This window comes from Streptomyces sp. NPDC048142 (assembly GCF_043202835.1).
GTDB lineage: Bacteria > Actinomycetota > Actinomycetes > Streptomycetales > Streptomycetaceae > Streptomyces.
Map to the genome: position 1 here is coordinate 1 of NZ_JBIDBC010000020.1, position 113,908 is coordinate 113,908.

Here is a 113,908-nt window from a genome sequence, read left to right on the forward strand (position 1 = left end):
GTGCGCGCCGCGGGGGCGGGGTGTTTTGGCGTCTTGGGGTCTGGGGGGGGCCCGCCCCCCCCACAACCCAACCCGCGTAAAATTGGCCCGCGCGCCCCGGGGGGGGGGGGGGGCGGGGGGCCCCCCCCCCCGCCCCCCCGGCCCCCTTTTTATCCGCCTCCGTCACCGCCTCCGTCGGGCTATCCGGGCACTTCGGTGAACTGTCCCGGGCGGCGGCCGGGGCCCGCCGGGCCGCGGTACGCCTGGGCGATGTCGAGCCACCGGTCGCTCTCGGGGCCGGTGGCGGTCAGGGCCAGGTCCACACGGTGGCGCCGCCGGGTGGCGAGCAGGCACAGGTCGACCGCGGGGCCCTCGACGAGCTCGCGCGCCCCTGCGGGCCCCATCTCCCACACTTCCCCCGAGGGTGCCGTCAGCCGGAAGCGGAACCCGGTCGGCGGCGCGGTCAGCTCTCGCGACTGATAGCCGAAATCCCAGGTGGCGACGGTGAATTCGGCGATGTGGAGGATCCGGTCGGTGAACGTCCGCCGCACGCCCAGGGTGTCCGCCACGTCCTGGCCGTGCGCGAACGTCTCCATCATCCCCGCCGCGGTGAGTACCGCGGCGGGGATGGGACGCACCAGCCACGGCACGATCTGCCCCGGCGCGATGGCGGACAGCGCCTGCTCGGTGGCGCCGCGCTGGGTCCGCCAGCGCTCCAGCAGCCGGGCGGGGCCGTCCGCCAGGTAGGGGGAGAGCCCCTGCTGGACCGCCGCGTCGAAGGACGGGCCGAGCCCGGCGACCTTGGCCTCGAAGGCCGGGGCGTCGGCGGCGGCCTTCTCCGCCAGCTCGAAGACCATGGTCAGATGTGCGATCTGATGGGCTATCGTCCATCCCTCGGCGGGGGTCGGCGTGTCCCACTCGGCATCGCCCAACTCCGCGACCAGGGCATCGATCTCGTCTCCTTCCTCGACCAGATCTGCCAGGACGTCCCTCTGCTTCGCCATGGGGAATTCCCTCCACTCGTTGCGGATATGCTCCGGCACCCAGTGTGTGGCAGTCCGTCGTCCGGTCCTTCTCTCCCGGTGCTCACCCGGACAGCTATGGACCTGGTTCGGAAGCCGGTCGAGAACCGCATCGTCGAGGAAGTCGAAGCCAGTTGTGCGGCATAGCATCGCAGTTCATGGATGACAGAACGCACAAAGCGCGCTGTGGAACTACAGTAAATCCGCCAAGGTGACCGAGAAGGGCGTGGCGAATCCGGCCCCGCTCACATCGGATCCGGTCTCTTCGAGCTCGCACTACGGGCCCGCGGGTGAACTGTGTGCGGTATCGCAAGGCGCCCGTCTCCGAAATCGCCCAGCGGCTCACTCCGGAGAACCGGACGCGCCTGCGCAGAGTCCGCCTCCGCGATACCGGGCTCCCGCCGGTGCGAACCGTGACGGCGGCAGCGTCCGTGGGGATCAGCTGCTCGCGGTCCACGGGGCGGAGTTGATCAGCAGGTGCCCCGGCCCGTGCGGCGCACACCTCCCCGGCATCGACGGCATCGACGGCATCCGCGCTGTCGCGGTCCTGGGCCCGAAGTTCCGCCCGGCCTGCCGGCGGCCGGGCCCGCGCCGGGCGGGTGACGCGGTGTGAGCGGTACCGAGGCGTCGTGGCGCCTGCCGCTCGTCACCGCGCCCGGGGAGCCGGGCTTCGCGGGGCCGGCGGCCGCGCGGGGCGGCTCGCGGACCGGCCGCCGTGCCGCCGGCGGTGCGGCATCCCGGCGCGGTGCGGCACGGCCTGCTCCAAGTCGGCCGCACCGTAAGGGTGTTGTCCGTCCCCCTGGACCGTGCCGATGCGGTCGCGGGCCGCCGCCGGGTGCTCGTGACGGGGCGCGCGGAGGCTGCCGGCCGGGGATTTTGGTGGATCACCGAAGGGTGTCGCGGCCCGGACCGGGGAACCCTGCGGTGCCCGTGGCCGCCGTCCGCCATAGCAGTTCCCGCCGTACGGACGGATAAGTCGGGAAGGATTGTTCTGCGGGCGAATTGGTTGTGTCGATAGTCCATGAAGGAGTGGCCCGCAACATCTCCGATGTTGCTGTTCCAAGGCACGGTGACGGTCGGTCACATATTCCCATGGCGTATGCATTCGAAACATAAAAAGTATGCTTGTTCAGATGCGAGGCATACTGCTATGTTCCTTTCCGCTGTGAGCGTTCTAGGTCGCCCTTCGTTCGGTGGTCCCATGACCTCGAATTCAATCGACCTGATCGCCTTCTCACTGCCCTGGGAGGGTAAATGGAGAGCGGTAAACGCGTGGTGCCTACCATTATCGATGCCGTCGAGCGGTCCATAGAGATCATGCGAGAGAACCTCTCGGAACCGCTGAGCATTGATGATATAGCCGGGTTCGCCATGTACAGCAAGTTTCATTTCTCCCGTGAATTCCAGAGGGTGACAGGCGTCTCACCAGGGCGTTTCCTGTCAGCGATGCGCATCCGAGAGGCGAAGAGGCTGCTGCTGACGACCGATCTCACGGTCACCACTATCAGCCATATGGTCGGGTACAGCAGTGTGGGAACCTTCAGCTCACGATTTTCCGGCAGCGTCGGCATAGCGCCTTCTGCCTATCGGCGGTTCAATGGGTTCGTCGGTTCGGTAAAATCTTCCGGAAAGCTGGATTCCGGAGGGGTGGTGTACGGGTCGGTCACGGCGCCCGAAGGTGCGGATCTGGGGCTGATATTTCTTGGGCTTTTCCCCACCCGGGTGCCCGAGGGAAAGCCGGTGAGCTGCACCGTCCTCCATTTCCCTGGTCATTTTGAAATCACCGGGGTTCCGGCTGGGACGTGGTTTTTGTTGGGGCATTCAGTTCCAGGACATGCCTGCGAAGCCCTGACGGAGGACCAGGCGGTTCACGTGGGCTCCCTCGGTCCTCTGGAAATGCGCCGGGATACGCCGGTCGGCCCGACCGATTTCCGGCTGCGGGGTATGCGAACGCTCGATCCCCCGATACTGGTGGCGCTGCAGCGCGTGCGGTCGGAGGCGTTCGAGGCGGACATCGTCCGGGCCGTCGGATGATCCGGCGCTGCGGCGGGGCGCCGGCCCCGCCGCAGCGTCCGCCGTACCCGTACGTGCGCCGCCGGCTTGCCCCGCGTCCCGGGCGAACGCGCCGGATCCGCCGCCGTCCGGTGGCCCGGCACCTCTTCTCCGGGCGCGGGTCGCGGCAGGGCGGCGCCCCGGTGAACGCCGCCTCCACGGGCCTGGGGCCGCTCTCCGTGGTGTGCGGCCCCAGGCCCGTGGCCTTCGGTGCGCCGCCCCGTGGCCTGCGTGGCCGCGCGGCCGGTCCGGGCGGCTCCTGTGCGCGGGGGCCCGTCTGCCGGGGGGCGCTCGTGCCGGATGGGCGGCCGGGCGGCTGGGCGGCCTTCCGGTGCCGGTGCCGCGGCCCGGCACCCGCCGAGGGCTGCCTCTCGCCGCGGCCGGCGGGCTCCGGCCGGGCGGCGGGGGCGGCCGGGGCGTCTTCGGCGGGCCTCGGGGCTCCGGCGGGAGACCGGGCGGGCCCCGCCGGGGGGGTCGTGGCGCCGGCCGGTGCCGGGCATGTGCTTTCCGCCGGCGTCCGGCAGACAGGGGCGGTTCCGGTGCTTCGCGCATTCACGTTTCCGGTCCGGTGGATCGCCGGGTCCCTCGCGTGGTCTCCGTACGCCGGACATACACATCAGCATTTCCGCTCCGCCTTCCGGGATCTCCGGGTCGCGGGACACGGGTGAGCGCTCCTTGCGAATCGGCCGGGCCTGGCCTGATGGCGCTCGGCCGCCCGCAGGAATGCGGCCCGGGGTTCTCTCCGCCGCGAACGGCTGAGAACGGCTGAGAACGCACGCCCGGTGGCCGGCGGGCTTTCCGAATACAGCCGTTCCCGCAGTCGTTCCGCGTACGCGCACACCTGGCACGCGCGGTCCGCCGTCATGCGTCAGGAGTTCGGCCGGGCCGCTGGAAAATGGTGCGGCGGCTCCGGTGCTGCCGGGCGGTTCGGAAATACGGGGAGGTCGTGCCGCTCCCTTGGGCCCGAAGACGAAATCCTGCCCTCCGAGTCCCTCGGAGGGCAGATGGCGAGAATCCCCGGACCTCTTGGGCGGACACGGCTCGCGCCGCCCTGCCGGAGGCCGTTTTTTTCCGTGGTGCGGCTTCCGCACCCGGGTTCCGGTCCTCGGCGGCACGCGGGGCAGCCGAGGTCGCCGGCAGCGGCAACGAGCCGGAGAACCCGCAGGTCACGCGGTAGGTGACGGGCCCCCGGCGGCATGTTCCGCGTCCCGGACGGTCCAGGCCGTCCGGGAACCGGGCAGCCGGTGTCCGTGGCCGTCGTGCCGGTGACCGGGAGGAGCCGAACGGCTTCCTGTATTCGCCGTGCGGACGGAAAAGGTTTTCTGCGGGATCCCGGTGGTCCGGTGGAATTCACGGGAGCGGTGGAACGGGCTGCGCATTCGCATCGAACCGTGCCGCCCGTGCCCGGTGTCTTCGATCCGGGAGCTTGCTCCGCCTGACGCGTACCGGGCCGTCCGGCGGCCTCTATCACCCCCGGCTCTGCACACAGTGCACTGTGCACTGTGCACTGTGCACTTCGTTCCGGCGCCGATACCGGTCGGTCACATCCGCGTATCGGGTGTTCGGCGCGAAGCGAAATCGATCGGCACTGGGCGGACCTCATTAACGGCGGAGAAAGGTCCGGACAGTCACGCCGCCGATGTTTGCCGTGCACAGCCCATGGGCATATGCAGATCTTTTTCGGCGGGCCGACGACAGCAATGACGGAGATGCCTGGCCCATCTCCGCGGCGGAGGATCTGTGCGGAGAGGTTCTCGACATGAGTCGCAGCCGATTCCATGCCGCCCTGTGCGTCGAAATGGAGAAGGAATGCCATCCATTCAACCGCTGCCAGATCAGGACAGAGTCAGCACGTTGGAGGCCTTCGCCGACACCATAGTCCCCGGTGCGAAACGGCATGAGGGGGACCGGGCGGTGGCCGGCGTCGTGCCGGGTCCCGGCGCGGTGGAGGCAGGCGCTCTGGAGCTGCTCCGGACCCCCGCCACCGGGCTGTCGGATGCCCTGGACGACTTCGCCGATGCCCTCAACGCCCATGCCCGGCTGTACGCCGCCGCGCAACCGGACGACTCGGTGCCGCCCTTCGTGGCCCTGTCCTACACCGAGCGGACGCACCTGGTGACCGTCCTGACCGCTCCCGGGCACCCCGAACGCGATATCTGGGTCAGTCTTGCCCTGTTCAGCAACATGGCCTTCGACACCGGCGCCCATCTGCACACCGCCGAGGCGATCGCCGCCGGGCACCCGGGCCTGGCCGCCCTGGGCTTCGCACCCCCCTCCGAGGACGGGCAGTGGCGCTTCTCGGAATTCTCCTACGGCCGCCCTCTTGCCCGTCTCCACCCCGACACCACACCCTCCGGGAGCCTGGCGTGAACGCGACCGAGCAGACCGATGTGCTGATCGTGGGAAGCGGATTCGGCGGATCCATCACCGCGTACCACCTCGCCGCGGGCGGTGCGAAGGTCACCATGCTGGAGAGGGGCCCCTGGCTGGAGTCGGACGACTTCGAGCACGACTTCCTCCTGGGTTCCTCCTATACACGGATCTTTGATTTCACCGTCGGGGACGGCATGAGCCTGCTCGGCGGCAACTGTGTCGGCGGAGGCAGTGTCGTCTACTTCGCCGCGATGCCCCGCGCACCCCGCTTCGTCTTCGACCGCACCGGAAGCATCGGGCGCCGCATGTGGCCGGCCGCCATCAGCCGCGATGCCCTCGACCCCTGGTACGACGTGGTCAGCGAGGCGCTGCCCGTGACCACCCAGAGCTGGGAGGACGTCAGCTACGCCGGCGGTCTCTTCGCCGCGGCCTGCGACCACGCCGGCCGGACCGCCAATCCCGTACCCACCGCGGTGGACAACTCCAAGTGCACGAACTGCAACTGGATGATGGCCGGCTGCCGGTTCGACGCGAAACGCTCGCTCCTGCTGAACTACCTCCCCGCCGCGCGTGCCCACGGGGCCGAGATCAGGCCGCTGCACGAGGTGCAGAAGCTCACCCGCACCGGGAACGGCGGCTACCGCGTCCACTACAACACCATCGATGACACGGACTACCGCCTGAGCAACGGCAGCGGTGTCATCGACGCCAAGATCGTCATCCTGGCCGCGGGAGCAGGCGCCACCCCGGTCATCCTGCAGCGCTCCGCCGCCGACCTCGGCGGGATGCCGCACGCCGTCGGACGCTACTTCTCCGGCAACGGCGAGCGGCTCAACAACGCGGTGATCAACGAGGAACGCGCCCGCGACCTGCTGGGGCTGGACCGCGGCGACGACATCGCCTACCTCGCCAACCAGATCGGCAAGGGACCGGTCGTGGCGAGCTGGGACAACCTCGACGGCAGCCTTCCCGAACACTCCCGGTTCTCCCTCGAACAGCTCTACTTCCCGCCGGGCTTCGGCACCATCCTCGCCCAGGTCCCCGGCGCCGCGAAGCCCAGCTGGTTCGGCGCGGAGAAGACCGAGATGGTCCGGCGCTGGCGCTCCTGGCTGACCATCTTCACGATGGTCGAGGACGACAACGAAGGCGTCTTCGGACCGCCCCCGCCGACCGGGAACGCCGTGCGGATCTCGCAGCAGATGCTCGGCCGGGGCCCGATCTCCTACCGGCCCAGCGCCAACACCCTGCGCGGCTGGGAGGAATCCGACGCGGTCGTCAAGGACATCCTGGAACGTGACGGGCTGTCCCGCGTGACGCCCTGGACCAATGATGTGGTGGGCGCCTACACCGTCCACCCTCTCGCGTCCTGCCGCATCGGCGACGACCCGCACACCTCCGCCCTGGACGACCGGCACGAACTGCGCGGCCACCCCGGCATCTTCGTGACGGACGGCTCTGCGGTTCCGGGCGCTCTCACCGTCAATCCCGCGCTCACCATCTCCGCGCTCGCCGAACGGGCCGTTCCCGGGATCGTCCGAGCGGCCCGCGAGCGCGGCATCGACGTCACCTACGGCGCCCCCACCCCCGACGGCAGCACCGCCGGCCGGGCCGGCGTGCGACGGCAGCTCCCCCTGCTCACCCGTAAGTAACGCACAGTCCCGGCCGCGGACAGTCCCGGCGGAGGGCAGCGTGTGTTCCCGCCCGGGGCGAAAGCCCCGTGGCCGGGCCGATGACTCCTGGGGCGGGCTGCGCTCCCCCGCGCCCGCCCCAGGACCGTGTCCGGGCCCGCGGCCGGGGCGGTGGCCCTCCCCTGCCTCCGCCGTCCCGGCCGCACGGCCGGCGTCCCTGTTCCGGGCCGCCCCCCTTTTTTTTCCCGGCGCGTGTCAGCGCCACGGAGCCGGCCGCCCCGGCGACACTGTTGTCCCGTGCCGCTGCCGGCGGCGCGGGACAACAGTGTTGCGGGGGATGCGGGCCCGGTGCGGCGGGTCAGGTCCGTGTGCGGGGCTCCAGGAGCAGCTGCTGGAGTTCGGCGGTGCACATCATGTAGCCGTCGGGGGCCGGCAGGTTCTCGAGGTAGTGGCCGAGGTCGGATGCCAGGGAGAAGACCCGTACCGGGGTGCCTGCGGCGCGGGCGGCCTCCACGACCCTGCGCACCCCGTCCAGGACAGCCGGGTGGCGGGTGCGGTAGGAGTCGGCGACCAGGTGGTTGCCCCGGTCCGCGGCGAGATAGAACTGCACCAGGTCCTTGATGCCGACGAACAGTTCGCTGGCGCCCGCGGCGCACATCGCGGAGGTGGCGTGTACGGCGGAGGGCGTCTCGATGAACGCTGACAGGGGAACGCCGTCCGGCAGGTCCAGGTGTGCCCGGAGCCGGGAGAACTCCGTCTCGTCGCTGACGAACGGTACGGAGAGTCCCACCCGGCCGGCTTCGTCGCCGAGGTGTCTGCGCAGGGTGGACAGCACGGCGTGCAGGGCGTCGCGGTAGGCGGCGGAGCCGAGCAGCCAGCGTGCGCCGTGCAGGCCCATCTCGGGGTTCGGCTCGACCGCGACCGGGGTGGTCTCGGTGACGCCGGCCGCGTGGTCGGAGCGCAGGTCGAGCATCCGCAGGACCAGTCGCTGGCCGGGCAGGAGCGCCTCGACGAAGCCGCAGAGCCTGCCTCCGACGGCCTGTCCGTAGGCGGTGACGCCGGCGGGGCCGCCGGCCAGGGCGTCGAGCGGGCTCAGGCCCAGTGCGAGGCAGAGGAACTCCTCGCGGATGAAGAAGGACTCGACGCGTGCGGCGTTCGGCCCGGAGGCGTTGATGGTGGTGATGTCCTGCAGGTCCGCGATGACCGCGCACGCCGAGCCGATTCCGTCCAGGACGGTTCCCCCGGCCGCGGACCTGGCGGCCGGCTCCGGTCCCAGGACGATCGAGGCGCTCTCCAGGTGCAGCGTCACCTCGCCGACCAGATCGGCGAGGTCCGCCTCCTCGACGCGGAGCACGGGTATCCCTCTGCCGCGGCACAGGGACTGCAGGTGACCGGTCGCCCCGCCGGAGCCGCAGACCACGGCGCGCGCGGCGACGATGGCGTCGTACAGTCCGGCTTCGAGGGAAGGGGTGATGAGGATGGTTCCCTCGCGTGGGCTTCTCGTCCGGTTGCAGATGCCGTGCAGCACGCTCTCGGTGCCGCCGGCCAGAAGGACCCCCGCGATCCGCCGCCCGTTCCCGTTCAACTAGCCCTCCAGGTTCTCGACGTTCCCGATCCCCAGTTGCCGACGCAGCTGCCGTGGCGTCACGGAGACGTCGTTGAGCCGTTCCACAGCGACCCGGTTGACGACTGCTCTCATCAGGCGGTCGGGCCGGGCGACATCCCTGGGAAGTGCCGGAAGACCGGCCGGGGAAGGAAGGCTCGCGTTCAACCGGGAGTCGAGTGCTTCTCTCTGCTCGCGCTGACGCGTCGCGAGCCTTCGCACTTCCAGTACCACAGACTCCTCCAGGGCCGCCCGGACCGCTTCCTCCGGATTGCTGGCATAGCTCCGGTAGTGGGGATGGCGGGCCGCGATGTCGCTCAGGCCGTCCTGCCGCAGTTCCAGCTGCTCGACCACGTGGGCCGCGACGGATACCGAGTGGTTCTTGATCGCGGCGAGGTTGAACGTGAACGCGCCGGCCCGGCCGTGCCGGACGATCTCGTCCCCCTCCCGCAGCGCGCCGACCGTGGAGACCGGGCCCGCCGGCCGCCCGTCGGCGCCCAGCAGTGTTCCGCATGCGTCGACCTCCAGGCCGCGCCCGGTGCGCTCGTGGGGGGCCGCGATGCCCTTGCGCAGGAGGTTGCGCCAGAGCGGCTGGACGACCTTGGCGTAGTCGGACTCCCTGCCGAAGTTGGAGACCACCAGGTCGGCTTCGAGACTGTGCCTCCCGTGCTGTGCGGCGATAGAGACCAGCAGCCGCCCGGAGGGTGCGGGCGTGATCGCCCGCACCCTTCCCAGGACCAGTTCCACCGGCCCGTCCGGTGGCCGCATCCCGTGTTCGATGACCCCCATCGTGTGCTCCACCGCGCCGACGCGTAAGGCCGCGATGGTGGTGGAGAACTCGTCGAGCAGGCTGCGCAGTTCGTTGGTGGGTATGCGTTCGACGGCCTCGGGGAGGTAGGGCTCCCAGGCCTTGGCGACGCACTCGGAGACGATCGCCGGGGCGATGCCTGGGTGGTCCTCCCGGACCGTCGAGCACGCTGTCCGCCATGCGGCCACGGCCCTGGCCAGGAATTCCTCACGGTTGCGGTAGGGCTCCAGCAGGGGGTCGGGGCGGGGCAGCCGCAGCACGCCGTGCTCATGGGCGGCGGGGTAGGTGCGAAAGACCGTTCCGGTCCTGGAGATGAGGCGGATCCGCCCGGTGTGACCGTTGCGCAGCAGCATGCCCGCCGAGTCGTAGGCGCTCAGCGCGGATCCGACGACGGCGACGGTGGCGTCGGACGGAAGCCGGGCGAGGGTGCGGACTCCGGCCGCGGAGTACGGGTTGCGTACGAAGCGGGGGTGCCCGGCGACCTCTGCGGCGAAGGGCGGGTCCTTGAGTTCGAGGCCGGTGGCGAGGACTGCGTGGTCCGTGCCGAGCACCTGCGTGTCCGGGAGCGGCCCGGGACGCAGGCGTTCGAGGCCGTTCGCGCGCAGGTGGCCCACCGTCACCTCCAGGCCCCGGTCACAGGCGTCCATGTCGAGCGCCTCACCGTCCGCCTCGACGAGGTCCACGCCGGGGCAGGACTCCCTTGTGGCCTCGGCCAGCCGGTCCTGGAGGTAGTCCTGGAAGATGCGGCGGGGCGCCGGGCCCTGCTCGGTGAACTCCCGTGCGGCCCAGTGCCGCGGCCAGTCCCGGCGGTCGGCCTCCTGGTTGGCCCAGCGGATGAAGTCGAGGACGTCCTCCCGGAACACGGACATGCGGCCGGCCTGGATGTTGAAGACGTGGTCCCAGGGGTTGCCGTCACGGTGGTAGGCGACTCCCGCGCAGCGGTAGTCGGGGCGCCGCTCCAGCAGCACGATCTGCAGTGGTCTTCGCGCGAAGTGGAGCAGCCGGATCGCCGTTGCGGTGCCGGCGAGACCGGCCCCCACGACGAGCACTCTGGGGCGCGCGCCCGTTCGACTCATGAAGCCTCCCCGCTCGGCCGGGGCACCCCGCGGTGCCGCCGGCGCCGGTGCTGCGTACTGACGGAAGTCGCCCGATGGAACAGGGAGACCGCGGGGCGGTTGTCGTCTTCCGTCCTTCACAGTGCGCTCCCCCTTCTTGGCGGTGTGCCGCTTCGGGAGTGCTCCGGCTCCCGCCGGACTGCGCTCTGTGCTGCGCGGTGTCCGGGCCCCGGGATCCCTCAGCAAGCCGGGAGATGCCGACCGCCGGGCGATCCTCAATCGTATCTGTGGGGTCCCTTCCCCCTGATGCGGACCGGGCCTGGTGACGGATCCGGTCGTGCCGTTCACCGGTCTTCGCGCGGTGCCCCGCCGGTCACCACACCGGCGGGGGCAGGGGGCCTCCCGGCGGCGGGGCCCGTACGGGGCGCCGCCGCCGGGATCCCGCGCCGGAACGAACAGGCGTGACCGGTGGCCGCCTGCCCTGATGACGAAGGAAAGGAAACGCTGATGGCCGACGTGCGGCCCTTCTACGAACTGCGCCATCTCGTCGGATTCGAGGAGACCAATCTGGTCGGCAACGTCTACTACGTCAACTACGTGCGCTGGCAGGGCCGGTGCCGGGAGATGTTCCTGCTGGACATGGCCCCCGAAGTGCTTGACGACATCCGCGACGACCTGAAGCTGTTCACCGTCTCGGTGAGCTGCGAGTTCTTCGCCGAGATCACCGCGTTCGACCAGCTCTCCATCCGGATGCGCCTGGAGGAGCTGACCCAGACGCAGATCGTCTTCACCTTCGACTACGTGCGCCTGCACCAGGACACCGAGAAGCTGGTGGCGCGTGGCCGGCAGCGGGTGGCGTGCATGCGCGGCCCCAACGGCGACACCCGGCCCACGAGGGTGCCCGAGGCCCTGCGGCTGGCCCTGGAGCCGTACGCCGAGCAGGTACCTGCCTCAGCCTCCGTCCGCGCGGGCTGAGACGCCGGGGATGTCCGGGTGGCGGCCCGTGCCGCAGCCCTGCCCGGATGGTGCGGCTCTCCGCCACGCTGCGTTCCGGCGGAGAGAACAAGGGGGCGCTGTTCGGGGGGCAGTCGTACGCGGCGGCCGGCTCGCGTTCCCCGCGGCCCGGGTGGGACCGGCTGCTGCGGCGGCACGGTGGCGAGGCGGCTGAGCGGCGCGGCGGTGTCCGGGCCGCGGGCCGCCGGCCGCGGATGCCGGGCTCGTCGCCGCCGGCCGTGATGTGGGGCATGGCAGGTCCTCGTCTGTCGTCGGGACGGCGGACCCCGTCCATGCTCCCGGGTCCGCCGCCCGTGACCAACTCCTGTCTTGCTCACTTCGGCCGGCCCGCCGGGGCGCCGGTCGGCCGCCCTGCGCCCCGGGTCCCGCCGGGACCCTCACCGCGTACGACATCGCGGTGTGCGGCACGCTCGCTCCGATGCCCGGGGGCGTGAACAGCCGTGCGGGCCGTGATCCGTTCGCGGGTCCGGCCCGCCGTTTCCCGTACGCCCGGACGGTGTTCAGGGGTGTCCTGGCCGGCGGTTTCCTCACCGGGCGGCCGTATCCGCCCTTCCGCCGGCGCCTGCGTGACGCGGCCGGGAGCGGCAACCCCCTTTGCACGGGTGGGGCGTTCGTGCTGCGGCCGGGCGGCGACGTGGTGGTCATCGCGGTGCTCTTCTTCCTGGTGGCCTGCTTCGCCGGCGGCCTGGCCGGGCCGGGCCGGGCGGGGCGGGGCGGGGGCCGTGAGCGCGGTGACTTTGCTCGCCGCGGGCGGGTTCACCGTCCTGTACCGGGGCGTCAGGCCGCTCGCGCGCCCGGGGGATCATCCCGTGGTATCCGGTCGTGCCCTGGGCGGTCCGGCGGCGCCGCACGCCCCTGCCGCGGCCGCGGCGGGGGTGTGCGCATTTCCGAAGATGCCGTGATCCGCGCCGCCGGCCGACGATGAGGCTCCCGCCACCCTTTTCCCGGTGGCCGGCCGAGGAGGCGCCGCGTGGCAACGGCAATGGGCTCTGTGCGCAGACTTCTGATGGCTCCGTCCCTGCGTGACGTGAGCTTCGCCGGACGCGGGTTTCCCGTGACCGAGACCGCTGCCACCAGGCAGCTGGAGGCCATCCCGCAGGCCGTGGTGGCCGGCTTCGAGTGGGGTATCGAGTCCAGGGACCTGTGGGAGACCGAGCGCCGGCTGTCGCTGGTCGACCCGCAGGTGCAGGGCTTCGCCTACGAGGGCGCGACCATGGCGTCGGTCATCCGGGACGCGCTGCCCGGCCGCGGCGGGCGCACCCGGGCGCTCCTCGAGGGCGCGGGGCGGCGGCACATCTTCCTCAACTACATCGGTATCGGGTTCGCTATGGCGAAGCTGCCCCGGCCGTTGTGGAGGAAGGTCATGCCTGATGGTCTCGACGGTGAGGAGTTCTACCCGCCGATGAGCTGGCTCGCGGTCGACGGGTACGGCTTCGACCGTGCCTACTTCGACCCCGCCCGCTGGGTCGACGGCCAGCGCCCGGACACCCCCTACGCGTGGGACGGGCACCCGGACTACTTCTGCCGGGCGGTGGACCAGGGCATCGGCCGGGCCCTGTGGTTCATCCACGGTGCGCACGTCGGGCAGGTCAGTGCCGCCGTGCGCAGGTTCGCCTCCGGGCGTGCGCCGGATCTGTGGGCGGGCGTCGGACTCGCCGCCGCCTTCGCGGGCTGCTCCACGGCCGTCGAACTGGCCGCGCTGCGTGCCGAGGCCGGTGAGCTGCACGCTCATGTGGCGCAGGGCGCCGTGTTCGCGGCGAAGGCCCGCCACTTCTCCGCCACCGTGCCCGAGCACACCCGGACCGCGCTGCACGCGCTGGCCGGGATCACCGTCGAGGCGGCGGCCGCGCTCGCCGACGCCGCGGCGCCGGGGCCGGATGCGGCGGGTGGTGTCCCGGCCTATGAATTGTGGCGCCGTACGGTGCGGGAAAAACTTCCCACGCATACCCGTCAAGCATTCCTGGAGTAGCCGTACGGGTACCCCTTTCGAATATCTTCGTCTAACGAACGGGAAATTCAGGCAAAGGATCGAGGGGCGGTATTCCAGGTGTCCATGATGCGTGCGCTGAGGCGCCGAGTCCTCACGCCGAATGTCCGGGAAACGCAACTGGAAACACGCGGGTTCCACATCAAGAACGCGGAGGCCAAGCAGCAGCTGGAAGCGGTCGGGACGAGCTTCCTCCAGGGTTACGCCTATGCGGTCGAGGCACGCTCCGCGGACCAGGCGGCCGGCTGGCTGGAGACGGTTCCCCGGGACTTCCGCGGTTTCGCGTACGAGGGTGCCGGCATGGGCGCGGTCATGCTGGACTCGCTGACGGGCGGCGGCAAGCGGCTGGCCGGGATCCTTCAGGGCCCGGGGCGGCGCCACCACTACATGGTCCATGTGGGTGTCGGCTGGGCGATGGCCAGGCTGCCGCGGTTCCTGTGGCCCGATGTGACCGCGTCCGATCCGGTGCTGCGCTGGCTGATCCTGGACGGGTACGGCTTCCATCAGGCGTACTTCAGGACCGACGCCTACGTCCGTGACCCCGGCCCGGAGCGCCCCTTCAGCTGGAAGGGAGGGCCGGACGCCTACAGTGCCCGGGTCATCGACCAGGGCATCGGCCGGGCCCTGTGGTTCGTCGGCGGCACCGACCCGGACGTCGTCGCCGAGCTCATCGACGCCTATCCCGCCCACCGTCACGGCGACATGTACGCCGGTGCCGGGCTCGCCTGCACCTATGCGGGCAGCGCCGACGAGGACGAGCTGCGGCGCTTGGCCAAGCACGCGGGTGAGTACCGGCCGAACCTGGCGCAGGGTTCCGCGTTCGCCTGCGAGGCACGCGAGCGGGCGGGTACGACGACCGGTCACACGCATGTCGCCGCTCGTGTCCTGTGCGGCGGCCGGACTCCCGGGGAAGCGGCCCGGGTGTGCACCGACGCGGCGCCCGGCGGCTGCGACGGCGGCGAGGTTCCCGCATTCGAGATCTGGCGGCAGCGCATCGCCGCAGAGATCACTTCCGTTCCGCACGCGTAGAAAGGTGCCGGTATGACACACCCGATTTCCTGGCTGCGGAAGCAGGCGCCCGGAGTCCTCGCGCTCATTCTCATGGTCGGGACCTTTTATGCGGTGAAGCCGGGCGAGTCGAGCGCTGCCGATAAGGCGGAGCTGGCGGAGAAGTTCGCCTTCAGGCCGATGGCGATAGCCATGCCGGCCGGATACACGAAACAGAGTGTCCGTAAGGTCAACAAGGCCTACAAGCACATCGAGGCGTGGATCTCCTCGGTCGGTGCGGGCGTCGCCATGAACGACATCGACGGCGACGGCCTGCCCAACGACCTGTGCATCACCGACCCGCAGATCGACCAGGCCGTGGTCACCCCCGCACCGCTGCCCGGCCGCACGAGCCCGTCGTACGCGCCGTTCGCCCTGGGCATGTCGCCGCTGCCCGGGAGCGGGACCATGGCCCCGATGGGCTGTGTTCCCGGTGACTTCAACGAGGACGGGGCGATGGACCTGCTCGTCTACTACTGGGGCCGTACTCCGGTGATCTTCCAGGCGAAGAGGGAGCCGGGCAAGGACACCACGGTCATGGGCGCGGAGCACTTCGAGCCGGTGGAGCTCGTCCCCGGCGACGGCGGCGAGGACTACACCGGCCCGCTGTGGAACTCCAACACCGCTGCCGTCGCGGACTTCGACGGGGACGGGCACAACGACATCTACATCGGGAACTACTTTCCCGACAGCCCCGTCCTGGACGACACCGTGGACGGCGGCGTGACGATGAACGACTCGCTGTCCCACGCCCAGAACGGCGGCGGCGGCCACTTCTTCCGCTGGACCCCCTCCGGCTACGAGCAGGTCGACAACGTCCTGCCCAAGGGCATCGACCGGGGCTGGACGCTGGCGGTCTCGGCCACCGACCTGGACGGGGACATGCGTCCGGAGATGTACCTGGCGCACGACTTCGGGACCGCGGCCCTCCTCCACAACCGGTCGACCCCCGGAAAGTTCAGGTTCAGCGAGGTCAAGGCCCGGCACACCGCGACCACTCCGAAGTCCAAGGAGATCGGCCGCAGCTCCTTCAAGGGGATGGGCGTCGACTTCGGCGACCTGGACAACGACGGCCTCTACGACGCCTTCGTCTCCAACATCACCACGTCCTTCGGTATCCAGGAGTCGAACTTCGCGTTCATCTCGACGGCCCGTGACCAGGCCGGCCTGCGCACCGCGTTCCGCGACGGCGTCGCCCCCTACAAGGACGAGAGCGCACCGCTGAACCTGGCCTGGTCCGGATGGGGCTGGGACGTGAAGATGGGTGACTTCGACAACGACGGAATCCAGGAGATCGCCCAGGCCGTCGGCTTCGTGAAGGGCAAGCGCAACCGCTGGGCCCAGCTCCAGGAGCTCGCCACCGCCAACGACGCGCTGGTCAAGCACCCCCGCTTCTGGCCCCGTGTGGAGGAGGGCGACGACGTCGCCGGCGACCAGCACCTGCGCTTCTTCGTCCAGGACAGGGACGGCGAGAGCTACAGCGACCTGTCCGAGCAGCTCGGCCTGGCCGTGCCCGTGCCCAGCCGGGGCATCGCCACCGGCGACGCCGACGGCGACGGCCGCCTCGACATGGTCGTGGCACGCCAGTGGGAGGACCCCGTCTTCTACAGCAACACGAGCCAGGACACCGGCGGTTACCTCCGTCTCAGCCTCACCGACCGGGCCGGTTCGCCCGTGGTCGGCGCGCAGGTCACCGTGACCCTGTCCGACGGCAGCATCCGCCTGGGGCGGGTCGACGGCGGCAGCGGCCACTCCGGCAAGCGCAGCCAGGACGTGCACATCGGCCTCGGCCAGGAGGCCGAGGGCCCGGTGCGGACCCGTCTGACCTGGCGTGACCGCGGCGGGCAGGTGCACAACAAGGATCTCCGGCTGGACCCCGGCCGGCACTCGCTGGAACTCGGCGCCGACGTGAAGGAGAAGTGACCGTGCCCGAAACCAAGGCGAACACGGCTGCCGCCCCCCGGCACGACGTGAAGGTCATCACCGCGCTGCGCCGGTTCGCGATCTCGATCTCGGTCCTCAACATCGCCGGGTACACCTTCCTCGGCTTCGAGCAGCCCTGGCTGTGGCCGTTCATCGCGGTCCTCACCGCCTACGTGGTGGAGACCGGCCTGGAGCTGGTCAGCGCCAGGGGTGAGAAGCGCCCGCCGCGCTTCGCGGGCGGGGGACCCAAGGGGATGGTGGAGTTCCTCTTCCCCGCGCACATCACCGGTCTCGCGGTGAACATGCTCACCTACGTCAATGACCGCGTCTGGGTCCTGGTGTTCGGCGTCATCGTGGCCGTCGGCACCAAGTGGGTGCTGCGGGCCCCGCTCAAGGGGCGGATGCGGCACTACATGAACCCGTCGAACTTCGGGATCACGGTGATCCTGCTGCTCTTCCCGTGGGCGAGCATCGCCCCGCCCTACCACTTCACCGAGTACCTGTACGGTCCCGCCGACTGGGTCCTCCCGGCGATCATCCTGGTCCTGGGGACGCTGCTGAACGCGAAGCTGACGGGCCGTATGTGGCTGATCGGCGCCTGGCTGGCCGGGTTCGCCCTCCAGGCGGTCATCCGCGGCCTGGTGATGGGGACCTCCATCCCCGCGGCGCTGGGCATGATGACCGGGGTGGCCTTCATCCTCTTCACGAACTACATGGTCACCGACCCCGGCACCTCGCCCTCCAAGCGTTCCTCCCAGATCGCCTTCGGCGCCGGCGTCGCCGCGATGTACGGGGTGCTGACCGGGCTGGGCATCGCGTACGGCATCTTCTTCGCCACCGCCCTGGTCTGCCTGATCCGCGGCGGCTACCTGTGGGGCCTGCACTTCCTGGCCAAGCAGCGTGCGGCGGCAGACCGGCAGGCACAACAGACCCCGGCACAACAAGCCGTGGAGCAGCAGGCCCCGGCGCAGCAGGCCGTGGCGGGTGCCGGGGCACAGCGGGCCGTGGCGGGTGCCGGGGCACAGCGGGCCGTGGCGGGTGCCGGGGAGCAGCAGGCCCCGGCGCAGCAGGCCGTGGCGGGTGCCGGGGCACAGCGGGCCGTGGCGGGTGCCGGGGCACAGCGGGCCGTGGCGGGTGCCGGGGAGCAGCAGGCCCCGGCGCAGCGGGCCGTGGCGGGTGCCGGGGAGCAGGGCGGCGCTGTACGGGGGCCGGGGGCCTTTACGGGCCCGGGTCCCGCTCCCGTGACCGCGGCCGCGGTCACGGCGGTCGGCACCGGTGACCCGTGCCGGGACGGCACCTGCTTCCACGGCAGGTGCGCGTCCCTCAGGGCGGCGGCGCGGGAGAAGAAGGCGGCGGTGGCGGGATGAGCCGGATCGCGATCGTCGGGATGTCGTGCAGTTACCCCGACGCCACCACTCCGCGCGAACTGTGGGAGAACGCGGTCGCCGGGCGGCGTGCCTTTCGCCGGCTGCCCGACGTGCGGATGCGTCTGGAGGACTACTACGACCCGGACCCCACGGTCCCCGACACGTTCTACAGCCGTAACGCCGCCGTCCTTGAGGGGTGGGAGTTCGACCGTATCGCCCACCGCATCGCGGGCAGCACCTACCGTTCCACCGACCTCACGCACTGGCTCGCCCTGGACACCGCCACCCGGGCGCTGGCCGATGCGGGTTTCCCGGCCGGGGAAGGGCTGCCCACAGAGCGCACCGGTGTGATCGTCGGCAACACCCTCACCGGTGAGTTCGCCCGCGCCAACATGATGCGGCTGCGCTGGCCCTACGTACGCCGGGTGCTCGCCGACGCCCTCAAGGGGCAGGACTGGGGCGATGAGCGCCTGGGCGAATTCCTCGAAGGGGTGGAGGACTCCTACAAGAAGCCGTTCCCCGCCGTCGACGAGGACACTCTGGCGGGAGGCCTGTCCAACACCATCGCCGGCCGGATCTGCAACCACTTCGACCTCAACGGCGGCGGATACACCGTCGACGGCGCGTGCTCGTCCTCGCTCCTGTCGGTCACCACCGCGGCCACCTCGCTGCTGCACGGCGACCTCGACGTCGCTGTCGCCGGGGGCGTCGACCTGTCCATCGACCCGTTCGAGATCATCGGGTTCGCCAAGACCGGGGCGCTCGCCAAGAACGAGATGCGGCTCTACGACCGCGGCTCCAACGGGTTCTGGCCCGGCGAGGGCTGCGGCATGGTCGTCCTGATGCGCGAACAGGACGCCCTGGCCGCCGGACACCGTATCTACGCGTCGGTCGCCGGCTGGGGCGTGTCCTCCGACGGGCAGGGCGGCATCACCCGCCCCGAGGTCGGCGGCTATCAGCTCGCCCTGGCCCGCGCCTACGAACGGGCCGGCTTCGGCATCGACACTGTCCCGCTCTTCGAGGGCCACGGCACCGGCACCGCCGTCGGCGACGCGACCGAGCTCAGAGCGATCATGGGCGCCCGCGCCCAGGCCGGCCCCAGCGCCCCCAGCGCCGTCATCAGCTCCGTCAAGGGCATGATCGGACACACCAAGGCCGCCGCCGGGATCGCCGGACTGATCAAGGCCACGATGGCCCTGGACGCCGCGATGCTGCCACCGGCCATCGGCTGCGTCGACCCGCACGAGCTGCTCACCGACGAGTCGGCCAACCTGCGGGTCCTGCGCAGGGCGGAGGCCTGGCCCGAAGGCGCACCGCTGCGCGCCGGGATCACCGCCATGGGATTCGGCGGGATCAACACCCATGTCGTACTCGACAGGCCGGCCCCCGCGAAACGCCGGCCCGCCGGCCGCCGCGCCACCACCCTGGCCAACTCGCTCCAGGACGCCGAACTGCTGCTCCTGGACGCCGAATCACCCCAGGCCCTCAAGGAACGCCTCACCCGGGTCGCCGATTTCGCCGGCACACTCTCCTACGCCCAGCTCGCCGACCTGGCCGCCACCCTCCAGCGCGAACTGCGCGAACTGCCCCACCGGGCGGCCGCCGTGGTCACCTCCCCGCAGGACGCCGAACTGCGGCTGCGCCGGCTGGCCGGCACACCGGACACCGGCGAGGGCATCACCCTCTCCCCCGACGGCCGTGCCGTCCTGGGCCGGGCGGCCGACAGCCCCCGCATCGGGTTCCTCTTCCCCGGCCAGGGCTCGGGCACCACCACCGGCGGCGGCGCGCTCGCCCGCCGCTTCACCGAGGCCGCCGACGTGTACGGGCAGGCCGAACTGCCGGCCGCCGGCGACACGGTCGCCACCGACGTGGCCCAGCCCCGCATCGTCACCGCCTCCACCGCCGCACTGCGCGTCCTGGACGCACTGGGCATCGAGGCCCACATCGCCGTCGGCCACAGCCTCGGCGAACTCAGCGCCCTGCACTGGGCGGGCGCCCTGGACTCCGCCACCCTGCTGGAGGCCGCCCGGGCCCGCGGAGCGGCCATGGCCGAGCACAGCGCCTCGGGCACCATGCTCTCGCTGGCCACCGGCCCCGAGCAGGCCGGGGACCTCATCAAGGAGCTGCCCGTCGTCATCTCCGGCTACAACGGCCCCCACCAGAGCGTCGTCGCCGGAACGGCGGACGCCATCGCCGCTGTCACCCGGCGGGCCGCACAGGCGGGTGTCACCTGCACCAGCCTCGCCGTCTCGCACGCCTTCCACTCCCCCCTGGTCGCTGGGGCCGCCGACGCCTTCGGCCACTGGCTCACCACCGCGGACACCGGCGAGGTGAACCGCCGGGTCGTATCCACCGTCACCGGCGGCGAACTGGAGAGCAACACCGACCTGCCCGAGCTGCTGCGCCGGCAGATCACCGCCCCGGTCCTGTTCACCCAGGCGCTCCGCTCGGCCGCCCCCCACGCCGACCTGTTCGTCGAGGTCGGCCCCGGCCGGGTCCTCACCGCCATGGCCGCAGCCACCGCCGGCGTCCCGGCACTCGCCCTCAACACCGACGACGAGTCCCTGCGCGGACTGCTCCAGGTCGCCGGCACCGCCTACGTACTGGGCGCCCCCCTCATCCACGAACGGCTCTTCAACGACCGGCTGACCCGGCCGCTGGAGATCGGCGCCGAGTTCAGCTTCCTGGCCAACCCCTGCGAGCAGGCACCCGACATCACCCCGCCCGCCCCCCGCAACACCCCCAGCACCCCCAGCACCTCCGGCGCCCCCGGCACCTCCGGCACCTCCGGCGCCGAGGACGCCGGCAGCAGCACCGCACCGGGCGGCGGCCCGGCGCAGCAGTCCGCGCTCGGCGTGCTGCGCACCCTGGTCTCGGAGCGGGCGGAACTGCCCCCCGAACTCGTCGACGAGAACAGCAGCCTCCTGGACGACCTGCACATGAGCTCCATCACCGTCGGCCAGATCGTCAACCAGGCAGCCCTCCAGCTCGGCCTCACCGCCGCCCACATACCGACCAACTTCGCCACCGCGACGATGACCGAACTGGCCGAGGCACTCACCACCCTCGCCGACACGGCACAGGGCACCACCGGTGCCGCCGCACCCGTCGTCGCCGGCGCCGCCCCATGGGCCCGCCCCTTCGCCGTCGACCTCGACGACATCCCGCTGCCCGCCCCCGTACCGGGCGCGGGCAACGGCTCCTGGGAACTGTTCACCACCCCCGGCCACCCCTTCGCCCAGGACGTGCGAAACGCCCTTCAGAACGCCGCGGTCGGCTCCGGAGTCCTGGTCTGCCTGCCGCCCGCCTGCACCCGCGAACAGATCGAGCACGCACTGAACGGCGCCAGGGCCGCCCTCACCGGCGACCGGGAACGCCGCTTCGTCCTGGTGCAGCACGGCCGGGGCGCGGCCGGACTGGCCAAGACCCTCCACCTGGAGGCACCGCACCTGCGGACCACCATCGTCCACACCCCCGCGGCCGACGGCGCCGCACAGCAGGTGGCCGCGGAAGTCGCCGCCACCACCCGCTTCAGCGAGGTCCACCTCACCGGGAACAACACCCGCCGCGTCCCGGTGCTCCGCGCCCTGCCGGTCCGCGCCGCACGCACCGACCAGATCCTGCAGGACTCCGACGTCCTGCTCGTCACCGGCGGCGGCAAAGGCATCACCGCCGAGTGCGCCCTGGCCATCGCCCGGCAGACCGGCGTCAAACTGGCCGTCATCGGCCGCTCCGACCCCGCCCTGGACGAAGACCTCGCCACGAACCTGCGGCGCATGCAGGACAGCGGAGCGACAGTACGCTACGCCGCCGCCGACGTCACCGACCCCGTACGCACCGCCGCGGCCATCACCCGGCTCACCGCCGAACTCGGCCCCGTCACCGCCGTCCTGCACGGAGCGGGCCGCAACGAGCCCGCCTCCCTCACCGGCCTCGGCATCGACGACTTCCACACCACGTTCGCCCCCAAGGTCGACGGGCTGCGCACCGTCCTGGACACCGTCGGCGAGAAGAACCTGAAACTCCTCGTCTCCTTCGGCAGCATCATCGGCCGGTCAGGACTGCGCGGCGAAGCCCACTACGCCACCGCCAACGAATGGCTCGCCGACCTCACCGAGAACGTCGCCCGCGACAACCCCAACTGCCGCGCCCGGTGCATGGAATGGTCGGTGTGGTCCGGAATCGGCATGGGCGAGAAACTCTCCGTCGTGGAGTCCCTCTCCCGCGAGGGCATCACCCCGGTCTCACCCGACCAGGGCGTCGAGATCCTGCTGCGGCTCATCTCGGACCCGGACGCCCCCGTCGTCACAGTGATCAGCGGACGCACCGAAGGAATCACCACCGTACGCCGTGACCTCCCGCCACTGCCGCTCCTGCGGTTCACCGGATCCCCCCTGGTGCGCTACCACGGCGTCGAACTCGTCACCGAGGCCGAACTGAACAGCGGCACCGATCTCTACCTTCCCGACCACCTCCTGGACGGCAACATGCTGATGCCCGCCGTGATCGGCATCGAAGCCATGGTCCAGGTGGCATCCGCGGTCACCGGACGCAACGACATCCCCGTCATCGAAGGAGCACAGTTCCTGCGGCCCATCGTGGTACCGCCCGCGGGAACCACCCGCATCCGCATCGCGGCCACCGTCACCGACACCGACACCGTCGACGTCGCCATCCACACACAGGACACCGGCTTCGCCGCCGAACACTTCCGGGCCCGGCTCCTCTACCACCCCACCACCATCCCCCAGGGACCCCCCGACCAGACCCGCCCCGACGTCCCCCAGGCTCCGCTGGACCCGGCCGCCGACCTGTACGGCAACATCCTCTTCCAGGGCGGCCGCTTCCACCGGCTGCGCCGCTTCCACCGGGCATCCGCCCGGCACGTCGACGCCGACGTGACAGTCACCGGACCGGCCGGCTGGTTCGCCGGGTTCCTGCCCGAAACCCTGCTGCTCGCCGACCCGGGAATGCGCGACGCCCTGATGCACGGCAACCAGGTCTGCGTCCCCGACGCGACCCTGCTGCCGTCCGGCATCGAACGGCTCCACCCCATGGCCGCCGGCGACAGCCTGCCGCCGGAAGTACGCTACTGCGCCACCGAACGCCACCACGACGGCGACACCTACGTCTACGACATCGCGGTACGCACCCCCGACGGCACAGTCGTCGAACGGTGGGAAGGACTCACCCTCCACGCCGTCCGCAAAACCGGCGGAACCGGACCATGGACCGCCCCGCTCCTGGGCCCCTACCTGGAACGGGCCCTGGAAGAAATCCTCGGCACCCGCCTCGGCATCGCCGTCGAACCCGGCCTCCCCGGCACCGGGGAAACCAGGAACGAACGGCGCGCGGCCACCGCACGCGCCGTCCAGCGGGCACTGGGCGAGAACACCGAAATCCGCTACCGGCCCGACGGACGCCCCGAACTCACCGACAGCCGCCGCATCTCCGCCGCCCACATCCCCGGAGTGACCCTCGCAGCAACCACCACCGCCGCCGCACAGACCGTGGCCTGCGACATCGAAACAGTCCACACCCGCGACACCACCCAATGGGCCGGACTCCTCGGCGAACACACCGAACTCGCCGCCCTCATCGCCAAAGAAACCGGCGAGAACATCGACACCGCGGCAACACGCGTATGGGGCGCCACCGAATGCCTCAGAAAAACCGGGCTCATGACCGCAACACCCCTCACCCTGACACCCCCCCGCCAAGACAACTGGGTCATCCTCACCGTCGGCACCCTGCACATCGCCACCTTCGTCACAACACTGCGCGACACCCCGAAACCAGCAGTACTCACCTTCCTCACCGAAAACACCCCCACCCCCCGGACCGGGACCCCACAACGACCAGCCCCCACCACCCGGACCGGGACCCCACAATGACCAGCCCCCACCCGGACCGGGACCCGGCCACCACCGGCCCGCACCGGCGCCGGGACCCCGCCGTGACCGGCCCCCACCGGCACCGGGACCCCGCCGTGACCGGCCCCCACCGGCACCGGGACCCCGCCGTGACCGGCCCGCACCGGCCCGGTCCCGCCACGCTCCCGGCCACCACCGAAAGCGAACACACCCCCACCGGCACCGGGACCCGGCCATGACCGGCCCCCGCCGGCACCGGGACCCGGCCGTGACCGGCCCGCACCGGCCCGGTCCCGCTCCGCTCCCGGCCACCACCGGAAGCAGAAAAAACAGCCCCGCCGGCACCGGGGCCCGGCCATGACCGGCCGCCACCGAAAGCGAACACACCCCCGCCCACACCCCCACCGGCACCGGGACCCGGCCACGACCGCCCCGCACCGGTGCCGGGGCCCGGCGTGACCGGCCCGCACCGGCCCGGCCCCGACCCCGTACCGACCCCCGACGCGCCGGCACCGGCGCCCCGCACGGCCGGACCCCGGCCGCCGACAGGGAGGCAGACATGAGCACCACCACCGACCCGCCCATGGAACCCGTCGACCTGGAGGACCGGAAACAACTGCGGGGCGCCTACGGCACCTTCCCCACCGGAGTCACCGTCATCACCGTCGGCGGGAACTCCCCACGCGGCATGACCGCCAACTCCTTCACCTCCGTCTCCCTCTCCCCGCCCCTGATCCTCATCTGCGTCGGCAAGGACGCACTGATGCACACCAGCCTCGACCGCTCCCCGACCTTCTCCGTATCGGTACTCCACGCCGGCCAGGAAGCCGTCGCACGCCACTTCGCCGACCACTCACGCCCCGTGGGAACCGGCCAGTTCGACACCGTCGCCTGGCAGCCCGGACCGAAATCCGGCGCACCCCTGATCACCGGCGCGATCACCCACCTCGAATGCGAGAAGAAAAACCTCTACGAAGGCGGCGACCACACCATCTTCCTCGGCGAAGTACTCCACGCCGCACGCCGCCCCCTCCACGAAGCCCTGCTGTTCTCCGGCGGCCGCTTCCACCGCCTCACCCCCCAACACGAAGGCCACCCCGCATGAACACCCACCCGCCCAGCCCCCCGGCCCGCGCCCTGCCCGGACTGCTCAGAAAATTCGCAGTGGACCGCCTCGGCATGATGAGCGACGCAGCCGCCCTCGGCGACGCCGTACGGATCTCCATCGGCCCCAGGAAGCTCTACATCTTCAACCACCCCGACCACGCCAAACACATCCTCGCCGACAACAGCACGAACTACCACAAAGGCATCGGCCTCATACAGTCCCGCCGGGTCCTGGGCGACGGCCTCCTCACCAGCGACGGCGAAACATGGCGCACCCAGCGCCGCACCCTGCAGCCCGCCTTCAAACCCGGACGCATCAACCGCCAGACCCACGCCGTCGCCCAGGAAGCAACCCGGCTCGTCACCCGCCTGCGCGCCCACGCCGGCCACGGCCCCGTCGACATCCTCCAGGAAATCACCGCACTCACCCTCGGCGTACTCGGCCGCACCCTCCTCGACTCCGACCTCACCCCCCACCACACCCTCGCCCCCGCCTTCGAAAAGGTCCAGGACCAGGCCATGCTCGAAATGGTCTCCCAGGGCACACTCCCCCCCTGGCTCCCCCTCCCCCCACAAAACCGCTTCCGCAAAGCCCGCCGCGAACTCCACCGAATAGCAGACCAACTCATCACCGACCGCACCACACGCATCACCCACGGCGAACCCGCCGACGACGCACTCTCCCTCATCATCGAAGCAGCCCGCCTGTCCACCACCCACCCCCGCCACACCCGCAGACAACTCCGCGAACAACTCATCACCCTCCTCCTCGCCGGACACGAAACAACAGCCAGCACCCTCGGCTGGACACTCCACCTCCTGGAACGCCACCCCGAAACCCACGCCGCCATCCGCGAAGAAACCAGAAACGTCCTCGGCGACCGCACCCCCAACGCCGACGACCTCCACCGGCTGCCCCAGACAACCATGGCCGTCCAGGAAGCCATGCGCCTCTACCCACCCGTATGGCTCCTCCCCCGAAAAACCCAACAACCCGACCAAATCGGCCCATACACCATACCCGCCAAAGCAGACATCCTCATCAGCCCCTACACCATCCACCGCCACCCCCACCACTGGAAAAACCCCCACCACTACAACCCCCAACGCTTCACCCCACAAAAAACAACCACCCGCCACCGATACGCCTACATCCCCTTCGGCGCCGGACCACACTTCTGCATCGGCAACAACCTCGCCATGATCGAAACCATCATCACCACCGCACTCATCACCCGCGACCTCAACCTCCACACCACCCCCCACCACCAACCCACCCCCACCCCCAACCCCCAACTCTCCCTACACATCCACACACTCCCCATGACCATCACCACACCCAAACAATGAACAAACCAAAACACCCACCACACCACAAACAAAAACCCCCGACACGCAAACCAAAACCCCTCCACATCCGACCCCACCCACCACGAGTCCAACCACACCAAACGAACCGCACAAAGCATGCACAACGTGCGCAGCAGACAGAACCTGCGGCCCGTACGGATCAGACGGACCGTACGGGCCGTGCGGCGGAGCGGGGGCCCGCCCCCGTAAGGAGACGGCCCACGAGCGACAGCGGCCACGTCACCCCGGCGCCAGGCACAGAAGCACCCCCCACGGAACCGCCGGCCAGCCCCGCGGCGTTTCCGCCCGCCGCATACAACGCCTCCACCGCCCGCAAGACAGCCACCGCACTGATCCGTCTACTGACAGAACACCTGGGACTGCCCCCGCCCCCACCACGCCGAGGAACCGCACCCGGACCAAACAGCCCCCGGGAAAGGAATCCCGTATGAAACAGGAACAGGAAAGAGAGGAATGGCGATGAGGCCGCTTGTACGAGCCGTACTGCGGGGCTCCCTGCGGCAGGTGCGGTACGTGAAAGTGACGGCTCCACGCCACGCCCGGGGCCTGGTGAAACAGGTGTACCACCACACGGAACGGGACTTCGGAGTACTCGCACCCCCCGTAGCCCTCCACTCACCGGCCCCCGCGTCACTGGCAGCAACCTGGCTGATGCTGCGCGAAACCCTCCTCGCCGACGGACTCGCGAGCCGCACAGTGAAGGAAACGATCGCCACCGAAGTCTCCCGCGCCAATCAATGCCTCTACTGCGTCGGAGTCCACCAGGCCCTCCTGGAAACCCTGCCACCGGACAGAACACTCTCCCCCATCATTGAGTGGGCCAGAACAGCCGGACGGCACAACCCCGAAAACCCCACCCCGAGCACCACCCCACCCCCCTTCCCAGAAACACAAGCACCAGAACTCTGCGGCGTCGTCGTGACATTCCACTACATCAACCGCATGGCGACCCTCTTCCTCGCCGACTCCCCCATGCCCGCCCGCACACCAACGGCCCTCCACAGACCAATCATGCACACCACTGCCCACGCCATGCGTCCCACCACACCAGGCCCCCTCACACCAGGCGAATCACTCGACCTATTACCCCCGGCACCCCTGCCCCACGGACTCGAATGGGCCCTCAGCAACCCCCCTGTAGCCCAAGCCCTCGCACGCGCCCACGCCGCCGTGAACCAAGGAGCACACTGGATACCCCGAACAGCACGCAAACAACTACACACCCACCTCAACCAATGGAACGGATCCCACCCAGGGCCAAGCCGCGCATGGCTCAACAAAGCCCTGACAAAACTCCCACCCGAAGAAATACCAACCACCCAGCTCGCACTCCTCACCGCCCTCGCACCCCACCAAACCCTCCCCGACGACATAACAGCCTTCAAAAACCAACACCCCACCGACCGCGAACTCATCGAACTCACCTCCTACGCCGCCCTCACCACCGCCATACACATCGGCAGCCACATCCATCCACCCCACAGGGCCGACACAAAGCCAACCCCATGAGCCACCCCGAATTCCGCAGAGCCCGATCTTGATCGGTTCAAGCGGAATGCGATACGTAATCGCGCCGGCGGTACGGGAACGGCTTCGAGGGCCATAAAACCGCACCCGCACGTGCCATAAGCCACAAGGAACCACCGCGCCAGTAGCCGCTGCCGGTCGGTCGCGGCACATCCGGCGGCGGCGTGAGTGGTGTCGAGCCGTGGGGGGGCGGGAAGCGTTTCGTGAGGTGCTCCAGCTGTATGCAGGGTGCCCGTAAAGGACGAAGGATGGAGGGGGCTTGGACGCGGAGGGGGGTGCCTTCCAGTGGGCGGAATCCTCAGCAGGGTGATCCGTCCACGGCTACGCCGGACCGCACCTCATCTTCGACCTCGTAACAGCCTTCGCCCGTTCGCCAGGGCCGGCCGCTTCACTTGCAGCCGCCGTGCCCTGCACATGCACGGGCTGAACATGCACGGGCCGACTCTGACGACACCGGCTCAGGCCGGGGCGGGCAGAGGGATTGACGCGAGTTTGACCGGGTCGACGACGATGTGGATGCCGGTGATCCGGCCTTCGAGGACCGTGAAGGCGATGACGGAGAGGGGGGTTCCGTCAGAGCGCCAGGACATGTGGCCGGGGGTGCCGTTGAGTAGCACAGGCCGGTAACTGGCAGCCTCGCCGGAGAACATGCGGGCGCCGGCGGCGACTTTGGTGGCGCCGAGGGTCACGACAACCCCGTCGGAGGTGTCGACAGTCAGCTTCACATTCGGGTCGAGGACACGCAGGAGCGCCTCGAAGTCGCCGTCGGCAGCTGCGGCTTGGAATGCCTGGACGACCAGTTGGTGCTCCCGGCCGGGGCCCGCCGGCCGGCCCCTGGCCTGGACCTTGCGGCGGGCGCGGCTGGCGACCATCTTGGAGGCGTTGGCGGATTTGCCCAGAATCTGGCCGATTTCCCGGAACGGGACCGCGAACATGTCGTGCAGGACGAACGCCAGGCGTTCGCTCGGGGTGAGCGAGTCGAGCACGACGATCAGAGCGAGGCCGACCGATTCAGCCAGCAGCACCTGCTCATCGGGCTCGGGTCGGTCGGCGGGTGTCGCCACGAGGTCCGCAGGCTCCTGCCCGCAGGCGGTTTCGGGGTGCGCCCGGCGGGCCCTCAGGAGGTCGAAGCTGATGCGGCCGACCACGGTGGTCAACCAACCGGCCAGGTTGTCGATGGTAGCCGCGTCCTGGCGGGCGAGGCGCATCCAGGCTTCCTGGACCGCGTCCTCGGCATCGGCGTACGAGCCCAGCACGCGGTACGCGACGGCGCGCAGCCGATCGCGCTGGGCTTCGAACGCCTCGGCACCAGAGCCGGGCAGGCCGGCGGTCACGGCTTGCGCTGCTGACGGATCGAGATCCGGTTGCCGTCCGGGTCCACCGCCTCGACGCGGACCCCGAACGGATAGTCCACGGGTTCGGTCTCTTCGAAGGTGACCCCGCGTCGGCGCATGATCTCGAAGTCCTTTCGCAGGTCCTCGGATTCGAGGATCAGCGGACCGGGCCCGCCCGCGCCGCCCGGCTGTCCCGCGGCCGCCGCGTTCGACCACAGGATGATCTGCACCGGGCTGCCGGGAGCGCCGACGGTGAGGAAGCGTCCGTCGGGCCCAGGGACGTCGATCCGCTTCTCCAGGCCGAGTCCCTCGGTGGAGAACTCCAGCGCGCGGCCCTGAACAGTGACGTAGATCGTCACGTACATGATGTCGGTCAGCATCTTCTTCTCGATCCACTCGTGGGTGCGGCGACCGTCCGATTTCGGTCGTCGCACCTATGACGAGTGCCGACGCGAGAAGGTAACAGGGCCGCTCCGGCGAGCTATCGGTTCATGCTGCTCGGCCGACGAAGGAGCGGCTGAACTGCTGTCCTGCCTGCACCACACGTCGGACATTGGTCAGCCGTGTCTGTTCGTACCGTGCAAGGGCCGCCGGCTGGTGCTCAGCACGGCATCCGCGGCGGTGCCGGCATCGTGTGGAGTCACCCGAACCGATGGCAGACAGGCCGTGCTCCGTCAGGCCGTGCTTCCCCGGCAGGAAACAACAACCAGGAACGGCCACAGCGCCTGGGAAAACGTCACCACACGCTCGGCGACACCGGGCACCCCCGCATTCTGCAACTCCGCCAGGAACCACAGCGCACTCGCACACATCAACGCACTCGCGGCGAGCGACACATCAAGCCTCAGCCACCACGGCGCCGGACTCCCACCCCGCACCGCGGCCAGGGGAGGCCACACCGCCAGGAGCACCAGGCCCAGGGCGGCCACAGCCCCGTGCTCCAGCGCCCCGCCACTGCTCGGCGCGGGCACCAACGTCAGAGCCAGTGCACACAGCCCCCCGCCCGCCAGAGCCACCCGCCCAGGCAGCGCCGCCGACCGGAGCGCGTACGCCGTCACCACGTAGCACGTCCCCAACACCAACAACATCCCCGTCATCAGCCAGTAACTGGCAGCTCCATAGGCGGCCAGCACGCTCAGGGTCTGCCTCGCAGGGTCATATTCCGGCCCCTGGCGCAGCTGCGCAATCATCCAGGAACCGACCAGAAACACAGGAGCACAGCCAGAAGAAACCAAAGCCCACCAAGGAGCAGATCGCATCAACACAGCATAAACGCGCACATCTTTCCTGCTACTGATCACCGCCATCCTTCAGCAGGCCGTGCCGCCAAACCGCGGCCGCGGCCTTGAGCAGCACTCAGACGCTCAGGCGCTCAGGCCGCCATCACGCCGCGCCGGCTGCCGGGCATGCTGCGGACCCTCCCCGCAGCACTTCAGCTGCACGGAGGACCGAGCCCCCGGAGGCACCGTGGGCCCGGAGTTCTCAGGAGCCCCGGCGGAGTCTCCGTGGCGGTGGGTCGGCCACCCGTGGGCCGGGAGCCGTCGGCGGTAGCGTACGGACGCCCGTGCGCGAGGAGGCAGAAGGTGAACGGAACCGCCCTGATCGATGTGAGCCATCGGCTCGGAGCGGAAACCGTACGGGCCCAAGGACCGGCCTTCCGGCAGCGGCAGCGGCAGCGGCAGCGGCAGCGGCAGCGGCAGCGAATCGTACGGGCGAGCGAGTCGATCACTCGATCGTGACTTCCGCCTCTCCGGCGACCGATGCGTCGCGATGCTGAGGGAATGGCGCGTGACCTGCGCCGTCGGCAGTTCCGGGGTGGGGAGTCGCATGAAGCCGGACAGGAAGCACGAGGCAGGACATCGCGGGGATCCCGACGAGCGGGTGATCCTGCTCATGGCGGGGGCGGCCGACCTGGCGGTGAGCGCGGTGAGTTCGGCCCTGGGGGCGGTGCGAGGGCTGCTGCGCCGCTCGGACGCCGCCGAACTGGCCGCCGAGGCCGAGCAGGACCTGATGGCGCGCGGGCGCCTGGTGCTGGACCGGTACACGGCCGCACCCCCGGCCCATCTGGAGCTCCTCGCCCGGCACGCCGTTGCCCGGCGGGCCGGGCGATGACGTCTGGCCGGTGGGACGCGGCCGTGTTCAAGGCCCGGGTAGACGAGGTGCTGAACGCGTTCGTCGCCCGGGAGGCCGATCTGTTCGCGGCGATCGACCCGGCCCTGGCCCCGGTGGCCACGCAGGTGGAGGCGGTCGTGGCGGACGGCAAACGGTTGCGGGCGGCGTTCTGCTACTGGGGCTGGCGGGCAGCGGGGCAGCCGGACAGCGCCGCGCTGGTGCGGGCGGCCGCCTCCCTGGAGCTGATCCACGCCGCCGCGGTCGTGCACGACGACCTCATCGACGACAGTGCGCTGCGGCACGGCCGCCCCACCGCGCACATCGCGCTGCGCGGTGCCGTACGCCGTCGCCCGCGTTCGGTCGCCGCCGCCAGATCGCTCGCGATGCTGGTGGGGGATCTGCTGATGGGGATGGCCGGACAGCTGTTCGCCACCAGCGGTCTGCCCGCCGCCTATCTGGGCCGGGCCCGCCCGTTGTGGTCGCTTCTGGGCCGGGAGCTGATCGCGGGCGAGTGCCTGGAGATCCTGCGGACAGGAGCGGAACCGGACACCGGGGCCTCGCTGAAGGTGATCCAGTACAAGACCGCCAAGTACACGGTCGAACAGCCCCTGTTGATCGGGGGCGCCCTGGCCGGGGCCGACGAACGACTGCACGAGGGCTACTCAGCCTACGGGCTGCCGCTGGGCGAGGCATTCCAGCTGAGGGACGACCTCCTCGGACTGTTCGGAGACCCCGGACGCACCGGCAAGGCCAACGCCGACGACGTACGCGGCCACCGGCCCACGGCCCTGCTGGCGGAGACCTGGCGTGTCGCAGGTGACGAGGACCGGGACCGGCTCCGGGGTCTCCTGGGCCGCCGCGACCTCGACGAGGACGGGCTGCACGCGGTACGGGAGGTGATGCGGCGGCTGAAGACGCCCGGCGTAGTCGAGGACATGATCACAGCGCGGGTGGAGGAAGCCCTCGGTGCCCTCCACGAGTTGAACGTACCCCCGCGTGCGGCCGACGCCCTGACCGCGCTGGCGAACTCGGCGACCGTCCGGCTGTCCTGAACCCCCGCCCGCCCCGCCCCGCCCCGCCCCGAGACAAGGAACTCCGGCATGAGCTGCACCGAGGCTTCGATGAACGCCCTGCGGCAGGGCGGCGACGAACTGGCCGACGCCACCGTCGCCACGCTCTTCGAACGCGGGGAGGTGGGCAAGTTCAACACCCTGATGCGCTACGTCTCCACCGCGGGCGCTCCCCTCCCGGACGGGCTGCCCGATGTCGCCCTGGAGTATCTTCAGGCCACAAGTGCCCCGCCGGCCTGGGTCGATTGGGGGGAGATGGAGAGGGCCCGGCTGTTCTTCATCGACAACAATGTGCATATTTCCACTGCTCTGTCGTTCGCCTCCATGCCGGCCTGCTACCTGGTCCCGCACGTGGCGAGGCTCCTGTCGGCCACCCACGGGCTGAAGTACCCGTCCAAACGGATGGCGGAGACCGGCCAGTTCACCGTCTATCTGATGCGTCCCGACGCCTTCGAGGCCGGGGGCCGCTTCATTCCCGCCGCCCAGAAGGTCCGCCTTCTGCACGCGTCCATCCGCCATCACCTGCTGCGCGAGAACCGCTGGGACAGCGAAGCGCTCGGAACGCCGATCTGTCAGGAGGACATGATCGGCGGCCAGATGTTCTTCTCGATGCTCGTGCTCGACAGTCTGCACCGCCTCGGCATTCATATGTCGGAGGAAGGCGCGGAGGCCTACTACTACGCCTGGCGCGTGGTCGGCGCGATGCTGGGCGTCAGTCAGGAAGCCGTTCCCCGTTCCCTGGACGAGGCCCGGCGGTTCCTCGACCTGTACATGATCCGGCACATGGGGCCATCCGAGGAGGGCGCGCAGCTGACCCGGCAGCTCATCGACCTCTACGAGGAGGTCGTGCCCGGGACCTTGTTCGACCCGATCGTCTCCGCCCTCATCCGCCATCTGACCGGCGACACCTGCGCCGACTGGCTCCAGGTGCCCCGTACCTCGTGGGACACCGTCGTCAAGGCCGTCCCGCACCTTCTCGGCGTCCTGGAGACCATCGAGGACCGGTCCCCGCTGGGCGCCTGGGCCCTGGACCGTCTCGGTCATCTCACCACCGTCCTCGAACTGTCCTCCCTCACCCGTGGCCGTGTGATGCACTACGCCATCCCCGAACAGCTCAAGGAGGAGTACGGCGTCTCCCCTGCGGCGTCCCGCTCCCACCGCTGGAATCCGCCCGCCGCCACCGTCCCCGGCTGACGTGCTGACGTGCTGACGTAGGGTCACGGCTCGGCGAGCGGACTCCGCATGCCCACGGTGACTTTTCGCCTCCGCCGCCCGGGGGCTCCACGCCACCGCACGGGCCGGCGTTCCGCCTGCGGCGGTCAGCCAGGTCACCGGGCTGGGCACGGAGACCGGGGTCACGGTCGGCCGCCCCCACGAGCGGCGCCGACCCGGTCCGCGAGGGGCGCACCATTACCGCCCAGGGCGTCCTGCACAGCCTGGACGGCACCTGGAAGGCGCAGTTCACGGCCGCGGCTTCCCGCCCCCCTCGGTACGATCGGTTCCGGCGACCGGATCGACGTACGCCGACCGGGTCCCCCGGCTGCGGCCCGGGACGGTTCACGTCGGTTCCCGCACGTACCTCTGCCCCTCTCCCGTCGTCCAGGGAGAGGGGCAGAGGTACGTGCCGGTGGCGGAGCCGGTCAGGAGGCGTTGCCGTCGAGCGGCGGGTGGGCGTTGCGGAGCAGCTCCTGGAACTGTCCGGAGAACCAGTGCCCGGCCAACGGAGCGCTGGGCAGGGCGCCCGTGAAGTTGTAGCCGTTGCGGGCGTTGCCGGTGTACGTCGGATCGCACATCCGGTCGAAGCCCTTGCCCTCGTCATTGTCGACGGGTCGGCTGCTGCCGTCGGACTCGCCCGGCGGCTTGGCCCAGACGTAGGCGTCGATCCCGTACTCAGGCGCGGCCGTGGGCCGCTCGCCGATGCCCGCGCCACTCTGGTTGCACCAGTTGCCCGCATGGATGCGGCGGTCGGTGCGACCGCCGTCGACATAGGCGTCGACGCTGGTCAGAGGTCCGGGACCGGCAGGCCTGGCAGAGCCGCCCCAGCCGTTGCGGGCGGTGTCGACGAGCATGCCGATATCGGAGGCGAAGCCCTGACGGACCAGTTCCGTGCGCAGGGCCTGGGCGAAGGAGAGTTCGTCCACGTAGTAGTTCCAGTCCACCCAGCGCGACTGGCGGACCGTCGTCCAGTTCACGGAGTCGGTCACCGTGAAGTGGGGCTCGCGGAGCGCCGAGTAGTTGGCCGTGTTCACGATGAAGCCGTGCACGTCGGAGACGGTGGCGCCCTCCATCGTCGCGGCCTTCTTGAACTGCTGCGCCGCAGGGACGAAGTTGGAGTCCCAGCCGAGCCAGCCGTGGTGGGCGGCGTCGACGTAGTTGTAGACGTTGGGCAGGGCGCCGAGCGTGTTCAGCGCGTACCCGATGCCCTTCTCGTAGTTGCCGTTGGCCTTCATCGTGGCGCACTCGGGCGTCGAGCCGGCGGTGCCCCCGGCGTTGGTGACGAGGTTGGGCAGTGAGTCCGGCTCGATGAGCGTGACGATACGCAGACTCGCGTAGGCCGGGTCGCCGAGTATGTCGGCGATGGGGTCGACGTAGTCGCTCTTGTAGCGGCCGAGCTCGGTGGGGCCGAGCTCGCCGTTGGAGGCGAGCGCGGCGCAGTCCCGGCCGGGCAGGTTGTAGATGACGACCTGGAAAAGGTCGGCCCCCTGGCTCACAGCCGTGTCGAGGTGCGCGCGCAGCCCTCGCGCGCCGGGTGTGCCGTCGATCGCGGCGATGCGGTCCATCCAGACGAACGACGGCTCGTTCGCGATGGCGCCGCCGCCGGGTTCCGCGGCGGCCTTGGCGGACCAGTCGGGGTTCACGTACGGGGTGGCGCCTGTGTAGGGGTTGTCGACGCGGGCCGCGGCCGACGCCTGTCCGGGAACGGCGACCGCGAGCGTCGCGCCCATGATCAGGGCGGACAGTGCGGCGGCCGTTCTGATGCGTGACGCGTGCGGGGTGGTACCTCTGATTCTCATTGCGGCTCCGTGCTCCTCTCGTACGTCCGTCGCGGGTATCGACGGACGGGTTCAGGGGTCCGTGACGCTCGGGAGGTAAGGGATGCGAGTGGGGGGAAGCGTGGGGGGGAAGCGTGAGGGAAAACGCCGTGTGGGAGCGCTCCCAAACTGACGCGATATCGGACGCCTGTCAAGCGGTTCTACGCAATCACCTTGCGCGGAACGGGAGTTGGATGAATTGGAGCGCTGCCATCATCGGGCGAAAGCCCTGTGGGCGCGCGTCAACGGTCGCGTTCACGTCGATGATTGGCTGACTACTGCCTTGCAGGGAGCCCGAGCGCACCGCGGGGCGAAGATGCCGTGGCTCCGGCCCAGGCCAGGCCAGGCTGCGTCCGCTCCCTGCCCTCATCCGTAACCGGTGACGCACCATCCCCCCCCAGCCGGGTTGCCCTGCCGACTCGGCCCTGCTCAACTCCGCCGGGCGACCTCCCCACGTCTCTGGCGCCGGCTCCGCCGGCTCCGGCGCCGCGCCCCTGACGCGCCGACGCACGCCCGTCACGGAAGGCTCCGCCCGGACGGGGCCGGGCGGTTCACCTTCTCCGCGTCATCGCCCCGCTGGTGGCCGCGGCGGGCGTCCCGGTCGAAGATGCCCAGCAGCTCGCACGGCCCGCCCTCGGCGCCGATCGCGTGCGGGAGCATCGTGGGGAACTCCGCCGCCTGGTTCGTCTCGATCCGCAGGCGCCGGTTGCCCAGGAGCAGGATCGCGGTGCCGGAGAGGACGACGAGCCACTCGCGACCCGGGTGCGCGCGCAGACGCGAAGGGTTGTCGGGCGGCGGCTCGGTCAGGTGCTGGCGGATGACCGTCATGCCGGGTTCCGCCTTGATGGGCCACCGCATCTGGCCGTGGGCTCCGTCGATCATCGGGTTGGAGACGATGTCGTCGGACGCGGTCTCGACCAGCTGATCGAGGGAGGTGTCCAAGGCACGGGCGAGGGTGACGAGCTGGTCCAGGGCCAGGCGGCGACGGCCGTTCTCGATGCGGCTGAGCGTGGACTGGCTGATCTTCGCGCGGGTGGCCAGCTCCTCCAGGGACCAACCCTGGGCCACACGCAGGGCGCGGATGCGTTTACGTACCAGGCTGTCCAGCTCACCATCTTCTTGCGTCATAGGCATGACCATATGCAATTGGAGCAAGCCGCGCTGAGTGTCGTCCGTGCTCGGCGCGGAAGAAGAGGGCTCGGACGTAAGAGGAATCCATGCTGCTGACCGGGCCGCTGACCGCTCTGACCGTCTTCGGCCCAGTAGGTACGGCGGCGGGTCCCACCCCGTCGTCCGTCGAGGTCGTCACCGGTGCGCTCCCGCGCGAGCGCCAGGGGGTCGCGTCCGGGCTGAACGAGGTGACCCGGGAATTCGGCACGGCGCTCGGCGTCGCCAAAGCCGTCGAGGCGGCGAACGGCGTCGGCCCCTATGCGCAGGAGCTGATCCGCGCCGCGCGTCTGTCGTTCGTCGACGGCCGACAGAAGCCATGTGGGCGGGGGCGCTGTCACGGCCACCCTGTTCCTCCACGTTCTGGTCAGTGGCCAGGCCCGGCGCGCCTGCTCAGCCGTGGTCAGGGCCGGCTCCTCCGGAGTGGCGGTCCGAGGCCGGGCCTGTCCCCTACCCCTTGCTCGGCTCGGCTCGGCTCGGCAGTCACGGGGTCGCCAGCAGAAGTACGCCGACGATGCCGACTGCGGTGCGCCGTCGACGCTGTGCTGTGAGCCGACTCAGGGGCGTCGCGAGGGAACGGGGCGGAGTGCGGGCCAGCGGGCGAGCATGCGCCGGCACATCTCCGCGCAGAGTGTACTGAGCCCGCTCAGTCCGTGGTGGCCGGCTGTCATGCGGCCGACGACACCGAGCCGGTGGACGAGTCGCTGCCGGGCGGTCGCGGTGCCCCAGGTCCAGTCGCGGGCCGGGATCCGGGCCAGGTGATCGGCGCTTCCGCGGTGGGCCCGCTCGACCAGGGCGTCGCCGCGCAGCAGCCAGCCGGCGCAGAAGTCGGTGAGTTCGTCGTGCAGTCCGTCGCCGGTCTCGGTGCGCCATGCCGTGCGGTAGGCGGTCTCCGCCCGTTCCAGCAGGGGGGCGGCCGCCGCGGTGACGCACCAGCAGGTCGGGAAGCCGAAGCGCAGGTAGGCGAGTTCTACCAGCCCGCTGCCCAGTGACACCTGTTCGAAGTCGATGAACCTGGTCCCACCGGTGGTGTGCAGGTCGTTGCCGGGGCACGGGTCTCCGTGGAGGAGGGCGTGCCCGGGTGCCTGGCCGAGCCGGTGCACGAGGTCGTCGATCTCGCCGGGCGCTGCGGAAGGGATGGAAACGTCAAGGGCCGCGGCCAGCGCGAGGAAGGACGCGGAGTCGGCGGCGTCCGGGCCCTGCCGGCGGGGCAGCACTCTGGCGTGCTCCGGACGGGCGACGGCATGCAGCCGGGCCAGTGCCGCCGCACAGTCGACGATCCAGTCGCCGGAGGGGCATCGGTGGTCCAGGTGCTCCAGGACCAGCACCCGGTCCCCGGGGACGGTGCCCAGCAGTGCGGGCACCACGGGCGGGTCGGCTCCGGCTGCGAGCCGCAACGCGGCCACTTCGCGGGCGTACCGCTCTTCGGCGTCGAAACCGCCGACGATCTGCTTCACCACCACCGGAGCACCCGCCGTCTCCACCCGCCACACATGTGAGCGTGGGCTGCTGCTCAGCCGCCGGGAGCGCCTCGGAGCCCCCAGCCCGGCCCGTAACTCGTCCCCCCACGACAGTCGTGTCCTCATGCACGCGTCCTGTCACGCGGGCCATGTCCTGAGCCTGTGGGATGTATGGCCTCTCAGACATGGCGTGCTCCGCGCCGGGAGCCGATGCTGGAGTGGGCGGCGGGGTCCCCGGCCGTACGAAACATTCCAGATGTTCCACGTTCCAGATGTTCCAGGAAGGGTGCGGAGACTCATGCCGACCGATCCGTCGACCGATCCGTCGCTCACGACCCGCGTGCACGTGCCGGACACCTCGCTCGCCCGGGAGGCGACCGAGCTGGTGCGGGACACCACGAGTGACCTGATCTACCACCACTCGTGCCGGGTCTTCTGGTTCGGAGCCCTTCAGGGGCAGCGCCGTGATCTGAGCTTCGATCCCGAACTGCTTTATGTGGGGGCTCTGTTCCATGATCTCGGTCTCGCCGAGTCCTTCCGCTCCAGCGGCCGGCGCTTCGAGGTGGACAGCGCGGACGAGGCCCGCCGCTTCCTTCGGTCCCACGGAGTTCCGGAGGACAGCGTGCGGCGGGTCTGGACAGCCATCGCCCTGCACACGACTCCGGGCATCCCGTCCTTCATGGAGCCCGAGGTGGCCCTGGTGACCGCCGGGGTCGAGTACGACGTGCTGGGCATCGGCTACGAGGACCTCTCCCCGGCCGACCGGGCCGAGATCGTCGCGCTCCATCCCCGGCCGGACTTCAAACGGAGGATCCTCGGGGCGTTCACCGACGGCATCCGCCCGAAGCCGGAGACAACGTTCGGCAACGTCAAGGCCGATGTCCTGGAGCACTACGTCACCGGCTTCGAGCGCGGCGACTTCGTCCGCACCGTGCTCGACTCCCCCTGGCCCGAATGACCGGCGTCGCCCGCTCCCACCTCGTGGCCGTCGTGGCGTTCGACGGCTTCAGCTACTCGACGTCACCGGCCCGGCGGAGGCGTTCACCACGGACAACGGCCACGGGGCCCCCATGGCGTCCGGCCGTGGCCGGAGCCGGGGCCGGGCTTCCCGCGGAGCTACGCGCCCCGGTGGGACAGGGACCGGTGCACGTCGATGTCGCCGCGCCCGATGCCGCCGCCGAGCGGCAGCAGCAGATCGTGGCGGTCGGCGGATGGAGGTGGGTAAGGAACTCACCGATGGTGGCTTCCTGGTGATGGGCGCCCCGAGAGCAACGAGTAGTGCAGCATCCCCGAGGGCCCCTTCGAGCCCGACGACGAGGGGCGCACGGACGGTCTCAGCCGACGGGCGCGCCGCACCGCACGGTTGTTCGCCCCGGTGCGGGGTCCGGTACGGCCGCCGCGCGAGCCCGTCGTCGGCCCCGCGTTGCGGCGGGGGCATGGCCGGCACGTACGGTACGGCAGGTGAACGAACCGCTCGAAGCCGTGACCGGCCCCTCTGCGGACGAACACGTCCGGGCCGCGACAACTCGCGTGTTCCTGGCGCTCGCCCCGCCCGACGACGCGAAGCAGGAACTGGCGCGGGCGCTGCGCCCGGCCTACGACGCGTACCCCCGCATGCGGTGGAACCGTATCGAGGACTGGCACATCACCCTGGCGTTCCTCGGTGAGCTGCCCGTCACCGCCGTCCCGCCGCTGATGCCTCCGCTCGCCGGGCTCGCGGCGCGACAAAAGCCCCTGCGGCTGGAGCTGCACGGCGGCGGGCACTTCGACGAGCGCGTGCTGTGGACCGGGGTCACGGGGGACCTCGAAGGGCTGCACCACCTCGCCGCCGACGTACGCACCCTCATCAAGGAGTGCGGTGTCTCCTTCCCGGACCGGCCGCTCCGGCCCCATCTGACCCTGGCCCGGTCCCGGCGGGGCGATCACGCGGCCACGGTGGAGGCCGCCGCCGGGCTCGCCGCGTTCGCCGGCCAAAGCTGGGAGGCCGGGCGCCTCCACCTGGTCGGCAGCAACATCGGCCGTGGTCCGGGGCCGATCCACTACCGCGACATCGATGCCTGGGACTTCCGCCGCGGGGCCGCCGGAAGCTGAGTCCCGGGAAGCAGCGTGGCGCCCCCGGTCACGCGGTCTGGCGCCGAGCGGGCCGGGCGTGCGTCAGCAGGAACTCGGTCACCCGTGCGATGGCCTGGGCGGCAGACACGCCGTAAACAGCCTCCGACTCGTCCTCCTACCGGTCCACGCTCCGACTCGTACTCCCTCCGGTCCGCGCTCCGACTCCTCCTCCTGCCGGTCCGCGCCCGTGGCGGTGCACCACCGGGCGTCGGCGTCCGGAACGTGGTGAATGGCGGCGGCGTCGCCCGCGCAGTGGAGCGGGATGGACTCGCCGGCGGACTTCTGACGGACCGGTGTACGCCGTCCGCCGAGCACATCGCCGGCGCCCCGGCTCAGTAGGCGTCGGCCGCCTTCCCCAGGGCAGTGGTGAGTCGGCCCAGGACTTCCTGCAGCCCGAGGACCTCGTCCAGGGACAGGCCCGTCGCGGCCAGTACTCCGCGGGGGACGGTCAGCGCACGGTCGCGCAGTCGCGCGCCCTCGTCGGTCAGGTCGATCAGGACGGAGCGTTCGTCCTCGCGGTTGCGTTCGCGCCGGACCAGTCCGGCCGTCTCCAGTCGCTTCAGCAGCGGCGAGAGGGTCCCGGAGTCCAGATGGAGACGCTCTCCGATGGCCTTGACCGGCTGCGGGCCGTGCTCCCACAGGACCAGCATGACCAGGTACTGCGAGTAGGTGAGCCCGAGGTCCTTCAGCGCCTGCCGGTAGAAGCCGCCGAACGCTCGCGACGCGGCGTGCAACGAGAAGCAGACCTGATGGTCCAGACGCAGCAGTTCCGCGTCGGGGACGGCGGCGAGGTCGGGCGAGGCGCCCGGAGCAGTGGTCATGAAACCAGCGTACCGCCGGCCACACCATTCAGTTGTGCACAATCAAGTTGTGTGCAATCTTTATCTCAGTAGCCCCGACCATCCCGGCCGGGGCTCCAGAGGAGGGTCACCCCATGGACGCGTTGTACACCGCCGCCGCCACCGCCAACGGGCGCGAGGGCCGCGCCGTGAGCTCGGACGGTCAGATCGACCTGCCCCTCGCCCTGCCCCCGGCCCTCGGCGGCAACGGCAAGGGCACCAACCCCGAGCAGCTCTTCGCCGCCGGCTACGCGGCCTGCTTCGCCAGTGCGATGGCCGCGGTCGGCCGCGAGATGAAGGTCGACACCAAGGACGTCTCCGTGACCGCCGAGGTCTCCATAGGCAAGGACGGCGCCGGCTTCGGGCTCTCGGTGGTCATGCGTGTGGAGCTGCCGGACTCCCTCGCGGGCGAGGCCGGGCAGAAGCTGGTCGATGCCACCCACGCCTACTGCCCGTACTCCAAGGCCACGCAGGGCAACATCGACGTCGAGCTGGTCATCGAGTAGTCGCCCCCTTTCCGCTCAGCGCCCGGTCGGCCCCACCGTTGCCGCAGCGGGGGGGCCGGCCGGGAACGCTTTCGGCCGGCCCCGCCCATGAGTGCGTCACCCCTTCGGATGTCACCTCTTCCAGCAGATGTTGATGTCACCCCTTCAAGCGGGCCAGTACCGCGCCCACCGCACGGTGCACGGCCTCGCGCGCCTCGTCGGTCGGGTCGAGCGTCTCGAAGCCGTGACGTCCGTCCGGTACGTCGATGACCTCGACGTTCGCTCCACAGCGGGCGGCCTCGGCCAGGAACTCCTCGACGGTCGCGGCGATCTCGGCGCTTTCGCGTCCCGCCCGGACCAGCACGACGGGCAGCTGACCGGCGTGGGAGACCGCCCGGACCGGCTGGAAGCGGGAGCCGGCCGGCCCCCGGCCCGGCAGCGGCGAGAGGATCGGGTAGTTCGCCGCCACGCAGCGCAGCCAGGCCGGGGGCTTCGTCAGCCAGTCCGCCGCGATCGGGCCGCCGCCCGAGAAGAACCACACCGCGACCCGGTCCCCGTCCACCCGGGGATCGGCGCGCACCCGCTCCACCGCGTCGGCCACGTCCGCCGCGGCCGGCTCGTAGTCGGTCACGGCGTGCAGACGGTGGTCGAGCGTCACACCCACGACTCCCTGCCCGGCGACATGGCGCGCGTATCCCGTCAGGGTCGGCCAGTCCCGGGGCGTCGGCCGTGCCTCGGCGGGCACCGGGCCGCCGTGCACGAACACCACGGCCGGGTGCGGGCCCGGACCGTCCGGCAGGTACAGGTCGGTGTTCCCGGTCCGTTCGCGGGGGCGTTCGGGTACGTCGAGGAGGAACGGCCGCAGATGGGCGGGCGGGTGCGCGGCGTCGGCGGAGGTCAGCCGATGGCCCGCGCCGGACGCGGCCACGATCAGGGTCTTGGCCAGCGCGGCCGGGCAGGACAGCATCGGCCAGTGCCCCGTGGGCAGTTCGAAGAAGGCCACCCGGGCGTCGGCCAGGGCCCTGAGCGCGGGATCGCCGAGATCCACCACGGTCTGGAGCATCTCGATGCCCGGCCCGTTGCCGGTGCACAGCACCCCGGTCACGGGCACCGCGGCCACGGCGCCGGTGAGCCGCAGCGGCTGGAGCAGCGTGCCCAGCGGCTGCGGGGCCGCGAGGGCGGTGAGCCCGTCGAGCGCCGCCTCGGAGAGACCTGCGGTGCTCCCCCAGCGGGTCCAGGCGTCCCGGTCCGGGGGCGGCAGCTCACCGCCGGCGCCCCGCCCCTCGCCTCCGGTGGCCCGCTCCCCGCTGGCGGCGGCGCGCTCCGCCACCTCCTCGCGCAGGCGCTGGTCGGGTACGGCGGCCAGGGCGGGGACGCCGTCCTGCGGCATCCCCGCGTCCAGGTAGACGATCCGGGCGATCGACCGGGCCCGCCGGTCGGCCGCGCCGAGCGCCGGGTGGATGCCGTAGTCGTGGCCGACGAGCACGATCTGCCGGCCGGACTCCGCCGCCACCGAGTCGATGACCGCGAGCACGTCCGCGATATGCGTCTCCAGGTCGACGGTGCCTCCGGATCCGCCGGAACCGCCGGAACCACTGGGGCGTCCGCCGAGTCCGGTGAGCGCCGCGATACGCACCTCGGCGCCGTCCGCGCTCAGCAGCGCGGCGGTGTCCCGCCACACGTGCGGGCCGGTGAACGCCCCGGCCACCAGGATGAATACGGTCATGATCTCTCCTCGTCACGTTGTCTCCCGCGCACCGGCCCGATCCCCCGGCAGCGCTCGCCGGTACCGTAGGAACTCCCCCTGAGGGAGATTCAAGTGTTCTCGTCGTACGACGGCTTGTGCACCATCGGTGAACTGGCCGAGCACGTGGGCGTCAGCGTCAAGACCGTCCGCTTCTATTCGGACCGCGGACTGCTGCCGGAGGCGTCCCGGAGCCCCGGCGGACACCGGAGGTACGCCCCGGACGCCGTGGAGCGGCTGGGCATGATCCGCTCCCTGCGCGGCCTCGACCTGCCGGTGCCCGAAGTGCGCCGCGTCCTCGACGAGCAGGACGAGCGGGACGGGGCCGCAGCGGAAGGCGCGGGTGGCGCGTTGGAGGATGCCGTGGCCGGCCGGCTGCGCGTCCTGGGGTCCGAACTCACGGCGCTGCGCTGGCGGGAGGCCGCGCTCAGGCTGGTGCAGGAGTGCCCGCCGGCCGAACGGCCCGGCCGCCTGCGGCTGGTCGGGGCGATCTCCACCCCGCCGAGCACCGCCGCACTGGCCCGGTTCTGGCGTGCGTGGCTGCCGCCCCGCATGCCCGCCCGGTCCGTCAGCGCGTTCCTGGAGGCGGCGGTGCCGCACCCGCCCGACGCCCCCCGGCCGGCCCAGGTCCTCGCCTTCGCCCGGCTGCACGCCTTCGTGACCCGCCCGTGCGGCGGTGGGACCGGCGGCTCCTGCCAGCCCCGGGCGCACGGCGCAGCGGGGGCGCGGGCGTCGGCCGTGCTGTACGCGGGACTTGCCGAGGCGTACGACCTGGCGGGAGGGGAAATACGCCGTGGCGCGGAGCCGGCTCCCGGTGAGGCGCTGGACGGGTTCGTGGACGCGTACGCGAGCACGTACGGCGCCCACGACACGCCCGCCTTCCGGCGCCTGCTGGCCGGCCGGCTCGCGGCCGATCCGCGCATCGACCGGTACTGGGACCTGACAGCCGAGGTGATCAGTGCTCCCGGGGGCCGTCCCGAGCCGACCCCGGGGTCCGCGCACGACTGGCTTCTGGCGGCGCTGGACGCCCAGTTGGAGCGGGCGGCCGGCCACGACCCTGCGCCCGGGTCCGCCGGAGAGCGGGCGGATTCCGCTGCCCCCTCACCCGTACCGTACGGGGCACGGTCCGGCTCACTCAGGTGAGCGGGGCTGCTCGCGCTCCGCAGCCGCCCTGTGCGGGAACCCCCGCAGGTCAAGGATCGCCGGGAGCGCACCGAAGCCGGGGCGGATCGGCACGGACCACGTGGTGGGGAGCGCGGGCGCACCGGCCCGATTCGCGGCGGGCCATCGCCCTGGTGGTGGTCGCCCACCGGCGGAGGGACGGCCACGCTGCCGGAGACGGGCAGGTCAGCCTGTCGGCCGTCGCCGCGTCGGGGGCCGGGGGCGGAGGAGGGCCGAACACAGGGCACGAGAAAACGGCACATTCCCCGGAGGGCCCCTGGACCGTAATTGCGGTCCAGGGATTGTCCCGCGTATATTGGATTCTTCTGCGCTCATGCAGAAAGGCCTCACTCGGAGGCCTTATGAGGACGAATATATCTGGCGGGGAGCCGTTTTGTCAAACCGGGAAAGCGACGAATTGCGGGAAGAGCAGGAATTCATCGACCGGCTCCATGCCCGGGTCGACGCCCTGCGCCATGTGGCGGCCGACGGCGTCGAGCGGGCGCTGACGCCGGTCGGGACGGGCCAGCAGGCGCGGCTGGAGCGCGACATCCTGGTCGCGGAGCGCTCGGGTCTCCTGGCGGCGCTCGACGCGGTGGACGGGTCCCTGTGTTTCGGCCGTATCGACCGCTCGGGCGGGCTCACGCACCATATCGGCCGTATCGGGATCCGTGCGGACGACGCCGAGCACACTCCTGTTCTGATCGACTGGCGTGCACCGGTGGCGCGTCCTTTCTATCTCGCCACGGGGCACACCCCGATGGGCCTGCGCCGGCGCCGGCACATCACCACCGAAGGCCGCACGGTCACGGAACTCCATGACGAGATCCTCGATCTCGGGGACGACGACCGCACCGGTTTCGAGGATCCGAACGGCGACGCTGTGCTGCTCGCGGCGCTGAACTCCGCGCGCACCGGACGCATGGGCGACATCGTGCGGACCATCCAGGCCGAGCAGGACGGCATCATCCGGGCCCCGCACCGCGGCGTCCTCGTCGTCGAGGGCGGCCCCGGCACCGGCAAGACGGCCGTCGCGCTGCACCGGGCCGCCTTCCTGCTGTACGAGCACCGCGAGCTGCTCGCCAAGCGCGCCGTGCTCATCGTGGGCCCCAACCCGGCGTTCCTGTGCTACATCGCGGAGGTGCTGCCCGCACTCGGCGAGACCGGGGTGCTGCTCGCGACGCAGGCCGAGCTGTTCCCCGGTGTGCACGCCACCGGGACGGACTCCCCGCGCGCCGCCACCGTCAAGGGCGGCGAGCCGATGGCCGAGGCCCTCGCCCTGGCCGTACGCGACCGGCAGCGGCTGCCGGAGCCCGGGGCGGCGATGGTGATCCCGCACGAGGACGGCGGGGATCTGATCCTGGACTGGGAAATCGCCTACGAGGCCCGGCAGGCGGCCAGGGACACCCGCCTGCCGCACAATCTCGCCCGCCCCCACTTCGTCTTCCGGGTCATCGACGCGCTCACCGCGCAGCTCGTCGAGCGCATCGGTGCTGACCCCTACGGCGGGCCCAACTTCCTTGGTCCCGACGACGTGGCCCAGCTCGGCCGGAACGTGGCGCTGAGCAAGGAGGTGCACGCGGCGGTGGACGAGCTGTGGCCGCCGCTGACCCCCGAGGACTTCCTCGCCGACTATCTGGCCGACCCGGTGTACGTACCGGAGGAGGACGCCGACGCGATCCGCCGCCCGGCCGCCGCCGGGGCGTGGACCCCCGCCGACGTACCGCTGCTCGACGAGGCGGCCGAGCTGCTCGGCGCGGACGACAGTGCGCAGCGGGCGGCTGCCGAGGCCGCCCGTCAGGACCGGGTCGGCTATGCGCAGGGCGTGCTGGAGCTGTCGCGGGGTTCGGAGAGCTACGAGTTCGAGGACGAGGAGTCCGAGGTGCTCGCCGCGCACGACATCATCGACGCCGAGCGGATGGCCGAGCGGCACGAGGAGGCCGACCACCGCACCGCCGCCGAGCGGGCCGCCGCCGACCGCACCTGGGCGTTCGGGCACATCATCGTCGACGAGGCGCAGGAGCTCTCGCCGATGGCGTGGCGGCTGCTGATGCGGCGGGCGCCGACCCGCTCGCTGACCCTGGTCGGCGACCCGGCCCAGACCTCCGAGGAGGCGGGCGTCGGGTCCTGGGGGAAGATTCTCCAGCCGTACGTCGGCGACCGCTTCGAGCACGTCACGCTGAAGGTCAACTACCGTACGCCCGCCGAGATCATGGAGCTGGCCGCCGGGGTCCTGCGGGAACAGGACCCTTCGTTCACCGCACCCGTCTCGGTGCGGTCGGCCGGCGAGAAGCCGTGGAGGCGGGACGCCGGGGAGGATCTGGCGGGCACGGTGGCCGAGGCGGTCGTGGAGCTGACGCCCCGGGAAGGGCGCCTCGCGGTGATCGCGCCGCGTGCGCTGCACGAGGAGATCGCCGCGCCGCTGGACGGGGTCACGGCAGGTGAGGCTCCCGATCTCACGCACCCGGTGGTGCTGCTGGATCCGCGCCAGGCCAAGGGGCTCGAGTTCGACCATGTGCTGGTCGTGGAGCCCGCCCGGTTCGGCAGGAGCGATCTGTATGTGGCGCTCACCCGGGCCACCCAGCGGCTGGGCATCGTCCACCGGGAGGAACTGCCCCCGGCGCTGCGCTGACAGGACCGGTGGCCTGCCCCTCCTCCCGGTCGGCGTCGGCGGGGCCGCGGGCCGCGGGCCCTGAACACGGTTGTCGAACCCATAGGGTGACGCCATGTCTTCGCCATTGAGTTCGACAAAGACCGCGGCCGCTCTCCGCACGTCGGCACGGATCTCCGCCGAGGTACTGCTGGTCCTCGTCGCGGCAGCGGTCGCGCTGTGGGTGCTGGGCCGGATGTGGTCGGTCGTATGGCCGCTGATGGTCGGCCTGTTCCTCACCACCCTGACGTGGCCGCTCGCCCGCTTCCTGCGCCGGCGCGGATGGCGGCCCGCGCTCGCCGCGTCGGTGGTGACGGTGTTCGCCCTGCTCGTGGGGGCGGGCATCGTGGCCCTCATCGCGGTGCCGGTGGCGAACCAGTCCGGGGAACTGGCCGACCAGGTGATCAAAGGCATCGACAGGCTCCGCGCGTGGGCGGCCGGTCCGCCGCTGAACATCGGCGACGACCAGATCACCGGTGCTCTCGACACCGCGACCGCCCGGCTCCAGGACAGTATCGGCAGTGTGGTCACCACCGCCGTCACCGGGGTGAGCACCGTGGTCAACGGGCTGGTCACAGCCGTTCTGGCGGTCTTCCTGATGTTCTTCTTCCTCAAGGACGGCCCGCGGTTCCTGCCGTGGCTCACCCGTCAGCTTCCCGGCAGGCTCGCCACCGACATCCCCGAGGTGGCCTCCCGCAGTTGGGAAACCCTGGGCGCGTTCGTACGGTCCCAGGCGTTCGTCGGGCTGCTGGACGCGGTCTTCATCGGGCTCGGCCTGTGGATCCTGGGGGTGCCGTTGGTTCTGCCGCTGGCGGTGCTGACCTTCGTCTGCGCGTTCGTGCCGATCGTGGGGGCGCTGTTCGCCGGATTCGTGGCGGTGGTCATCGCGTTGGTCTCGAACGGGCCGCTGGACGCCCTGATCGTGCTGGCGATCATCATCGTGGTGCAGCAGTTGGAGGGCAATGTGTTCCAGCCCATGATCCAGAGCCGGGGGCTTGGCCTGCACGCGGCGGTGATCCTGCTCGCGGTGACGCTGGGCGGCAGCCTGGCCGGTGTGGTGGGCAGCCTGCTCGCCGTTCCGGTGGCCGCGCTGCTCGCGGTGGCCTGGAACTACCTTCGCGAGCAGCTCGTGGAGGAGCCGCGGGATGCAGGGCCCGAGTCCAAGTCCGAGCCCAAGCCCGCGCCCGCGCCCGCGCCCGCGCGCAAGGATCTGCCCGGAAGTCCGCCCGTCCCGTCGTCGTAGCCTCCCGCCCCGCCTCGTCGGGGGACCTCCTTCGGGAAGGGTCCGTCGGGGCCCGCCGCCGAAAGCGGCCCCGCGCCCTCGGTGCCGCGCGGCCCGGTGGGCGGTCAGGCCTTGACGGTGCGGCATGAGAAAGCGTCCGCCCCGAACACCTCACGGTGCTCGGGGCGGACGCTTGCGAGGAGAAAGGGATCGCCGGGCGGGCGGTGGCTCAGATGGTCGCCGTGTCGATCACGAAGCGGTAGCGGACATCGCTCGCGAGAACCCGCTCGTACGCCTCGTTGATCCGGCTCGCGCCGATCACCTCGATCTCTGCGCCGAGCCCGTGTTCGGCACAGAAGTCCAGCATCTCCTGGGTCTCCGCGATCCCGCCGATCATCGAACCCGCGATCGACTTGTCGCCCACGATCAGGGAGAAGAGGTTCAGCGATACAGGCTCCTCGGGGGCGCCCACGTTGACCAGCGTGCCGTCCGTGCGCAGCAGTCCGAGGTAGGCGCCGAAGTCCAGCGGGGCCGAGACCGTGGAGAGGATGACGTCGAAGGTGCCGGCCAGCTCCTCGAAGGTCCTGGGGTCGCTGGTCGCGTAGTAGTGCTCGGCGCCCAGCTTGAGCCCGTCGTCCTTCTTGCGCAGGGACTGGGAGAGGACCGTGACCTCCGCGCCGAGCGCGTGCGCGATCTTGACGGCCATGTGGCCGAGTCCGCCGAGGCCGACGACGGCGACCTTCTTGCCGGGGCCCGCACCCCAGCGCTTGAGCGGGGAGTACGTGGTGATGCCCGCGCACAGGAGTGGCGCGGCCTCGTCGAGGGCGATGCCCTCGGGGATGGAGACGGCGAACGCCTCGGTCACGACGATGTGCGTCGAATAGCCGCCGTGGGTGGGCTCGCCACTGCGGTCGAGAGCGTTGTACGTCTGGGTGTTCCCCTCGGCGCAGTGCTGCTCGCGGCCCGTCCGGCAGGCGTCGCACTGTCCGCAGGAGTCGACCATGCAGCCGACCCCGACGCGGTCGCCGGCCTTGAACCGGGTGACTCCGGAGCCGGTCTCGGCGACGATCCCGGCGATCTCGTGACCGGGCACCATCGGGAAGATGCCCTCGCCCCAGCCGTCGCGGGCCTGGTGGATGTCGGAGTGGCAGATTCCGGCGAACTTGATCTCGATCAGAACGTCGAACTCGCCCACCGGGCGACGCTCGATCGTGGTGCGCTCCAGCGGGGCCTTGGCACGGGGAACGGCGTAGGCGGCAACGGTGGTCATGCCGGAGGTTCTCCTCTGGTGGTGCGGTAGGAACGTCTCCCAGCATCAGGCCGCGACGGATGTCTACCCAGGTCACCGCTTTGCCTACGTCCAGCGGTCCTACCACTGACGGGGACAGGCTCCGGCAGCTACGACCGGGAATCACAGGAATAATGGAAGCCATGGACGATCAGCCAGAGGCCGCCGCCCCCGAGCCGCTGGACCGGCGCGCCGAACTCAGCGAGTTCCTGCGCACCCGGAGGGCCAAGCTCCAGCCGCAGGACGTGGGGCTGCCGGACTTCGGCCGGCACCGCCGGGTGCCCGGTCTGCGCCGGGAGGAGCTGGCGCAGCTGGCCGGGGTGTCCGTGGCGTACTACACGCGCCTGGAGCAGGGCAACGGGCGCAATGTGTCGGCCGAGGTGCTCGACGCCATCGCGCGTGCGCTCCGGCTCACCGACGCCGAGCACGCACATCTGACCCACCTGGCCAGGCCGGCGCGGCACAAGAAGAAGCGCCGCCCCGCCAGGGTGCAGCGGGTCCGGACCGGGCTGCTGTATCTCCTCGACAGCATGGACGGCATCCCCGCGTACGTGACCGGGGCACGCTCCGACATCCTCGCCTGGAACCCGATGGCGGCCGCGGTGTTCGGCGACTGGGGCGCGCTGTCGCCGGGCGAGCGCAACTGGGCGCGACTCGTGTTCCTCTCCCCCGGCTACCGGGACCTGTTCGTGAACTGGGACTCCAAGGCCTCGGACATGGTCAGCTATCTGCGGCTGTACGCGGGCTGCCACCCCGACGATCCGGAGCTGTCGGCGCTGGTGGGCGAACTCTCGGTCAAGAGCGATGAGTTCCGCCGGCTGTGGGCCACGCACAACGTCAAGGAGAAGGGCCACGGCGTCAAGCTGCTACGGCATCCGCTCGCCGGCGATCTGACGCTGTCGTACGAGACGCTGAACCTCCCGGACGACGAGGAACAGCATCTGGTGACCTACCACGCGGAGCCAGGATCGGAGTCGGCCCAGGCCCTGCGCCTGCTGGCGAGCTGGGGAGCCGACGCGGGCCGGGCGGACGTGATCAGCGGCGCGGTGCGGGGTCCGGCCGACGAGCGATGAAGGCGGACTCCCGGCCCGGCCGGTCGGGTGCGTCGCGCACCTCGTGTACGACCAGGCCGCCGGCTTCGGCCGCGACCAGCTGCGGAGCGTGCTGGCCGCGGCGGACTCCGCGGAACGGCGGAGGCTGTCGTGGGAGCAGCGCGCGGAGCTGGACCGGTCAGTTGACCCCTGCCGCCTCCACCTCCGCCGTCACCTTCGCTCCGCCACCGCCTCTCCGTCGGCGAAGGCCGCGAGCGCGAGGGTTCGGGTCGCCGCCGCCGCACCCGTACCGGCCGGGTCCATGAGCGGCAGGGTCTCGGTGGCAGCGAGCCGGGGAAGCAGCAACTTCCAGAAGCCGGTGAGCATGTACGGGGCCAGCCACGCGGCATCGTGCCGGCCGAGCACTTCGAACCCGGCCGTCGCGGCGACCGTGGCGGCCGCCGCGTCCTCGCGGGAGACATCCTCGGCGAGTGTCCCGGCGGCGGCCGCCTCGTCCAGCAGCTCCCGCACGCGGTGATGCCACTGCACTCTCAGGTCCGGGGCGGTTGCTCTCTCGCCGTCGCTGCTCAGCCGGAATCCGGCCCGGCTCACCGGGTCCTCGCGCAGCTGTTCCGCGAGAGCGTGCGAGCTGTCGACGAGCGCCTGGAGGGCGGTGTCCGTGCTGCGCCGGATCGCGCCGCCCATGTCGCGCAGTCCTCGGGACGCCTCCGCCACCACCGCTTCCGCGACGGCGGCCTTGTTCTCGAAGTGGAAGTGCAGCGCGCCCGTGCTGACGCCCGCGCCGGAGCTGATCAGCGTCAGCCGCGCCTGCGCGTAGCCGTGCTGCTCGAAGACGGTGGCGGCGGAGCGGATCAGCGCCTGGCGGGTCCGGGTGGCCCGCTCCTGTTTGGTCACCGGGGCCTCCGCACGGGGGAGATGCGGCCGGATACGGGAGCGGAAATGGGGCCGGTACCGGTCGGGGGCTCCCCGCCGGGGCAGTGGGACGGCGTCATGGAGTTATCAAACCAACTTACCGGTTTCATTTCCAGGGAACGGAAGAATACGACGGAGGCTCCCGGGGCCGTTTCCGGCCATGCCTTCCCTACGAGCCCACGGAGCCGGACCGGAAAAGGGAAAAGGCGCATCGTCGCACTTATCCGAGGTCCATAAGGGAACTGATGTGCCTCGCTCACCCGCGAGCGTGCCTTGTCCCGGCTGCGGAGCGACGGTATTCCGCCGAGAACGCGTCCGCGTGGTCGGCTGCCCAGATGCGGAACGGACGGGCCGTACGGCCTGTCAGTTCCTGGACCGTGGGCACCACGGCCGCCTTGGCACCGGCCCGCTGCCGCTCCGCGCTCTCCACGAAGGCCTCCGCGACGGGCTGCGGATACTTCGCCAGCAGGGCCGTGCGCGCCGCGTCCACACCCAGTTCCTCGAAGCGCAACGGCTGCCCCAGCACCCGGGACAGCTCGGCCGTCTGCTCCCGCGCGGTGATCGCCTCCGGGCCCGACACGGCGTATGCCCTGCCCTCGTGCCCCGTACCGGTGAGAACCGCGACGGCCACCGCCGCGACGTCGCGCGGGTCGACGCACGCGACCGGGGCGTCGCCGTACAGGGCGCGCACCACTCCCGCCGACCGGATGCCGGGCGCCCAGGACAGCGTGTTGGACATGAACGTCCGGGGGCGGACGAAGGTCCACGGAACCCCCGATTCCCTGACGGCCCGCTCGTTCTCCCGCTGACGCCGGGTGATGAAGTCGTCGGCGCCCGGCTCCTCCACCGCCATCATCGACAGCTTGACCAGGTGGCGGACGCCCGCGGCGGACGCCGCCGCGGCGACCCGCTCGTCGTCGGGCTCCGTGGGGCTGTTCGTCACCAGGAACACCGAGGTGACGCCCCGCAGGGCCCGGTCGAGGGCGGGGCGGTCCCCGTACTCCCCCTCGACGACCTCGACCCCGCGTCCCCGTACCGTCAGCCGCTCGGGACGACGCGCGAGAACGCGTACGGGGCCGGCCGCCGCCAACTGTCCGGCGACCTCGCGCCCCACCGCTCCGGTCGCACCCGTCACGAGAATCATTCGACCAACCTCTCAGTTGTCGGCCCGCGGGCCGGACAGGACCGTGGAGAACACCAGTTCATCGTCCTGATGACCGGTCACCTGGACCTTCACCGCGGCCTCGGCCGTCCCCGGCAGGACCGCCGCCCCGATCCAGCACGGGCTGCCGAACTCGGCGTACCGGTGGAACCGGGTGCTCGCCTCCGCCGGAACGAATCCGCCGGGCCCCGCCGACAGGCAGGCCGCCTGACGCGCCGCCTCCAGCAGCAGCATGCCCGGAACATGGTCGTTGGGGCGCTGGAACAACGTCGGATGCCGGGTGTCGACGCGCAGTTCCCACAGCCCGTCCCGGCCGGTCTCCGACAGGACCACGTCCTCGTCCCTGCGCCGGCCCGCCCGGACGGCGGAGACCGGTGCCGCATCCGGTATCGATATCCCCTCGGCGGGGGCGCTGCCGCGCATCCGCCGGTACACCTTGGGGTTCGTGAATCGGGTCGCGCCCGACCCCGTCGCCGCCAACTCCCCTTCGCGGTGCACCGCCCAGCCCACGCGCCCCTGCACGGGCAGTCCGCTGCGCCACTTCAGGTCGGAGCAGAACACCTCCACGTCGACCTCGGTGGGGGCGCCGCCGACACCCAGGTGGTCCTGGTGGCACACGTAGTCCAGGTCCGCCATCAGGAAGTGGTGACCCAGCGGAACGCCGAACCCGGCGTGGAAGGAGAGCATGGCCGCCTGCCGCATCGCTTCGGCGACCAGCAGCGGGTCGTGCCGGTCGTCGCCCACCGGGGCGAAGAACGGATGATCGTGCGGCAGAGTCGCCGCCACCGAGAACCGATCGTGCGACAGGCGCACCCAGTTGCGCGGAAAGGCGTCCTCCGGCCTGGTCCGGTGCACCATGTCGATCCCCACGGGATGCACCACCTCGACCTCCGCATCCATGGCCGGCGCCGGATCGATCAAGACTGCTGCTTCGGGCATAACTCCCCCCAGGGTCATGTGATGGCGAGCCGTTCCTGCGATGCACGTCCGCTGATAAGATACAGACTAAGCGGTTTTTTTTCTATCCTCGGCAGGACCGTCCCCCACACCGTCCCAGCCGTTTCCCGGGCCCCGCCCAGCAAAGGAGACAGGATGGCCAAGCAGGACCGGGCGATCCGCACCCGCCGGACAATCCTGATGGCAGCGGCGCAGGCCTTCGAGAAATACGGCTACCAAGCCGCCACGATCACCGAAATACTCAAAAGCTCCGGCGTCACCAAAGGCGCTCTCTACTTCCATTTCCCGTCCAAGGAGGATCTCGCACTGGGTGTTCTCGATGCCCAGGAGCCGCCCCAGACCGTTCCGGACCAGGCTCTCAAACTCCAGGAACTCATCGACCTGGGCATGCTGTTCAGCCACCGTCTGCAGACCAGCCTCCTCGCCCGCGCGGGCGTTCGCCTCTCCATGGACCAGCAGGCCCAGGGCCTCGACCGCAGCGGTCCCTTCCTCCGCTGGCAGGAAGCCACCCATCACCTCCTCGCCCAAGCCAAACACAACGGCGAACTGCTCCCCCACGTCAACCCCACCGAGACGGCGGACCTGTACGTGGCCGCCTTCGCGGGCACCCAGGCGGTCTCCCAGACTCTCACCAACTACCGGGACCTGCAGCGCCGTCACATCACGCTGCAGCAGCACATACTCCCCAGCATCGCCACGCCCTCCATACTCACCGCCCTCGATCTGACGCCGGAGCGCGCCGTACGCCTCAGCCTCCTCGATCCCGTCGGCTGAACCGGCGAGGGGGGCAGCACAGGTGCCGCCGCCCTCGTCCTAAGGGCGCCCGGACGCCAGGACGGCGCCACGGAACGTACGCCGGTAGGCCAGCGGCGTCACCCCGATGGCGGCGTGCAGGTGCTGGCGCAGCGACGCCCCGGTGGCGAAGCCGACCTGGCCGGCGATCTCGTCCACGGCCAGATCCGTGGACTCCAGGAGGTGCCGGGCCCGGTCGACCCGTTGCTGGACGATCCATCGGCCGGGACTGGTGCCGACCTCCTCGTTGAAGCGGCGGGCGAAGGTGCGCAGGCTCATCCGGGCGTGGTCGGCGAGGCTCGCCAGGCTCAGCGGTTCATGGAGGTTCCGCAGTGCCCAGTCGCGGGTCGCGGCCGTGCTGTTCGCCGCCGGACCGGGCACCGGCTGCTCGATGTACTGGGCCTGTCCCCCGTCGCGCCACGGCGGCACGACGCAGAGCCGGGCGACGCGGTTGGCGACCTCGCTGCCGTGGTCCTCGCGGACGAGGTGCAGGCAGACGTCGACGCCGGACGCGGCGCCGGCGGAGGTCAGCACGTCCCCGTCGTCGACGAAGAGGACGTTCGGGTCCAGCCGCACCCGGGGGAACCAGGAACGGAAGAGCTCCGCGAGCGCCCAGTGCGTGGTGGCCCGCCGGTCGTCCAGCAGGCCCGCGGCCGCCAGGACGAAGGCGCCGGTGCAGATGGACACGATGCGGGTGCCGGGACGTACGGCCGCGAGCGCCGCGACGACGTCCGCGGGCGCCTCCCGGGTGAGGAGGGAGGTGTCGAAGGGCGGAATGACGAGCGTGTCCGCCGTCGCCGTCGCTTCCGGGCCGTGTTCGACGGTGATCGAGAAGTCGGAGTTGGTACGCACCGGCCGGCCGTCGACCGTGCAGGTCGTGACGGAGTAGCGGCCGTCCGCCGCACCGAGGACCCGGCTCGGGATGCCGAGCTCGAACGGATACACCCCGTCCAGGGCGAGAACGACGACCCGGTGCACGTTTCCCATGGCACGATCCTGTCGAAAGATGGCAATCATGCCATGGTACGCCGGGCGAGCACCCGCGACGCTGGACGCATGACGAAGAACGAGAGCATGCGCGCCATCAGCCAGAGCGTCCACGGAGGCCCCGATGTACTGGAGGAGGTCCGGCTTCCCCGGCCCGTACCGGGACCGAGTCGGATCGTGGTCGCGGTCCGCGCGGCCGGCATGAATCCGACGGACTGGAAGCACCGGGCCCAGGGCCTGTTCCTCGACCGGCTTCCGCTCGTCCTGGGCTGGGACGTCTCCGGGGTGGTGGAGTCGGTGGGCTTCGGGGTGACCCTTTTCAAGCCGGGCGACGAGGTGTTCGGCATGCTGCCCTATCCCTACGGCGTGGGCGCCCACGCCGAGTTCGCGGTCGGTCCGGCCCGCGCCTTCGCCCACAAGCCCGAGGGCATCGACCACGTCCAGGCCGGCGCCCTCCCGCTGGCCGCGCTCACCGCCCGCCAGGCCCTCGTCGACACGGCGGACGTGCGCCCCGGGCAGCGGGTCCTGATCCACGCGGCCGCCGGCGGGGTCGGCCACCTGGCCGTCCAGATCGCCAAGTCGCTGGGGGCGTACGTCATCGGCACCGCGAGCGCCGCCAAGCACGACTTCGTACGGGGGCTCGGCGCGGACGAGGTCATCGACTACCGGACGGTGGACTTCGGGGACGTGGTGAGCGATGTCGACATGGTGCTCGACCCGCTCGCGGGCGCGACGCGGGCGCGCTCGCTCGATGTCCTGCGCCGGGGCGGCACCCTCGTGTCGCTGCTGCCGGGCACCGACCCCGGGGAGGCAGCGAAGGCCGCGGAGCGGGCGATCCGGGTGGAGAACCTGCTGGTCGAGGCCGATCACGCGGGCATGAAGGCCATCGCCGACCTGGTCCGGGCCGGGCAGCTGCGCGCCCATGTCGAGGCGGCCTTCCCGTTGGCCGAGGCGGCGAAGGCACACGCGCTCGGCGAGACGGACCGGACCACCGGCAAGCTCGTCCTCGTGCTGCCGTAGGCCGCCCGGCGCCCCCGGCCCCTCCCGCGTACGGAACTGGCGCCGCGCGTTGATCCGCGTACGGAACTGGCGCCGGGCGTTCAGGCGTCCAGCGCCAGTTTCGTGCCGAGGCCGAGCATCATCGTGGCGACCAGACCGTCCAGCACCCGCCACGCGGAGGGCCGCGCGAGGACCCCGCTCAGCAGCCGGGCGCCGTACCCGAGCGCGGCGAACCAGCACACGCTGGCGAGGATCGCGCCGAAGCCGAAGGTCCAGCGCAACGGTCCTCGTTCGGCTGCGACGGACCCGAGCAGGAACACGGTGTCGAGGTACACGTGCGGGTTGAGCCAGGTCATCGCCAGGCAGGTCAGCACGACACCCCGACGGGACGCGGCCGGGGCGTCCCCCGTGAGCAGCGCCGACGGGCGCAGGACCCGGCGCGCGGCGAGCAGCCCGTAGCCGATCAGGAACAGGCCGCCGAGCAGCCCCACCGCCGTCAGCGCCGACGGCCAGGCCACGACGATCGCGCCGACCCCGGCGACCCCCAGCGCGATGAGCACCGCGTCGGACAGGGCACAGATCCCGACCACCGCGAGCACGCCGTCGCGACGGACGCCCTGGCGCAGCACAAGGGCGTTCTGGGCGCCGATGGCGACGATGAGGGAGAGGCCGGTGCCGAATCCGGCGGCGGCGGTGGTCAGGGCGTTCGTCATGCGGCCGACGCTACGGAGCAGGCGAACCCGATGTCCAGCTAAGGATTCTTACGTATCATTAGCTGTCATGATGTCCGAGCTTCCTCTTGACCAGGTGCGGACGCTGCTGGCCGTGGTCGACGAAGGCACGTTCGACGCGGCGGCGAGCGTCCTGCGGCTGACGCCGTCGGCGGTCAGTCAGCGCGTGAAGGCGCTGGAGCAGCGCACGGGCCGGGTGTTGCTGATGCGCACGAAGCCGGTGCGTCCCACCGAGTCCGGTGAGGTGGTGGTGCGCTTCGCCCGCCAGCTGGCCCGGCTGGAGCGCGATGCGCGGGCGGCGCTCGGGATGTCCGGGCCGGACGAGCCGACGCCTCTGTCGATCGCGGTGAACTCCGACTCCCTGGCGACCTGGTTCCTGCCGGCCCTGCGGCGGGTGCCGGAGGAGCTGGGCCTCTGCTACGAGCTGCGCCGGGAGGACCAGGACCATACGGCCGCCCTGCTGCGGGAGGGTCTGGTGATGGCGGCGGTGACCTCGTCGCCGGAGGCGGTGGCGGGCTGCTCGGTGCGCGGGCTGGGCCGGATGCGGTATCTGCCGGTGGCCAGTCCCGGCTTCGCCGACCGATGGCTGGGGCGGCGGGCGGGCACCGCGTTGCGGGAGCTGATCGGCGACGCCCCGGTGATCGGCTTCGACCGGCGCGACGATCTTCAGGACGCCTTCCTGCGCCGGCTCGGCCCCGGACGCCGGGCGAGCGCCCGGCGTCATCTGGTGCCCACGTCGGAGGGGTTCGTGAGCGCCGTGGCGGCGGGCATGGGCTGGGGCATGGTGCCCGACGTCCAGGCGGAGCCGTTGCTGAGCGACGGCCGGCTGGTGCTGCTCACCCCGGACGACGCCCCGGACCGGGCCATCGACGTTCCGCTGTACTGGCAGCAGTGGAAGCTGGACTCACCGGCCCTGGCGACCGTGGCCGAGGCCGTGGCGGCGGGGGCCTCCGAGGCGCTCGACGACGGAAGGCCGCTCCGCCCGGCTCGCCGCACCAACGGGTGATTGACACCCCGTCCACCGAGGTCGGGTTCACCGGACTTTACAGAGAGAGGCGGACGGACACGGACTCTGACGGGCAGTCACGCCCCGGGCTCCGGCAACGGTCGGGCCTCGGCGGTGGATTGGCAGGCGAGGGATGAGGTGGCCCGACCCCGTACTCGGCCAGGTGGACACCAGGTGCTGCCGGCCCCGGTCCTTCGTGAGCGCCCGAAGCTGCCTGTCCTGGCCGGCGATCCGTACCGAAGACCGGGCGCGGCGGCACCCCGCCTACGACGGCAACTCCCACCGTCCGGGCCCGCCCCGGCGGCGGCGCGGAGTTCGCCCTGCGGCGAGGAACCGACGCTCACGATGGGCTCATGGCCAGGGCCGTCCATGATGTGGGGGCAGGTTCCGAAGCCCACCCACGGGAGTCACGTATGCCCCAGCACGCCGTCCCTCCGTTCCTCCGCCGCGCAAGCACGCTCGCCGGTCTGGCCGGCGGGGTCGCGGTCGCGACGGGAGCGGGCCTGCTCCTGTCCCACTCCTTCGCCACGGGATCCACGGCCGAGGCCACGCCCCAGGTCGTGCCGCCAGAGGCGAACGTGAGCTTCGACTACCAGATCGGCGGAGCGTACACCCCGCCCGCCGGGGTCGGGGCCGTCTCCCGCGACCGTGGCGACCAGCCGGCCGAGGGCCTGTACAACGTCTGTTACGTCAACGCCTTCCAGGCGCAGCCCGACGCACTGGACTGGTGGCAGAAGAACCACCCCGATCTGCTGCTGCGCGACGGCGACGGCGACCCTGTCGACGACGAGGCCTGGGGCGAGGCCCTCCTCGACACCTCGACCGCGGGCAAGCGCACTCGACTGGCGAAGATCGTCGGGGGCTGGGTCGACGGCTGCGCGAAGTCCGGATTCCAGGCGGTGGAGCCGGACAACCTCGACTCCTTCGAGCGTTCCGACGGCCTGCTGACCCCGGCGCACAACGCGGCCTTCGCGAAGCTCCTGGCCGACCGTGCGCACACCGCCGGGCTGGCGATCGGCCAGAAGAACACCACCGGTCTGCTGGAACAGCGGGGGAAGATCGGGTTCGACTTCGCCGTCACCGAGGAGTGCGGCCGGTACGACGAGTGCGCCGACTACGCCTCCGCGTACGGCGACAGGGTGTTCGTCGTCGAGTACACCGACCGCGATTTCACGAAGGCGTGTTCGTCCGTGGGGGCGAAGGTCTCGGTGGTGCGCCGGGACCACGACGTCCGGCCCGCCGGAGAGCCCGGGTACGTGTTCGACACCTGCTGAAGCCCTCAGGAGGTGTCCGGCGGGTGGGCGCAGACCGTGAAGATCCCACCGTCGGGGTCGCTGATCACCACTTCGGTTCCGTCGGCGGGCGAGTCCATCGGCGGGCCGGCCGTTCCGCCCGCCGCACGGGCCGCCGCGGTGACCGCTTCGAGGTCCGCGACCTGGAAGCGGACGTGCCAGCGCGGGCGCAGCCGGGGGTCGAGGGCCGACGCGTCCCCGCCTCCGCGCAGGGTGGCCACGGTACGGCCGCCCTGCCGTACGACGACCGCGTCCTGCTGGTACGCGTAGCCGACCTCGCAGCCGCCGGGTTCCTCGGAGGCCCAGCCGAACACCTCGGCGTAGAAGATCGCGGAGTCGAAGGCGTGGCTGGTGCGCAGTTCGAGGGAGGCCGGCACATTGTCACGGCCGAACGACCAGGGCGGGGTCCGGCCTTCCCAGAAGCCGAATCCGGCCCCTTCGCGGTCGGCGGCCACGACTCCCCGGCCGGGGCCCAGCCGGATCGGGCCGACGGCGATGGTGCCGCCCCGTTCACGGACCCGGGATGCGACGGCGTCGGCGTCCACGACGGCGAAGTACGGGGTCCAGGAGACGGCCGTGGGCAGACCGGGGGCGGTCTGTCCGATCCCGGCGACGGGCAGGGCGCCGACGTGCGCGACGGAGAAGCCCTCGCCGAGGGCGCCCGAGCGGAAGGTCCACCCGAGAACGGCTCCGTAGAAGTCCTGGGCGGCCCGCAGGTCCCCGGTCATGAGGCTGACCCAGCACGGAATCCCGTGCACCGGGGTGCTCTGCTCTGCCGCGGTCATCGGGATCCGTCTCCTCGTCCCCGGTGGTGAGCCGCCGGATGCCGACGGCGGCCCGGCGGGTGGGCCTGATGGTCACCGGCCGTTCGCAGGCCGGTACGCTCCGCGGCGTCACGCGTCCTGTGGAGCGGCACGCCTCCATACCTACGCCGCCGGGGGCGCCCCCGCCACCCGGGCCGCACCCCGCAACGGGTGCGGGGACGGGCGTGGGTCGCTCGCCCCGGGCGCCCGTCCCAGAACGCGGCCCGTGCGTGTCAGTGCCCGGTGACAGACTGTCCGCATGACCACTTCGCAGCCGAAGGCTCACCTCCAGCACTATCTGCAGTCCGCTCGTGACGCCCTGCTGTGGAAGCTCGACGGGCTCTCGGAGTACGACATCCGCCGCCCCCTGACACCGACCGGCACGAACCTCCTCGGGTTGGTCAAGCACGCCGCCGGGGTGGAGCTGGGCTATTTCGGCGAGACGTTCCGGCGGCCGTTCGGTGAGGCGCCGCCCGCCTACGAGGACGACGCCGAGGCGAACCAGGACATGTGGGCGACCCCCGACGAGTCGCGGGAGGACGTCCTCGCCCTCTACCGCCGGGTCGCAGAGCACGCGGACGCCACGATCGCCGAGCTGCCCCTCGACGCGGTCGGGCAGGTCCGGTGGTGGCCCGGCGAGCGGGGGCGGGTGACGCTGCACCAGATCCTGATCCATGTGATCTCCGACCTCCAGCGGCATGCCGGGCACGCCGACATCGTCCGGGAGCTCATCGACGGGACGGTCGGGCTGCGGTCCGGCACCGACAACATGCCGCCGGGCGACCGCGCCTGGTGGGGGGACTACCGGCAGCGCCTGGAGCAGGCGGCGCGGGAGGTCGGAGAGGTCGGAGAGGTGGGGGCGCAGGGGTAGCCGCGACAGCGGCCGGGCGCGCCGGGGAGGTTCGGGGGGCGGGGGAGGCGGCGTGCGGGGCGCGGAGAGCGCCGGGCCGGGGCCGCTCCCCCCGGGTCGTGCCGCCTGTTCAGCGTCCGGTGAGCGCCGCGGGTTCGCCGAGGTGGTGCGCGGCGGTGCGCCAGGCGGCGGTGACGGCTTCGCGGGCCGTGGCGGTCGCCGCCTCGACCTCCGCCGGGAGGCACAGCGGGGCACCGACGTGAACGTGGAGCCGGGGGCGGCGGGCCGGAGCGGTGAGAAGCCCCGAGATCTGCTTGACGCACGGGCCCGATGTCACCCGGCGGGCGCCCGCCTGGCCGAGTGGCACGACGGGTGCCCCGGACACGTACGCGAGGCGGGCGAGGCCGCTGCGGAAGCTCTCCGGCGGGGCCTCCGCCGCGTCCGTACGGCACGGCAGCCGCCCCTCGCCGTAGATGAGCAGATGGCGGCCGCCCCTGAGCGCGCCGGCCGCCGCGTCGAGGGCGTCCGCCGCCCGATGGGTGTTGCGGTGCACGGGCACATGGCCGCCGCGCTCCAGGAGGCGGCCGAGGACCGGGATGCGCCACAGGCCCGCGGTGGCCATGACGACGGGTTCGACGCCGAGGCGCAGCAGTGCGGCGAGGACGATGCCCGGGTCGGCCAGGGAGGTGTGGTTGGCGACGATGATGCTGCCGGCGGCCGGGTCCGTGGCGTGGTCGGAGGTGACCGTGAGGCGTCCGAGCGAGGGGACGACGGCGGCGGCGATGCGACTGAGCACGGTTCTCCCGGGGTCCGACGGGCGTGGCCGTCCTGGTGGACGGCAGGTGCGGGTCGGGCCCGCCTTCCTCGGCTTCGCCCGCCACATCCTCATCGTCGTGGCGGCCGGGGCGCGGGGCCTGAGTGCGGGTACTCAGACCCCCTGGGTCGATCGCCTCTGCGTCGGGGCTCAGCCGGGGTACCGGCTCCTCGGGCGGTGAGCCGGTTCACCTGCCGTGGTCCGTTCGCCGGAGCACGGCCGCCGGGGCGTTCACGACGGGGCCGGGGGCCGCGGTGGTATCGGGCGCGACGATCGGACGCCCGGCTTACCGCGGCCTCACCCGCTTCCGCCTGCGACGGTTCTTCAGCAGGCCATCGCGTCGCGAACGCAAGAACATGGCAATAGTTGCGGTATGTTTATCATCCTGTGATGAGCGGGTCCGCCCCGAGGCGTCCGCGACCGGGGTTTGCGGCTCGCCCCTAGCGGGCTGCGGCGGCCGTCCCGACGGCGCCGAAGTCGATGGCGCGGTCGGCCTCGCGCAGGACTTCCTCGGCCACCCGGCGTACTTCGGCGGGCACATCGCCCTGCTCCTCGATGAGGCCGGCGTAGATCGGTGCTTCGGTGCTGTCTGCGGAACTCATACGGATTTTCCCCGTCGGTCTGGTGCGAAAAGCCCCGGCCGGTCGGCGGAGGCGGGGGCGAGTGTACGTGGTGGGCGGCGGTGGGGCGATTCCTTATCCGGGGCCGGGACCACCGCGCAGCTGCTGGAACGGCGGCCCGCCCGACCTCCGGCGGCTGCGGGCGACGGCTCCGTCACCGCTCGCGGCGGCCCGCGCCGAGGTGCTGCACGGGAAAGCCGGCGCGGGCGGCGAGCGCGGTCAGCCCGTCGGCACGGGCCGCCCGCAGGCCCACCACCGGATAGCAGTCGGACTCGATGTCGAGGACGGCCAGCGCCGCGCCGGTCTCGCGGTAGCGGCGGCCGCAGGCGTGCAGGAACTCCTCGGTCGGCAAGAGCATCTCCTCGGCCTCGAAGAGCACCCATGGATCGACGGAGGGCCGTGACTCCAGCTTCCGCAGCTGGGACCGGATCTCCTGCGCGTCCTCCTTCCAGTCGAACTCCGCGAGCAGACCGTGCGCGTCGAGCGCGTCGATGAGCGCGATCCAGGCCAGGTTGTCCACCGGCTCGTCGATGCCCCGGTACGCCAGGCGGCCCCCGAAGGCGTTCACGTAGTCGTGCGGGGCGTCGTGGGCGCGCAGCACCTCACCGGCCACGGTGGGGTGCGCCGGGGCCAGCAGTGAGGCGATCCCGGCCAGGGACGTGCGGACCGAGTCGGCGTCGTGCGGGTCGGACATCTCGTGCTCTCTCCTCCTGCGGCCGGGAGTGCCGGCGTACGGGGTTGCGGGGTGGGTGGCGGTGGTGGAGCGGAAAGGCTGAGCGCGGGGTGGAGCGAAAAGGCTGAGGACGGGCGGAAGGGGTGGGCCCATGGGCTGGGCGCCGCCTACGGCCGTCGCCGCCGGGCCGCGGGCAGGGGCCGGTGGCCCTCGGTCCACTCGTTGACCCAGCCACAGCCCGAACAGGCGTACCGGCCGTCCAGGCCCGCGATCAGGGTGCCGCACCGCGCGCATCCGATGTAGGTGATCTCCGGGTGCTCCGTGTCCGCTCCGTCCTGGGACCGCCGTTCAGGGCCGGGTGGGTTCGGCATCGTCACGCCTCCGATCCTGTGACGTCCGTTGCTGTGACATCCAGTCCGGTGACATCCAGTCCGGTGGCGTCCAGCAGGATCCGGGCGAGCTCGCGCGGCTGCGAGAACATCGGCCAGTGACCGGTGTCCATGGTCACCAGCCGCCACCGCTCGCTCGTCAGCAGCTCGGCCACCTCACGGCTCGGCTCGGGCCAGTCGAGCAGGCACTTGACGTACGTCGTGGGCAGCAGGCCCAGGGGACGGGTCAGGACGGCGGGCTCGGTGAGGGTGGCGCCGGGGTGAGGTGTCGAGCCGCCGACGAGCCGGGCGATCTGGTCCTCGGTGAGGCCCTGGTCCGCGCAGTCGGCGGCGGTCGGCGGCGGCCAGAAGCCCCCGTTGGCGGCGATGGCGGCCTCCACGGCGGCCCGGCCGTCGGGCCAGCCGGAGACGAAGGACTCACCGTCGGCCGGGACGTTGGAATCGACGAACACGACGCGAGCGAGCCGGTCGCCGATCCGCTCGGCCGCCTGCCCCACCGGGATGCCGGCGTAGCTGTGCCCGACCAGCACCACGTCGCGCAGGTCGAGGCGCTCGACCTCCCCGACGATGTCCTGGACGTGCGTCTGCTGCCCCACCGCCCCTCCCTGCTTCTCGGCGAGGCCCGAGGCGAGGCCCGACAGAGTCAGCGGGTGAACCCCGTGACCGGCCGCGCGCAGGCCGGGCTCCACGTCGCGCCATGCCCACGAGCCGAGCCAGGCCCCTGCCACGAGTACGAAATGCGTCATGCCAGCAACGTAGTGCAGGGGTCTGACACTGATACCCGTAGCGGGTTTTGGCAGTTGTGGCTCAGGATCTGGCTGACGTCCTGCTGGGCTGCCCTGCGGCCCTGCGGCTGTTCCGCTATTTCGCCGGACACGGAACGGGGCGGCGGGATCCGTGATCGACGTCGCCCGGCCGCCGACCGAAGGAGAACATCTGTGCGTTCCCCCGCCACCGACCGGACCGTGGGCGTCCTGCTGCCGCGCGACCTGCCCGCCGACCGGATCCTGCCGTACGCGCACCGGGCCGAGGAGCTCGGATTTGACGCGGTGTGGGTGGTCGAGGACCTCGGCTTCCGCGGCGGGATCGCCCAGGCGGCCGCCGTGCTGGCCTCCACCGACCGTGTCCGGGTCGGCATCGGTCTCCTGCCCGCCGGGGCCCGCAACGTGGCGTTCGCCGCGATGGAGGTCGCGACCCTGGCGCAGCTGTTCCCGGGCCGGGTCGTCGTCGCCGTGGGGCACTGCATGCCCCACTGGATGCGCAGCGTCGGCCAGTGGCCCAAGAGCCCGCTCACCTTCCTGCGCGAGTACGTCGACGCCCTGCGGGCCCTGCTGCGCGGCGAACTCACGCAACGGCACGGGCAGTACGTGCACCTCGACGGCGTGAAGCTCGACCCCAGCGCACTGCCCGGCATCGTGCCCGACATCCTGGCAGGCGTCCGGGGTCCCAAGTCCCTGGCCGTGTCCGGCGAGGTGGCCGACGGGACGGTCCTCGCGGAGCCGGTCACGCCCGAGTACGTTCGGGCGGCGCTGGGGCACATCGCCGCCGGCCGCCCCCACCGCGTTGTCGCCTACAACATCGCGTCCGTCGACGCCGATCGGCGCACCGCGCTGGCCGCCGCCCGCCCGGGGCTGGAGTGGATCGGCGAGCCCGACTGGCATGCGCACATCGCCCCGCTCCCGTTCGCCGGCGAGCTGGTCGAGCTGCGGGCCGGGTGCGTGAGCCGTGAGGAGTTCGTCCGGCGCATGCCCGACGCCTGGGTCGCGCGACTCGCCGTCGCCGGCACCCCGGAGGAGGCCCGTGCCCGCCTCGGCGGACTACGGACGGCGGGCGTCACCGACACCGTCCTCGCGCCGGTCGGCCCCGACCCGGTGAAGGCCCTTGAGTCGCTGGCCACCGTCCTCGGCGCCTAAGACACCACTGACACCACAGAAACCATAGACACGACAGACACCGCAGACACCTGAAGCACCACCGGCACCACCGGCACCACCGGCACCACCGGCACCACCGGCACCACCGGCACCACCGGCACCACCGGCACCACCGGCACCGACCACACTGCCAGCACCGGATGCGTCAGGGCATAGGTCACGGCATCGCCTTTCGATCCATGCCACTTGCCGATCGAACAGGAGGCATTGTCAGCCGTTTCTGACTGCTTTTCGCTATGAACGGAGGCCGCAGGCCACGGCGAGGCAGGATGTCCCCGTGATGGGCAACCTCCCCGTCGTAACGACCAGCTTCGTCGGCCGCGGCAGCGAACTGGTCAGCGTCGAACGGGCACTTCGAGATCATCGGCTGGTCACGCTCACCGGCCCCGGCGGGGTCGGCAAGAGCCGGCTGGCCCTGCGTACCGCCGAGCGTGCCCGGGGCCGCTACGCCGACGGCGTCTGGTGGGCCGACCTTTCCCATCTGCACGACGAGCACCTGCTCGCCACGACCGTCTGCGACGGCGTCGGGCTCCTGGACCACAGCCCCCGCCGGCCGGTGGCCGCGCTCGGTGAGTGGCTGTCCGAACGGCGTCTGCTCCTCGTTCTCGACTGCTGCGAGCGGCTCGTCGGCCCCTGCGGGCAGCTCGTCGCCGAACTGCTCGCCGCGGCCCCGGGGCTGACGGTTCTGGCCACCAGCAGGGAGCCGCTGGGCGCTGCGGACGAGGGGTGCGTCGAGGTGCCGCCGCTGTCCGCGGGCGACGACGGTGACGAGGCCGTCCGGCTCTTCCACGAGCGTGCGGCCGCCGTCGCCCCGGGCCTCTCGCTCGACGCCCCCGGGAGCGCGGCCGCCGTCGCCGAGATCTGCCGTCGGCTCGACGGCATACCGCTCGCCGTCGAACTGGCCTGCGCCCAGCTCCGCGAGAGCAGCCCGCAGGAGATGACCGGGCGGCTGGCCTCCCGGATGGAGAACCTCACCGACGACACCCTCTGGCCCCGCCGCCACCGTGCCCTGCGCACCACGATCGGCTGGAGCCACGAGCTCTGCGCACCGCTGGAGCGGCTGCTGTGGGCGCGGCTCTCCGTCTTCCGCGGCGACATCACGATTCCGGACGCGGAGGCGGTGTGCGCGGGCGGGCCGCTGGACACCGGGGCCGTCGCCCCCGCCCTGGAACGCCTGGCCGACCAGTCCGTGCTCCGGCGGACCGGGGACGGCTACCGGATGCTGGACACGCTGCGCGAGTACGGGGCGATGTGGCTGGCCGAGCTGGCGGAGGACGCGCTCCTCGCGGACCGGCACGCCCGGCACTTCGCCCATGTCGCCGTCCAGGCGTACGCGGGCTGGCTGGGGCCGTCGCAGGTCCTCTGGTACCACCGGATCGCCGACACCCACGCGGACCTGTGCGCGGCCCTGGACCACCTGTTGGCCGAGGACCCGGAGATGGCGATGGAGATGGCCGGGTGCGTCGGCCTCTTCTGGAGCTGCTGCGGCCATCTGCACCAGGCGCGTACGTATCTGCAACGGGTCCTCGCCCTGCCGCTCTCGGCCGGGCCGCACCGCACCCGGGCGCTCTGGGCCCTGGGCATCACGCTGACCCTGCAGGGCGATCACGAGGCGGCCCGCCGAACCGGCGAGGAGTGCAGACAGGCGGCCCGCCGCGACGAGGACCCCGAGGCCATGCTCCTGGCGGCCCACTCCATGAGCTTCACGTATCTGATGATGGGCCGGCCGCTCACCGCGCACTCCGTCAGCGACCGCGCGCTGCGCCACCACCCCGGCCCCCCCTCCGACGCACCCTCGCAGCTGCGCTGCCGGGTGATACGCCTGTTCGCCCTGTCCGCGCTCGGCCGGCTGGACGAGGCGTACGAGGAGGCCATGCGGCTCCAGCGGATCAGTCTGCGCTTCGGCGAGCACTGGGCACGGGCCTACGCCGATCACCAACTGGCCCTCATTCACCTGCTCCAGGGGCGGCCCCGGCACGCCGAGAGCCACGCGCGCGCGATGCTCGCGAGCAAGCACGAGCTCCATGACAGCCTCGGCATAGCGCTCGGCCTCGATCTGCTCGCCGGAGCCATCGCGGCCCAGGGGAACGGGGTGGCCGCGGCCCGTGCCTCCGGTACCGGACACACGTACTGGCGCATGATCGGCCACCCGCACCGGGGCACCCCGGAACTCGGGGCGATCCGGGAGCAGTGGGAGCTCCGGGCCAGGCAGGCAGCGGGCGACTCGGCGTACGAGCGGGCCTACCGGCGCGCCTCGGCCGACGACGCCGAACGCGGCCTGGCCCACGCGCTGGAGCGTGGGCATCCCGGATAGCCGGAGCCGCGGGCCACTGCTCCGCCACCCGGTCGCCGGACACCTCGACGGGACGGCCCCAAGGGCTGTCCCGCAATCCCTGGCGGGCGCACGACGACAGCTACGGCACCTCGCCGCGTTGTCGGAACGCCCGAATACATCCAGTATGCGGACGTCCCTCCGCCTTGCGATGCACCGCATCCGACGCCGCGCGCTGATCCACCAGGGATGACGGGGCAGCCCTTAGCATCCCGGTATTCCATCCATCAGCCGACTCCGTCCCGGCCATGCCGAGGCTCTGCTCGCCTTCGAGCGGGAGAACCGGGCCTACTTCGCCGCGTCCGTTCCCGACCGGGGCGACGACTTCTTCGCCGCGTTCGCCGAACGCCACCGCACGCTGCTCGCCGAGCAGGACGCGGGGCTGCACCACTTCCATCTCATCGAGGACGACGACGGCGGCATCCTCGGCCGGATCAACCTCGTCCGGATCCACGACGGTTCGGCCGAGCTGGGCTACCGGATAGCGGAGAAGGCCGCGGGGCGGGGGCTGGCGACCTGGGCGGTCCAGCAGGTCTGCGTTCTGGCAGTCCAGGAGTACGGGCTCAGCGCGCTGCGCGCGGAGACGACGCTGGACAACACGGGTTCCCGCGCGGTGCTGGCGCGTACGGGGTTCGAGCCGCTGGAGGACGTCATGTTCGGCGACCGACCCGGGCGGCGGTACGTCCTGGATCTGAGCGGGGGCGCTCCCCGGGCCCGCTGACCGGCCCCCGGTAAGACGACCGGGGCACGGCCCGTCGGCGGTGTGACGGTGATCGGCCGGATGGTCCGCCTCAGGGGCGGGTCCCGTCCGGCCGCCCAACGCCGGGCCCGCGGGTGCTGACCGTACCGCCCTCGGGCCGACACCCACCGCCTTCGTCAGGCCCCGTGGTCTTCATCAGGCCCCGTGCCCGCACGTTCCGTCCGAGCACGGCGCTCGGCGCCTCGGGCGTGTGCGCGTCGGGCGGCATCGTCTCTCCACACCCCGGGATCCGGGGGCCTTCGTACGCGGCTACGCCGGGGGCCGGGCCTCGGCCCCGCGGTCCGCCGGAAGCCGGGCGACGCGTACCAGGACACGTTCCAGCCAGGGCGCGTACGGGAAAGCGTGAAGGGGTACGCCGGGTGTCCGGCGTACCCCTTCGCGCGTCAGCCAGGGCGGCGGCGGTCAGTCGTTGTCGGTCTCCTCGCGGAGGATGGTGTCGTTCTTGGCGTCCACGTCGAAGATCGTCCTCTTCCAGTCGGAGCCGACCACGTCGACCTGCCAGATGACGTCGTTGCCCTCATCACCCTCGTTGTCTTCGAGGCTGACGGAGGTGACCGTCCCCTTCTTCTTCTCGGTGGCGACCTTGGCCGCCTGCTGCGGGGTCTGGGTGGCCTGGGCGAGCCGGTCGGCAGTCTGCTCCTTGTCGTCCGCGTCCTGGTCCGCGTCGACACGGGCCTCGATCACCTTGCCGTCGACCGCGTTGATGCGGATGGTGTGGATCGTGCCGTCCCTCTCCGCCACCTCCGCGACCCAGACCGGACCATCGGCACCAGGGCTCGCGGTACCGGTGGGACTGGCCGTACCGGTAGGACTGGCCGTGCCTGTCGGGCTCCCGGTCGCGGTCGGGCTGGGGCTCTCGTCGCCGTCGTCGTCCACACCCTCCAGGTCGATGTCGACCAGCTTGCTCCCGACCACCTCGCCGGTGGCCGTGGTGGCCGCGTCGTCGAAGGTGACCTTGGTGGCGTCGAGTACCTCCTTGCGCTCCTGCTGGTCCTCGGTCAGCTCGGTGCCCGGCGAGGGCGACGTCGTCTGCTGCTGCGGGAGGACCTTCGCGGCCTCGGAGGTGGCCGCGCTCGTCGCGCTGTCCGAGCTCTGACCGCATCCGGTCATCAGGACGGCCGTGGCGGCGGCCATGCCGAGGGTGCCGACCGCCCTGAGGGTGCGGGAACGGGAAGAGGCACTGTTCATTCGTCGAGGCTCAAGTCTCATACACGCATGCCTAGCCCTCCGGACCGTCGGTCATGTTGTCCTGCCGGGCGGAGTCACCCGATCGACCGGGCGGGTCCGCCCGTTGGCCGTCGCTCCCCGGGCGGCGGGCGCCGGTGTGCGAAACAATGGCGGCAGGGCCGTCTTCTCCGCGCCCGGCCGGGAGGCCGTCATGGATCACATGGTGCACACCGAGCGTTACGAACTCATCTTCCAGATGTCCGGCGCCGAGGACGACGTGGTCTGCGTCCGGCTGACCGACCGGCTGGGGGCGGGCGGATTCCCGGTGTACGAGGACGAGACAGGGATCGTGCGCGCCGAGATCAGCGACCGGGGCGAGGTCCGCATGCTCGCCAGCGGCGGCCATCAGGTCCCGGGTGCTCCCGTGCTGGCCCGGCCTCTGAGCGCGGACGCACCCGCAACGCCGTAACCGGACCCGGAACGCAGCGACCGGACCCGCCGGGCGGGGAGCACCGTACACCGGTGCGCCCCGCCCGGCTGTGCGCGCGTGGGTCCGCCGATGAGGCCCCCTTCCGTTCATGCCCACTCTTCGCCCGATTGTGTTTACATTCCCGCACCTCGGACATAACCTGAGCGCGAAACAACAGACTCGGGCATGAAACGGAAGCGAAGCCACATGTACGCACCGGAGCGCCAGCAGGAGATCCTCCGCCTCGCCCAGGAGAGCGGCCGGGTCGACGTGCTGTCCCTGGCCGAGGAGTTCCAGGTGACGGCCGAGACCGTCCGGCGCGATCTCAAGGCCCTGGACCGCGCGGGGCTGCTGCGCCGGGTGCACGGTGGGGCGATCCCGGTCGGGCGGCTCGACTTCGAGCCCGACCTCGCCGAGCGCGACGCCCTGGCCGCCGACGAGAAGGACCGCATCGCGCAGGCCGCCCTCGCCAAGCTGCCCGCCGACGGCAATGTGATCGTCGACGCCGGGACCACGACCGCGCGGCTCGCCGCCGCCGTACCGGTCGACGCGACGCTGACCGTGGTGACGCACGCGCTGCCGGTGGCCGCCCGTCTCGCCGACCACCCCGGTATCGCGCTGCACCTGGTGGGCGGCCGGGTCCGGCACCGTACCCGCGCGGCGGTCGACGCCTGGGCGCTGGGTTCGTACGCCGAGATCAACGCCGACGTGGTCTTCCTCGCCACCAACGGCTTCTGCCCCGACAGCGGACTGACCACCCCCGACCTCGCCGAGGCCGCGGTGAAGCGGGCCGTGATCAAGGCGGCCCGCCGGGTCGTGCTGCTCGCCGACTCCGGCAAGTTCGGGCAGGAGCACTTCGCCCGCTTCGGCGATCTCACCGATGTGGACCTGCTCATCACCGACACGGGCCTCAGCCCCGACGACGCCCGCTCCATCGAGAGCCGGGGCACGGAAGTAGTACGCGCATGATCCTCACTGTCACCCCCAACCCCAGCCTGGACCGGACCTACGAGCTGCCCGGACTGACCCGCGGCACCGTGCTGCGCGCCACGGCGGACCGCGTCGACCCGGGCGGCAAGGGCGTCAACGTCTCCCGCGCGGTCGCGGCGGCCGGACACCGGACCGTCGCCGTCGCCCCGATGGGCGGCCCGGAGGGCGCCCTGCTCGCCCGGCTGCTCGGCGATCTCGGCATCGAGGCCGCCGGCGTGCCGATCGCCGGGAACACCAGGATCAACGTCACTCTCGTCGAACCCGACGGCACCCTCACCAAGGTCAACGCGGCGGGTCCCGAGCTGAGTCCGGCCGAGGCGGAGGACGTCCTCGAAGCGGTACGGGTCCGCTCGTCGGCCGCCGACTGGATCGCCTGCTGCGGGAGCCTGCCGCGCGGGCTGCCGCCGCAGTGGTACGCGGAACTGGTCGAGCGGAGCCACCGGGCCGGTGCGCGGATCGCGCTCGACACCTCCGGAGCGGCGCTGACCGCAGCCCTGGACCGGGGACCCGACGTGATCAAGCCCAATGCCCAGGAGCTCGCGGAGGCCGTCGGCCGGCCGCTCGGCACGGTGGGCGACGCGCTGAAGGCCGCGGAGGAGCTGCGCGAGCGCGGCGCCCGGTCGGTGCTGGCGAGCCTGGGCGCCGACGGGCAGCTGCTGGTCGAGGCGTCGGGCGCGTATTTCGCCACCGCCCCGGTGGCCGCCGTTCGCAGCAATGTCGGCGCCGGGGACGCCTCTCTGGCCGGTTTTCTGGCGGCGGGCGGGCAGGGCCCGGAGGCGCTCACCTCGGCCGTCGCCCACGGTGCCGCGGCCGTGCAGCTGGCCGGAAGCCTCATGCCCACCCCGGCCGACCTCGATCTGCCGTCGGTCGTGACGACCTCCGACGTGCCGCTGGACCGCGCGCTCACGGAGCCCGTCCCATGACCCCCGCACCACCCCCGGAACCGCCCCGACTCTCCCGACTCCCGCAACTCCCGTACGGACCCCACCCGTACGAGCCCGCCGCCCCGTCCCCCCGAGCCGCCGCACGGCGGTCCCCGAGCAAGGAGCACCGCGATGAGTGAGCTGATCACCGCGGAACTGGTCGACCTCGATCTGTCCGCCGCAACGAAGGACGCCGCCGCGAGGTCGCTCGCCGAGCGGATGGTGGCCGCGCATCGCGTCACCGATCTCGACGGGTTCCTGGCCGACGTCGCCGCCCGCGAGGCGCAGATGCCGACCGGCCTCGACGGCGGCATCGGCATTCCGCACTGCCGCAGCGAGCATGTGAGCGCCCCCACGCTGGCCTTCGGGCGCAGCGCGGCGGGCATCGACTTCGGGGCGGCCGACGGTCCGGCCGATCTGGTCTTCCTCATCGCTGCCCCCGCCGGGGCCGACGACGACCACCTCACCATCCTCTCGGGCCTGGCCCGCAGGCTGATGGACCCGGAGTTCACCGCCGCCCTGCGCGCCGGAACGGACCCGCGGGCGGTGGCCGCGCTGATCCGGGGCGAGGAGCCGGCGGAGAAGCAAGCGGAGAAGCAAGCGGAGAAGCCGGTGGAAGAGCCCGCCCGGGAGCAGCGGGCAGATACGGATGGGGAAACCGCCGAAGCGGCCGAAAGCGCCCCCTTCCGGATCGTCGCCGTCACCTCCTGTCCCACCGGCATCGCCCACACCTACATGGCGGCCGAGTCCCTGACCGCCGCCGGCCGCGCCGAAGGCGTCGAGGTGACGGTGGAGACGCAGGGCTCGGCCGGCTTCGAGAAGCTGGACCCCGCCGTCGTCGCGGCGGCGGACGCCGTGATCTGGGCGCACGACGTGGAGGTCCGGGAGAAGGCCCGCTTCCGGGGCAAGCCGCTGGTCGACGTCGGAGTGAAGGCGGGCATCAACCGGCCCGCCGAACTGATCGCCGAGGCCCGCCGCAAGGCGGAACGCGGGGAGATCGCCGCCGCGCCCGGGGCCGACGCAGCCGCCGGCTCCGGCGACGAAGACGCGTCCGGCGCCGATCACGGACACTTCGGCGTCCGGCTCCGTACGTATCTGATGTCCGGCGTGAGCTACATGGTGCCGTTCGTCGCGGCGGGCGGCCTGCTGATCGCCCTGTCGTTCGCCATCGGCGGCTACGAGACAGCGGGCGCCACGTCGGTGGCCGAACACTTCGTCTGGGGCGAGGCGGACAGCTGGGCCGCGCTCCTCAACCAGATCGGCTCGGCGGCCTTCGCGTTCCTGGTGCCGGTGCTGGCCGGGTACATCGCGTACGGGATGGCTGACCGGCCGGCGCTGGTGCCCGGCTTCGTCGGCGGTGCCATCGCGCTCACGGTGAACGCGGGGTTCCTCGGAGGTCTGGCCGCCGGTCTGCTGGCCGGTGCGGTGGTGATGGCCATCCAGCGGATCCCGGTCCACACGACTCTGCGCGGCATCATGCCGGTCCTGGTGATCCCCTTGTTCGCGTCGGCGGTCGTGGGCTTCCTGATGTTCATCGTGGTGGGCAAGCCCATCGCCTCGCTGCAGAGCGCGCTCACGGACTGGCTGAACGGCCTGTCGGGCTCCAACGCGGTGATCCTCGGCGTCGTCCTCGGGCTGATGATGTGCTTCGACATGGGCGGCCCGCTGAACAAGGTGGCGTACGCCTTCGCGGTCGGCGGTCTCGCCGACCCGACCGACGGCAGCCTCAAGGTGATGGCCGCGGTCATGGCGGCAGGGATGGTGCCGCCGCTGGCGATGGCGCTGGCCACCACCGTACGCAGGAAGCTGTTCACCAAGACCGAGCGGGAGAACGGCCGGGCGGCCTGGGTGCTGGGCGCCTCGTTCATCACCGAGGGCGCGATCCCGTTCGCCGCCGCCGATCCGCTGCGGGTCATCCCGTCGGTGATGGCGGGCGGCGCGGTCACCGGCGCCCTGTCGATGGCCTTCGGCGCGACCCTGCGCGCTCCGCACGGCGGTGCCTTCGTCGTCCCGCTGATCGGCGAGCCGTTCCTCTACCTGCTCGCCATCGCCGCCGGAACGCTGGTGGCGACCGCGCTCGTCGTCCTGCTCAAGGGCGCACGCCGGACGGTGCCGGACCCGGCCGGGGACGTGGGGGCCACGGGCTCCGGCGACCCCCGGGTAACGGTCGCCGCCTGAACAACCGCACACACGTCTCTCCCGCACGTCCGTCCCTTTCCCACCCTTCCCCAGGAGTGATCCATGCACCAGCAGACCGTCGTCGTAGCCTCCCGCAGCGGGCTGCACGCCCGGCCGGCGTCGCTGTTCGTCAAGGCCGCAGCCCGTCAGCCGGTCAAGGTGACCATCGCCCGCGAGGGCCGCGACCCGGTCGATGCCCGCAGCATGCTCGGGGTGCTGGCCCTGGCTGCCCCGCACGGGGAGACCGTGGTGCTCAGCGCCGAGGGCGACGGGGCGCGGGCGGCGGTCGAGGAACTGGCGGAGCTGCTCGCGCAGGATCTCGACGCCGTCTGATCTCCGGCTCTCCGCTCCGGTACGTACTGCCGGCGGCTGCCGGGTCGTTAGGTTGGGACACGTGACCGAGACGTGGAGCACCGACGACCCGGCTGTCCTGGCCCTTCCCTCCGGACGGCTGGTACGCGGCCGGGGTCTGCGCAGGCCCTTGCCCGCAGGCCCCGAACCGGATTTCGCCGTCCACCTCCTGGGGCGCACCCCGCCCCCGGTCGCCTGGGAGTCACGGTGGTTGCGGTGGCCGGACTTCCGGCTTCCGGCGGACCGGGCGGCGGCGCGGGACCTGCTCCATGAGGTGTGGGACCGGGCCGCCGGGAGCCGGGTCGAGGTGGCCTGCGGCGGTGGAATGGGCCGCACCGGGACGGCGCTGGCCTGCCTGGCCGTCCTGGACGGAGTCCCCGCAGGCGAGGCGGTGGCGTTCGTGCGCGCCGGCTACCACCCGCGGGCGGTGGAGACGCCCTGGCAGCGCCGCTACGTACGGAACTTCGCGCCGCGCCAGGGCGCCCCTTAGGACCTGGCCTCAGCACGTGTCGGGCACGCTCTTGTCGGACCTGCTTCAGGACTTCTCGGGCACGCTCTTGAAGGTGTCCGGTACCGGCAGGGTGCTCCAGCGGCCGATCGGCCAGGCGATGACGACGGCCCGGCCGACGACCTCGTCGACGGGGACCATCCCCTGGTTCGGGTCGTCCTGGTGGTAGCGGGAGTCCGCGGAGGCCTGGCGGTGGTCCCCCATCACCCAGACCTTGCCGTCGGGCACGGTGACCTTGAACCGGCCGCCGTCCTCGTCGTTGCTGCAGGGGGTGTTGCCGGGGAAGACGTACGGCTCGTCCAGGGCGGTGCCGTTGACCTTCACCGGCCCGTCGCCCTCGCACTCCACGGTGTCACCTCCGACGCCGATGACCCGCTTGATGAGGTCCTTCTCCTCGGCGGAGGGCATCACGCCGACGAAGCTCAGCACCTTCTGCACGGTGTTCGGCGGGTCCACGGGCACATGGGCGAGCCAGTCCGCCGGATCGTGGAAGACGATCACCTCACCGCGTTCCGGCTCCGACCCGAACCAGGGCGTCAGCTTGTCGACGAGGACCCGGTCGCCCTGCTGGAGGGTGTTCTGCATGGAGTCCGAGGGGATGGAGAAGGCCTGCACCAGGAATGTCTTGATGAGCAGGGCCAGCACCAGCGCGAGGCCGATGAGGAGCGGCAGCTCCACCCAGAACGGCCGGTTCTTGCGCGTCCTCGACCGTCGTGTGCCCGCACGCCCCATTGCACCGCTCCTCGCCCCGTGTACCGCCCGCCCGTCCCTGGGTGAACGGATCCGGTGATCCACTCTATGGGGCGCGGTGAGCGGTGAGGGGCGTCAGGCGGGTTCCGCCCCCACCGGCGGGACGGTCGCTCCCTCGCCGGCGCGGACGGCTTCGACCACGCTCTGGTGGAAGGCGCGGCTCTCCTCCTCGGAGGGGCACGGCACGGGGCTGCCGGTGAGCGTGAACCAGTCGGAGGAGCCGCTGTACTGCACGGCCACCGACGCCTGGCCGTCGGACCAGGTCGTATGCACCGTGAGGTCGCCGCTCAGGATGCCCGCTTCTTCGGTGCGTACTCCGCCGGTTCCGGCGAAGACTCCGCTGGTCGTCCAAGATGCCCAACCCATGACGGTCACCTTTCGGACGATAAAAAGCCTGTCCAGCCGATTTCTTCCGAGTATGGCACTGCCGGTGGGACTGTGCACGGGTGTGCGCGGGCCCGGTCCTGCCACCGGTAAGGACTGGCGTCATCCCTGGTGGATCAGCGCGCGGCGTCGGATGCGGTGCATCGCAAGGCGGAGGGACGTCCGCATACGGGATGTGTTCGGGCGTTCCGGCGACGCGCAGAGGTTCCGTAGCTGTCGTCGTGCGCCCGCCAGGGATGACGGGACAGCCCTCACTCAGGCGCGTTCCAGCATCCCGCGGACGAAGGCGGCCTGGCCCGCGTGCTGCAGGTCCTCGGCGATGACGCTGATCAGCCGGACGCCCAGCGTCACCGGGGGTGACCAGCTCTCGTCGACGATCCGGTCGAGGGCATGGCCCTCCAGTCCGGCGACGAAGTCCAGGGTCCGCTCGTGCACGGCGTCGAAGTAGCCCAGGAGGAGTTCGGCGGAGTCCACGCGGACGGCGGCGACCTCCTCACGGGTGTGGCCGTAGCCGGTGGCGCTCTCGTCGAAGGGCAGCGCGAACCGGGCGGCCCAGCCTTCGTTGGGCCAGATCTGTCCGGTTCCGGCGGCGTCGGCGATGTGGTCGTCCTGGACACGGGTGAGATGCCAGACCAGCCAGGAGATCGAGTTCGCTCCCGCGTCGACGCGGGCGTTGAGGTCGTGGGGCGGGAGCCCTTCGACCGCCGCGTGGACCGCTTCCCCGACCCGGTCGAACGCTTCGGCCAGCATGCGCGCGGTATTCATCCGCCCACCCTCGCCCGAAGGGCCCACGGCCCTGGGGTGCGACACACCGCCGGGACGCTCTCACGGCGCTCCGCGCGCTGTGCCGGGAGGAGGTGACGGGGTTCCGGCGAGGTGATGGCGTACGGCGTGAACCCTCCTATGAGCGGGAGGGGGCGGGTGAGATCGCGTTCGCCGACCAGTAGCAGGACATCTCGTTCCACCCGATGCGCAGGGACGTCCGCGACGCGTTCACGGAGCGGCTGGCCCCCCATGACATGGGCAGGGGCTGCCTGCGCTTCCGCGACCCGCAGAAGATCGACTTCACGCTCGTCCGCGATCTGCTGCGGGCGACTGCGGCGACGCGCGGCACGGCCTGCTGACACGAGGACCTTCCGCGACTTCCGCGGCCGGTCCGGCGAAGCGCGGTGCGGGGAGGGTTCAGGCGAGAAGGCTCAGCAGGTGGGCGCAGGCGGCGGCCTCGTCCGGGTGACGGGCGAGGACTTCGTACGTGCCGCGCTCGAACGCCCCGGTCTCCCAGCAGCCGTTCCCGCCCCGCCGGACGAAGAGGAAGTCCGGCGGGGTGGGAACGGGCTCGTGGACGCCCTCGATCCGGTAGTAGCCGCCGGGGATCCGTGCCTCGACGAGTGCGGCGTGCAGTGCCCGGCGGTCCATGGCCGGTTACGCGCCCGCGGGCGTCAGGTAGGCGTGGTCCAGCAGCCACTTCACGTTGAGCCGCTGTCCCACGCCCGGTTCGAGGAACACGGCGTCGAGCTTGATCTGCTGGCCGCCGCCGGGCTGCTCGAACCACGGGGCGATGCCGCCCTGCCAGACCCAGAAGGGCTTGGCGACCTTGTAGACGCGGTAGTCGCAAGGGGTGGCCACGTCACGGGTGTTGAGGTTCTGCGGGGGCAGGGCGCGCTCGGCGTAGGCGTCGCCCGCGGGGGCCAGGTAGCTGCCGTACTCCGAGCCGAAGCGGTCCAGGCGCTGGCCGGTGCGGAGCTTGACGGGCTCCTTGTCGATCTCGCCGTTCACCTCGGCGAAGCCGTCGTTGGGCGGGTACTTCCAGCTGCCGGTGTCCGCGGGCCCCTCCCAGTACTTCTTCAGGAAGTTCTTCGGCGTGAGGTCGCCGGTGCGCTGGTAGCCCTTCAGGAGCGGGCCGACCGGGGCGAGCCGCTTGTTCGGCAGCCACTTGGGGCCGAGGCGGGCGTCGCCCCGGAACTTGCCGGTGCAGGGTTCGTGGCGCTCGGCGGCGGGTGCGGGCCGGTCGGGCCCCGGTGCGGCGCTCGCCGCAGGGGCGGAGATCAGTCCGGCGGTGATGCCGAGCGCGGCGAGTACGGTACGCATGCGGTTCATTCAGGAGTCCCCTCGAGCACTGATGATCAATCAGGACAGCTGACGTAGGGTAACCGCTCGACCACATACGGCTTTCGCACCGTGCCGCTTTCCGGCCACCGGGAACAGACCGCGCCCCGGCCGCGACACCGGGGGCGTGATGGGCGCAGGGGCGCGGGTCAGGCCTGCGCGGCTGCCGGCTGACACCGACGTCGATGCAGGCGCGGAAGGCGACCGGGGGGCGCGATGCTCCGGACAGCCGGGGCCTTCTTCCCTTTCGCACGCGCGCTTCTCCTTGGGCGCGTCGGGCAGGCCGAGCGGCTCCCGTACCCGCTCGTCGCGGAGGCCGACCGGTTCTTCGCATACGGCAGCCACCGCCCCGGGCCGGATAGCGTCGGGCCGACGTCCGGCCGACCGGGTCGGCGCCATCGTCGGCGGCGGGTCGACCGGGCGGCCCAGCCGCGAGGAGAACGCGACATCGCGCGCCCCGCCCTTGGTCCGCCACAGTCCCCGGCCGGGCACCCGGGCGATCGGGACGAGGGCGGCAGCGACCATCTCGCCCAGGGTCGGGGACCTCAGACCGGGCCGGGGCGAGTTCCGCACGGTCTCGGTTGCGGTGCGGGGCTCCCGTCTGCCATCAAGTTCCCAGCCTCTGCCGCGAGTTCGCCCCAGGCCGATTTCTTTCAGCTCGTCGCGGTAGATCCCGAGCGCCCGATGGCCCGGTGTCGCGTCGTGACGGGCCGCCAGGCGAGGACGTCGGCGGCGGTGACGCCATGGACCGTGCGGCGCAGGAGATACGCACCACGCTTCGCCGGGTCAGCACGGCGCGGTTCAGCGCCCGGTTGCCGAGGACGGTCATCGTGTCGCATCGCCCTCTCGGCTGTCCGCCGTCGGTTCCTCGCACATCCTGGCGCGATGCCCCGGGGCCCCGAGCCCCGTGCCTCGTCGGTCAGGTCGCCCGCTGTCCGTCGATCGTCTCGCGCAGGATGTCCGCGTGTCCGGCGTGCTGTGCGGTCTCGGCGAGGACATGGGCCAGCACCCGCCGTACGCTCCACTCTCCTCCGGGTTCGTTCCAGGGCGCCTCGGGGAGCGGGTGCGCGGCCGAGAGGTCGGGGACCGCGAGGATGATCTTCTCGCTGCGGGCGGCGACCTGCTCGTAGGCGTGGAGGATCCCGGCCGTCGTCTCGCCGGGCAGCATCCGGAACTCCTTGTCCCGGTCGACCGCCCACTTCGGGAGCTCGCGCGCGGTGCCGGCCGCCAGGTCGTCCCAGGTGACGCCGTCGGGCAGGGCGAAGGACATCGCCGACGGGCCCTCGGTCACGAAGCGCAGCCAGTTGTCCTCCACGGCCGCGACATGCTTGACGAGGCCGCCGAGGCACAGCGCGCCGGCCGTCGGACGCTCACCGGCCTGCTCGTCGCCGAGGCCCTCGACCGAGCGGATCAGGGCTGCTCGCGCGGTGGCGAGCGCGGCGATCAGGTCGGTGCGTTCGGCGTCGGGGGGCGTGGATGCTGTGGTCATGGCGATCGGGTCCCTTCCGGTGTTCCGTCGTGCGGTACGGATCAACCTTCGCAAGGGAAGCGGCCAGGATGTGACCTCTATTCCGGTCATGCTGGCGTCATGCCGAAGACTTCAGCGCGACTGCTCTCCCTGCTCTCCCTGCTCCAGGCGCGGCGGGACTGGCCGGGCCAGTTGCTGGCCGAGCGGCTGGAGGTCAGCCCGCGCACGGTGCGGCGTGACATCGACCGGCTGCGGGAGCTGGGCTATCCCATCGCGGCCTTCAGGGGGCCCGACGGCGGGTACCGGCTGGACGCGGGCGCGCGGTTGCCGCCGTTGCTGTTCGACGACGATCAGGCCGTCGCGCTCGCCGTCGCTCTGCGGACCGCCACCGCGACCGGAGCCGGGATCGGGGAGGCCTCGGCCCGTGCGCTCACCACCGTCCGGCAGGTCATGCCCGCACGGTTGCGCCATCGCGTGGACGCGCTGCAGGTGACCACGGTCGAGCGCACGGGAGGCCGGCCCCGGCCGCAGGCCGATCCGCGTGTGCTCGTGACGCTCAGTGCGGCGGTGCATGCCCGCGAGGTGCTGCGCTTCGGCCACTCCCCCGCGCATGTTCCGGCCACCTCCGATGCGGCGCCTGCGGTGCGGCGGGTGGAACCGCACCACCTGGTCACCTGGGGCGGACGCTGGTATCTCGTCGCCTGGGACCTTGAGCGTGAGGACTGGCGGACCTTCCGCGCGGACCGGATCACCCCGCGGACTCCCACGGGCCCCCGGTTCACTCCGCGCGAGGTGCCCGGGGGTGATGTGGCCGCCTACGTCGCCGCCCGGTTCCAGGGCTCCGAGGCCCCTGGGGAATGGCCCTGCCGCGGCGAGGTGATCCTCGACGCTCCCGCCTCCGCGGTGGCCGGCCATCTCCGCAACGGGGTCGTCGAGGAGTGCGGCCCGGACCGCTGCCGGGTGGTCCTGGGTGCCTGGTCGTGGCCCGGTCTGGCCGCCGAACTCGGCAGATTCGACGTGGACATCGAGGTCGTCGGGCCTGCGGAGCTCAGGGACGCCTTCGCGTACCTGGCCCGCCGCTACGCCGCCGCCGCGGCGGAGGGAGGTACCGGGGCTTGAGGGCTGCCCCGCTGTTCCCTGCGGGCGTGCGAGGAACAGCGGGACAGCCCTCGGTCAGCGTCCGACCAGGCGGGTGTCGGACGTGTCATCGGTCGTCGAGGCGGTCACGGACGAGGTGATGTGCCCCGCGAGCCCCAGCACGAGGAACAGCACCACGAGCCACTTCGCGGCGCTGCTCATCACCAGCGGGCGGGTGGCGGAGCGCGACGGCCCCTGGGCGAGGGCGAGGTCGTCGTCGCCGAACAGGCCCTTGGGGTAGGCCGGGGCGAGCATCATGACGTACGCGGAAAACCGCATCCGGTAGCGCAGGGTGGCCGCCGTCGCCTCGAACAGCGGCCGGGGCATCCGGCCGAGACACAACGTGATCAGCCACCAGACGAAGGCCAGCGCCCACCACCCGTACACGGCGAGGCTCTGCACGATCGCCGCCGGGATCATCAGGAAGACACGGAACAGCACCGCCAGCCGGTTGAGCGGGGTCGGCCGCACCTCGATCTGCACCGGATGGTCGGCCGGCGGGATCAGGGCGAAGGGCGGATAGCGGTCGATGAGCAGCATGCCGCTCGCCGACACGCGCATGTCGTAGCCGAGGACGCCGGTCAGGAAGCGGAAGACGGGGTCGGGCAGCCGCCCCAGCACCAGGGCCGCGAACCACCCCACGATCACGGTGAAGAACGCCGCGATGTGCAGGACGAACAGCACGATGAAGTGCGGGACGAGCAGCAGGAGCCGCAGGAGTACGGTCAGCCGCCGCTGATGTGCTGGTTCGACGATGTCCAGGACGGGCCTGAACTCGTCCGCGTCCGTCTCCTTGCGGCCCGGGCTCCACCGGCCTTCGGCCATGTCGCTCCTCCTCGGCAGGGCATCCGTACGGCATCCGCGCGCAGGACGTGTCCCCACCGTGCGTCCGGTCCGGGCCCCCCGCAAACGGCCCGGCCCGAACGGGTGCCCGGCTCAGCGCGTCAAAGAGCCGGGAAGGCCGGTGCAGGTGTTGTGGCGGTGGCTGATCCGGCGACCCGGCGACCCGGCACGAAGTACCCGGCAGCACGCCCACCGTGTCGAGGATGACGTCGTCGATGTCGAAGGAGCACCCCGGAGCCGGGCCCCTGCATCAAGTTCGACGGCCATGACGACGGCCGTGGAGCGACCTGTCACCCGGCCCGGTCCGCGACCGCGACCCGCCTGCGACGATGTGCGCATGAGCGCACACAAGAAGAGGGATCTGCTGGACGAGGCCGACCGGTTGCGTACGGAGGGCCGGGCCGAGGAGGCGCGCGAGCGGCTCCTCGCGATGACCGCCGAGTACCCCGACGACGCGGAGGTGGCCTGCCGGACGGCGTGGATCCACGACGTGCTGGGCCTGGAGTCGGAGGCGGTGCCGTACTACGAGCGCGCCCTGGCGAATCCGGCGCTCGCCGTGGAGGACCGGCGCGGGGCGCTCCTGGGGCTGGGCAGTACGTACCGGATCCTCGGCCGGTACGGGCAGGCGGTGGAGACGCTGCGCCGGGGCGTCGAGGAGTTCCCGGACGACGGCGCGCTGCGGGCGTTCCTGGCGATGGCGCTGTTCAACACCGACGAGCACCACGAGGCGATGCGGCTGTTGCTGGAGTTGACGGCGACGACCAGCCAGGACCCTTACGTCCAGCAATACCGGCGGGCGATCGAGCACTACGCGAAGGACCTCCACGAGACCGTGTGAACCGTGCGGGGCCCGGGGGTGTCCCGCACCGCCGCACGGGAGACGCGCCGGTGCGGGAGGGTGGTGGTGGCCGTCGGCGCGCTGGTCCCGGAGACGGTTCCGCGCCGGGGCGGGAGGCTCCGGCCGGGCAAGGGGAAGCCCCGGCCGGATCGGGGGAATCCAGCCGGGGCGGCTCGAGTGCGGGGTGAAGGGCGGTCGCCTCTCGGCGGAGGGCTCCACGGGGCTTCGGCATTGCGATCTTCCCCATGGGCTACAGGTGAGGCCCGGGGACACTGCCCCCTCACTCCCACGCATAGATGAACGATAAACCACTCTGGACCGTTCCCGGGAATCCGCCCCCGTGGATGTGATCCACGGCACGGAATCCCCGCTCCTCCCCCGGTCAGGCCGCGTCCGGTCAGCGTCCCGGCGTCTCGCCGGTGCCGTAGCGGCGCCGGAACCGCTCGACGCGGCCCGCCGTGTCGAGCACCTGACGGCCACCGGTGTAGAACGGGTGGCTCGCCGACGAGGTCTCGACGTCGATGACGGGGTAGGTGTTGCCGTCCTCCCACTCCACGCGCTCGCCGGAGTCGGCGGTCGAGCGGGTCAGGAAGGCGGCGCCGGACGCGCGGTCACGGAAGACCACGGGACGGGACACGGGATGGATACGGGACTTCATCGATGCGTTCCTTCCTCACCGCGGACAGCGGTGGCGTACGGGGTGACGGGTCTCTTCCGGGCGGTCAGCGGACCTCGCGGAACAGAACGTGCCGGCCGGTGGCGGAGTCGAACTTGCGGAGCTCCAGCCGGTCGGGGTTGTTGCGGCGGTTCTTGCGCGTCACATAGCTCCGGCCCGTTCCGGCCGTGGAGCGGAGGGTGACGACGGGCCTGATCTCGCTGCGCGCCATGGGCGCCTCCCTGCGTCTGCGCCGACCCCATCCCCATATCGGGAATGGGATTCGTTTTCGTTCTGGTGAGGTAACGCGAGGCGCCTCATCGCCATTCCCGCCCTGCGGGGCGGTCCGAACCGCGTGGTCAACTCGCCCTACACGCAAGCCTGTTCGGATGGCCACCTTCCCGGAGAGCCGCTGGCATATGCCAGACGCAACTACGCGCCGAGTGTTGCCGAATCCCTTACGGCCCGCCGCAGCCTGTGCGACAGTCGGTAGCGGTCCACCCTTCAGAACCGGCTAGGCCGCGCCTGTATCGGAGTACGAGATGCCGTCCCCCCTCTTCGCGGACCGCCCCGCACCACAGCTTCCCGCGCACGACGCCGTCGACGACCTGATCCACCGGACGCGCCGGCTGCGGGGGGACGTGGACGCCGTGCGGCGGGACGTCGTCGTGTTCGACGAGGACGACCCCCAGCTGCGTTGGCAGCGTGCCCTGTGCGAGCTGGCCGTGCACCACCTCGACAACCTCGACGAGCACCTGGGCCAGCTCAGGGCGGGTCTGCCGGGCCCCCGCGCAGAGGACTCCGGCCCCCGGGACGACGCGGCCCCGGACGGCCCGAGGTCCGGTTCTCCGGCGAATCGGGTGGGCAGCGCCGAGTGGAACCTCCTCACCGACGAGTCCAGCTGGTCCGAGGAGCTGTACGAGATCTTCGGCAGGCCGCCCGGGTCGACGCCCCTCTCCCTGGACGACCTCCCCTCCGTGCTGCTGCCCGAGGACCAGCCGCTGCTGACCGCCATGGTGACGGGCTGCCTCGTCGACGGCCGGCCGATGGACGGCGAGTTCCGGATCGTGCGCCCCGACGGCCGCACACGCACCCTGCACATGACGGGCGAGCCGGTCCTCGACGCCGAGGGCCGCACCGCCTCGATGTGGGCGGTCCTGCGGGACGTCAGCGAGCTGCGCCGCAGCGAGCAGTCCGTGAGCAGGAGCCGTGCGTCGGGGCGGCGCGAGAAGCACATCGAGCGGACCGAGCACCGCATGGCCGTGGAGCTCCAGGAGACCGTCCTGCCGCCGTGGCGCGGATCGCTGCGCCTGCCGCCGCAGGGCCCCGGCGCCCTGGACATCGCCGCGCACTACCTCCCGTCCGCGTCGAGCGGGCTCATCGGCGGCGACTGGTACGACGCGATGGAGCTCCCCGACGGTCGTACCCTGCTCACCGTCGGCGACCTCACCGGGCACGGCATCCCCGCCACCTCGGCGATGGCGATGATGCTGGGTGCGCTGCGTGGCATGGCCGTCGCCGGCATCGAGCCGGGCGCGCTGATGGGGCACCTCAACCAGGTCCTCGAAACGTCGGTCCAGCCCGCGCTCGGCAGTGCCCTGTGCTGCCGCTTCGACCCCGGCACCTCCCTTCTGTCCTGGGCGCAGGCCGGACACCCCGCACCGCTGCTCTTCCGCGACGGTTCGGGACGGATCCTGCCCCCGCCGGACGGGATGCTGCTCGGCGCCGCGTCCCACGTCGTCTTCGAGCAGGCCGAGGTACGGCTGTTCCCCGGTGACGCGCTCGTCCTGCACACCGACGGCCTGACACGACACAGCGACCGGGGTGCGGGCCCGGAGGCACTGCTCGCCCTCGCCCCCCGCCTCGCCGAGGCCGGTACGGCACAGGAGTGCGTCCGGAGCATCGTCGAGGAATTCGGCGGGACCGAGCGACCGGACGACGCGTGTGTGCTGGTCGCCCGTATCGGGGTGTGAGGAGCGCGGATGTGTCAGGAAGTGAGGGAGCGCGGACGTGTCAGGGTGTGGGGGAGCACGGACCGGCGCGGTCGGGCCGGGTCAGATCTGCGCGCCCCCGGCCTTCTTCCGGCCCGACGGCATCGAGAGCTCGATCTCCTCGCGCAGATCCTGGATCCCGGCGTATCCGGCGAACTGACCGGTGAGCCGGTACATCTCGCGGAGCCGGTCCCAGGTGCGGTGCGATGAGGTCTCCCCCATCGACACCAGCGCGAGCCGGGCGTACCGGTCGGCCTGTTCGGGGTCGTTGGCGATGAAGCAGGCCGAGGCCAGCGAGATGTAGTCGAAGATCTTCGACCGCTGGCGCCCGTTGATCCGAAGCTCCAGTGCCTGCTTGGCATGGCGCTGGGCGATGACCGCGACCCCCGGGTCGTGCTCGGCCAGCGTGCGGAAGGCAAGCGCCTGCATGCCGTGCATATCGGCCTCGTCGAACATCTGCATCCAACTGGGCGGTGGCACATCGCTCTTGTCCGAGACGAAGAGCTCCTCGGCCTCACCGAGGGTGCGCCGCATGGCCTGGCCGCGGCCCATCGACGCCTGTGCCCAGGCCTCGATGGTGCGCAGCATCGCCTGCGTACGGGGCAGAGTCTCGTCGCCCGAGCCGGATTTGGCGAGCTTCATCAGGTCGAGTGCGTCGTCGGGCCGGCCCAGGTGCACCATCTGTCGTGCCGCCCGGGAGAGCGCCTCTCCGGCGCGTGGCCGGTCGCCGCCCTCGCGGGCCGCGTGGGCGGCGATGACGAAGTACTTCTGGGCGGTGGGTTCGAGGCCGACGTCGTGGGACATCCAGCCCGCCAGGACCGCGAGGTTGGCGGCGACGCCCCACAGGCGGCGCTGGAGATGGTCGGGGTGGCGGTAGGCGAGCATGCCGCCCACCTCGTTGAGCTGGCCCACGACCGCTTTGCGCTGGAGTCCGCCGCCCCGGGACGCGTCCCAGGCGCGGAACACCTCGACCGAATGCTCCAGGGCCTCGATCTCCTCGGAGCCGACCGGCGCGGCCTCGTACCGGTCGAAACCGGCGGGATCGACGTGCAGGGGATCGTTGGTACGTGGAACATCGGCCGCCGGAGCAGGGTCGCTGTGCAGCCAGTCGTACATGGGGCCGGCGATGGTTGAGCCGGCGGCGAGCGCGGCGCCCGCACCCACCAAGCCGCGTCGGTTGAGCATGAGGTCCATTCCCGTGAATTCGGTGAGGACCGCTGCCGTCCGTTCGGGCGCCCACGGCAATTGATCGGGATGGTGTTCCTTCCCGGAGTCACGCCGCTTCCCCACACGCCCGCGTCGGCCGAACCCGAGGTCCTCGATGGTCACGACACGGCCGAGCTGCTCGGTGAACAGAGCCGCCAGCACTTCGGGCACGGGATCACGGGGGGACTCCCCCATGTCGATCCAGCGCCTGACACGCGAGGTGTCGGTGGCCAGCTGCGGGTGGCCCATGGCCGCCGCCTGCCGGTTCACCATTCTCGCGAGTTCGCCCTTGGACCAGCCGGCCAGGCCGAACAGGTCAGAAAGGCGGGTGTTGGGTTCTCCGGTCACTTCAAGCCCCCAGGTTCTCGGCTGACTTGACACTAACCCCCTGTCAGATGCGCTGTGACTATTCGCCAGGGTTCGCCAGGGTCCGCCAGATGGTCTGCCACCCGCGCTCCGGTGTCAGGTAGGAAAGCGCCACCCCGCCCGGCAGCCCTAGGTACTCCCCAGGGTGCCGAACGGCCGTCGGCCGGGTTGGCGTACGTACCTTGTCGGCGCACGAAGGGATCTGTCTCGCTCATGTACACAGCATCGTCCTCCGTGTCCGCCCCGCCCCGTCCGCTCCGCCCGATGGGCGCGGGCGGCGGGCCCTATCTCGCTCCTCACGCCGGCGCACCGGCGCAGGGTCCGGGCCGGGCCCGACGGGCCCCGGGACCGGGCGCCGGACAACTCAGCGGAAGAATCGACCTGTCCGGGCCGCAGGGCGCGCAGGTGCGGATGGCCATCGTCTCCGTGCAGCGCATCTGCCCCGAGTTCAATCCGGTCCAGGTGCTGCGCCGCAGCGGCCGCTCGGTCCTGATCGTCGGAACGACCGGACGGGCCACCGCCGTCGCGAAGTGCTTACTGGACCACTCGCCGGCGTGGACCGAGCGGTTCCGGCACGAAATAGCGGCGTACCGCGCGTTCGTCCGGCACCGCCCCCCGGTTCGGGCGCCCCGGCTGATCGCGGCGGACCCGGAGAACTGCACCCTGGTGATCGAGCGGATGCCCGGCCGGGTCGCCGCGCTCACCCGGCATCCGGCGGAGGCCCCGCCGAGGGCCGACATCCGCGCCGCGCTGGGCGCGATCGCCCGGGTGAACGCCTGGCGCCCGCCGCCCGGACTGTTCGAGGCGCCGCTCGACTACGCCTCGCGGATCGCGCGCTATCACGAGCTCGGCCTGTTCACCGACCGTGACCTCGGTGACCTGCAGAAGCTGCTGCACGGCCTGGCGCACGCGGGCGGCCGGCAGGGCATGGGGCAGTTCTGCCACGGGGACGCGCTGCTCTCCAACATCCTGCTGTCGCCGACCGGACCGGTGCTCGTCGACTGGGAGCACGCCGGCTGGTATCTCCCGGGGTACGACCTGGCGACGCTGTGGACGGTGCTGGGTGACGCGCCGGTGGCGCGACGCCAGATCAGTCAGCTGGCCCAGGCCAGGGGCCCGGCCGCGCGGGACGCGTTCCTGGTGAACCTGATGCTGGTGCTGACGCGCGAGATCCGCAATTACGAGACGGCGGTGCAGCGCACCATGCGGGAGGCGCCCCCGGTGGGTGCGGGAGCGGACCGTCCCGGTGCGCTCTCCTCGGGCGAGGAGCAGCGACTGCTGCTGCGGAGGCTGCACGACGACTGCGCCATGGCGCGGCGGGCGGTGCGGGCCGCGGTCGGCACACGCTGAGACCGAACACGCGCCGAGACCGAACGACGGCGCGGGCGAGCGGCCCGCCTGCCGAGAACCACAGTGAAGAACCGCAGTGACCGGACCGCAGTGAAGAAGAAGCGCGCTGCGGGACCGATGCCCACGCATCGGTCCCGCAGCGCGCTGTTCCGCGTTCCGGGGCCCCGTGCGGTGGGTCTCGAACCGCCCTTCCGGGCCCTGCCTCCCCGTGACCGGGTGTTGACCCCGCGCTGTCCCGGGGTCCCCGGCGGGTGAGGCCCGCCACGAGACCCACGTCACCTACGACCTCCGGTAGTAGGCGCGAGCCCTCTCGTCCGGCGTAACGAACAGCCCATATGGCTCATAAATTGGCATCTCACGATGAAGAGTAGTAAAGGCGGTCATTGATTCCTATGTCGGTCAGCGCTAACCATGGATCCCGGCAAGCACCGATGACGAGCCCGCGTCGATCGCCCACCGGCGACCGCGGCCCGGACGACCCGGTGCCTGCCGACGCGGCGCGAAGGCCGCGAAGCCCGTCCCCCATAGGAAGAGCTCACGCATGCCCCGCATCTCCACCCTGCGCATCACCCGCTCGCACAAGATCGCCACCGCTGTGCTCGTCGCGGCCGGTTCGGTCACCGCCATAACCGCCACCGGTGGCCCGAGCGAGGCGCAGACCCCCCAGGCCCGCTCCTCCGTCTCCGTGGAGCCGGTCGCCGCCGCGGGCATCCCCACGGCGAAGGACGCGGCGGCCAAGAAGGCCGCTCAGGAGAACGCCGCCAAGGAAGCCGCCGCGAAGAAGGCCGTCGCCGACCGCAAGGCTTCCGCGGAGAAGGACGCCGCCGAGGAGCGGTCCGAGAAGCAGGCCGCCAACCGCTCCACCGAGCGCAAGGCCGTCACTCCCAAGAAGTTCGCGAACAACCTCGACGGCTGGATCCGCGAGTCGCTCGAGATCATGAAGAAGAAGAACATCCCCGGCTCCTACGAGGGGCTGCACCGCAACATCATGCGCGAGTCCAGCGGCAACCCGAACGCGGTCAACGACTGGGACATCAACGCGCAGAACGGCATTCCCTCCAAGGGTCTCCTCCAGGTGATCCAGCCCACCTTCGACGCCTACCACGTCAAGGGCACCCCGAAGAAGCTCACCGACCCGGTCGCCAACATCACCGCCGCCGCGAACTACGCCGCGGACCGGTACGGCTCGATCGACAACGTCGACTCCGCCTACTGAGCGACCGACTTCCGAGCACGCACAGGCCACGCTGCGATTATGTGACTAATCGTCGTCGTGCGTGCTCCGTATGGCCGAAGGGTAGTGCTGCGCAGACACCACCGGTCCGCGCGTGTCCGCGCGCGGAGGCTTCTGGAAAGGCCTGACGCACATGGCACAGCCCTTCTCTCTGCCGGACTTCTATGTTCCGTATCCGGCGCGGCTCAACCCTCATGTGGAGGCGGCACGCACGCACACCCGGGCGTGGGCCCGCTCCATGGGGATGCTGGAGGGGTCCGGCATCTGGGAGGAGAAGGACCTGGAGGCGCACGACTACGCCCTCCTGTGCGCCTACACCCACCCCGACTGCTCGGCCGAGGCGCTCTCCCTGGTCACCGACTGGTACGTGTGGGTCTTCTTCTTCGACGACCACTTCCTGGAGCTGTTCAAGCGCACGCCCGACCGGGAGGGCGGCAAGCGGTATCTGGACCGGCTTCCCGCCTTCATGCCGATGGAGCGGGGCGCCGCGACACCGGAGCCTACGAACCCCGTCGAGGCGGGGCTCGCCGATCTCTGGGCCCGTACGGTCCCGGCGATGACGGACGCCTGGCGGGTCCGGTTCGCGGAGGCGACGGAGAACCTCCTCAACGAGTCCCTGTGGGAGCTCGCCAACATCCACGAGGGCCGCATCGCGAACCCCGTCGAGTACATCGAGATGCGCCGCAAGGTGGGCGGTGCGCCCTGGTCCGCCGGTCTGGTGGAGTACGCGGCGAACGCCGAGGTGCCCGCGGCGGTCGCCGACGCCCGCCCGCTGCGGGTGCTGCGGGACGCCTTCTCCGACGGGGTGCACCTGCGTAACGACCTCTTCTCCTACCAGCGCGAGGTGGAGGACGAGGGGGAGAACAGCAACGGCGTGCTGGTGCTGGAGAAGTTCCTCGACTGCTCCACGCAGGAGGCCGCCGAGGCCGTCAACGACCTGCTGACCTCACGGCTCCAGCAGTTCGAGAACACCGCGCTGACCGAGCTCGGCCCGCTCTGCGCCGAGAAGGGCCTGGACCCGACGCAGACCGCCGCCGTGCTGGCGTACGTCAAGGGGCTCCAGGACTGGCAGTCCGGCGGCCACGAATGGCACATGCGCTCCAGCCGCTACATGAACGGCGGCGGCGCGGGCGAGGCCGTGGCCGGCTTCGGCATGTCCGCCGCCTCCATCCGGTTCACGCTCCGCTCGGAGACCGCCAGGGCCCGCAGTCACAGCCATGTGCCGTATCAGCACGTGGGGCCCTCGCTGCTGCCGGACTTCGACCTGCCGTTCGGGACGACGCTGAGCCCGCATCTGGAGGGGGCCCGGGTCCGGGTCGTCGACTGGGCGCGGCGGATGGGCATCCTGGAGGCCCAGCCGGGCGTGCCGGGTTCGCACATCTGGGACGAGCGGCGGATCATCGCGATCGACCTGCCGCTGTGCGCGGCGGGCCTGCATCCGGACGCGACCCCGGAGGAGCTGGACCTTTCCTCGGCGTGGCTGGCCTGGGGGACGTACGGGGACGACTGGTTCCCGGTCGTGCACGGGCGGGCCCGGGACCTGGCGGGCGCGCGCCTGGCCAACGAGCGGCTGTCGCTGTTCATGCCGCTGGACGACGAGGGGACGCCGGAGCCGGTGAACGCCCTGGAGCGGAGTCTGGGCGATCTGTGGCGCAGGACGGCCGCTCCGATGGACGAGGGCGGGCGGCGCACCTTCCGGACCGCGATCGAGTCGATGACCGAGAGCTGGCTGTGGGAGCTGGCGAACCAGGCGCAGAACCGTATCCCCGATCCGGTGGACTATGTGGAGATGCGGCGGGCGACGTTCGGTTCGGACCTGACGATGAGCCTGTGCCGGCTCGGGCACGGCAGGAAGGTTCCCGACGAGGTCTACCGCAGCGGTCCGATGCGTTCCCTGGAGAACGCGGCGGCGGACTACGCGTGTCTGATGAACGACCTCTTCTCGTACCAGAAGGAGATCGAGTACGAGGGAGAGGTGCACAACGGTGTCCTGGTCGTGCAGAACTTCTTCTGCGTCGACTATCCGACGGGCGTGGCGATCGTGCACGACCTGATGAACTCGAGGCTGCGGCAGTTCCTGCACGTCGCCGAGGTCGAACTCCCGGTGCTGTACGACGACTTCGGCCTGGACGCCGAGGCGCGGGAGATCCTGGCGGGCTATGTGCAGGAGCTCAAGCACTGGATCGCGGGAATCCTGATCTGGCACCGGGGCTGCCGCCGTTACCGCGAGGAGGACCTGCGGCAGGGCCACGACACCCCCTGGCATCTGAGCGGCCCCACGGGGCTTGGCACGTCGGCGGCGCAGGTGACCCGGATGATGGCCCAACTGGCGGGCAGCCCGGCGTAGTTCCCGGGCAAGCGGCCCGCCGTACGGAGGAACGCACGGCGGGCCGCGACCGGCGACGGAACCGGCCCGGCCCGGCCCGGGGGATCAGAGCAGTACGTGCCGGAGCACCGTCTCGAACTCGGCCGCAGTCGGCGGTGTGTCGGTCAGCAGCCCCTGGAGAAGCAGGCCGTCGATGACGCCCTTGAAGACCTGCACCCGGACCGGACTGTCGGTGTAGCGGTGGGCGTACGCGGCGATGGCCTCCAGCCAGTGCCGGGTGGGACCGCGCAGCTCCGGGCGGCGGGCGGCGAGCAGGTACAGCTCGTACTCCGCGAGCAGGCGGCCGGGCCTCCCGACGACCTTCTCCAGCAGCTCCGCCAGTGCGGTGATGCCCTCGGGGCTGCCGTCGGCCCTTTCCGCCAGCAGCCGCATCCGTTCGGCGTCCTGGTCCATACAGACGGTGAGCGCGGCGGTGAGCAGGTCGTCGATGCTCCTGAAGTAGTAGGCGGCGGCGGTGGCGGGCTGGTTGGCCTCGCGCGCCACCGCCCGGTGGCTGACGCCGGCGACGCCCTCGCGGGCCACCACCCGGAGGGTGGCCTCGATGAGTTCCTGCCGCCGGAGCTCCCCCTTGAGCAGGCGTCCGTCGGTCTGCGGTGTGTGCATCGTGCCCTCCGGGCGCGGGGTCGAAGCGGGACAGGAACGGCGGGCCGTCCCCTTTCCCGCGGCTGCCGGGCCCGGCGGCTACAGGGCGGACTTCGCGTGTCCCTCATCGGCCGGCTGGTCTGCGGGCGCCTCGGCGCGCTCCCGCAGACCACGGTCGAGGGGCCGCTGGGCGATCAGCGCCAGCAGAACCGTCGCGCCGCCCGCGGCGATGGCGACGGCGAAGCCGCCGGAGGGGCCGAAGCGGTCGACCATAATGCCCGACACCGAGGCGCCGAGCGCGACCCCGACACCGAGGCCGGTGATCGCCCAGGTCATTCCCTCGGTGAGGACGGCGGGCGGCACCGTCTTCTCCACCAGCCCCATCACCACGATCATGGTAGGCGCGAAGAAGATACCGGAGAAGAAGACGGCGGCCGAGAGCGTGGCGATGTTGCCGACGAGCAGCAGCGGCAGCGTCGTCAGGGCGGTGCCGGCCGTGCTCAGGAGGAGCAGCCGGGGCAGCGGTGTGGTGAGCCTGAGGGTGCCGAAGACCAGCCCGGCACCGGCCGAGCCGACCGCGTAGACGGAGAGCACGATGCCCGCGCCGACCGGGGACCCCTGCTCCTCGGCGAACGCGACGCTGACCACGTCCACGGTGCCGACGATCGTGCCGCCCGCGACAAGGGTGAGTGCCAGCAGGACGAGTGGTCCGCCACGCAGCGCCGAGACGCTCGGGACGCCGTCGGCGACCGGCTGGACCACCGGCGGTTCGGTGCGCCGCTGCGGGACGAACAGGAGGACGCCGAGGGTGAGCAGCGCTGCCGCCACCAGGGGTCCGGCCTCCGGGAAGAACGCTGTGCTCAGCGCGACCGAGAGCGCGGGTCCCACCACGAAGGTGAGCTCGTCGACGACCGATTCCAGCGAGTAGGCGGTGTGCAGCCGGTCGGAGCCGCGGTAGACGTGGGTCCACCGGGCGCGGACCATCGCGGCCATGTTGGGCATCGTCCCGGCCACCACGGCGGCGGCGAACAGCGTCCAGACGGGAGCGTCGTAGCGGGCGCAGAGGAGCAGCACGCCCATGGCGATGACGCTGAGGCCGGTGGCGGGCAGGAGCACCTTGCTCTGACCCCGGCGGTCGACCACGCGGGAGATCTGGGGGCCGCAGAGAGCCATGGACAGGGTGAAGGTGGCGGAGACGGCTCCTGCCAGGCCGTACTCCCCCCGCATCTGGGACAGCATCGTGATGATCCCGATGCCGGCCATCGAGAGGGGCATACGGGCGACGAAGCCGGCGGCGGAGAACGCGACGGAGCCCGGCGTCTTGAAGAGGGCGCCATAAGGGTTGGCCATGGGGAGGGACCTCCGGACGGAGCAAGGCATATTTGAACGACCGTTACACATTGAACGGTCGTTACATTTTCTCACCGTAGTCGGTCCCCTGCTATCGGTGTCAACGCGCGTTTCCGGTCGCGTTCAGGGCGGAATCAGCCCCGCAGGAGTCACCCGGGCATGAAAGAAGGCCGCCCGGCATATGCGGGCGGCCTATGGAGATACGTTTCAGCCTTGCTGGAACAGCTCCGCGGGCAGGGGCTTGAGCAGGGTGTAGAGGTCGTCGGTGATCGGCCGGTCCCAGCTGGCGATGGTCACGAGGACGCCGTCGCTGCGGTCGAACTGGACGCAGGCGATACGGCTCTCGGAGAGCTTGACGCGGCGGACGATCAGCAGATTGTCGCCCTGCATGACGGGGACGTCCTCGGCGCTGACGACCTCGATCGGCTCGTCGTTCTCCAGGGCGAGGAGCAGCTGGGCCACCTCGAAGGGGACCTGCCCCTCCTCGGTCTCGCGGGCGGGCGAGCCTTCCGGGAGGTTGCCGATGATCATCGCCGGGCCCCGGCCGCCGTACAGGTCGTAACGGAGGAAGACGCCCTGGCAGCTGCCGTCGGGGGCGGGGAGCAGACCGGCGCCGAGGTTGCCGGGCCAGTCCCCGGGGTCCATGGCCAGGACGTCGAAGTCCGGGCCCGCGGGTGTTGCGGCGCTACGGCGGCGGAGGAAGGACATGCTGCCATGTTACGTGTCCCGGCTCACGTTGCGGAGCCCGGCCCGGGGCCCGCGGGACCGGGCCCGCCGCGCCCCCCTCAGCCGGGCGGGGGCTCCGCTCCCACGAGCCACATGGCGAAGAACTGCGCCCCTCCGCCATAGGCGTGGCCGAGCGCCCTGGTGGCCCCGTCGATCTGGTGCTCCCCGGCTCTCCCGCGCACCTGGAGGGCCGCCTCGGCGAAGCGGATCATGCCGGACGCGCCGATGGGGTTGGCGGACAGCACACCGCCCGAGGGGTTGACGGGGAGGTCTCCGTCGAGTTCGGTGACGCCCGCCTCGGTGAGTTTCCAGCCCTCGCCCTCCTCGGCGAAGCCGAGGTTCTCCAGCCACATCGGCTCGTACCAGGAGAACGGCACGTACATCTCGACGGCGTCGATCTCCCGGCGCGGGTCGGTGATCCGGGCCTGCCGGTAGACGTCGGCGGCGCAGTCCTTGCCGGCCTGCGGGGAGACGAAGTCCTTGCCCGCGAACAGGGTCGGTTCGCTGCGCATCGCCCCGCCGTGCACCCAGGCGGGCGGGTGGGGCGAGCGGGCCGCGCCGTCCCGGTCGGTGAGGATCATGGCGCAGGCCCCGTCGGAGGAGGGGCAGGTCTCGGAGTAGCGGATCGGGTCCCAGAGCATGGGGGCGGCCCGGACCTTCTCCAGGGTGATGTCGTGGTCGTGGAGATGCGCGTAGGGGTTCTTCAGCGCGTTGCGGCGGTCCTTGTACGCGACCAGCGATCCGACCTCGTCGGGCGCCCCGGTGCGCCGCATGTACGCGCGCACGTGCGGGGCGAAGAAGCCGCCCGCACCGGCCAGCAGCGGCTGCTGGAAGGGGACGGGCAGGGAGAGCCCCCACATGGCGTTGGACTCGGACTGTTTTTCGAAGGCGAGGGTGAGGACGGTGCGGTGCACGCGGGCGGCGACGAGGTTGGCGGCGACCAGGGCGGTGGAGCCGCCGACCGAGCCCGCGGTGTGGACGCGGAGCATGGGTTTGCCGACGGCGCCCAGCGCGTCGGCGAGGTAGAGCTCCGGCATCATGACGCCCTCGAAGAAGTCGGGTGCCTTGCCGATCACGACGGCGTCGATGTCGCTCCAGGTCAGCCCGGCGTCCTCCAGGGCCCGGACGGCGGCCTCGCGGACCAGTCCGGCGATGGACACGTCACGCCGGGCGGCGACGTGTTTGGTCTGGCCGATGCCGACGACGGCGACGGGCTCCTCAGACATGAGCGCTCTCCCCTTCCAGGACGGCGACCAGGTTCTGCTGCAGGCAGGGGCCGGAGGTGGCGTGCGCGAGCGCCCGGTCGGACTCGCCGCGGTGGATGCGGGCGGCGGCCTCGCCGAGCCGGATCAGTCCGGCGGCCATCATGGGGTTGGCTGCGAGCGCCCCGCCGGAGGGGTTGACGCGGACGTCGTCACCGAGCCCGATGGCCTTGCGCAGGACGACCTCCTGGGAGGTGAACGGGGCGTGCAACTCGGCGGTGTCCACCGGCCGTTCGAAGGCTCCGGCGCGCCTCGCGGCGAGCCGCGCGGAGGGTGAGTCGGTCAGGTCGCGGACGCCGAGGCCGTGCGCCTCGATACGGTGGTCGATGCCCCGGATCCAGGCGGGCCGCGCGCACAGGGCGCGGGCGGTGTCCCCGGCGGCGAGGACCACGGCGGCGGCCCCGTCGCCGATGGGCGGGCAGTCTCCGGTACGCAGCGGCCGCACGAGGTAGTCGCCGGCGGGGACCTCGCCGGTGAGCTGGGCGTGCGGGTTGCCGGTGGCGGCGGTGCGGTTGCGGGCGGCGACCTCGGCGAGGGCGGGTTCGTCGGTGACGCCCGCGTCGATGAGGGCCTGTGCCTGGAGGGCGGCGAGGGCGACGGAGTCCGGCCAGAGCGGGGCGAGGTAGTAGGGGTCGAGCTGGCGGGTGAGGACGTCGCGGACCCGGCCGGGCGAGGACTTGCCGTAGGCGTAGACGAGTGCGGTGTCCGCCCCGCCGGTCTGGATCTTCACCCAGGCCTCGTACAGCGCCCAGGCCCCGTCCATCTCGACGTGGGACTCGGAGATGGGCGGATGGGCGCCGACGCCGTCGAACGCCATGGTGAAGGAGAAGGCCCGGCCCGCGAGGTAGTCGGCGGAGCCGGAGCAGGTGAACCCGATCTCGTTCGCCTTGAGGCCGGTCGCGCCCAGGACCTCGTGGAGGACGGGCATCAGCAGGTCGACCTCGGAGAGTTCGTCGGTGCGCCGCCGGTGCGTGGTCTGGGCGAAGGCGATGATGGCCACGTCCCGCATCTACACCAGCTCCTTGTACGTGTCGTAGTCGGCGTCGGGCTCCCCGGTGGGGCGGTAGTGGTCGGGGTGGCGGGCGCCTTCGGTCCACACCGGCTCGACGCGCAGCCCCATGCGCACCTGGTCGTACGGGATTCCGGCGATGCGTCCGTGCAGGGCGAGGTCCGCGCCGTCGAGGGCGATGTGGGCGTAGACGTACGGGACTTCGATGTCGAGATTCGCCGTATGAGCGGCTTTGATGTTGACGATGCAGAACGTGGTGACGGTGCCGCGCGGGCCGACCTCGACCTGTTCGGCGGTGGCGACCCCGCAGGTGGGGCAGGCTCCGCGCGGCGGGACGTAGACCTTGCGGCAGGCGGGGCAGCGTTCGCCGACCGTGCGGTGTCCTTCGAGAGCGGTGAGGTAGGCGCTCTGGGCACGCCCGGGGGTGTGGACGTAGTCGAGGCGGGCCGGGGTGACGATGCCGATGACGGGATCGGCGAACTCCCCGGTGTGCGGCGCGGGTTCGGTCGGGCCGGGCTCTCCGTCGTACGGTTCGAAGCAGGCGATGTCGGTGATGGCGCCGGTGCGCGTCGCGGCCCAGCGGATCCGGACGCGCATCCCGGTGTGCACGGCCTCCGGGCCGGGCGCGTCGAGGGCGTGCAGGAGCGCGGTGCCGGCTCCGTCGAGGCGGACGAGCACCCAGGCGAAGGGGGTGTCCAGCGGCTGGCCGCGGCGCGGCGCCGGGTTCCAGGCCCAGGTGGTGACGGTGCCGGTGGGGGCGACCTCGACGAGGTGGCGGATCTCGTTCGCGGTGACGGGGTCGTACTCGACGGGCGGCACGAGCACGGTGCCGCCCTCCGTGCGGACGCCGAGGACGGTGCGCTCGCGCAGTCCGGTGAGGAAGGCACTCTGGACGGGTCCGAGTGAGCGGGTGAAGGGGAATTCGACCACCAGCGGAGCGCTGAGGATGTCGGGCATGGCTGCTGCCTCCTTGGTTCAGGGCTGAGAGCTGAGAGCTACGGGCTCAGGAGCTGTGGGCTCAGCGCTCAGGCGCGCCGGTAGACGGGCGGGCGCTTCTCGGCGAAGGCGCGCGCACCCTCCTTGGCGTCCTCGGTGGCGAACACGGGCCAGCCGCGCTTGAGTTCGGCGGCCAGGGCCTCGCTCTCGGTCAGCTCGGCGCCCTCGTAGACCGAGGCCTTGACGGCCTCGACGGCGAGCGGCCCGCAGGCGTTGACCCGCTCGGCGACGGCGAGGGCCTCCTCCAGCGCCGTTCCGTCGGGGACGACCCTGCCTATGAGTCCGATGGCGGCGGCCTCTTCGGCGGCGTACGGGCGGCCGGTGAGGAGCATTTCGAGGGCGTGGGTGCGGGGGATCTGACGGGGCAGCCGGACGGTGGAGCCGCCGATCGGGAAGAGGCCCCGGCGGACCTCGAAGAGCCCGAAGGTGGCGCCCGCTCCGGCGATGCGGATGTCGGTGCCCTGGAGGATCTCGGTGCCGCCCGCGACACAGGGGCCTTCCACAGCGGCGATCACCGGTTTGCGCGGGCGGTGGTGGCGCAGCATCGCCTTCCAGTGGAGGTCCGGGTCGGCCGTCATCCGCTCCCGGTAATCCTCTCCCTCCATTCCGCCGCCCGCGAGGGCCTTGAGGTCCATGCCGGCGCAGAACGCGCCGCCCGCGCCGGTCAGGACGACGGAGCGGACCGTGTCGTCCGCATCGGCCGCGAGCCAGCCGTCGTACAGGCCGACGAGCATCGGCAGCGAGAGCGCGTTCCTGGCCTGTGGTCTGTTCAAGGTGAGCACCAGCGTGGCGCCTTCGCGCCGCACGGTGAGGTGTTCCGTACCGCCCATGACCGACTCCTGTTCTCCAGACCTGGAACAGGTTGCAGGAGGAGGGGACGCAGTTCAATAGTTTTCTGACAGATCGTCAGATTGTTTCGGCGTCACCCCTTCCCACTTGTGCCGCCCGGCGCTCTAATGACGGCCGAGTCGCCAGTCACCCGGGGTCAGGAGGAACGGTGGAGTACAACCTTGCCGACCTGTTCGAATCGGTCGTCGACGCGGTGCCCGACCGCGAGGCGCTCCTGTACGTCGACCATCCCGGTACGGGCGCGGAGCGGCGGCTCACCTACGCGGAGCTGGACGCCGCCGCCAACCGGATCGCCCACCACCTGGCCGACGCGGGGATCCGGCCGGGCGAACACCTGGGACTGCACCTCTGCAACGGGGTCGAATACCTCCAGACGGTCCTGGGGGCCCTCAAGGCCCGGATCGTGCCGGTCAACGTCAACTACCGTTACGTGGAAGAGGAATTGGTCTACCTCTACCGGGACGCCGACCTGGCGGCGCTGGTCTTCGACGGCGAGTTCGACGAGCGGGTCGCGGCCGCCGCCCCGCAGGCCACGGGCCTGCGCCATCTGGTCCGGGTGGGGCCCGCCGCCGCGCCCGAAGGCCTCGTGACCGTTCCCTTCACCGAGGCCGAGGCCTCCGGGTCGCCCCTGCGGGGCTTCGCACCCCGTTCCGCCGACGACCAGTTCATCATCTACACCGGCGGCACCACCGGCATGCCGAAGGGAGTGATGTGGCGTCAGGAGGACCTGTTCTTCTCGGGCCTGGGCGGCGGAGCACCGACCGGCGAGCCGGTGGAGGCCCCGCAGGAGCTGGCGGAGCGGGTCGCCGCCGGCGGCGACGGGATCACCTTCTTCCCCACCCCGCCGCTGATGCACGGGACCTCCACGCTGACCGCGTTCATCGGCTTCAACTTCGGGCAACGCGTCGTCGTGCACCGCAAGTTCGTGCCGGACGAGGTGCTGCGGACCATCGAGAAGGAGAAGGTCACCAGCGTGTCGCTGGTGGGCGACGCGATGCTGCGCCCGCTGATCGACTGCCTGAAGGGGCCGCTGCGCGGGACGGACTGCTCGTCGCTGTTCTCCGTCTCCAGCTCCGGGGCGATCATGTCCGACTCGGTACGGGCGGAATTCCAGGCGCTGGTGCCGACGGTGATGCTGCTGAACAACTTCGGCTCCTCGGAGTCCGGTTTCAACGGCACGGCCACCGCCGACTCGGGACCGGAGAAGGGCTTCCGGGTGCGGGTCAACGCCCGTACGAAGGTGGTCGATCCGGTGACGTACGAGCCGGTGGCCCCCGGTGAGCCGGGCCGCATCGCCCAGCGCGGGCATGTCCCGCTCGGCTACTACAACGACCCGGCCAAGACCGCCGACACCTTCTTCCGCAGGGGGGAGGAGCGGTGGGTGCTGCTGGGCGACATGGCGACCGTGGACGCGGACGGCATCGTCACCGTGCTCGGCCGGGGCTCCCAGTGCATCAACACCGGGGGCGAGAAGGTGTATCCGGAGGAGGTCGAGCAGGCGCTCAAGTCCCATCCGGACGTGTACGACGCGCTCGTCGCGGGGATCCCCGACGAGCGCTGGGGAAGCCGCGTCGCCGCCGTGGTCCAGCTTCGGGAGGGAGCGGCGGCGTTGACCCTGGAGGCGGTGCAGGCACACTGCCGGGCGCGGCTCGCCGGCTACAAGGTCCCCCGCGCGCTGGTGCTCGCCGACCGGATCCAGCGCTCGCCGAGCGGCAAGGCGGACTACCGGTGGGCCAAAGCGGTGGCGGCGGGGGCCGCGCGGAGCTGAGGGCCGCCCGTTCGGGATCGGGCGCCGGCCGTCAACGCCCTGTCGCCGATCGCCAAGGGCAGGGCGGGAAGCGATCCGCGGGCCGGCGGGTGCAGGGGTCCCGGCGCCACTGGGTGCTCCGTGCGCCCCACGCCTTCGCACCCGTGCGGGAAGCGGGAGGGCCGGCCGCGAATGCGGTCGAGGTCCGGGAGCGTGACCGGCTCGCCTGCTCCGCTGCCTCCCGGAGCTCGACGTCACGGCAGTCGCCGGGGCCTGCCGTGGGCGGCCCGGAACACCTGGTTGAAGTGGTCGGGCACGCCGACGCCGCACCGGGCCGCGATCGTGTGCAGCGGTGCAGGGGGCAGGGCGGGCACGCCGAACGGCGGGCCCGCTCAGCCTTCAAACCGGGGCACGTCGGCCGGACCGTAGACGTCCGTGCCGGAGGCTCGGGGTCAGGCGAGTCCGAACGACCGGATCGTCGCGAGGAACTCCTGCGGCCGGTCCATGTGGATCAGGTGCCCCGCATCGATGGTGACCAGCTCGGCGTCCGCCATGGCCCCGGCCATCCGGGCGAGTTGGCCCTGGTCGATATGGCTGGTGAGGCCGCCGCCGATGACGAGGGTGGGCGCGGTGATCTCCGGGAACCGCTCGCGGACGGCCGGGTCGGGGTCGTTGAGCTGGGCGTCGATGTCGGGGACGACGGGCCAGTCGAAGTCGAGGGTGCCCTCCGGGCGGACGGAGGCCGGCCGGGGCGGGTCGAGCGGGATCAGGGGCGGCGCGTCCTCGATGATCAGCCGCCCGATCAGGCCCGGTTCCCGCTGGGCCAGGAGGTAGGCGGCCACCCCGCCCATGGAGTGTCCGACCACGGTCACACCGGCCAGGTTGCGGGCCTCCAGGAAGGCGTGCAGGTCGTCGCGGAACATCTCGAAGGAATAGCGGCCGGGCCAGTCGCTCAGCCCGTGCCCCCGGAAGTCGGGGGCGTACACCCGGTGGTCGGCGGCCAGGTCCTCCGCGATCCGGGTCCAGGTCTCGCCGGAGCCTGCCCGGCCGTGCAGGAGGACGACGGGTGGAGCTGCCTCCTCGCCCCACACCCGGTAGGCCAGCCGGACCCCGCCCGCCTGCACATTGAGGACCTCCGGGTCGAGGAAGGCCGCCACCGTACGGGCGAAGGCACCGGGGTCGTCCAGCCACGGGAAGTGCCCCGCGCCGCGCTGGACGACGAACTCGGCGCCCGGGAAGAGCGCGGCGAGCTCGGTGGCCCGGTCCGGGCTCGGGTGACCGTCGTACTCCCCGGCGAGGACGAGTACCGGCACGGCCAGTTCGCGCAGGGCGGCGGCCGTGGCGGCGGGGTCGAAGGCGCCGTCCCCGGCGTAGTGGCCGCGGGCCTCGTGGTTGGTCTGCCCGGCGGAGGCTTCCGCGTGCGCGCGGGCCCTCTCGTCCCAGCGGCCGTAGGTGAGGGGCCGGACGGCGGGCCACAGCTCGGCGAACGGGCCGCCGGCGAGCAGCGCCTCCTGGGCGGCCCTGGCCTCGGGGTACCAGGGCTCCTCGGACCGCAGCTCGGCGGCCTCGCGCAGGTCCTGGTCGCTCACCTCGATACCCACGGCCCGGGTGCTGGGCGTGACGAGGGTCAGGGTGCGCAGCCGCTCCGGGTGGCGGGCCGCGTACAGCAGGGCCAGGTCCGCGCCCGCGGAGTGGGCCAGCACGTCGATCCGGTCCAGGCCCAGGTGCTCGCGCAGTGCCTCCACGTCGTCGACGAGGCGGTCGCAGCGGTACGTCGAGGGGTCATCGGGCACGCCGGAGCCGCCGGTGCCGCGCAGGTCCAGCAGGACGAGCTGTCGCCGCTCCGCGAGCCCTCCGAGGTCCCCGAGATACGCGCTCGCCCGCATCGGCCCGCCGGGCAGACAGATCAGCGGCTCCCCCTCCCCCACCAGGTGGTGGGCGAGCGGGGTCGTGTCGTACGCGGAGAAGATCGGCATACCCCTCATCCAAACAGGAACCCGTGAACGGGCGCACCGGACTTCGCGGGGAGCTGATTCGGAGCGATGCGTGCGCCCCTCTTGCCACCGCCCCCGGCCTCCTGAATTACTGCTCCCAGCAAGATCGACCGAATGATCGGTCGCCCGCTTCGGGAGAGGAAGGGTCCTCATGACGGTCATGCTGGACGCGGCGGAACGGCTCGGCCGGGGCGAACTGGAGGCCCTGCAACTGGAGCGGCTCCGGTCCACGCTGCGGCACGCGTACGACAACGTCCCCTTCTACCGGACGGCCTTCGACCGCGCGGGGCTGGTGCCCGACGACTGCCGTACGCTCGCCGATCTGGCCCGGTTCCCGTTCACCGCGAAGGCGGATCTGCGGGACAACTACCCCTTCGGGATGTTCGCCGTGCCGGAGCACGAGGTGCGCAGGATCCACGCCTCCAGCGGCACCACCGGACGCCCGACGGTCGTCGGGTACACCGAACGGGACCTGGACACCTGGGCGGACGTGGTGGCCCGTTCGATCCGGGCGGCGGGCGGGCGGCCCGGCCACAAGGTCCATGTGGCGTACGGATACGGGCTGTTCACCGGCGGGCTCGGGGCGCACTACGGGGCGGAGCGGCTCGGCTGCACGGTGATCCCGGCCTCCGGAGGCATGACCGCACGCCAGGTGCAGCTGATCCAGGACTTCCGGCCCGAGATCATCATGATCACTCCGTCGTACATGCTGACGTTGCTGGACGAGTTCGAGCGGCAGGGCGTCGATCCGCGGTCGACCTCCCTGAAGGTCGGGATCTTCGGCGCGGAGCCGTGGACCGAGGGGATGCGCCGGGAGATCGAGGACCGGTTCGCCATCGACGCGGTCGACATATACGGGCTCTCCGAGGTGATGGGCCCGGGGGTCGCGCAGGAGTGTGTGGAGACGAAGGACGGGCTGCACATCTGGGAGGACCACTTCTATCCGGAGGTCGTGGATCCGTTCACCGGTGCGGTACTGCCGGACGGCGAGGAGGGGGAGCTGGTCTTCACCTCGCTGACCAAGGAGGCGATGCCGGTCATCCGCTACCGCACCCGGGACCTGACGCGGCTGCTGCCGGGGACGGCGCGGACGTTCCGCCGGATGGAGAAGGTCACCGGACGCAGTGACGACATGGTGATCCTGCGCGGGGTCAATCTCTTCCCCACCCAGATCGAGGAGATCGTGCTGCGTACGCCGTCCGTCGCCCCGCACTTCCAGCTGCGGCTGACCCGGCAGGGGCGGCTCGACGCGCTCACCGTCCGGGCGGAGGCGCGGGCGGACGCCACGGCGGACGACCGGGAGAAGGCCGCGCTGGCCATCGCGGCGGCGGTGAAGGACGGCGTCGGGGTGTCGGTGGGGGTCGAGATCGTGGACCCGGAGTCGCTGGAACGCTCGGTGGGCAAGATCCGGCGGATCGTGGATCTGCGGGAGCCCGGCACACGCTGAGCACGGCCCCCGGGCAGGTCGGCCGCGCGCCGTTCCCACCGCGCAACGCCCGGTCCCCCCGGTGCGGACCGCTGCCGGGAGGTCTCGACAGAGAGGGCCGGGCACGGCGAGGCTCCCGCTGCGCGTCTCGCCCACCGGTCCCTGGTCACCGCCCGCTGCGCCGCCCTCGCCCGGTGCGCCGTGTCCGGAGGTCGCCGATCGTGGCCGCGCCGGTCCAGCTGTTCAGCCGGCTTCTCGGTTGCGTCATCGGTGTCTGCCGGGCCGCCGCGTTGCTCCCGCCGGCACCGGGCGGCCTGCTCATCGCCGTCGTCGGTGCGCTCCTGCCCGCCGGCCGGGCCGCCGGGGCCCGGACGGCCACGGCGCTGCGCACCGAGTGGGCGACCGGGTCAGGCCAGCTCGTCCCGCAGCCGCCGCTTGAGGATCTTCCCGCTGGCGTTGCGCGGGAGTGCGTCCACGAACACGATGCGCTTGGGCGCTTTGAAGGCGGTGAGTTTCTCGCGGGCGTGGTCGATGAGTTCGCTCTCGGCCACGTTCGCCTCGCCGCGCAGGACGACGACGGCGGTGACGGCCTCGATCCAGCGGTCGTCGGGGAGGCCGATGACGGCGGTCTCGGCGACGGCGGGGTGGGTGTAGAGGGCGTCCTCGACCTGACGGGAGGCGATGAGGACACCGCCGGAGTTGATGACGTCCTTGACCCGGTCGACGACGGTGAGGAAGCCCTCGGCGTCGCGGACCGCGAGATCGCCGGAGTGGAACCAGCCGTCGCGGAAGGCCGCCGCGGTCTCCTCGGGCTTGTCCCAGTAGCCGGAGCACAGTTGGGGCGAGCGGTAGACGACCTCGCCGGGAGTGCCGTCGGGGACGTCCTCGCCCTTCTCGTCGACGACGCGGGCCTCCACGAAGAGGACCGGCCGGCCGCAGGACTCCATCCTGCCCTCGTGCTCGTCGGGGCCCAGCACGGTGGCCAGCGGCCCGATCTCGCTCTGGCCGAAGCAGTTGTGGAAGGCCAGGTGCGGGAGGCGTGCGCGCAGCCGCTCCAGGACGGGCACGGGCATGATCGAGGCCCCGTAGAACGCCTTCCGCAGTCCGCCGAGGTCGCGGGTGGCGAACTCCGGGTGGTTGGCGAGGCCGATCCAGACGGTGGGCGGGGCGAACAGGCTGTCGGCCAGGCCCGCTTCGACGAGGTCGAAGATCGAGGCGGCGTCCGGCGCGTCCAGGATGGTGTTCTCCGCCCCGACCGCCAGATTGGGCAGCAGGAAGACATGCATCTGGGCCGAGTGGTAGAGCGGCAGGGAGTGCACGGGCCGGTCGGACGCGGCGAGGCCGAGCGCGGTGATCGCGCTGACGTACGCGTGGACCAGGGCCCCGTGCGTCATCATCGCGCCCTTGGGCAGGGCGGTGGTGCCGGAGGTGTACAGCAGCTGCACCAGGTCCTCGGCGGCGGGCGGGCGCTGCGGGGTGAACGGCCTTTCGGTCTCCACGGCGTCGAGCAGCGAACCGGGCGCGTCGCGCAGTGCGCGCACCGGGAGTCCGGCGGGGAGCCGCCCGGCGAGATCCGGGTCGGTCAGGACCAGTGAGGAGCCGGACTGGTCGAGGAGGTAGGTCAGGTCGTCGCCGGTGAGGTTCTGGTTGACCGGTACGTGGACGAACCCGGCCCGTGCGCAGGCGAGGAAGCCGATCAGATAGGCGTCGGAATTGTGCGCGTAGGCGGCCACCCGGTCGCCGGGGGCGAGAGCGTGCTCCTCGGTGAGAACGGCGGCGGCCGTGGAGACGGCGGCGTCCAGGGAGCGGTAGGTCCAGGCCCGGCGGGCGTACCGTACGGCGGTCCGTCCGGGGGTGCGCCGGGCGCTGCGGGTGAGGACGCCGTCGACTGTGCTGCTGCGTACACCTGTCATGGCGTGATCCTGTGCGGCGCGGGCCCGGGGGTCAAGAGGTGGGATACCGACCGGACGGTTGACAGCTCCCGGGGCTCCCCGGCTGAGTGGCGCGTGGCTGTCCGGGCGGTCCGTCAACCGCCTCTGCCACCCGCACCGCGGGGAGGAAGAGACCTTGACTTCGCGTAACCGTCTGAGGCTGCTCGGGGTTGCCGGTCTCGCCCTGTTCACCGTGTCGGCGACACTGCCTCCGGCCGCCGCTTCCGGGACCGCGGAAACGCGGCATCCGTCCGGTGGCGGTCTTTCCGCCGTCATCCGGTACACGGAGTACGGCGTTCCGCACATCGTGGCGAAGGTCTACGCGCGCCTCGGCTTCGACACCGGCTGGGCGCAGGCCGCCGACCAGGTGTCCGCACCCCGGCGGACGGCTTCCTCACGGTGCGCGGGGAGCGGTCGACGTTCTTCGGCCCGGACGCCGCCACGGACTTCTCCCTCTCCTCGGCGGCGACGAACCTCTCCAGCGATGCGACTGGGCCTGGCCCACGTCGAAGGCCGAACCTGCCGGGCCGGCACCACCACGTCACCGTGATCCGGACCGGCACCTGCCCACCTGTCACAGCGACATTCCAGCCCGTACCGACATGACGAAGCCCTCGGCGAGACCGAGCGCGCGCATATGTTCCGGACATGTTTCACGTGTGAGGACGCGCACAACTCTCCGCCCTTCACCGGAAATTATTCACACGATGGGCACATCAGGTGCAAGATTTGTGCCGAACGCCCCGCACGCCGCGCTGCGCCGCAAGATCAACTTTGTTCAACTCTCCACTACGTGTGCCGACATGTCCGCATCGCGGCCAACCACTTCTTGGCAACGCGCCGCTCCCTGTAGGCATGGCCGCAGCGGTCCGCCCGACCTTCGGACCGTTCATCGAACACCGCCACACCTGGGGGAATACCCATGTCCAGAATCACCCGCCGACGTGCGCTAGGCGCCTCCGCCGGAGCCCTCGCCGGACTCGCCGTCGCCGGCGTGGCCAGCGCCGCCGGCCCTTCCGCCACCCCCGCGCCTCGGGCTGCAGCCGCGGAACGAGCCGCCTTTGACGAGGTCTACCAGGGCCGCCGCATACAGGGAGCACCCTCCCACCACGGCGGACACCACGACCACGGCAGCGGCTACCAGGTACACATCGACGGCAAGGAGCTGCATGTGATGCGCAACGCCGATGGCACCTGGATCAGCGTTGTCAACCACTACGAGACCTTCGCCACCCCGCTCGCCGTGGCCCGCGCCGCCGTCGCCGAGCTTCAGGGCGCCGCACTCGTCCCTCTCGCCCTCGCCTGAACCCGGAGCGCCAGCCATGACCGTACGCAAGAACCAGGCGAACCTCACCGCCACCGAGAAGAAGCGCTTCGTCGACGCCCTGCTGGAGCTCAAGCGCAGCGGCCGCTACGACACGTTCGTCACCACGCACAACGCCTTCATCATGAGCGACACGGACAACGGTGAGCGGGTCGGCCACCGTTCGCCGTCGTTCCTGCCGTGGCACCGCAGATTCCTCATACAGTTCGAGCAGGCACTCCAGTCCGTGGACGCGTCCGTGGCGCTGCCGTACTGGGACTGGGCCGCCGACCGCACCGCCGCGTCCTCGCTCTGGGCGGCCGACTTCCTTGGCGGTACCGGGCGGAGCAGAGACGGCCAGGTGATGACCGGACCCTTCGCGTCGGACGCGGGCAGATGGCCCATCACCGTACGCGTGGACGGGCGCGGCTACCTCCGCCGCGACCTCGGCGCCGGCGGCCGGCAGCTGCCGACCCGGGCCGAGGTCGACTCGGTGCTCGCCATGAGCACATACGACACCGCGCCGTGGAACAGCGCGTCGGACGGCTTCCGCAACCATCTGGAGGGCTGGCGCGGCGTCAATCTGCACAACCGGGTCCATGTGTGGGTCGGCGGCCAGATGGCCACCGGCGTCTCGCCCAACGACCCGGTGTTCTGGCTGCACCACGCGTACATCGACAAGCTGTGGACCGACTGGCAGGCGCGCCACCCGAACTCGCCCTATCTCCCGGCCACGGGCACCGCCGACGTGGTGGATCTGCATGACACCATGCGCCCGTGGAACGACGTGACGCCGGCCGACATGCTCGACCACATCCCGCACTACACCTACGACACGGCGGCCTGAGCACGCAGGCCGGCGCGGAACCGGAAGCACCGGCTGGGCATCGAACGGCCATGACACAGAGAGCGGGACAGGTCCTCTGAGCCCGTGTGCCGGCCTCGGCGGAGCTCAGCGGACGCCACCAACACCGCCGACACCGGCGGGGAGGCGGACAGGAGCGCCCATGCGCCACGGCGGCACCGTCCCGAGGGCAGCGGGCGGGGCGGAGAACGAAGCCCGGTGAGGTGACCGCACGTCTCCTGGCTGGGTACGGTATCTGCGGCGGCGGCTCCCGGTTCTGCGAGCAGGACATCGCGCGCTCGCCGGGCGCGGCGGGACGGTGGTGCAGGTGCAGGAGCGGCGGTAGGCCGCGTCCGGGAGGAGCGCGGCCTGCCTCTCCCGGGCCGGTCGCCCCGGTCGTGGGCTACAACGGGCGCTCGAAGCCCTCCCAGTACGGTTCGCGCAGCCGCCGTTTGTAGAGCTTGCCGTTGGGGTCACGGGGCATGGCGGTGATGAAGTCGAGGCTCCTGGGCCGTTTGTACCCGGCGAGCCGCTCCTCGCAGTGGGCGATGAGCGCGGCGGCGAGCGCTTGCGACGGCTCGTGGCCCTCGGCCGGTTCGACGACGGCCTTGACCTCCTCGCCGCGCTCTGCGTGCGGGATGCCGAAGGCGGCGGCGTCCGCGACGGCGGGGTGGGCGAGCAGGGCGGACTCGATCTCGGCGGGGTAGATGTTGACGCCGCCCGCGATGATCATGTCGATCTTGCGGTCGCGGAGGAAGAGGTAGCCGTCCTCGTCCAGCACACCGAGGTCGCCGACGGTGAAGAAGTCGCCGATGCGGTTCTCGCGGGTCTTGGTCGCGTCCTTGTGGTAGCTGAAGCCGCCGGTGCTCATCTTCATGTGGACGGTGCCCAGTTCGCCCGCCGGGAGCCGGTTGCCGTCGTCGTCGAAGACGGCCAGTTCGCTGATCGGCCAGGCCTTGCCGACGGTGCCGGGCTTCTTCAGCCAGTCCTCGGCGGTGGCGAACGCTCCGCCGCCCTCGCTGGCCGCGTAGTACTCCTCGACGCAGCTCCCCCACCAGTCGATCATGGCGCGTTTGACGTGGTCGGGGCAGGGGGCGGCGCCGTGGATGGCGTGCCGCATGGAGGAGACGTCGTAGCGCGCCTTCACCTCGTCGGGCAGTGCGAGCAGCCGGTGGAACTGGGTCGGGACCATGTGGGTGTGGGTGCACCGGTGGGCGTCGATGGCGCGCAGCATCTCCTCGGGCGCCCAGCCGTCCATCAGGACGAGCGGGTGGCCGGTGTGGAGTGCTGCGCCCGCGAACTGGAGTACGGCGGTGTGGTAGAGCGGCGAGCAGACCAGGTGGACGTTCTCGTCGAACGGCCGGATGCCGAAGATGCCGAGGAACCCGCCGAGATGGGTCTCCTCGGGCCGTTTGCCGGGCAGTGGACGCCGGATGCCGCGCGGGCGGCCGGTGGTGCCCGAGGTGTAGTTCATGACCCAGCCGAGGGTGCGGTCCCGCGGCGGGGTGGCGGGGTGCCCGTCGAGGAGTTCGGCGTAGGGGCGGCAGCCGGGGACCGTGCCGACGCCGTAGCGGTGGGTTGCGGGCAGTTCCGCCTCGTCGGCGGCGGCCGTCGCGGCGGCCGCGAAGCGTTCGTGGGCGATCAGGACACGGGCACCCGAGTCGGCGACGATCCAGGCGATCTCCGGTCCGACGAGGTGGTGGTTGACCGGGACGAGGTAGAGGCCGGCCTGCGAGGCGGCGAGATGGGCGGTGAGGAACTCGACGCCGTTGGGCAGCACGACGGCGAACGCGTCGCCCTCGCGCAGTCCCGCCGCGCGCAGTCCGTGGACCATGCGGTTGACGTCGGCGTGCAGCCGGCCCGCGCTCCACTCCTCGCCGTCGGGGGCGATCAGCACAGTGCGGTCGGGGTCGGCGGCGGCCTGGGCCCAGAAACCGCCTGGCGGCTGGTTCACGTGGCGCTCCTTCCGGCGATGCGGTTCATGCGGGTGACGGCCTGTTCGAAGCCGCGGGTCAGGTCGTCGACGACCGCCCGGACGCTGCGTTCGCTGGTCATCCGGCCGACGATCTGCCCGACGGGCGTGCCGAGCAGCTCCCCGACCTCGTACTTCTGGATCCGGGAGACGGCCTCGGCGACCAGCAGGCCCTGGAGCGGCATGGGCAGGGTGCCGGGTCCCGCGCCGTCCTCCCAGGCGTCGGTCCATGCGGTACGGAGCTGGCGTGCGGGTTTCCCCGTGAGGGCGCGGGAGCGGACGGTGTCGCCGGAGCCGGCGGCCAGGAGTTTGGCGGTCAGGGCCAGGGAGTGCAGGTCGGCCTCCTCGGTGGTGAGCCAGAGCGATCCGAGCCAGACGCCCTGCGCGCCGAGCGCGATTCCCGCAGCGGCCTGTTCGCCGCTGCCGATGCCTCCGGCGGCGAGCACGGGCAGCGGGGCGACGGCCTCGACGACTTCGGGGACCAGCACCATGGAGCCGATCTCCCCGGTGTGGCCGCCCGCCTCGTACCCCTGGGCGACGACGACGTCGATGCCCGCCGCCGCGTGCCGCCGGGCGTGCCGGGCGCTCCCGGCCAGGGCGGCGACGAGGACCCCGTGGTCGTGGGCCCGCTCGATGACGTCGGCGGGCGGCGAGCCGAGGGCGTTGGCCAGCAGCTTCACCGGGTAGTCGAAGGCCACGTCGAGCTGGCCGCGGGCGACCTCCTCCATCCAGCCGGTGATGCGCCAGCCGGACGCCTCCCCCTCGGCGAGTTCGGGCACGCCGTAGCGGGCCAGGATTTCCCGCACGAAGCCGCGGTGCTCGGCCGGGATCATCGCCTCGACGTCCGCTTCGGTGACGCCCTCGACCTTCTTGGCCGGCATGACGACGTCGAGGCCGTAGGGCTTGCCGTCGGCGTGTCGGTGCAGCCGGTCGAGGTCGCGCGCCAGGTCGTCGGGCGCGGTGTAGCGCACTGCTCCGAGCACGCCGAAGCCACCGGCTCTGGTGATGGCCGCGGCGACCTCGGGGAACGGCGTGAAGCCGAAGATGGCGTGCTCGATGCCCAGTTGCCGGCTCAGTTCCGTCTCCATGGGCGGCAGGATGCCGCAGTGGGGCGGCCGAGGGAAGAGCTTTTCTGATGCAGTGTCAGATTCTTTGCGGGCCGGGACGCGCACGGGAGCCGGGGGGTGACAGTAATCTCTGCGGCGGCAGGAACTTTCACTGCTCGGCGAGTTTTCGGAAGTTACTTTCGCGCGGGCGCCGGCGCACGGGCGCGGCCCGGTGACCGGACGTCGGGCGCGGGAAGGAGTTGCGGATGACCGGGGACACGCAGGGGAACGACCGCGCGGCGGACGGCCGGGGCGCGCCGGGAGGCCCGGAGCGGGCCGGGGGCCGTCGCTCCGCGACCGGTGCCGGCGCGGCCGGGAGCGGCATCGCCCGGCGGCGGCTGGGCGGCGGGATACTGGCGCTGGGCGGTGCGCTCGCCCTGACGCCGATGCCGCTCGCGGGCGCGGCCGCCCGGAACGGACCGGGCGGGGGGACGGCGGACAGGGCGGCGGGCACGGGAGCGAAGGACAGAGCGGCGGACACGGGAGCGGGCATGGAGTCAGGGGCGCACCGGCCCACGCTGCGGCGCGGGAGCGCCGCGCGCGCCGGACTGCTCCAGGGGCCGCTGGACCAGCTCGTGCGGGACGCCGAGGCCTATCTCGCCGACTCCCCCGCGCACCCCTGGTACGCGGGCGCGGTGCTGCTCGCCGGGCGCGGCGGGACCGTGGCGCTGCACCGGCCGATCGGCAAGGCGGTGCGCTACAGCGCGTACGACGAGAAGACCGGCACCGGGGTGGAGTTCCCGGCGGAGCAGCAGATCGCGATGGCCGAGGACACCGTCTTCGACCTGGCCTCGGTCTCCAAGCTGTTCACCTCGCTCCTGGCGGTCCAGCGGATCGAGCGCGGCGAGCTGGGACTGGAAGCCCCGGTCGCCTCATACCTCCCGGCCTTCACGGGCGGCGGCAAACAACACATGACCATCCGTCAACTCCTGACGCACACCTCGGGTTTCCGGACCTGGATCCCGCTGTACGAGGAGCCGACCCGGGAGGGCAAGCTCCGGATGCTCATGGACGAGGTCCCGGCGAGCACCCCGGGCAGCGCGTATCTCTACTCCGACCTCAACCTGATCTCGCTGCAACTGGTCCTGGAGAAGGTCACCGGCCGCCCGCTGGACGCCCTGCTCCGCGAGGAGATCACCGCCCCGCTCGGGATGCACCGCACCCGCTACAACCCGCCCGCCTCCTGGAGGCCGAAGATCGCGGCCACCGAGGACGCCCGGCTGCCCTGGTCGGGCCTCGAACGCGGGCTGGTCTGGGGCGAGGTGCACGACGAGAACGCGTTCAGCCTGGACGGGGTGGCGGGCCATGCCGGGGTGTTCTCCTGCGCCTGGGATCTCGCGGTCCTCGCCCGGACGCTCCTCAACGGCGGGGTCTACGGCCGCTCCCGCATCCTGTCCGAGGATGCGGTCGACCTCCTGTTCACCGACTTCAACACCGCGTTCCCGGGCGACGAGCACGGCCTCGGCTTCGAGCTCCACCAGCATTGGTACATGGGGGCGATGGCGACTCCGCGCAGTGCGGGGCACACCGGATTCACCGGGACCAGCCTGGTGCTCGACCCGTCGACCGACACCTTCCTCATCGTGCTGGGCAACTCCGTCCATCCCGTACGGAGTTGGCGCTCGGGCAGCGCGCCCCGGGTGGCGGCCGCCAACCAGCTGGCGCGGGCCGTTCCGGTCCGGCCCGCGCAGGGGCGCACGGCCTGGTTCTCCGGGATGGCGAGCGCGTCCACCGCCACGCTCGCCCTGCCCGCCCTGCGCCTGAACTCCGCGCGGGCCCGGCTGGAGTGCGCGCTGTGGTGGGACACCGAACCGGCCGCCGACGGCCTCTTCCTGGAGGCGTCGGCGGGTGGTCAGGACTGGCGGCCGGTGCCGTTCACCACCCTCGCACCGGGCCCCGGTCACCACGGCCCGGCCCCGCGCCCGCACCCGGCGGGCTCGGTGTCCGGCTGGTCGGGGCGTGTCTGGCACCGGCTGGAGGCGGACCTGACGGCCTGGCACGGCCGGGACGTACGCCTGCGGTGGCGCTACACAACCGACCGGCTGTACGTGGGGCGCGGCGCGTACGTGGACGGGCTGCGGGTCCGCGACGGCCTCCGCACGGTCTTCGACGCGGAACGGCCCCGGGACGCCGGCCGGATCGAGGCGACGGGCTGGGTGCCGTCGGCGGACTGACCGGCACCGGGCCGCCGAGGCACCGGAACCCCGGAACGCCGGGCGGCACGGACTGCACAAGTGGCACGAGCGGTCCGGACAGTCCGGGCGACACGAGTGGTCCGGGCCGCCGGGGACAGGCCTCGGCGGTCCGGACGGCACGAGCGGCATGAGCGGTCCAGGCGGCATGGACGGTCCAGGCGGTCCGGACAGTACGGGCCGCACGTGACAGGCCTCGGCGGGCCGGACGGTCGGACCGGGACTCGTCACCGCCCCAGCGCCGCCATCGCCGCGTTGTGGCCGGGGACCCCGCTGACGCCGCCACCACGCACCGCGCCCGCCCCGCAGAGCAGCACATTGGCGTGCGTGGTCTCCACGCCCCAGCGCCCGGTGCCCTCGTCCGCGTACGGGAAGGAGAGGTCGCGGTGGAAGATGTGGCCGCCGGGCAGCCGCAGTTCGCGCTCAAGATCGAGCGGGGTCTTGGCCTCGATGCAGGGCTCACCCCTCTCGTCGAGGGCCAGGCAGTCGGTGACCGGCTCCTCCAGATGCGTGTCCAGTTCGGCCAGGGTCGCCTTCAACAGGGCGGCGCGGGCACCGTCGTTGTCGTCCGAGAACAGCCGGGCCGGGGCGTGCAGGCCGAAGAGGGTGAGGGTCTGGTAGCCGCGCGCGGAGAGGTCGGGGCCGAGGATCGAGGGGTCGGTCAGCGAGTGGCAGTAGATCTCGGACGGCGGGGCGGCGGGCAGCCTGCCCGCCGCCGCGTCCCGGTAGGCGTCGGCGAGTTGCCCGTACCCCTCGGCGATGTGGAACGTTCCCGCGAACGCCTGCCGAGGGTCGACGGACCGGTCGCGGAGCTTCGGCAGCCGGGTGAGCAGCATGTTCAC

General features: G+C 71.6%; 93 protein-coding genes and 5 pseudogenes (1 of these 98 cut by a window edge). 50 read left to right on the forward strand and 48 right to left on the reverse strand.

Annotated features, from left to right (window positions below):
• Positions 1-179: 179 nt before the first annotated feature.
• Positions 180-983, reverse strand: coding sequence for a TIGR03084 family metal-binding protein (locus ACGF2Y_RS23450; protein WP_392950710.1), 804 nt, complete (start codon positions 981-983; stop codon positions 180-182).
• Positions 984-2,318: 1,335 nt separating this feature from the next.
• Between ACGF2Y_RS23450 and ACGF2Y_RS23455 the strand changes: the two genes are divergently transcribed.
• The 3 genes from ACGF2Y_RS23455 to ACGF2Y_RS23465 all read left to right on the forward strand — a co-directional run bounded on the left by ACGF2Y_RS23455 (position 2,319) and on the right by ACGF2Y_RS23465 (position 7,075).
• Entirely contained in the window at positions 2,319-3,035 is a 717-nt protein-coding gene (locus ACGF2Y_RS23455) for a helix-turn-helix transcriptional regulator (RefSeq protein ID WP_392951007.1), read from the forward strand.
• 1,827 nt (positions 3,036-4,862) lie between these two features.
• Positions 4,863-5,423 (forward strand): DUF5987 family protein, encoded by a 561-nt coding sequence (locus ACGF2Y_RS23460; protein ID WP_392950712.1) that lies wholly within the window; start codon positions 4,863-4,865, stop codon positions 5,421-5,423.
• Positions 5,420-7,075 (forward strand): FAD-dependent oxidoreductase, encoded by a 1,656-nt coding sequence (locus ACGF2Y_RS23465; protein WP_392950714.1) that lies wholly within the window; start codon positions 5,420-5,422, stop codon positions 7,073-7,075. The genes ACGF2Y_RS23460 and ACGF2Y_RS23465 overlap by 4 nt, the downstream gene beginning before the upstream one ends.
• A 337-nt stretch (positions 7,076-7,412) precedes the next feature.
• Here ACGF2Y_RS23465 and ACGF2Y_RS23470 read toward each other — a convergent pair whose 3' ends face one another.
• On the reverse strand, positions 7,413-8,639 hold the full coding sequence (locus tag ACGF2Y_RS23470) for a putative PEP-binding protein (RefSeq protein WP_392950717.1): 1,227 nt from the start codon (positions 8,637-8,639) through the stop codon (positions 7,413-7,415).
• A complete protein-coding gene (locus ACGF2Y_RS23475) occupies positions 8,640-10,541 on the reverse strand; it encodes an FAD/NAD(P)-binding protein (RefSeq protein ID WP_392950720.1) in 1,902 nt (633 codons plus the stop codon).
• 486 nt (positions 10,542-11,027) lie between these two features.
• Between ACGF2Y_RS23475 and ACGF2Y_RS23480 the strand changes: the two genes are divergently transcribed.
• From ACGF2Y_RS23480 to ACGF2Y_RS23525, 10 genes and pseudogenes are all read left to right on the forward strand, one after another.
• On the forward strand, positions 11,028-11,495 hold the full coding sequence (locus ACGF2Y_RS23480) for an acyl-CoA thioesterase (RefSeq protein WP_392950723.1): 468 nt from the start codon (positions 11,028-11,030) through the stop codon (positions 11,493-11,495).
• 1,009 nt (positions 11,496-12,504) lie between these two features.
• Positions 12,505-13,503, forward strand: coding sequence for a DUF1702 family protein (locus ACGF2Y_RS23485; protein ID WP_392950725.1), 999 nt, complete (start codon positions 12,505-12,507; stop codon positions 13,501-13,503).
• Positions 13,504-13,581: 78 nt separating this feature from the next.
• Entirely contained in the window at positions 13,582-14,550 is a 969-nt protein-coding gene (locus ACGF2Y_RS23490; protein WP_392950728.1) for a DUF1702 family protein, read from the forward strand.
• Positions 14,551-14,562: 12 nt separating this feature from the next.
• The gene (locus tag ACGF2Y_RS23495; RefSeq protein WP_392950731.1) at positions 14,563-16,491 is read left to right on the forward strand and encodes a CRTAC1 family protein; all 1,929 of its coding nucleotides are present in this window, start codon (positions 14,563-14,565) and stop codon (positions 16,489-16,491) included.
• Positions 16,488-17,370: pseudogene (locus ACGF2Y_RS23500) on the forward strand (enediyne biosynthesis protein); the annotation flags it as partial. The gene ACGF2Y_RS23495 and the pseudogene ACGF2Y_RS23500, both read left to right, overlap by 4 nt.
• A gap of 484 nt (positions 17,371-17,854) precedes the next feature.
• Complete coding sequence (locus tag ACGF2Y_RS23505) at positions 17,855-23,752, forward strand: SDR family NAD(P)-dependent oxidoreductase (protein WP_392950734.1); 5,898 nt, start codon at positions 17,855-17,857, stop codon at positions 23,750-23,752.
• Positions 23,749-23,970 (forward strand): hypothetical protein, encoded by a 222-nt coding sequence (locus tag ACGF2Y_RS23510; protein ID WP_392950736.1) that lies wholly within the window; start codon positions 23,749-23,751, stop codon positions 23,968-23,970. The genes ACGF2Y_RS23505 and ACGF2Y_RS23510 overlap by 4 nt, the downstream gene beginning before the upstream one ends.
• 320 nt (positions 23,971-24,290) lie before the next feature.
• On the forward strand, positions 24,291-24,836 hold the full coding sequence (locus ACGF2Y_RS23515; RefSeq protein WP_392950739.1) for a flavin reductase family protein: 546 nt from the start codon (positions 24,291-24,293) through the stop codon (positions 24,834-24,836).
• Positions 24,833-26,188, forward strand: a complete 1,356-nt coding sequence (locus ACGF2Y_RS23520) for a cytochrome P450 (protein ID WP_392950742.1) — start codon at positions 24,833-24,835, stop codon at positions 26,186-26,188. Before ACGF2Y_RS23515 ends, ACGF2Y_RS23520 begins: the two co-directional genes overlap by 4 nt.
• A gap of 672 nt (positions 26,189-26,860) precedes the next feature.
• Positions 26,861-27,718: an alkylhydroperoxidase gene (locus ACGF2Y_RS23525; RefSeq protein WP_392950744.1), complete on the forward strand. Its 858-nt coding sequence runs from the start codon at positions 26,861-26,863 to the stop codon at positions 27,716-27,718.
• A gap of 476 nt (positions 27,719-28,194) precedes the next feature.
• Here ACGF2Y_RS23525 and ACGF2Y_RS23530 read toward each other — a convergent pair whose 3' ends face one another.
• The 3 genes from ACGF2Y_RS23530 to ACGF2Y_RS23540 form a co-directional block, all read right to left on the reverse strand.
• A complete protein-coding gene (locus ACGF2Y_RS23530; RefSeq protein ID WP_392950747.1) occupies positions 28,195-29,070 on the reverse strand; it encodes a sigma-70 family RNA polymerase sigma factor in 876 nt (291 codons plus the stop codon).
• A complete protein-coding gene (locus ACGF2Y_RS23535; protein WP_392950749.1) occupies positions 29,067-29,504 on the reverse strand; it encodes a VOC family protein in 438 nt (145 codons plus the stop codon). Before ACGF2Y_RS23535 ends, ACGF2Y_RS23530 begins: the two co-directional genes overlap by 4 nt.
• Positions 29,505-29,744: 240 nt before the next feature.
• Positions 29,745-30,329, reverse strand: a complete 585-nt coding sequence (locus ACGF2Y_RS23540) for a DUF998 domain-containing protein (protein ID WP_392951010.1) — start codon at positions 30,327-30,329, stop codon at positions 29,745-29,747.
• Positions 30,330-30,897: 568 nt separating this feature from the next.
• Between ACGF2Y_RS23540 and ACGF2Y_RS23545 the strand changes: the two genes are divergently transcribed.
• Genes ACGF2Y_RS23545 through ACGF2Y_RS23555 form a run of 3 tightly spaced genes read left to right on the forward strand, consistent with a single transcriptional unit; the run spans position 30,898 to position 33,446 of the window.
• The gene (locus ACGF2Y_RS23545) at positions 30,898-31,182 is read left to right on the forward strand and encodes a polyprenyl synthetase (RefSeq protein WP_392950752.1); all 285 of its coding nucleotides are present in this window, start codon (positions 30,898-30,900) and stop codon (positions 31,180-31,182) included.
• Positions 31,179-32,234: a polyprenyl synthetase family protein gene (locus ACGF2Y_RS23550; protein WP_392950755.1), complete on the forward strand. Its 1,056-nt coding sequence runs from the start codon at positions 31,179-31,181 to the stop codon at positions 32,232-32,234. The genes ACGF2Y_RS23545 and ACGF2Y_RS23550 overlap by 4 nt, the downstream gene beginning before the upstream one ends.
• Before the next feature lie 48 nt (positions 32,235-32,282).
• Positions 32,283-33,446, forward strand: a complete 1,164-nt coding sequence (locus ACGF2Y_RS23555) for an oxygenase MpaB family protein (protein ID WP_392950757.1) — start codon at positions 32,283-32,285, stop codon at positions 33,444-33,446.
• Positions 33,447-33,904: 458 nt separating this feature from the next.
• Here ACGF2Y_RS23555 and ACGF2Y_RS23560 read toward each other — a convergent pair.
• The 3 genes and pseudogenes from ACGF2Y_RS23560 to ACGF2Y_RS23570 all read right to left on the reverse strand — a co-directional run.
• Positions 33,905-35,266: pseudogene (locus tag ACGF2Y_RS23560) on the reverse strand (glycoside hydrolase family 6 protein); the annotation flags it as partial.
• A gap of 534 nt (positions 35,267-35,800) precedes the next feature.
• Entirely contained in the window at positions 35,801-36,412 is a 612-nt protein-coding gene (locus tag ACGF2Y_RS23565) for a helix-turn-helix domain-containing protein (protein ID WP_392950760.1), read from the reverse strand.
• A 596-nt stretch (positions 36,413-37,008) separates the two neighbouring features.
• Positions 37,009-38,037, reverse strand: a complete 1,029-nt coding sequence (locus ACGF2Y_RS23570; protein WP_392950762.1) for a phosphotransferase family protein — start codon at positions 38,035-38,037, stop codon at positions 37,009-37,011.
• A 172-nt stretch (positions 38,038-38,209) separates the two neighbouring features.
• Here ACGF2Y_RS23570 and ACGF2Y_RS23575 point away from each other — a divergent pair, with 172 nt between their 5' ends.
• Positions 38,210-38,869 (forward strand): HD domain-containing protein, encoded by a 660-nt coding sequence (locus ACGF2Y_RS23575; protein ID WP_392950765.1) that lies wholly within the window; start codon positions 38,210-38,212, stop codon positions 38,867-38,869.
• A gap of 503 nt (positions 38,870-39,372) precedes the next feature.
• The gene (gene thpR / locus ACGF2Y_RS23580) at positions 39,373-40,002 is read left to right on the forward strand and encodes an RNA 2',3'-cyclic phosphodiesterase (RefSeq protein ID WP_392950768.1); all 630 of its coding nucleotides are present in this window, start codon (positions 39,373-39,375) and stop codon (positions 40,000-40,002) included.
• 28 nt (positions 40,003-40,030) lie between these two features.
• Here thpR and ACGF2Y_RS23585 read toward each other — a convergent pair.
• Positions 40,031-40,314, reverse strand: a pseudogene (locus ACGF2Y_RS23585) (hypothetical protein); the annotation flags it as partial.
• Positions 40,315-40,355: 41 nt separating this feature from the next.
• Complete coding sequence (locus ACGF2Y_RS23590; RefSeq protein WP_392950770.1) at positions 40,356-40,844, reverse strand: MarR family winged helix-turn-helix transcriptional regulator; 489 nt, start codon at positions 40,842-40,844, stop codon at positions 40,356-40,358.
• A gap of 113 nt (positions 40,845-40,957) precedes the next feature.
• Between ACGF2Y_RS23590 and ACGF2Y_RS23595 the strand changes: the two genes are divergently transcribed.
• The gene (locus tag ACGF2Y_RS23595) at positions 40,958-41,368 is read left to right on the forward strand and encodes an Ohr family peroxiredoxin (RefSeq protein ID WP_392950773.1); all 411 of its coding nucleotides are present in this window, start codon (positions 40,958-40,960) and stop codon (positions 41,366-41,368) included.
• A gap of 136 nt (positions 41,369-41,504) precedes the next feature.
• Here ACGF2Y_RS23595 and ACGF2Y_RS23600 read toward each other — a convergent pair whose 3' ends face one another.
• Complete coding sequence (locus ACGF2Y_RS23600) at positions 41,505-43,073, reverse strand: alpha/beta hydrolase family protein (RefSeq protein ID WP_392950776.1); 1,569 nt, start codon at positions 43,071-43,073, stop codon at positions 41,505-41,507.
• A gap of 93 nt (positions 43,074-43,166) precedes the next feature.
• On the opposite strand from ACGF2Y_RS23600, the gene ACGF2Y_RS23605 reads away from it, so the two are divergent.
• From ACGF2Y_RS23605 to ACGF2Y_RS23615, 3 genes are all read left to right on the forward strand, one after another.
• Complete coding sequence (locus ACGF2Y_RS23605) at positions 43,167-44,234, forward strand: MerR family transcriptional regulator (RefSeq protein ID WP_392950777.1); 1,068 nt, start codon at positions 43,167-43,169, stop codon at positions 44,232-44,234.
• Between the two features lie 436 nt (positions 44,235-44,670).
• Positions 44,671-46,884: a HelD family protein gene (locus tag ACGF2Y_RS23610; protein WP_392951013.1), complete on the forward strand. Its 2,214-nt coding sequence runs from the start codon at positions 44,671-44,673 to the stop codon at positions 46,882-46,884.
• A 94-nt stretch (positions 46,885-46,978) separates the two neighbouring features.
• Positions 46,979-48,145, forward strand: a complete 1,167-nt coding sequence (locus ACGF2Y_RS23615; RefSeq protein WP_392950780.1) for an AI-2E family transporter — start codon at positions 46,979-46,981, stop codon at positions 48,143-48,145.
• Between the two features lie 208 nt (positions 48,146-48,353).
• On the opposite strand, the gene ACGF2Y_RS23620 is transcribed toward ACGF2Y_RS23615, so the two are convergent.
• Positions 48,354-49,394 carry an NAD(P)-dependent alcohol dehydrogenase gene (locus ACGF2Y_RS23620; RefSeq protein WP_392950782.1) on the reverse strand — a complete coding sequence of 347 codons (1,041 nt, stop codon included), beginning with the start codon at positions 49,392-49,394 and terminating at the stop codon, positions 48,354-48,356.
• 161 nt (positions 49,395-49,555) lie between these two features.
• Between ACGF2Y_RS23620 and ACGF2Y_RS23625 the strand changes: the two genes are divergently transcribed.
• Positions 49,556-50,485, forward strand: coding sequence for a helix-turn-helix domain-containing protein (locus ACGF2Y_RS23625; RefSeq protein ID WP_392950785.1), 930 nt, complete (start codon positions 49,556-49,558; stop codon positions 50,483-50,485).
• A gap of 189 nt (positions 50,486-50,674) precedes the next feature.
• Here the strand turns inward: ACGF2Y_RS23625 and ACGF2Y_RS23630 are convergent, their stop codons facing one another.
• From ACGF2Y_RS23630 to ACGF2Y_RS23640, 3 genes are all read right to left on the reverse strand, one after another.
• Entirely contained in the window at positions 50,675-51,358 is a 684-nt protein-coding gene (locus tag ACGF2Y_RS23630; protein WP_392950788.1) for a ScbR family autoregulator-binding transcription factor, read from the reverse strand.
• A 274-nt stretch (positions 51,359-51,632) separates the two neighbouring features.
• Entirely contained in the window at positions 51,633-52,520 is an 888-nt protein-coding gene (locus ACGF2Y_RS23635; protein WP_392950791.1) for an NAD(P)H-binding protein, read from the reverse strand.
• A gap of 12 nt (positions 52,521-52,532) precedes the next feature.
• The gene (locus ACGF2Y_RS23640) at positions 52,533-53,477 is read right to left on the reverse strand and encodes a ScbA/BarX family gamma-butyrolactone biosynthesis protein (RefSeq protein ID WP_392950794.1); all 945 of its coding nucleotides are present in this window, start codon (positions 53,475-53,477) and stop codon (positions 52,533-52,535) included.
• Positions 53,478-53,630: 153 nt separating this feature from the next.
• Between ACGF2Y_RS23640 and ACGF2Y_RS23645 the strand changes: the two genes are divergently transcribed.
• A complete protein-coding gene (locus ACGF2Y_RS23645) occupies positions 53,631-54,269 on the forward strand; it encodes a ScbR family autoregulator-binding transcription factor (protein ID WP_392950797.1) in 639 nt (212 codons plus the stop codon).
• Positions 54,270-54,308: 39 nt separating this feature from the next.
• Here ACGF2Y_RS23645 and ACGF2Y_RS23650 read toward each other — a convergent pair whose 3' ends face one another.
• Positions 54,309-55,274, reverse strand: coding sequence for a GlxA family transcriptional regulator (locus ACGF2Y_RS23650; protein ID WP_392950800.1), 966 nt, complete (start codon positions 55,272-55,274; stop codon positions 54,309-54,311).
• A gap of 87 nt (positions 55,275-55,361) precedes the next feature.
• Between ACGF2Y_RS23650 and ACGF2Y_RS23655 the strand changes: the two genes are divergently transcribed.
• Positions 55,362-56,294, forward strand: a complete 933-nt coding sequence (locus ACGF2Y_RS23655; RefSeq protein WP_392951015.1) for an NADP-dependent oxidoreductase — start codon at positions 55,362-55,364, stop codon at positions 56,292-56,294.
• Between the two features lie 80 nt (positions 56,295-56,374).
• Here ACGF2Y_RS23655 and ACGF2Y_RS23660 read toward each other — a convergent pair whose 3' ends face one another.
• Entirely contained in the window at positions 56,375-56,986 is a 612-nt protein-coding gene (locus ACGF2Y_RS23660) for a LysE/ArgO family amino acid transporter (RefSeq protein WP_392950803.1), read from the reverse strand.
• Positions 56,987-57,053: 67 nt separating this feature from the next.
• On the opposite strand from ACGF2Y_RS23660, the gene ACGF2Y_RS23665 reads away from it, so the two are divergent.
• The gene (locus tag ACGF2Y_RS23665) at positions 57,054-58,010 is read left to right on the forward strand and encodes a LysR family transcriptional regulator ArgP (RefSeq protein ID WP_392950805.1); all 957 of its coding nucleotides are present in this window, start codon (positions 57,054-57,056) and stop codon (positions 58,008-58,010) included.
• Between the two features lie 413 nt (positions 58,011-58,423).
• Positions 58,424-59,284, forward strand: a complete 861-nt coding sequence (locus tag ACGF2Y_RS23670; protein WP_392950808.1) for an endo alpha-1,4 polygalactosaminidase — start codon at positions 58,424-58,426, stop codon at positions 59,282-59,284.
• Positions 59,285-59,289: 5 nt separating this feature from the next.
• Here the strand turns inward: ACGF2Y_RS23670 and ACGF2Y_RS23675 are convergent, their stop codons facing one another.
• Positions 59,290-60,087, reverse strand: a complete 798-nt coding sequence (locus ACGF2Y_RS23675) for a VOC family protein (protein ID WP_392950810.1) — start codon at positions 60,085-60,087, stop codon at positions 59,290-59,292.
• A gap of 277 nt (positions 60,088-60,364) precedes the next feature.
• Here ACGF2Y_RS23675 and ACGF2Y_RS23680 point away from each other — a divergent pair, with 277 nt between their 5' ends.
• Positions 60,365-60,976 carry a DinB family protein gene (locus ACGF2Y_RS23680; protein ID WP_392950813.1) on the forward strand — a complete coding sequence of 204 codons (612 nt, stop codon included), beginning with the start codon at positions 60,365-60,367 and terminating at the stop codon, positions 60,974-60,976.
• Between the two features lie 109 nt (positions 60,977-61,085).
• Here the strand turns inward: ACGF2Y_RS23680 and ACGF2Y_RS23685 are convergent, their stop codons facing one another.
• The 5 genes from ACGF2Y_RS23685 to ACGF2Y_RS23705 all read right to left on the reverse strand — a co-directional run bounded on the left by ACGF2Y_RS23685 (position 61,086) and on the right by ACGF2Y_RS23705 (position 64,197).
• Positions 61,086-61,751 (reverse strand): lysophospholipid acyltransferase family protein, encoded by a 666-nt coding sequence (locus ACGF2Y_RS23685; RefSeq protein ID WP_392950816.1) that lies wholly within the window; start codon positions 61,749-61,751, stop codon positions 61,086-61,088.
• 458 nt (positions 61,752-62,209) lie between these two features.
• Positions 62,210-62,371: a hypothetical protein gene (locus tag ACGF2Y_RS23690; protein ID WP_392950819.1), complete on the reverse strand. Its 162-nt coding sequence runs from the start codon at positions 62,369-62,371 to the stop codon at positions 62,210-62,212.
• A gap of 172 nt (positions 62,372-62,543) precedes the next feature.
• Positions 62,544-63,083, reverse strand: a complete 540-nt coding sequence (locus ACGF2Y_RS23695) for a DUF6630 family protein (protein WP_392950821.1) — start codon at positions 63,081-63,083, stop codon at positions 62,544-62,546.
• Between the two features lie 146 nt (positions 63,084-63,229).
• Positions 63,230-63,433 carry a hypothetical protein gene (locus tag ACGF2Y_RS23700; protein ID WP_392951018.1) on the reverse strand — a complete coding sequence of 68 codons (204 nt, stop codon included), beginning with the start codon at positions 63,431-63,433 and terminating at the stop codon, positions 63,230-63,232.
• A 2-nt stretch (positions 63,434-63,435) separates the two neighbouring features.
• A complete protein-coding gene (locus ACGF2Y_RS23705; protein ID WP_392950824.1) occupies positions 63,436-64,197 on the reverse strand; it encodes an alpha/beta fold hydrolase in 762 nt (253 codons plus the stop codon).
• Positions 64,198-64,389: 192 nt separating this feature from the next.
• On the opposite strand from ACGF2Y_RS23705, the gene ACGF2Y_RS23710 reads away from it, so the two are divergent.
• A complete protein-coding gene (locus ACGF2Y_RS23710; protein WP_392950826.1) occupies positions 64,390-65,364 on the forward strand; it encodes an LLM class flavin-dependent oxidoreductase in 975 nt (324 codons plus the stop codon).
• Here ACGF2Y_RS23710 and ACGF2Y_RS23715 read toward each other — a convergent pair.
• Positions 65,361-65,546, reverse strand: coding sequence for a hypothetical protein (locus ACGF2Y_RS23715; RefSeq protein ID WP_392950827.1), 186 nt, complete (start codon positions 65,544-65,546; stop codon positions 65,361-65,363). The two genes, ACGF2Y_RS23710 and ACGF2Y_RS23715, sit on opposite strands and share 4 nt — an antisense overlap.
• Before the next feature lie 119 nt (positions 65,547-65,665).
• Between ACGF2Y_RS23715 and ACGF2Y_RS23720 the strand changes: the two genes are divergently transcribed.
• Complete coding sequence (locus ACGF2Y_RS23720) at positions 65,666-67,699, forward strand: ATP-binding protein (protein ID WP_392950830.1); 2,034 nt, start codon at positions 65,666-65,668, stop codon at positions 67,697-67,699.
• 235 nt (positions 67,700-67,934) lie between these two features.
• Positions 67,935-68,438: a GNAT family N-acetyltransferase gene (locus tag ACGF2Y_RS23725; protein WP_392951021.1), complete on the forward strand. Its 504-nt coding sequence runs from the start codon at positions 67,935-67,937 to the stop codon at positions 68,436-68,438.
• Positions 68,439-68,879: 441 nt separating this feature from the next.
• Here the strand turns inward: ACGF2Y_RS23725 and ACGF2Y_RS23730 are convergent, their stop codons facing one another.
• Positions 68,880-69,665 (reverse strand): PepSY domain-containing protein, encoded by a 786-nt coding sequence (locus ACGF2Y_RS23730; RefSeq protein WP_392950832.1) that lies wholly within the window; start codon positions 69,663-69,665, stop codon positions 68,880-68,882.
• A 199-nt stretch (positions 69,666-69,864) separates the two neighbouring features.
• On the opposite strand from ACGF2Y_RS23730, the gene ACGF2Y_RS23735 reads away from it, so the two are divergent.
• The 6 genes from ACGF2Y_RS23735 (at position 69,865) to ACGF2Y_RS23760 (ending at position 75,045) form a co-directional block, all read left to right on the forward strand.
• Complete coding sequence (locus ACGF2Y_RS23735; RefSeq protein ID WP_392951023.1) at positions 69,865-70,113, forward strand: DUF6296 family protein; 249 nt, start codon at positions 69,865-69,867, stop codon at positions 70,111-70,113.
• 207 nt (positions 70,114-70,320) lie between these two features.
• Complete coding sequence (locus ACGF2Y_RS23740) at positions 70,321-71,082, forward strand: DeoR/GlpR family DNA-binding transcription regulator (RefSeq protein WP_392951026.1); 762 nt, start codon at positions 70,321-70,323, stop codon at positions 71,080-71,082.
• Positions 71,079-72,026, forward strand: a complete 948-nt coding sequence (gene pfkB, locus ACGF2Y_RS23745) for a 1-phosphofructokinase (protein ID WP_392950834.1) — start codon at positions 71,079-71,081, stop codon at positions 72,024-72,026. Before ACGF2Y_RS23740 ends, pfkB begins: the two co-directional genes overlap by 4 nt.
• A gap of 132 nt (positions 72,027-72,158) precedes the next feature.
• Positions 72,159-74,204, forward strand: a complete 2,046-nt coding sequence (locus ACGF2Y_RS23750) for a fructose-specific PTS transporter subunit EIIC (protein ID WP_392950837.1) — start codon at positions 72,159-72,161, stop codon at positions 74,202-74,204.
• A gap of 63 nt (positions 74,205-74,267) precedes the next feature.
• Positions 74,268-74,537 (forward strand): HPr family phosphocarrier protein, encoded by a 270-nt coding sequence (locus ACGF2Y_RS23755; protein ID WP_392950838.1) that lies wholly within the window; start codon positions 74,268-74,270, stop codon positions 74,535-74,537.
• A gap of 61 nt (positions 74,538-74,598) precedes the next feature.
• The gene (locus ACGF2Y_RS23760) at positions 74,599-75,045 is read left to right on the forward strand and encodes a protein-tyrosine phosphatase family protein (RefSeq protein ID WP_392950841.1); all 447 of its coding nucleotides are present in this window, start codon (positions 74,599-74,601) and stop codon (positions 75,043-75,045) included.
• A gap of 45 nt (positions 75,046-75,090) precedes the next feature.
• Here the strand turns inward: ACGF2Y_RS23760 and lepB are convergent, their stop codons facing one another.
• The 3 genes from lepB to ACGF2Y_RS23775 all read right to left on the reverse strand — a co-directional run bounded on the left by lepB (position 75,091) and on the right by ACGF2Y_RS23775 (position 76,962).
• The gene (gene lepB, locus ACGF2Y_RS23765; protein ID WP_392950844.1) at positions 75,091-75,795 is read right to left on the reverse strand and encodes a signal peptidase I; all 705 of its coding nucleotides are present in this window, start codon (positions 75,793-75,795) and stop codon (positions 75,091-75,093) included.
• Between the two features lie 93 nt (positions 75,796-75,888).
• On the reverse strand, positions 75,889-76,179 hold the full coding sequence (locus ACGF2Y_RS23770; protein ID WP_392950846.1) for a hypothetical protein: 291 nt from the start codon (positions 76,177-76,179) through the stop codon (positions 75,889-75,891).
• Between the two features lie 273 nt (positions 76,180-76,452).
• A complete protein-coding gene (locus tag ACGF2Y_RS23775; protein WP_392950847.1) occupies positions 76,453-76,962 on the reverse strand; it encodes a DUF664 domain-containing protein in 510 nt (169 codons plus the stop codon).
• 77 nt (positions 76,963-77,039) lie between these two features.
• On the opposite strand from ACGF2Y_RS23775, the pseudogene ACGF2Y_RS23780 reads away from it, so the two are divergent.
• A pseudogene (locus ACGF2Y_RS23780) lies at positions 77,040-77,321 on the forward strand (DUF1801 domain-containing protein).
• A 58-nt stretch (positions 77,322-77,379) separates the two neighbouring features.
• On the opposite strand, the gene ACGF2Y_RS23785 reads toward ACGF2Y_RS23780, so the two are convergent.
• From ACGF2Y_RS23785 to ACGF2Y_RS23795, 3 genes are all read right to left on the reverse strand, one after another.
• Positions 77,380-77,613, reverse strand: coding sequence for a hypothetical protein (locus tag ACGF2Y_RS23785; protein ID WP_392950849.1), 234 nt, complete (start codon positions 77,611-77,613; stop codon positions 77,380-77,382).
• A 6-nt stretch (positions 77,614-77,619) separates the two neighbouring features.
• Positions 77,620-78,294, reverse strand: coding sequence for a TNT domain-containing protein (locus ACGF2Y_RS23790; RefSeq protein ID WP_392950851.1), 675 nt, complete (start codon positions 78,292-78,294; stop codon positions 77,620-77,622).
• Positions 78,295-79,222: 928 nt separating this feature from the next.
• Positions 79,223-79,792 (reverse strand): DinB family protein, encoded by a 570-nt coding sequence (locus ACGF2Y_RS23795; RefSeq protein ID WP_392950852.1) that lies wholly within the window; start codon positions 79,790-79,792, stop codon positions 79,223-79,225.
• 99 nt (positions 79,793-79,891) lie between these two features.
• On the opposite strand from ACGF2Y_RS23795, the gene ACGF2Y_RS23800 reads away from it, so the two are divergent.
• Positions 79,892-80,890 carry a helix-turn-helix transcriptional regulator gene (locus tag ACGF2Y_RS23800; RefSeq protein ID WP_392950854.1) on the forward strand — a complete coding sequence of 333 codons (999 nt, stop codon included), beginning with the start codon at positions 79,892-79,894 and terminating at the stop codon, positions 80,888-80,890.
• Positions 80,891-80,944: 54 nt separating this feature from the next.
• Here the strand turns inward: ACGF2Y_RS23800 and ACGF2Y_RS23805 are convergent, their stop codons facing one another.
• Complete coding sequence (locus ACGF2Y_RS23805; RefSeq protein WP_392950857.1) at positions 80,945-81,733, reverse strand: DUF4389 domain-containing protein; 789 nt, start codon at positions 81,731-81,733, stop codon at positions 80,945-80,947.
• Between the two features lie 355 nt (positions 81,734-82,088).
• Between ACGF2Y_RS23805 and ACGF2Y_RS23810 the strand changes: the two genes are divergently transcribed.
• Positions 82,089-82,589: a tetratricopeptide repeat protein gene (locus ACGF2Y_RS23810; protein ID WP_392950860.1), complete on the forward strand. Its 501-nt coding sequence runs from the start codon at positions 82,089-82,091 to the stop codon at positions 82,587-82,589.
• Between the two features lie 397 nt (positions 82,590-82,986).
• On the opposite strand, the gene ACGF2Y_RS23815 is transcribed toward ACGF2Y_RS23810, so the two are convergent.
• Both ACGF2Y_RS23815 and rpmG read right to left on the reverse strand, forming a co-directional pair.
• Entirely contained in the window at positions 82,987-83,247 is a 261-nt protein-coding gene (locus ACGF2Y_RS23815) for a type B 50S ribosomal protein L31 (protein WP_392950863.1), read from the reverse strand.
• Between the two features lie 64 nt (positions 83,248-83,311).
• A complete protein-coding gene (gene rpmG, locus ACGF2Y_RS23820) occupies positions 83,312-83,476 on the reverse strand; it encodes a 50S ribosomal protein L33 (protein ID WP_392950866.1) in 165 nt (54 codons plus the stop codon).
• Between the two features lie 310 nt (positions 83,477-83,786).
• On the opposite strand from rpmG, the gene ACGF2Y_RS23825 reads away from it, so the two are divergent.
• On the forward strand, positions 83,787-85,217 hold the full coding sequence (locus ACGF2Y_RS23825) for a PP2C family protein-serine/threonine phosphatase (protein WP_392950869.1): 1,431 nt from the start codon (positions 83,787-83,789) through the stop codon (positions 85,215-85,217).
• Between the two features lie 81 nt (positions 85,218-85,298).
• Here the strand turns inward: ACGF2Y_RS23825 and ACGF2Y_RS23830 are convergent, their stop codons facing one another.
• Positions 85,299-86,789, reverse strand: coding sequence for a hypothetical protein (locus ACGF2Y_RS23830; RefSeq protein ID WP_392950870.1), 1,491 nt, complete (start codon positions 86,787-86,789; stop codon positions 85,299-85,301).
• Positions 86,790-87,020: 231 nt separating this feature from the next.
• Between ACGF2Y_RS23830 and ACGF2Y_RS23835 the strand changes: the two genes are divergently transcribed.
• The 3 genes from ACGF2Y_RS23835 to ACGF2Y_RS23845 all read left to right on the forward strand — a co-directional run bounded on the left by ACGF2Y_RS23835 (position 87,021) and on the right by ACGF2Y_RS23845 (position 91,738).
• Positions 87,021-88,157, forward strand: a complete 1,137-nt coding sequence (locus tag ACGF2Y_RS23835) for an aminoglycoside phosphotransferase family protein (RefSeq protein ID WP_392950873.1) — start codon at positions 87,021-87,023, stop codon at positions 88,155-88,157.
• Between the two features lie 541 nt (positions 88,158-88,698).
• Complete coding sequence (locus ACGF2Y_RS23840; RefSeq protein WP_392950876.1) at positions 88,699-89,373, forward strand: transglycosylase SLT domain-containing protein; 675 nt, start codon at positions 88,699-88,701, stop codon at positions 89,371-89,373.
• 151 nt (positions 89,374-89,524) lie between these two features.
• On the forward strand, positions 89,525-91,738 hold the full coding sequence (locus ACGF2Y_RS23845; RefSeq protein ID WP_392950879.1) for a germacradienol/geosmin synthase: 2,214 nt from the start codon (positions 89,525-89,527) through the stop codon (positions 91,736-91,738).
• An 84-nt stretch (positions 91,739-91,822) separates the two neighbouring features.
• On the opposite strand, the gene ACGF2Y_RS23850 is transcribed toward ACGF2Y_RS23845, so the two are convergent.
• The 7 genes from ACGF2Y_RS23850 to ACGF2Y_RS23880 all read right to left on the reverse strand — a co-directional run bounded on the left by ACGF2Y_RS23850 (position 91,823) and on the right by ACGF2Y_RS23880 (position 98,532).
• Positions 91,823-92,380, reverse strand: coding sequence for a TetR/AcrR family transcriptional regulator (locus tag ACGF2Y_RS23850; protein ID WP_392950882.1), 558 nt, complete (start codon positions 92,378-92,380; stop codon positions 91,823-91,825).
• Between the two features lie 78 nt (positions 92,381-92,458).
• Complete coding sequence (locus ACGF2Y_RS23855; protein WP_392950884.1) at positions 92,459-93,709, reverse strand: MFS transporter; 1,251 nt, start codon at positions 93,707-93,709, stop codon at positions 92,459-92,461.
• Positions 93,710-93,916: 207 nt separating this feature from the next.
• Positions 93,917-94,417 carry a hypothetical protein gene (locus tag ACGF2Y_RS23860; protein ID WP_392950886.1) on the reverse strand — a complete coding sequence of 167 codons (501 nt, stop codon included), beginning with the start codon at positions 94,415-94,417 and terminating at the stop codon, positions 93,917-93,919.
• 77 nt (positions 94,418-94,494) lie between these two features.
• Positions 94,495-95,661, reverse strand: a complete 1,167-nt coding sequence (locus tag ACGF2Y_RS23865; RefSeq protein WP_392950888.1) for a thiolase domain-containing protein — start codon at positions 95,659-95,661, stop codon at positions 94,495-94,497.
• Positions 95,654-96,706 carry a thiolase domain-containing protein gene (locus ACGF2Y_RS23870; RefSeq protein WP_392950890.1) on the reverse strand — a complete coding sequence of 351 codons (1,053 nt, stop codon included), beginning with the start codon at positions 96,704-96,706 and terminating at the stop codon, positions 95,654-95,656. Before ACGF2Y_RS23870 ends, ACGF2Y_RS23865 begins: the two co-directional genes overlap by 8 nt.
• The gene (locus ACGF2Y_RS23875) at positions 96,707-97,663 is read right to left on the reverse strand and encodes a Zn-ribbon domain-containing OB-fold protein (protein WP_392950892.1); all 957 of its coding nucleotides are present in this window, start codon (positions 97,661-97,663) and stop codon (positions 96,707-96,709) included.
• Between the two features lie 68 nt (positions 97,664-97,731).
• The gene (locus tag ACGF2Y_RS23880; RefSeq protein WP_392950895.1) at positions 97,732-98,532 is read right to left on the reverse strand and encodes a crotonase/enoyl-CoA hydratase family protein; all 801 of its coding nucleotides are present in this window, start codon (positions 98,530-98,532) and stop codon (positions 97,732-97,734) included.
• Positions 98,533-98,699: 167 nt separating this feature from the next.
• Here ACGF2Y_RS23880 and ACGF2Y_RS23885 point away from each other — a divergent pair, with 167 nt between their 5' ends.
• Positions 98,700-100,319, forward strand: coding sequence for an acyl-CoA synthetase (locus ACGF2Y_RS23885; RefSeq protein WP_392950898.1), 1,620 nt, complete (start codon positions 98,700-98,702; stop codon positions 100,317-100,319).
• A gap of 431 nt (positions 100,320-100,750) precedes the next feature.
• On the opposite strand, the gene ACGF2Y_RS23890 is transcribed toward ACGF2Y_RS23885, so the two are convergent.
• Positions 100,751-102,274, reverse strand: coding sequence for an alpha/beta fold hydrolase (locus ACGF2Y_RS23890; protein WP_392950901.1), 1,524 nt, complete (start codon positions 102,272-102,274; stop codon positions 100,751-100,753).
• A 169-nt stretch (positions 102,275-102,443) separates the two neighbouring features.
• Here ACGF2Y_RS23890 and paaK point away from each other — a divergent pair, with 169 nt between their 5' ends.
• Positions 102,444-103,739 (forward strand): phenylacetate--CoA ligase PaaK, encoded by a 1,296-nt coding sequence (paaK, locus tag ACGF2Y_RS23895; protein WP_392950904.1) that lies wholly within the window; start codon positions 102,444-102,446, stop codon positions 103,737-103,739.
• Positions 103,740-104,125: 386 nt separating this feature from the next.
• On the opposite strand, the gene ACGF2Y_RS23900 is transcribed toward paaK, so the two are convergent.
• On the reverse strand, positions 104,126-105,631 hold the full coding sequence (locus ACGF2Y_RS23900; protein ID WP_392950907.1) for an acyl-CoA synthetase: 1,506 nt from the start codon (positions 105,629-105,631) through the stop codon (positions 104,126-104,128).
• A gap of 154 nt (positions 105,632-105,785) precedes the next feature.
• Here ACGF2Y_RS23900 and ACGF2Y_RS23905 point away from each other — a divergent pair.
• The 3 genes and pseudogenes from ACGF2Y_RS23905 to ACGF2Y_RS23915 all read left to right on the forward strand — a co-directional run.
• Positions 105,786-106,156: pseudogene (locus tag ACGF2Y_RS23905) on the forward strand (penicillin acylase family protein); the annotation flags it as partial.
• A gap of 415 nt (positions 106,157-106,571) precedes the next feature.
• On the forward strand, positions 106,572-106,955 hold the full coding sequence (locus tag ACGF2Y_RS23910; protein ID WP_392950910.1) for a tyrosinase cofactor: 384 nt from the start codon (positions 106,572-106,574) through the stop codon (positions 106,953-106,955).
• Positions 106,956-106,971: 16 nt separating this feature from the next.
• Entirely contained in the window at positions 106,972-107,799 is an 828-nt protein-coding gene (locus ACGF2Y_RS23915) for a tyrosinase family protein (RefSeq protein WP_392950913.1), read from the forward strand.
• Positions 107,800-108,199: 400 nt separating this feature from the next.
• Here the strand turns inward: ACGF2Y_RS23915 and ACGF2Y_RS23920 are convergent, their stop codons facing one another.
• Positions 108,200-109,750, reverse strand: coding sequence for an acyl-CoA synthetase (locus tag ACGF2Y_RS23920; RefSeq protein WP_392950915.1), 1,551 nt, complete (start codon positions 109,748-109,750; stop codon positions 108,200-108,202).
• On the reverse strand, positions 109,747-110,856 hold the full coding sequence (locus ACGF2Y_RS23925; protein WP_392950917.1) for an NAD(P)H-dependent flavin oxidoreductase: 1,110 nt from the start codon (positions 110,854-110,856) through the stop codon (positions 109,747-109,749). The genes ACGF2Y_RS23920 and ACGF2Y_RS23925 overlap by 4 nt, the downstream gene beginning before the upstream one ends.
• A 224-nt stretch (positions 110,857-111,080) precedes the next feature.
• Here ACGF2Y_RS23925 and ACGF2Y_RS23930 point away from each other — a divergent pair, with 224 nt between their 5' ends.
• On the forward strand, positions 111,081-113,048 hold the full coding sequence (locus ACGF2Y_RS23930; RefSeq protein ID WP_392950920.1) for a serine hydrolase: 1,968 nt from the start codon (positions 111,081-111,083) through the stop codon (positions 113,046-113,048).
• 245 nt (positions 113,049-113,293) lie between these two features.
• On the opposite strand, the gene ACGF2Y_RS23935 is transcribed toward ACGF2Y_RS23930, so the two are convergent.
• Positions 113,294-113,908, reverse strand: partial view of a phytoene desaturase family protein gene (locus ACGF2Y_RS23935; RefSeq protein WP_392950922.1) — the end only. 1,005 nt of this gene lie beyond the right edge of the window; only the last 615 of its 1,620 coding nucleotides appear in the window; its start codon lies off the right edge, out of view; its stop codon occupies positions 113,294-113,296.

Bases quoted from the DNA above. Each gene is read 5' to 3' on its own strand.
- ACGF2Y_RS23450 (WP_392950710.1), bottom strand. From the start codon at position 983: ATGGCGAAGCAGAGGGACGTCCTGGCAGATCTGGTCGAGGAAGGAGAC.
- ACGF2Y_RS23455 (WP_392951007.1), top strand. From the start codon at position 2,319: ATGCGAGAGAACCTCTCGGAACCGCTGAGCATTGATGATATAGCCGGG.
- ACGF2Y_RS23460 (WP_392950712.1), top strand. From the start codon at position 4,863: ATGCCATCCATTCAACCGCTGCCAGATCAGGACAGAGTCAGCACGTTG.
- ACGF2Y_RS23475 (WP_392950720.1), bottom strand. From the start codon at position 10,541: ATGAGTCGAACGGGCGCGCGCCCCAGAGTGCTCGTCGTGGGGGCCGGT.
- ACGF2Y_RS23480 (WP_392950723.1), top strand. From the start codon at position 11,028: ATGGCCGACGTGCGGCCCTTCTACGAACTGCGCCATCTCGTCGGATTC.
- ACGF2Y_RS23495 (WP_392950731.1), top strand. From the start codon at position 14,563: ATGACACACCCGATTTCCTGGCTGCGGAAGCAGGCGCCCGGAGTCCTC.
- ACGF2Y_RS23505 (WP_392950734.1), top strand. From the start codon at position 17,855: ATGAGCCGGATCGCGATCGTCGGGATGTCGTGCAGTTACCCCGACGCC.
- ACGF2Y_RS23510 (WP_392950736.1), top strand. From the start codon at position 23,749: ATGACCAGCCCCCACCCGGACCGGGACCCGGCCACCACCGGCCCGCAC.
- ACGF2Y_RS23515 (WP_392950739.1), top strand. From the start codon at position 24,291: ATGAGCACCACCACCGACCCGCCCATGGAACCCGTCGACCTGGAGGAC.
- ACGF2Y_RS23520 (WP_392950742.1), top strand. From the start codon at position 24,833: ATGAACACCCACCCGCCCAGCCCCCCGGCCCGCGCCCTGCCCGGACTG.
- ACGF2Y_RS23525 (WP_392950744.1), top strand. From the start codon at position 26,861: ATGCTGCGCGAAACCCTCCTCGCCGACGGACTCGCGAGCCGCACAGTG.
- ACGF2Y_RS23540 (WP_392951010.1), bottom strand. From the start codon at position 30,329: ATGCGATCTGCTCCTTGGTGGGCTTTGGTTTCTTCTGGCTGTGCTCCT.
- ACGF2Y_RS23545 (WP_392950752.1), top strand. From the start codon at position 30,898: ATGAAGCCGGACAGGAAGCACGAGGCAGGACATCGCGGGGATCCCGAC.
- ACGF2Y_RS23550 (WP_392950755.1), top strand. From the start codon at position 31,179: ATGACGTCTGGCCGGTGGGACGCGGCCGTGTTCAAGGCCCGGGTAGAC.
- ACGF2Y_RS23555 (WP_392950757.1), top strand. From the start codon at position 32,283: ATGAGCTGCACCGAGGCTTCGATGAACGCCCTGCGGCAGGGCGGCGAC.
- ACGF2Y_RS23565 (WP_392950760.1), bottom strand. From the start codon at position 36,412: ATGACGCAAGAAGATGGTGAGCTGGACAGCCTGGTACGTAAACGCATC.
- ACGF2Y_RS23570 (WP_392950762.1), bottom strand. From the start codon at position 38,037: ATGAGGACACGACTGTCGTGGGGGGACGAGTTACGGGCCGGGCTGGGG.
- ACGF2Y_RS23575 (WP_392950765.1), top strand. From the start codon at position 38,210: ATGCCGACCGATCCGTCGACCGATCCGTCGCTCACGACCCGCGTGCAC.
- ACGF2Y_RS23590 (WP_392950770.1), bottom strand. From the start codon at position 40,844: ATGACCACTGCTCCGGGCGCCTCGCCCGACCTCGCCGCCGTCCCCGAC.
- ACGF2Y_RS23595 (WP_392950773.1), top strand. From the start codon at position 40,958: ATGGACGCGTTGTACACCGCCGCCGCCACCGCCAACGGGCGCGAGGGC.
- ACGF2Y_RS23600 (WP_392950776.1), bottom strand. From the start codon at position 43,073: ATGACCGTATTCATCCTGGTGGCCGGGGCGTTCACCGGCCCGCACGTG.
- ACGF2Y_RS23615 (WP_392950780.1), top strand. From the start codon at position 46,979: ATGTCTTCGCCATTGAGTTCGACAAAGACCGCGGCCGCTCTCCGCACG.
- ACGF2Y_RS23620 (WP_392950782.1), bottom strand. From the start codon at position 49,394: ATGACCACCGTTGCCGCCTACGCCGTTCCCCGTGCCAAGGCCCCGCTG.
- ACGF2Y_RS23625 (WP_392950785.1), top strand. From the start codon at position 49,556: ATGGACGATCAGCCAGAGGCCGCCGCCCCCGAGCCGCTGGACCGGCGC.
- ACGF2Y_RS23635 (WP_392950791.1), bottom strand. From the start codon at position 52,520: ATGATTCTCGTGACGGGTGCGACCGGAGCGGTGGGGCGCGAGGTCGCC.
- ACGF2Y_RS23640 (WP_392950794.1), bottom strand. From the start codon at position 53,477: ATGCCCGAAGCAGCAGTCTTGATCGATCCGGCGCCGGCCATGGATGCG.
- ACGF2Y_RS23645 (WP_392950797.1), top strand. From the start codon at position 53,631: ATGGCCAAGCAGGACCGGGCGATCCGCACCCGCCGGACAATCCTGATG.
- ACGF2Y_RS23650 (WP_392950800.1), bottom strand. From the start codon at position 55,274: ATGGGAAACGTGCACCGGGTCGTCGTTCTCGCCCTGGACGGGGTGTAT.
- ACGF2Y_RS23655 (WP_392951015.1), top strand. From the start codon at position 55,362: ATGCGCGCCATCAGCCAGAGCGTCCACGGAGGCCCCGATGTACTGGAG.
- ACGF2Y_RS23660 (WP_392950803.1), bottom strand. From the start codon at position 56,986: ATGACGAACGCCCTGACCACCGCCGCCGCCGGATTCGGCACCGGCCTC.
- ACGF2Y_RS23665 (WP_392950805.1), top strand. From the start codon at position 57,054: ATGATGTCCGAGCTTCCTCTTGACCAGGTGCGGACGCTGCTGGCCGTG.
- ACGF2Y_RS23670 (WP_392950808.1), top strand. From the start codon at position 58,424: ATGCCCCAGCACGCCGTCCCTCCGTTCCTCCGCCGCGCAAGCACGCTC.
- ACGF2Y_RS23675 (WP_392950810.1), bottom strand. From the start codon at position 60,087: ATGACCGCGGCAGAGCAGAGCACCCCGGTGCACGGGATTCCGTGCTGG.
- ACGF2Y_RS23680 (WP_392950813.1), top strand. From the start codon at position 60,365: ATGACCACTTCGCAGCCGAAGGCTCACCTCCAGCACTATCTGCAGTCC.
- ACGF2Y_RS23690 (WP_392950819.1), bottom strand. From the start codon at position 62,371: ATGAGTTCCGCAGACAGCACCGAAGCACCGATCTACGCCGGCCTCATC.
- ACGF2Y_RS23695 (WP_392950821.1), bottom strand. From the start codon at position 63,083: ATGTCCGACCCGCACGACGCCGACTCGGTCCGCACGTCCCTGGCCGGG.
- ACGF2Y_RS23700 (WP_392951018.1), bottom strand. From the start codon at position 63,433: ATGCCGAACCCACCCGGCCCTGAACGGCGGTCCCAGGACGGAGCGGAC.
- ACGF2Y_RS23705 (WP_392950824.1), bottom strand. From the start codon at position 64,197: ATGACGCATTTCGTACTCGTGGCAGGGGCCTGGCTCGGCTCGTGGGCA.
- ACGF2Y_RS23720 (WP_392950830.1), top strand. From the start codon at position 65,666: ATGGGCAACCTCCCCGTCGTAACGACCAGCTTCGTCGGCCGCGGCAGC.
- ACGF2Y_RS23730 (WP_392950832.1), bottom strand. From the start codon at position 69,665: ATGAACAGTGCCTCTTCCCGTTCCCGCACCCTCAGGGCGGTCGGCACC.
- ACGF2Y_RS23735 (WP_392951023.1), top strand. From the start codon at position 69,865: ATGGTGCACACCGAGCGTTACGAACTCATCTTCCAGATGTCCGGCGCC.
- ACGF2Y_RS23740 (WP_392951026.1), top strand. From the start codon at position 70,321: ATGTACGCACCGGAGCGCCAGCAGGAGATCCTCCGCCTCGCCCAGGAG.
- pfkB (WP_392950834.1), top strand. From the start codon at position 71,079: ATGATCCTCACTGTCACCCCCAACCCCAGCCTGGACCGGACCTACGAG.
- ACGF2Y_RS23750 (WP_392950837.1), top strand. From the start codon at position 72,159: ATGAGTGAGCTGATCACCGCGGAACTGGTCGACCTCGATCTGTCCGCC.
- ACGF2Y_RS23755 (WP_392950838.1), top strand. From the start codon at position 74,268: ATGCACCAGCAGACCGTCGTCGTAGCCTCCCGCAGCGGGCTGCACGCC.
- lepB (WP_392950844.1), bottom strand. From the start codon at position 75,795: ATGGGGCGTGCGGGCACACGACGGTCGAGGACGCGCAAGAACCGGCCG.
- ACGF2Y_RS23770 (WP_392950846.1), bottom strand. From the start codon at position 76,179: ATGGGTTGGGCATCTTGGACGACCAGCGGAGTCTTCGCCGGAACCGGC.
- ACGF2Y_RS23775 (WP_392950847.1), bottom strand. From the start codon at position 76,962: ATGAATACCGCGCGCATGCTGGCCGAAGCGTTCGACCGGGTCGGGGAA.
- ACGF2Y_RS23785 (WP_392950849.1), bottom strand. From the start codon at position 77,613: ATGGACCGCCGGGCACTGCACGCCGCACTCGTCGAGGCACGGATCCCC.
- ACGF2Y_RS23790 (WP_392950851.1), bottom strand. From the start codon at position 78,294: ATGAACCGCATGCGTACCGTACTCGCCGCGCTCGGCATCACCGCCGGA.
- ACGF2Y_RS23795 (WP_392950852.1), bottom strand. From the start codon at position 79,792: ATGACCACAGCATCCACGCCCCCCGACGCCGAACGCACCGACCTGATC.
- ACGF2Y_RS23800 (WP_392950854.1), top strand. From the start codon at position 79,892: ATGCCGAAGACTTCAGCGCGACTGCTCTCCCTGCTCTCCCTGCTCCAG.
- ACGF2Y_RS23805 (WP_392950857.1), bottom strand. From the start codon at position 81,733: ATGGCCGAAGGCCGGTGGAGCCCGGGCCGCAAGGAGACGGACGCGGAC.
- ACGF2Y_RS23810 (WP_392950860.1), top strand. From the start codon at position 82,089: ATGAGCGCACACAAGAAGAGGGATCTGCTGGACGAGGCCGACCGGTTG.
- ACGF2Y_RS23815 (WP_392950863.1), bottom strand. From the start codon at position 83,247: ATGAAGTCCCGTATCCATCCCGTGTCCCGTCCCGTGGTCTTCCGTGAC.
- rpmG (WP_392950866.1), bottom strand. From the start codon at position 83,476: ATGGCGCGCAGCGAGATCAGGCCCGTCGTCACCCTCCGCTCCACGGCC.
- ACGF2Y_RS23825 (WP_392950869.1), top strand. From the start codon at position 83,787: ATGCCGTCCCCCCTCTTCGCGGACCGCCCCGCACCACAGCTTCCCGCG.
- ACGF2Y_RS23835 (WP_392950873.1), top strand. From the start codon at position 87,021: ATGTACACAGCATCGTCCTCCGTGTCCGCCCCGCCCCGTCCGCTCCGC.
- ACGF2Y_RS23840 (WP_392950876.1), top strand. From the start codon at position 88,699: ATGCCCCGCATCTCCACCCTGCGCATCACCCGCTCGCACAAGATCGCC.
- ACGF2Y_RS23845 (WP_392950879.1), top strand. From the start codon at position 89,525: ATGGCACAGCCCTTCTCTCTGCCGGACTTCTATGTTCCGTATCCGGCG.
- ACGF2Y_RS23850 (WP_392950882.1), bottom strand. From the start codon at position 92,380: ATGCACACACCGCAGACCGACGGACGCCTGCTCAAGGGGGAGCTCCGG.
- ACGF2Y_RS23855 (WP_392950884.1), bottom strand. From the start codon at position 93,709: ATGGCCAACCCTTATGGCGCCCTCTTCAAGACGCCGGGCTCCGTCGCG.
- ACGF2Y_RS23860 (WP_392950886.1), bottom strand. From the start codon at position 94,417: ATGTCCTTCCTCCGCCGCCGTAGCGCCGCAACACCCGCGGGCCCGGAC.
- ACGF2Y_RS23865 (WP_392950888.1), bottom strand. From the start codon at position 95,661: ATGTCTGAGGAGCCCGTCGCCGTCGTCGGCATCGGCCAGACCAAACAC.
- ACGF2Y_RS23870 (WP_392950890.1), bottom strand. From the start codon at position 96,706: ATGCGGGACGTGGCCATCATCGCCTTCGCCCAGACCACGCACCGGCGG.
- ACGF2Y_RS23875 (WP_392950892.1), bottom strand. From the start codon at position 97,663: ATGCCCGACATCCTCAGCGCTCCGCTGGTGGTCGAATTCCCCTTCACC.
- ACGF2Y_RS23880 (WP_392950895.1), bottom strand. From the start codon at position 98,532: ATGGGCGGTACGGAACACCTCACCGTGCGGCGCGAAGGCGCCACGCTG.
- ACGF2Y_RS23890 (WP_392950901.1), bottom strand. From the start codon at position 102,274: ATGCCGATCTTCTCCGCGTACGACACGACCCCGCTCGCCCACCACCTG.
- paaK (WP_392950904.1), top strand. From the start codon at position 102,444: ATGACGGTCATGCTGGACGCGGCGGAACGGCTCGGCCGGGGCGAACTG.
- ACGF2Y_RS23900 (WP_392950907.1), bottom strand. From the start codon at position 105,631: ATGACAGGTGTACGCAGCAGCACAGTCGACGGCGTCCTCACCCGCAGC.
- ACGF2Y_RS23910 (WP_392950910.1), top strand. From the start codon at position 106,572: ATGTCCAGAATCACCCGCCGACGTGCGCTAGGCGCCTCCGCCGGAGCC.
- ACGF2Y_RS23915 (WP_392950913.1), top strand. From the start codon at position 106,972: ATGACCGTACGCAAGAACCAGGCGAACCTCACCGCCACCGAGAAGAAG.
- ACGF2Y_RS23925 (WP_392950917.1), bottom strand. From the start codon at position 110,856: ATGGAGACGGAACTGAGCCGGCAACTGGGCATCGAGCACGCCATCTTC.
- ACGF2Y_RS23930 (WP_392950920.1), top strand. From the start codon at position 111,081: ATGACCGGGGACACGCAGGGGAACGACCGCGCGGCGGACGGCCGGGGC.